Source organism: Amycolatopsis sp. NPDC033938, from assembly GCF_055575975.1.
In genome coordinates, this window is record NZ_JBVIRO010000001.1 from 766,547 (window position 1) to 875,268 (window position 108,722).

At 68.5% G+C, this 108,722-nt stretch carries 117 protein-coding genes, 4 tRNA genes and 1 pseudogene (2 of these 122 running past the window's edge); 65 read left to right on the forward strand and 57 right to left on the reverse strand.

Features of this window, described 5'->3' with window-relative positions; genetic code table 11:
- Positions 1-1,419, forward strand: partial view of an AAA family ATPase gene (locus tag ACZ5ZX_RS03730; protein WP_465500501.1) — the 3' portion only. 45 nt of this gene lie to the left of the window's left edge; the window shows 1,419 of its 1,464 coding nt (coding positions 46-1,464); its start codon lies beyond the left edge, outside the window; it ends in the stop codon at positions 1,417-1,419.
- The gene (locus ACZ5ZX_RS03735; protein WP_465500502.1) at positions 1,416-2,612 is read left to right on the forward strand and encodes a hypothetical protein; all 1,197 of its coding nucleotides are present in this window, start codon (positions 1,416-1,418) and stop codon (positions 2,610-2,612) included. Before ACZ5ZX_RS03730 ends, ACZ5ZX_RS03735 begins: the two co-directional genes overlap by 4 nt.
- On the opposite strand, the gene ACZ5ZX_RS03740 is transcribed toward ACZ5ZX_RS03735, so the two are convergent.
- Positions 2,609-3,172 (reverse strand): TetR/AcrR family transcriptional regulator, encoded by a 564-nt coding sequence (locus ACZ5ZX_RS03740; protein ID WP_465500503.1) that lies wholly within the window; start codon positions 3,170-3,172, stop codon positions 2,609-2,611. The two genes, ACZ5ZX_RS03735 and ACZ5ZX_RS03740, sit on opposite strands and share 4 nt — an antisense overlap.
- A gap of 46 nt (positions 3,173-3,218) precedes the next feature.
- On the opposite strand from ACZ5ZX_RS03740, the gene ACZ5ZX_RS03745 reads away from it, so the two are divergent.
- A complete protein-coding gene (locus tag ACZ5ZX_RS03745) occupies positions 3,219-3,887 on the forward strand; it encodes an SDR family oxidoreductase (RefSeq protein ID WP_465500504.1) in 669 nt (222 codons plus the stop codon).
- Positions 3,888-3,891: 4 nt separating this feature from the next.
- A complete protein-coding gene (locus ACZ5ZX_RS03750; protein ID WP_465500505.1) occupies positions 3,892-4,785 on the forward strand; it encodes an SWIM zinc finger family protein in 894 nt (297 codons plus the stop codon).
- On the opposite strand, the gene ACZ5ZX_RS03755 is transcribed toward ACZ5ZX_RS03750, so the two are convergent.
- Complete coding sequence (locus ACZ5ZX_RS03755) at positions 4,782-5,774, reverse strand: tetratricopeptide repeat protein (protein ID WP_465500506.1); 993 nt, start codon at positions 5,772-5,774, stop codon at positions 4,782-4,784. The two genes, ACZ5ZX_RS03750 and ACZ5ZX_RS03755, sit on opposite strands and share 4 nt — an antisense overlap.
- A gap of 177 nt (positions 5,775-5,951) precedes the next feature.
- Here ACZ5ZX_RS03755 and ACZ5ZX_RS03760 point away from each other — a divergent pair, with 177 nt between their 5' ends.
- Together ACZ5ZX_RS03760 and ACZ5ZX_RS03765 are read left to right on the forward strand one after the other, a co-directional pair.
- The gene (locus ACZ5ZX_RS03760) at positions 5,952-6,599 is read left to right on the forward strand and encodes an HNH endonuclease family protein (RefSeq protein ID WP_465501031.1); all 648 of its coding nucleotides are present in this window, start codon (positions 5,952-5,954) and stop codon (positions 6,597-6,599) included.
- Positions 6,600-6,627: 28 nt separating this feature from the next.
- Positions 6,628-7,266, forward strand: coding sequence for an alpha/beta fold hydrolase (locus ACZ5ZX_RS03765; RefSeq protein WP_465500507.1), 639 nt, complete (start codon positions 6,628-6,630; stop codon positions 7,264-7,266).
- A gap of 1 nt (position 7,267) precedes the next feature.
- Here the strand turns inward: ACZ5ZX_RS03765 and ACZ5ZX_RS03770 are convergent, their stop codons facing one another.
- Positions 7,268-7,903 carry a nitroreductase family protein gene (locus ACZ5ZX_RS03770; protein WP_465501032.1) on the reverse strand — a complete coding sequence of 212 codons (636 nt, stop codon included), beginning with the start codon at positions 7,901-7,903 and terminating at the stop codon, positions 7,268-7,270.
- Between the two features lie 41 nt (positions 7,904-7,944).
- A complete protein-coding gene (locus ACZ5ZX_RS03775; protein ID WP_465500508.1) occupies positions 7,945-8,928 on the reverse strand; it encodes an aldo/keto reductase in 984 nt (327 codons plus the stop codon).
- A gap of 59 nt (positions 8,929-8,987) precedes the next feature.
- Between ACZ5ZX_RS03775 and ACZ5ZX_RS03780 the strand changes: the two genes are divergently transcribed.
- A complete protein-coding gene (locus ACZ5ZX_RS03780; protein ID WP_465501033.1) occupies positions 8,988-9,461 on the forward strand; it encodes a MarR family winged helix-turn-helix transcriptional regulator in 474 nt (157 codons plus the stop codon).
- Here the strand turns inward: ACZ5ZX_RS03780 and ACZ5ZX_RS03785 are convergent.
- From ACZ5ZX_RS03785 to ACZ5ZX_RS03795, 3 genes are all read right to left on the reverse strand, one after another.
- Entirely contained in the window at positions 9,433-9,855 is a 423-nt protein-coding gene (locus tag ACZ5ZX_RS03785) for an ATP-binding protein (protein ID WP_465500509.1), read from the reverse strand. The two genes, ACZ5ZX_RS03780 and ACZ5ZX_RS03785, sit on opposite strands and share 29 nt — an antisense overlap.
- Before the next feature lie 78 nt (positions 9,856-9,933).
- Complete coding sequence (locus ACZ5ZX_RS03790) at positions 9,934-10,707, reverse strand: SigB/SigF/SigG family RNA polymerase sigma factor (RefSeq protein ID WP_465500510.1); 774 nt, start codon at positions 10,705-10,707, stop codon at positions 9,934-9,936.
- Complete coding sequence (locus tag ACZ5ZX_RS03795) at positions 10,704-11,120, reverse strand: ATP-binding protein (protein WP_005149761.1); 417 nt, start codon at positions 11,118-11,120, stop codon at positions 10,704-10,706. Before ACZ5ZX_RS03795 ends, ACZ5ZX_RS03790 begins: the two co-directional genes overlap by 4 nt.
- A 192-nt stretch (positions 11,121-11,312) precedes the next feature.
- On the opposite strand from ACZ5ZX_RS03795, the gene ACZ5ZX_RS03800 reads away from it, so the two are divergent.
- The 6 genes from ACZ5ZX_RS03800 to ACZ5ZX_RS03825 all read left to right on the forward strand — a co-directional run bounded on the left by ACZ5ZX_RS03800 (position 11,313) and on the right by ACZ5ZX_RS03825 (position 14,579).
- Complete coding sequence (locus ACZ5ZX_RS03800; RefSeq protein ID WP_125780715.1) at positions 11,313-11,621, forward strand: WhiB family transcriptional regulator; 309 nt, start codon at positions 11,313-11,315, stop codon at positions 11,619-11,621.
- A 214-nt stretch (positions 11,622-11,835) separates the two neighbouring features.
- Positions 11,836-12,189 (forward strand): STAS domain-containing protein, encoded by a 354-nt coding sequence (locus ACZ5ZX_RS03805; RefSeq protein WP_465500511.1) that lies wholly within the window; start codon positions 11,836-11,838, stop codon positions 12,187-12,189.
- Positions 12,190-12,243: 54 nt separating this feature from the next.
- Positions 12,244-13,029 carry a metal-dependent hydrolase gene (locus ACZ5ZX_RS03810; RefSeq protein WP_465501034.1) on the forward strand — a complete coding sequence of 262 codons (786 nt, stop codon included), beginning with the start codon at positions 12,244-12,246 and terminating at the stop codon, positions 13,027-13,029.
- Between the two features lie 63 nt (positions 13,030-13,092).
- The gene (locus tag ACZ5ZX_RS03815; protein ID WP_465500512.1) at positions 13,093-13,668 is read left to right on the forward strand and encodes a TetR/AcrR family transcriptional regulator; all 576 of its coding nucleotides are present in this window, start codon (positions 13,093-13,095) and stop codon (positions 13,666-13,668) included.
- 53 nt (positions 13,669-13,721) lie between these two features.
- Positions 13,722-14,063: a hypothetical protein gene (locus ACZ5ZX_RS03820; protein ID WP_465500513.1), complete on the forward strand. Its 342-nt coding sequence runs from the start codon at positions 13,722-13,724 to the stop codon at positions 14,061-14,063.
- Between the two features lie 36 nt (positions 14,064-14,099).
- Positions 14,100-14,579, forward strand: coding sequence for a hypothetical protein (locus ACZ5ZX_RS03825; protein WP_465500514.1), 480 nt, complete (start codon positions 14,100-14,102; stop codon positions 14,577-14,579).
- 41 nt (positions 14,580-14,620) lie between these two features.
- Here ACZ5ZX_RS03825 and ACZ5ZX_RS03830 read toward each other — a convergent pair whose 3' ends face one another.
- Both ACZ5ZX_RS03830 and ACZ5ZX_RS03835 read right to left on the reverse strand, forming a co-directional pair.
- Positions 14,621-16,261, reverse strand: coding sequence for an ABC transporter permease (locus tag ACZ5ZX_RS03830; protein ID WP_465500515.1), 1,641 nt, complete (start codon positions 16,259-16,261; stop codon positions 14,621-14,623).
- Positions 16,258-17,154: an ABC transporter ATP-binding protein gene (locus ACZ5ZX_RS03835; RefSeq protein ID WP_465500516.1), complete on the reverse strand. Its 897-nt coding sequence runs from the start codon at positions 17,152-17,154 to the stop codon at positions 16,258-16,260. Before ACZ5ZX_RS03835 ends, ACZ5ZX_RS03830 begins: the two co-directional genes overlap by 4 nt.
- 95 nt (positions 17,155-17,249) lie before the next feature.
- Here ACZ5ZX_RS03835 and ACZ5ZX_RS03840 point away from each other — a divergent pair, with 95 nt between their 5' ends.
- A complete protein-coding gene (locus ACZ5ZX_RS03840; RefSeq protein WP_465500517.1) occupies positions 17,250-17,753 on the forward strand; it encodes a GbsR/MarR family transcriptional regulator in 504 nt (167 codons plus the stop codon).
- A gap of 254 nt (positions 17,754-18,007) precedes the next feature.
- Here ACZ5ZX_RS03840 and ACZ5ZX_RS03845 read toward each other — a convergent pair whose 3' ends face one another.
- Positions 18,008-18,613, reverse strand: a complete 606-nt coding sequence (locus tag ACZ5ZX_RS03845) for a TetR/AcrR family transcriptional regulator (RefSeq protein ID WP_465500518.1) — start codon at positions 18,611-18,613, stop codon at positions 18,008-18,010.
- 95 nt (positions 18,614-18,708) lie between these two features.
- Between ACZ5ZX_RS03845 and ACZ5ZX_RS03850 the strand changes: the two genes are divergently transcribed.
- From ACZ5ZX_RS03850 to ACZ5ZX_RS03875, 6 genes are all read left to right on the forward strand, one after another.
- Positions 18,709-19,341 (forward strand): NAD(P)-dependent oxidoreductase, encoded by a 633-nt coding sequence (locus ACZ5ZX_RS03850; RefSeq protein ID WP_465500519.1) that lies wholly within the window; start codon positions 18,709-18,711, stop codon positions 19,339-19,341.
- A 62-nt stretch (positions 19,342-19,403) separates the two neighbouring features.
- Positions 19,404-20,129, forward strand: a complete 726-nt coding sequence (locus ACZ5ZX_RS03855; RefSeq protein ID WP_465500520.1) for an SGNH/GDSL hydrolase family protein — start codon at positions 19,404-19,406, stop codon at positions 20,127-20,129.
- Between the two features lie 116 nt (positions 20,130-20,245).
- Positions 20,246-20,413 carry a hypothetical protein gene (locus ACZ5ZX_RS03860; RefSeq protein ID WP_465500521.1) on the forward strand — a complete coding sequence of 56 codons (168 nt, stop codon included), beginning with the start codon at positions 20,246-20,248 and terminating at the stop codon, positions 20,411-20,413.
- A gap of 331 nt (positions 20,414-20,744) precedes the next feature.
- Positions 20,745-21,350 carry an RNA polymerase sigma factor gene (locus ACZ5ZX_RS03865; protein ID WP_007030724.1) on the forward strand — a complete coding sequence of 202 codons (606 nt, stop codon included), beginning with the start codon at positions 20,745-20,747 and terminating at the stop codon, positions 21,348-21,350.
- Positions 21,347-21,826 carry a carboxypeptidase regulatory-like domain-containing protein gene (locus ACZ5ZX_RS03870; protein ID WP_465500522.1) on the forward strand — a complete coding sequence of 160 codons (480 nt, stop codon included), beginning with the start codon at positions 21,347-21,349 and terminating at the stop codon, positions 21,824-21,826. Before ACZ5ZX_RS03865 ends, ACZ5ZX_RS03870 begins: the two co-directional genes overlap by 4 nt.
- Before the next feature lie 111 nt (positions 21,827-21,937).
- Positions 21,938-24,466 (forward strand): CHAT domain-containing protein, encoded by a 2,529-nt coding sequence (locus ACZ5ZX_RS03875; protein WP_465501035.1) that lies wholly within the window; start codon positions 21,938-21,940, stop codon positions 24,464-24,466.
- A 146-nt stretch (positions 24,467-24,612) separates the two neighbouring features.
- On the opposite strand, the gene ACZ5ZX_RS03880 is transcribed toward ACZ5ZX_RS03875, so the two are convergent.
- Positions 24,613-25,053 (reverse strand): SRPBCC family protein, encoded by a 441-nt coding sequence (locus ACZ5ZX_RS03880; protein WP_465500523.1) that lies wholly within the window; start codon positions 25,051-25,053, stop codon positions 24,613-24,615.
- A gap of 49 nt (positions 25,054-25,102) precedes the next feature.
- Here ACZ5ZX_RS03880 and ACZ5ZX_RS03885 point away from each other — a divergent pair, with 49 nt between their 5' ends.
- Both ACZ5ZX_RS03885 and ACZ5ZX_RS03890 read left to right on the forward strand, forming a co-directional pair.
- Positions 25,103-27,070 (forward strand): FUSC family protein, encoded by a 1,968-nt coding sequence (locus tag ACZ5ZX_RS03885; RefSeq protein WP_465500524.1) that lies wholly within the window; start codon positions 25,103-25,105, stop codon positions 27,068-27,070.
- A 76-nt stretch (positions 27,071-27,146) separates the two neighbouring features.
- Positions 27,147-27,485 (forward strand): hypothetical protein, encoded by a 339-nt coding sequence (locus ACZ5ZX_RS03890; protein ID WP_465500525.1) that lies wholly within the window; start codon positions 27,147-27,149, stop codon positions 27,483-27,485.
- On the opposite strand, the gene ACZ5ZX_RS03895 is transcribed toward ACZ5ZX_RS03890, so the two are convergent.
- From ACZ5ZX_RS03895 to ACZ5ZX_RS03910, 4 genes and pseudogenes are all read right to left on the reverse strand, one after another.
- The gene (locus ACZ5ZX_RS03895; protein ID WP_465500526.1) at positions 27,482-28,387 is read right to left on the reverse strand and encodes an SAM-dependent methyltransferase; all 906 of its coding nucleotides are present in this window, start codon (positions 28,385-28,387) and stop codon (positions 27,482-27,484) included. The two genes, ACZ5ZX_RS03890 and ACZ5ZX_RS03895, sit on opposite strands and share 4 nt — an antisense overlap.
- A 64-nt stretch (positions 28,388-28,451) precedes the next feature.
- On the reverse strand, positions 28,452-29,333 hold the full coding sequence (locus ACZ5ZX_RS03900) for a helix-turn-helix domain-containing protein (RefSeq protein ID WP_465500527.1): 882 nt from the start codon (positions 29,331-29,333) through the stop codon (positions 28,452-28,454).
- A gap of 55 nt (positions 29,334-29,388) precedes the next feature.
- Positions 29,389-29,583, reverse strand: a pseudogene (locus ACZ5ZX_RS03905) (DUF397 domain-containing protein); the annotation flags it as partial.
- 181 nt (positions 29,584-29,764) lie between these two features.
- A complete protein-coding gene (locus tag ACZ5ZX_RS03910) occupies positions 29,765-30,280 on the reverse strand; it encodes a hypothetical protein (RefSeq protein ID WP_465500528.1) in 516 nt (171 codons plus the stop codon).
- Between the two features lie 547 nt (positions 30,281-30,827).
- On the opposite strand from ACZ5ZX_RS03910, the gene ACZ5ZX_RS03915 reads away from it, so the two are divergent.
- Positions 30,828-31,760: a TauD/TfdA dioxygenase family protein gene (locus tag ACZ5ZX_RS03915; RefSeq protein WP_465500529.1), complete on the forward strand. Its 933-nt coding sequence runs from the start codon at positions 30,828-30,830 to the stop codon at positions 31,758-31,760.
- 63 nt (positions 31,761-31,823) lie between these two features.
- Entirely contained in the window at positions 31,824-32,060 is a 237-nt protein-coding gene (locus ACZ5ZX_RS03920) for an antitoxin (protein ID WP_465500530.1), read from the forward strand.
- Positions 32,061-32,128: 68 nt separating this feature from the next.
- Here the strand turns inward: ACZ5ZX_RS03920 and ACZ5ZX_RS03925 are convergent, their stop codons facing one another.
- The 5 genes from ACZ5ZX_RS03925 to ACZ5ZX_RS03945 all read right to left on the reverse strand — a co-directional run bounded on the left by ACZ5ZX_RS03925 (position 32,129) and on the right by ACZ5ZX_RS03945 (position 37,153).
- Positions 32,129-33,082: a prephenate dehydrogenase gene (locus ACZ5ZX_RS03925; RefSeq protein ID WP_465501036.1), complete on the reverse strand. Its 954-nt coding sequence runs from the start codon at positions 33,080-33,082 to the stop codon at positions 32,129-32,131.
- A 48-nt stretch (positions 33,083-33,130) separates the two neighbouring features.
- Entirely contained in the window at positions 33,131-35,149 is a 2,019-nt protein-coding gene (locus ACZ5ZX_RS03930; RefSeq protein ID WP_465500531.1) for an oxidoreductase, read from the reverse strand.
- Positions 35,150-35,158: 9 nt separating this feature from the next.
- A complete protein-coding gene (locus ACZ5ZX_RS03935) occupies positions 35,159-35,695 on the reverse strand; it encodes a PadR family transcriptional regulator (protein WP_465500532.1) in 537 nt (178 codons plus the stop codon).
- A 114-nt stretch (positions 35,696-35,809) separates the two neighbouring features.
- Positions 35,810-36,658, reverse strand: a complete 849-nt coding sequence (locus tag ACZ5ZX_RS03940; protein WP_465500533.1) for an SAM-dependent methyltransferase — start codon at positions 36,656-36,658, stop codon at positions 35,810-35,812.
- A gap of 27 nt (positions 36,659-36,685) precedes the next feature.
- On the reverse strand, positions 36,686-37,153 hold the full coding sequence (locus ACZ5ZX_RS03945; protein ID WP_465500534.1) for a MarR family winged helix-turn-helix transcriptional regulator: 468 nt from the start codon (positions 37,151-37,153) through the stop codon (positions 36,686-36,688).
- A 144-nt stretch (positions 37,154-37,297) separates the two neighbouring features.
- Between ACZ5ZX_RS03945 and ACZ5ZX_RS03950 the strand changes: the two genes are divergently transcribed.
- A complete protein-coding gene (locus tag ACZ5ZX_RS03950; RefSeq protein ID WP_465500535.1) occupies positions 37,298-38,245 on the forward strand; it encodes an alpha/beta hydrolase in 948 nt (315 codons plus the stop codon).
- 135 nt (positions 38,246-38,380) lie between these two features.
- Positions 38,381-39,598, forward strand: coding sequence for an alpha/beta hydrolase (locus ACZ5ZX_RS03955; RefSeq protein WP_465500536.1), 1,218 nt, complete (start codon positions 38,381-38,383; stop codon positions 39,596-39,598).
- A 339-nt stretch (positions 39,599-39,937) separates the two neighbouring features.
- On the opposite strand, the gene ACZ5ZX_RS03960 is transcribed toward ACZ5ZX_RS03955, so the two are convergent.
- Together ACZ5ZX_RS03960 and ACZ5ZX_RS03965 are read right to left on the reverse strand one after the other, a co-directional pair.
- A complete protein-coding gene (locus ACZ5ZX_RS03960) occupies positions 39,938-40,780 on the reverse strand; it encodes an oxygenase MpaB family protein (protein WP_465500537.1) in 843 nt (280 codons plus the stop codon).
- A 66-nt stretch (positions 40,781-40,846) separates the two neighbouring features.
- The gene (locus tag ACZ5ZX_RS03965; protein WP_465500538.1) at positions 40,847-41,755 is read right to left on the reverse strand and encodes a serine hydrolase; all 909 of its coding nucleotides are present in this window, start codon (positions 41,753-41,755) and stop codon (positions 40,847-40,849) included.
- A 197-nt stretch (positions 41,756-41,952) separates the two neighbouring features.
- On the opposite strand from ACZ5ZX_RS03965, the gene ACZ5ZX_RS03970 reads away from it, so the two are divergent.
- Entirely contained in the window at positions 41,953-42,549 is a 597-nt protein-coding gene (locus ACZ5ZX_RS03970) for a DUF4383 domain-containing protein (RefSeq protein WP_465500539.1), read from the forward strand.
- Positions 42,550-42,561: 12 nt separating this feature from the next.
- Here ACZ5ZX_RS03970 and ACZ5ZX_RS03975 read toward each other — a convergent pair whose 3' ends face one another.
- From ACZ5ZX_RS03975 to ACZ5ZX_RS03985, 3 genes are all read right to left on the reverse strand, one after another.
- Positions 42,562-43,557, reverse strand: coding sequence for an SCO0930 family lipoprotein (locus ACZ5ZX_RS03975; RefSeq protein WP_465500540.1), 996 nt, complete (start codon positions 43,555-43,557; stop codon positions 42,562-42,564).
- A gap of 82 nt (positions 43,558-43,639) precedes the next feature.
- Complete coding sequence (locus tag ACZ5ZX_RS03980) at positions 43,640-45,013, reverse strand: nitrosuccinate lyase (RefSeq protein ID WP_465500541.1); 1,374 nt, start codon at positions 45,011-45,013, stop codon at positions 43,640-43,642.
- Positions 45,014-45,038: 25 nt separating this feature from the next.
- Positions 45,039-45,578, reverse strand: coding sequence for a DinB family protein (locus ACZ5ZX_RS03985; RefSeq protein ID WP_465500542.1), 540 nt, complete (start codon positions 45,576-45,578; stop codon positions 45,039-45,041).
- A 99-nt stretch (positions 45,579-45,677) separates the two neighbouring features.
- On the opposite strand from ACZ5ZX_RS03985, the gene ACZ5ZX_RS03990 reads away from it, so the two are divergent.
- The 3 genes from ACZ5ZX_RS03990 (at position 45,678) to ACZ5ZX_RS04000 (ending at position 47,307) form a co-directional block, all read left to right on the forward strand.
- Positions 45,678-45,750 (forward strand) — tRNA-Lys (locus tag ACZ5ZX_RS03990).
- Positions 45,751-45,950: 200 nt separating this feature from the next.
- Positions 45,951-46,445 carry a SigE family RNA polymerase sigma factor gene (locus ACZ5ZX_RS03995; RefSeq protein WP_465500543.1) on the forward strand — a complete coding sequence of 165 codons (495 nt, stop codon included), beginning with the start codon at positions 45,951-45,953 and terminating at the stop codon, positions 46,443-46,445.
- A 10-nt stretch (positions 46,446-46,455) separates the two neighbouring features.
- A complete protein-coding gene (locus ACZ5ZX_RS04000) occupies positions 46,456-47,307 on the forward strand; it encodes a hypothetical protein (protein ID WP_465500544.1) in 852 nt (283 codons plus the stop codon).
- 72 nt (positions 47,308-47,379) lie between these two features.
- Here ACZ5ZX_RS04000 and ACZ5ZX_RS04005 read toward each other — a convergent pair whose 3' ends face one another.
- The 4 genes from ACZ5ZX_RS04005 to ACZ5ZX_RS04020 are packed head-to-tail and all read right to left on the reverse strand — an operon-like array spanning position 47,380 to position 50,673.
- Positions 47,380-48,102, reverse strand: coding sequence for an alpha/beta fold hydrolase (locus tag ACZ5ZX_RS04005; protein ID WP_465500545.1), 723 nt, complete (start codon positions 48,100-48,102; stop codon positions 47,380-47,382).
- 47 nt (positions 48,103-48,149) lie between these two features.
- Positions 48,150-49,013 carry an alpha/beta fold hydrolase gene (locus ACZ5ZX_RS04010; protein WP_465500546.1) on the reverse strand — a complete coding sequence of 288 codons (864 nt, stop codon included), beginning with the start codon at positions 49,011-49,013 and terminating at the stop codon, positions 48,150-48,152.
- Positions 49,010-49,399, reverse strand: a complete 390-nt coding sequence (locus tag ACZ5ZX_RS04015) for a hypothetical protein (RefSeq protein ID WP_465500547.1) — start codon at positions 49,397-49,399, stop codon at positions 49,010-49,012. Before ACZ5ZX_RS04015 ends, ACZ5ZX_RS04010 begins: the two co-directional genes overlap by 4 nt.
- Complete coding sequence (locus ACZ5ZX_RS04020) at positions 49,396-50,673, reverse strand: YhgE/Pip domain-containing protein (protein ID WP_465500548.1); 1,278 nt, start codon at positions 50,671-50,673, stop codon at positions 49,396-49,398. Before ACZ5ZX_RS04020 ends, ACZ5ZX_RS04015 begins: the two co-directional genes overlap by 4 nt.
- A gap of 188 nt (positions 50,674-50,861) precedes the next feature.
- On the opposite strand from ACZ5ZX_RS04020, the gene ACZ5ZX_RS04025 reads away from it, so the two are divergent.
- From ACZ5ZX_RS04025 to ACZ5ZX_RS04040, 4 genes are all read left to right on the forward strand, one after another.
- Positions 50,862-54,137, forward strand: coding sequence for a BTAD domain-containing putative transcriptional regulator (locus ACZ5ZX_RS04025; protein WP_465500549.1), 3,276 nt, complete (start codon positions 50,862-50,864; stop codon positions 54,135-54,137).
- A gap of 174 nt (positions 54,138-54,311) precedes the next feature.
- Positions 54,312-54,725, forward strand: a complete 414-nt coding sequence (locus ACZ5ZX_RS04030) for an STAS domain-containing protein (protein ID WP_465501037.1) — start codon at positions 54,312-54,314, stop codon at positions 54,723-54,725.
- A 31-nt stretch (positions 54,726-54,756) separates the two neighbouring features.
- Complete coding sequence (locus ACZ5ZX_RS04035; RefSeq protein ID WP_465500550.1) at positions 54,757-54,936, forward strand: hypothetical protein; 180 nt, start codon at positions 54,757-54,759, stop codon at positions 54,934-54,936.
- A gap of 8 nt (positions 54,937-54,944) precedes the next feature.
- Positions 54,945-55,775 (forward strand): DMT family protein, encoded by an 831-nt coding sequence (locus tag ACZ5ZX_RS04040; protein WP_465500551.1) that lies wholly within the window; start codon positions 54,945-54,947, stop codon positions 55,773-55,775.
- Between the two features lie 10 nt (positions 55,776-55,785).
- Here ACZ5ZX_RS04040 and ACZ5ZX_RS04045 read toward each other — a convergent pair whose 3' ends face one another.
- The gene (locus ACZ5ZX_RS04045) at positions 55,786-56,550 is read right to left on the reverse strand and encodes a GAF and ANTAR domain-containing protein (protein WP_465500552.1); all 765 of its coding nucleotides are present in this window, start codon (positions 56,548-56,550) and stop codon (positions 55,786-55,788) included.
- A gap of 5 nt (positions 56,551-56,555) precedes the next feature.
- On the reverse strand, positions 56,556-57,254 hold the full coding sequence (locus ACZ5ZX_RS04050) for a GAF and ANTAR domain-containing protein (protein WP_465500553.1): 699 nt from the start codon (positions 57,252-57,254) through the stop codon (positions 56,556-56,558).
- Between the two features lie 227 nt (positions 57,255-57,481).
- Here ACZ5ZX_RS04050 and ACZ5ZX_RS04055 point away from each other — a divergent pair, with 227 nt between their 5' ends.
- Both ACZ5ZX_RS04055 and ACZ5ZX_RS04060 read left to right on the forward strand, forming a co-directional pair.
- Positions 57,482-58,039: a dihydrofolate reductase family protein gene (locus ACZ5ZX_RS04055; protein ID WP_465500554.1), complete on the forward strand. Its 558-nt coding sequence runs from the start codon at positions 57,482-57,484 to the stop codon at positions 58,037-58,039.
- Positions 58,040-58,285: 246 nt separating this feature from the next.
- Positions 58,286-58,489 (forward strand): cold-shock protein, encoded by a 204-nt coding sequence (locus tag ACZ5ZX_RS04060; protein ID WP_037319102.1) that lies wholly within the window; start codon positions 58,286-58,288, stop codon positions 58,487-58,489.
- A 79-nt stretch (positions 58,490-58,568) separates the two neighbouring features.
- Here the strand turns inward: ACZ5ZX_RS04060 and ACZ5ZX_RS04065 are convergent, their stop codons facing one another.
- Complete coding sequence (locus tag ACZ5ZX_RS04065) at positions 58,569-59,018, reverse strand: MarR family winged helix-turn-helix transcriptional regulator (protein WP_465500555.1); 450 nt, start codon at positions 59,016-59,018, stop codon at positions 58,569-58,571.
- A gap of 78 nt (positions 59,019-59,096) precedes the next feature.
- Here ACZ5ZX_RS04065 and ACZ5ZX_RS04070 point away from each other — a divergent pair, with 78 nt between their 5' ends.
- A complete protein-coding gene (locus tag ACZ5ZX_RS04070) occupies positions 59,097-59,573 on the forward strand; it encodes a cupin domain-containing protein (RefSeq protein WP_465500556.1) in 477 nt (158 codons plus the stop codon).
- Between the two features lie 18 nt (positions 59,574-59,591).
- Here the strand turns inward: ACZ5ZX_RS04070 and ACZ5ZX_RS04075 are convergent, their stop codons facing one another.
- The 3 genes from ACZ5ZX_RS04075 to ACZ5ZX_RS04085 are packed head-to-tail and all read right to left on the reverse strand — an operon-like array spanning position 59,592 to position 61,297.
- The gene (locus ACZ5ZX_RS04075; protein WP_465500557.1) at positions 59,592-59,972 is read right to left on the reverse strand and encodes a contact-dependent growth inhibition system immunity protein; all 381 of its coding nucleotides are present in this window, start codon (positions 59,970-59,972) and stop codon (positions 59,592-59,594) included.
- A 10-nt stretch (positions 59,973-59,982) separates the two neighbouring features.
- Positions 59,983-60,621, reverse strand: coding sequence for a polysaccharide deacetylase family protein (locus tag ACZ5ZX_RS04080; protein ID WP_465500558.1), 639 nt, complete (start codon positions 60,619-60,621; stop codon positions 59,983-59,985).
- Positions 60,622-60,625: 4 nt separating this feature from the next.
- A complete protein-coding gene (locus tag ACZ5ZX_RS04085) occupies positions 60,626-61,297 on the reverse strand; it encodes a glycoside hydrolase family 11 protein (RefSeq protein WP_465500559.1) in 672 nt (223 codons plus the stop codon).
- 260 nt (positions 61,298-61,557) lie between these two features.
- Here ACZ5ZX_RS04085 and ACZ5ZX_RS04090 point away from each other — a divergent pair, with 260 nt between their 5' ends.
- Positions 61,558-62,148 carry a GNAT family N-acetyltransferase gene (locus tag ACZ5ZX_RS04090; protein WP_465501038.1) on the forward strand — a complete coding sequence of 197 codons (591 nt, stop codon included), beginning with the start codon at positions 61,558-61,560 and terminating at the stop codon, positions 62,146-62,148.
- On the opposite strand, the gene ACZ5ZX_RS04095 is transcribed toward ACZ5ZX_RS04090, so the two are convergent.
- Together ACZ5ZX_RS04095 and ACZ5ZX_RS04100 are read right to left on the reverse strand one after the other, a co-directional pair.
- Positions 62,138-62,782 (reverse strand): response regulator, encoded by a 645-nt coding sequence (locus tag ACZ5ZX_RS04095; RefSeq protein ID WP_465500560.1) that lies wholly within the window; start codon positions 62,780-62,782, stop codon positions 62,138-62,140. The genes ACZ5ZX_RS04090 and ACZ5ZX_RS04095 overlap by 11 nt on opposite strands.
- Positions 62,779-63,978 (reverse strand): sensor histidine kinase, encoded by a 1,200-nt coding sequence (locus ACZ5ZX_RS04100; RefSeq protein WP_465500561.1) that lies wholly within the window; start codon positions 63,976-63,978, stop codon positions 62,779-62,781. Before ACZ5ZX_RS04100 ends, ACZ5ZX_RS04095 begins: the two co-directional genes overlap by 4 nt.
- Before the next feature lie 172 nt (positions 63,979-64,150).
- Here ACZ5ZX_RS04100 and ACZ5ZX_RS04105 point away from each other — a divergent pair, with 172 nt between their 5' ends.
- From ACZ5ZX_RS04105 to ACZ5ZX_RS04115, 3 genes are all read left to right on the forward strand, one after another.
- Positions 64,151-65,242, forward strand: coding sequence for an alpha/beta hydrolase family protein (locus tag ACZ5ZX_RS04105; protein ID WP_465500562.1), 1,092 nt, complete (start codon positions 64,151-64,153; stop codon positions 65,240-65,242).
- A 46-nt stretch (positions 65,243-65,288) separates the two neighbouring features.
- Positions 65,289-65,669 carry a PPOX class F420-dependent oxidoreductase gene (locus tag ACZ5ZX_RS04110; RefSeq protein ID WP_465500563.1) on the forward strand — a complete coding sequence of 127 codons (381 nt, stop codon included), beginning with the start codon at positions 65,289-65,291 and terminating at the stop codon, positions 65,667-65,669.
- A gap of 564 nt (positions 65,670-66,233) precedes the next feature.
- Entirely contained in the window at positions 66,234-67,220 is a 987-nt protein-coding gene (locus ACZ5ZX_RS04115) for an MCE family protein (RefSeq protein ID WP_465500564.1), read from the forward strand.
- A 13-nt stretch (positions 67,221-67,233) separates the two neighbouring features.
- On the opposite strand, the gene ACZ5ZX_RS04120 is transcribed toward ACZ5ZX_RS04115, so the two are convergent.
- Together ACZ5ZX_RS04120 and ACZ5ZX_RS04125 are read right to left on the reverse strand one after the other, a co-directional pair.
- Positions 67,234-67,683 carry a hypothetical protein gene (locus tag ACZ5ZX_RS04120; protein ID WP_465500565.1) on the reverse strand — a complete coding sequence of 150 codons (450 nt, stop codon included), beginning with the start codon at positions 67,681-67,683 and terminating at the stop codon, positions 67,234-67,236.
- A complete protein-coding gene (locus ACZ5ZX_RS04125) occupies positions 67,676-68,041 on the reverse strand; it encodes a hypothetical protein (protein ID WP_465500566.1) in 366 nt (121 codons plus the stop codon). The genes ACZ5ZX_RS04120 and ACZ5ZX_RS04125 overlap by 8 nt, the downstream gene beginning before the upstream one ends.
- 424 nt (positions 68,042-68,465) lie before the next feature.
- Here ACZ5ZX_RS04125 and lanKC point away from each other — a divergent pair, with 424 nt between their 5' ends.
- The 4 genes from lanKC to ACZ5ZX_RS04145 all read left to right on the forward strand — a co-directional run bounded on the left by lanKC (position 68,466) and on the right by ACZ5ZX_RS04145 (position 74,817).
- Positions 68,466-71,012, forward strand: coding sequence for a class III lanthionine synthetase LanKC (gene lanKC, locus ACZ5ZX_RS04130; RefSeq protein ID WP_465500567.1), 2,547 nt, complete (start codon positions 68,466-68,468; stop codon positions 71,010-71,012).
- A 40-nt stretch (positions 71,013-71,052) separates the two neighbouring features.
- Positions 71,053-71,199, forward strand: a complete 147-nt coding sequence (locus ACZ5ZX_RS04135; protein WP_465370143.1) for a SapB/AmfS family lanthipeptide — start codon at positions 71,053-71,055, stop codon at positions 71,197-71,199.
- 217 nt (positions 71,200-71,416) lie between these two features.
- The gene (locus ACZ5ZX_RS04140; protein ID WP_465500568.1) at positions 71,417-73,084 is read left to right on the forward strand and encodes an ABC transporter ATP-binding protein; all 1,668 of its coding nucleotides are present in this window, start codon (positions 71,417-71,419) and stop codon (positions 73,082-73,084) included.
- Positions 73,081-74,817, forward strand: coding sequence for an ABC transporter ATP-binding protein (locus ACZ5ZX_RS04145; RefSeq protein WP_465500569.1), 1,737 nt, complete (start codon positions 73,081-73,083; stop codon positions 74,815-74,817). The genes ACZ5ZX_RS04140 and ACZ5ZX_RS04145 overlap by 4 nt, the downstream gene beginning before the upstream one ends.
- Here ACZ5ZX_RS04145 and ACZ5ZX_RS04150 read toward each other — a convergent pair.
- Positions 74,773-75,192, reverse strand: a complete 420-nt coding sequence (locus ACZ5ZX_RS04150) for an acyl-CoA thioesterase (protein ID WP_465500570.1) — start codon at positions 75,190-75,192, stop codon at positions 74,773-74,775. The genes ACZ5ZX_RS04145 and ACZ5ZX_RS04150 overlap by 45 nt on opposite strands.
- A complete protein-coding gene (locus ACZ5ZX_RS04155) occupies positions 75,186-76,418 on the reverse strand; it encodes a hydroxyacid-oxoacid transhydrogenase (RefSeq protein ID WP_465500571.1) in 1,233 nt (410 codons plus the stop codon). The genes ACZ5ZX_RS04150 and ACZ5ZX_RS04155 overlap by 7 nt, the downstream gene beginning before the upstream one ends.
- A gap of 182 nt (positions 76,419-76,600) precedes the next feature.
- On the opposite strand from ACZ5ZX_RS04155, the gene ACZ5ZX_RS04160 reads away from it, so the two are divergent.
- From ACZ5ZX_RS04160 to ACZ5ZX_RS04170, 3 genes are all read left to right on the forward strand, one after another.
- Positions 76,601-78,250, forward strand: a complete 1,650-nt coding sequence (locus tag ACZ5ZX_RS04160) for a thiamine pyrophosphate-binding protein (RefSeq protein ID WP_465501039.1) — start codon at positions 76,601-76,603, stop codon at positions 78,248-78,250.
- 272 nt (positions 78,251-78,522) lie between these two features.
- Positions 78,523-78,699, forward strand: coding sequence for a hypothetical protein (locus tag ACZ5ZX_RS04165; RefSeq protein WP_162835891.1), 177 nt, complete (start codon positions 78,523-78,525; stop codon positions 78,697-78,699).
- A 236-nt stretch (positions 78,700-78,935) separates the two neighbouring features.
- Positions 78,936-79,139 (forward strand): cold-shock protein, encoded by a 204-nt coding sequence (locus ACZ5ZX_RS04170; protein WP_037319152.1) that lies wholly within the window; start codon positions 78,936-78,938, stop codon positions 79,137-79,139.
- 62 nt (positions 79,140-79,201) lie between these two features.
- Here the strand turns inward: ACZ5ZX_RS04170 and ACZ5ZX_RS04175 are convergent, their stop codons facing one another.
- Positions 79,202-79,861 (reverse strand): response regulator, encoded by a 660-nt coding sequence (locus ACZ5ZX_RS04175; protein WP_465500572.1) that lies wholly within the window; start codon positions 79,859-79,861, stop codon positions 79,202-79,204.
- Complete coding sequence (locus tag ACZ5ZX_RS04180) at positions 79,858-81,099, reverse strand: sensor histidine kinase (protein WP_465500573.1); 1,242 nt, start codon at positions 81,097-81,099, stop codon at positions 79,858-79,860. The genes ACZ5ZX_RS04175 and ACZ5ZX_RS04180 overlap by 4 nt, the downstream gene beginning before the upstream one ends.
- A gap of 143 nt (positions 81,100-81,242) precedes the next feature.
- Here ACZ5ZX_RS04180 and ACZ5ZX_RS04185 point away from each other — a divergent pair, with 143 nt between their 5' ends.
- The 8 genes from ACZ5ZX_RS04185 to ACZ5ZX_RS04220 all read left to right on the forward strand — a co-directional run bounded on the left by ACZ5ZX_RS04185 (position 81,243) and on the right by ACZ5ZX_RS04220 (position 88,669).
- Positions 81,243-81,953, forward strand: coding sequence for a hypothetical protein (locus ACZ5ZX_RS04185; protein WP_465500574.1), 711 nt, complete (start codon positions 81,243-81,245; stop codon positions 81,951-81,953).
- Positions 81,954-82,031: 78 nt separating this feature from the next.
- A complete protein-coding gene (locus ACZ5ZX_RS04190; RefSeq protein WP_465500575.1) occupies positions 82,032-82,910 on the forward strand; it encodes a diacylglycerol kinase family protein in 879 nt (292 codons plus the stop codon).
- Positions 82,911-82,981: 71 nt separating this feature from the next.
- The gene (locus ACZ5ZX_RS04195; protein ID WP_465500576.1) at positions 82,982-84,241 is read left to right on the forward strand and encodes a GAF domain-containing protein; all 1,260 of its coding nucleotides are present in this window, start codon (positions 82,982-82,984) and stop codon (positions 84,239-84,241) included.
- A gap of 69 nt (positions 84,242-84,310) precedes the next feature.
- Positions 84,311-84,433, forward strand: a complete 123-nt coding sequence (locus ACZ5ZX_RS04200; RefSeq protein WP_256376547.1) for a hypothetical protein — start codon at positions 84,311-84,313, stop codon at positions 84,431-84,433.
- A gap of 8 nt (positions 84,434-84,441) precedes the next feature.
- Positions 84,442-85,569, forward strand: coding sequence for a sensor histidine kinase (locus ACZ5ZX_RS04205; RefSeq protein ID WP_465500577.1), 1,128 nt, complete (start codon positions 84,442-84,444; stop codon positions 85,567-85,569).
- Entirely contained in the window at positions 85,566-86,204 is a 639-nt protein-coding gene (locus ACZ5ZX_RS04210; protein WP_465500578.1) for a response regulator, read from the forward strand. The genes ACZ5ZX_RS04205 and ACZ5ZX_RS04210 overlap by 4 nt, the downstream gene beginning before the upstream one ends.
- Before the next feature lie 105 nt (positions 86,205-86,309).
- Positions 86,310-87,704 carry a hypothetical protein gene (locus ACZ5ZX_RS04215; RefSeq protein ID WP_465500579.1) on the forward strand — a complete coding sequence of 465 codons (1,395 nt, stop codon included), beginning with the start codon at positions 86,310-86,312 and terminating at the stop codon, positions 87,702-87,704.
- A complete protein-coding gene (locus tag ACZ5ZX_RS04220) occupies positions 87,704-88,669 on the forward strand; it encodes a glutamate ABC transporter substrate-binding protein (RefSeq protein WP_465501040.1) in 966 nt (321 codons plus the stop codon). The genes ACZ5ZX_RS04215 and ACZ5ZX_RS04220 overlap by 1 nt, the downstream gene beginning before the upstream one ends.
- 42 nt (positions 88,670-88,711) lie before the next feature.
- On the opposite strand, the gene ACZ5ZX_RS04225 is transcribed toward ACZ5ZX_RS04220, so the two are convergent.
- The 4 genes from ACZ5ZX_RS04225 to ACZ5ZX_RS04240 form a co-directional block, all read right to left on the reverse strand.
- Complete coding sequence (locus tag ACZ5ZX_RS04225; RefSeq protein WP_465500580.1) at positions 88,712-90,205, reverse strand: hypothetical protein; 1,494 nt, start codon at positions 90,203-90,205, stop codon at positions 88,712-88,714.
- 20 nt (positions 90,206-90,225) lie between these two features.
- On the reverse strand, positions 90,226-90,768 hold the full coding sequence (locus ACZ5ZX_RS04230; protein ID WP_465500581.1) for a DUF3558 family protein: 543 nt from the start codon (positions 90,766-90,768) through the stop codon (positions 90,226-90,228).
- A 9-nt stretch (positions 90,769-90,777) separates the two neighbouring features.
- Positions 90,778-91,194: a hypothetical protein gene (locus ACZ5ZX_RS04235; protein WP_465500582.1), complete on the reverse strand. Its 417-nt coding sequence runs from the start codon at positions 91,192-91,194 to the stop codon at positions 90,778-90,780.
- Positions 91,195-91,289: 95 nt separating this feature from the next.
- Positions 91,290-92,042 carry an ESX secretion-associated protein EspG gene (locus ACZ5ZX_RS04240; protein ID WP_465500583.1) on the reverse strand — a complete coding sequence of 251 codons (753 nt, stop codon included), beginning with the start codon at positions 92,040-92,042 and terminating at the stop codon, positions 91,290-91,292.
- 136 nt (positions 92,043-92,178) lie between these two features.
- Here ACZ5ZX_RS04240 and ACZ5ZX_RS04245 point away from each other — a divergent pair, with 136 nt between their 5' ends.
- Complete coding sequence (locus ACZ5ZX_RS04245; protein ID WP_465500584.1) at positions 92,179-94,854, forward strand: serine/threonine-protein kinase; 2,676 nt, start codon at positions 92,179-92,181, stop codon at positions 94,852-94,854.
- 12 nt (positions 94,855-94,866) lie between these two features.
- Here ACZ5ZX_RS04245 and ACZ5ZX_RS04250 read toward each other — a convergent pair whose 3' ends face one another.
- The 6 genes from ACZ5ZX_RS04250 to ACZ5ZX_RS04275 form a co-directional block, all read right to left on the reverse strand.
- Positions 94,867-95,451: a PaaI family thioesterase gene (locus ACZ5ZX_RS04250; RefSeq protein ID WP_465500585.1), complete on the reverse strand. Its 585-nt coding sequence runs from the start codon at positions 95,449-95,451 to the stop codon at positions 94,867-94,869.
- Between the two features lie 9 nt (positions 95,452-95,460).
- Positions 95,461-96,876 (reverse strand): MFS transporter, encoded by a 1,416-nt coding sequence (locus tag ACZ5ZX_RS04255; protein ID WP_465500586.1) that lies wholly within the window; start codon positions 96,874-96,876, stop codon positions 95,461-95,463.
- Positions 96,877-97,089: 213 nt separating this feature from the next.
- Positions 97,090-97,548 (reverse strand): hypothetical protein, encoded by a 459-nt coding sequence (locus tag ACZ5ZX_RS04260; RefSeq protein WP_465500587.1) that lies wholly within the window; start codon positions 97,546-97,548, stop codon positions 97,090-97,092.
- A 4-nt stretch (positions 97,549-97,552) separates the two neighbouring features.
- Positions 97,553-98,110 (reverse strand): SigE family RNA polymerase sigma factor, encoded by a 558-nt coding sequence (locus ACZ5ZX_RS04265; RefSeq protein WP_465500588.1) that lies wholly within the window; start codon positions 98,108-98,110, stop codon positions 97,553-97,555.
- Positions 98,111-98,452 (reverse strand): hypothetical protein, encoded by a 342-nt coding sequence (locus tag ACZ5ZX_RS04270; protein ID WP_465500589.1) that lies wholly within the window; start codon positions 98,450-98,452, stop codon positions 98,111-98,113.
- Positions 98,453-98,601: 149 nt separating this feature from the next.
- Complete coding sequence (locus ACZ5ZX_RS04275; protein WP_465500590.1) at positions 98,602-99,843, reverse strand: L,D-transpeptidase; 1,242 nt, start codon at positions 99,841-99,843, stop codon at positions 98,602-98,604.
- A 421-nt stretch (positions 99,844-100,264) separates the two neighbouring features.
- Here ACZ5ZX_RS04275 and ACZ5ZX_RS04280 point away from each other — a divergent pair, with 421 nt between their 5' ends.
- Positions 100,265-100,468, forward strand: coding sequence for a cold-shock protein (locus ACZ5ZX_RS04280; RefSeq protein ID WP_003097368.1), 204 nt, complete (start codon positions 100,265-100,267; stop codon positions 100,466-100,468).
- 114 nt (positions 100,469-100,582) lie between these two features.
- Here the strand turns inward: ACZ5ZX_RS04280 and ACZ5ZX_RS04285 are convergent, their stop codons facing one another.
- A complete protein-coding gene (locus ACZ5ZX_RS04285) occupies positions 100,583-101,002 on the reverse strand; it encodes a hypothetical protein (RefSeq protein WP_465500591.1) in 420 nt (139 codons plus the stop codon).
- A 549-nt stretch (positions 101,003-101,551) separates the two neighbouring features.
- Here ACZ5ZX_RS04285 and ACZ5ZX_RS04290 point away from each other — a divergent pair.
- From ACZ5ZX_RS04290 to ACZ5ZX_RS04310, 5 genes are all read left to right on the forward strand, one after another.
- Positions 101,552-101,806 (forward strand): hypothetical protein, encoded by a 255-nt coding sequence (locus tag ACZ5ZX_RS04290; RefSeq protein ID WP_465500592.1) that lies wholly within the window; start codon positions 101,552-101,554, stop codon positions 101,804-101,806.
- Between the two features lie 114 nt (positions 101,807-101,920).
- Positions 101,921-102,700 (forward strand): SCO6745 family protein, encoded by a 780-nt coding sequence (locus ACZ5ZX_RS04295; protein WP_465500593.1) that lies wholly within the window; start codon positions 101,921-101,923, stop codon positions 102,698-102,700.
- A 145-nt stretch (positions 102,701-102,845) separates the two neighbouring features.
- Positions 102,846-102,918 (forward strand) — tRNA-Glu (locus tag ACZ5ZX_RS04300).
- 28 nt (positions 102,919-102,946) lie between these two features.
- A tRNA-Asp gene (locus ACZ5ZX_RS04305) sits at positions 102,947-103,020 on the forward strand.
- A 31-nt stretch (positions 103,021-103,051) separates the two neighbouring features.
- A tRNA-Phe gene (locus tag ACZ5ZX_RS04310) sits at positions 103,052-103,125 on the forward strand.
- A gap of 137 nt (positions 103,126-103,262) precedes the next feature.
- Here the strand turns inward: ACZ5ZX_RS04310 and ACZ5ZX_RS04315 are convergent.
- Complete coding sequence (locus ACZ5ZX_RS04315; RefSeq protein WP_465500594.1) at positions 103,263-104,057, reverse strand: S1 family peptidase; 795 nt, start codon at positions 104,055-104,057, stop codon at positions 103,263-103,265.
- 190 nt (positions 104,058-104,247) lie between these two features.
- Between ACZ5ZX_RS04315 and ACZ5ZX_RS04320 the strand changes: the two genes are divergently transcribed.
- Positions 104,248-105,069 (forward strand): arylamine N-acetyltransferase family protein, encoded by an 822-nt coding sequence (locus ACZ5ZX_RS04320; protein ID WP_465500595.1) that lies wholly within the window; start codon positions 104,248-104,250, stop codon positions 105,067-105,069.
- 4 nt (positions 105,070-105,073) lie between these two features.
- Here ACZ5ZX_RS04320 and ACZ5ZX_RS04325 read toward each other — a convergent pair whose 3' ends face one another.
- Together ACZ5ZX_RS04325 and ACZ5ZX_RS04330 are read right to left on the reverse strand one after the other, a co-directional pair.
- Complete coding sequence (locus ACZ5ZX_RS04325; RefSeq protein WP_465500596.1) at positions 105,074-105,373, reverse strand: GNAT family N-acetyltransferase; 300 nt, start codon at positions 105,371-105,373, stop codon at positions 105,074-105,076.
- Complete coding sequence (locus ACZ5ZX_RS04330) at positions 105,370-108,147, reverse strand: sensor domain-containing protein (protein ID WP_465500597.1); 2,778 nt, start codon at positions 108,145-108,147, stop codon at positions 105,370-105,372. The genes ACZ5ZX_RS04325 and ACZ5ZX_RS04330 overlap by 4 nt, the downstream gene beginning before the upstream one ends.
- 245 nt (positions 108,148-108,392) lie before the next feature.
- Here ACZ5ZX_RS04330 and ACZ5ZX_RS04335 point away from each other — a divergent pair, with 245 nt between their 5' ends.
- On the forward strand, positions 108,393-108,722 hold the 5' portion of the coding sequence (locus ACZ5ZX_RS04335) for a serine/threonine protein kinase (RefSeq protein WP_465500598.1). It continues 204 nt past the right edge of the window; 330 of the gene's 534 nt are visible here — the first part of the coding sequence; its start codon is at positions 108,393-108,395; its stop codon lies beyond the right edge, outside the window.

A 108,722-nucleotide genomic window follows, 5' to 3' on the forward strand; every position in this document is an offset into this window, starting at 1 on the left:
GGTCTGAACGAGGTCGACCTGAGCTCTCCCAGCGGGACGAAGTTCTCCCGTCTTGAGTACTACCTGGCTGGTGTGGCGCTCATCCGGGCGACTCGCGTTGCAGCAATTCAAATCGGTCGAGCGGCCGAGCTGGTTGGTCAGTTGAAGCGTTCGACGAGGGTAGAGAACGCCGAGCTCGTCGTGGTGGTTGTGCCTTCTGTCGACACCGATCGCACGGTCGGGCAACTTCGTAAGTACCTGCGCTCAAGCGATACCCCGGCGGCGCTTCTGCTCGGTCAAGGTGAAGCTGGCTGGGAAGTCAAGTGGGTCGGCATGCAGACCGGGGCCGAGGTCACGTCCGCGGATGAGGTGGCCAAGTTCTTCGGAATGACCCTGGAGCGTGTCATCGTCACTGATCGTACGGTCAGGACCCCCGCCCATCCGCTGGTCATCGACCAGCGGATTCGGCGGATGCTGCGGTTGTCGGTGCGGTCCAGCAAGTCGGTCATGTTGGTCGGGCCGCCCGGTACCGGCAAGACGCAGTTGGTCGGCGAGCTCATCGAGGACATTGGCCGAGATCCTGAGTCTTTCGGTATGGGGCTTATTCACGACCCACTCATCGTGACGCCGGACGAGTCGTGGACGACTCGCGATCTAGTCGGCGGCGACACTGTTGACGACAAAGGACGGCTGCGGTTCAGTCCAGGCCACGTGCTGGAGGCCATCGCCCAAGACCAGTGGTTGGTCCTGGACGAGGCCAACCGGGCCGATCTGGATCGGATCTTTGGTGGCCTGCTGACTTGGCTCTCGGGCAAAGAAGTCATGGTTGGTCGGGTAAGTGCGGATCCAAAGTCCAGTCCGATCATTCTTACCTGGGGATCAGACCCGGAAAGTGTCGTGGTCGGCGAGGAACGCCTTCGGGCTGAAAGTACTACAAATGAGCCGATCTACTACGTGGCGGGAACTGACTGGCGGCTCATCGGAACCTACAACGCCGTCGACGCGCAACGAGTGTTCCGGTTTGGTCAGGCGCTTGGCCGGCGCTTCGGTCATGTTCCGGTGTCGGCGCCGGTTGGAGAAGAGTTCGCGACAGCGCTGAGGAACAGGACCACAGGGGCTGCCGCGCCGATCCAGGAGCCGCAAGTCAGCCGACTCCGCGACATTCTAGAGCGCATTTATGCGGCGCAGACGAAAGTCCTGGACCCGATGGGGCCAGCTGCTCTCCTTGACGTTTCGGACTATGTTGCCGCGGGATTGCTGGCCGACCCCGACGCGAACCTCACGCAGTTGGTTGCCGAGGGCTACCTGGCCTGTATGGGTTCTTGGTTGTCCGGCTATGACGGAACCACATTAGAACAGTTAGGTGCTGCGCTGGGTTCGGGTGAGGTGCTGGGCGAGCAGTGGGCTTGGCTGCTAGAGCACCTGAAGGCTCTTCGATGACGAAGCTGTCCTTTCCTGAGGATGGTCTTGCCGAGCTTTTCCGTAGCTGGTCTGGAAAAGGGCAGCTATACGCGGGCCTGGCGGCGGTGCTGAGCGAAGATGAATTCGAGTGGACTGAGAAGGATGTCGTCCGCAGAGCGCACCTTATTCTGTTCGAGCAGTGTCGACCGCTGATTAAGCAATTGCCCAAGGCCATTAAAGACTGGTTGAGCGTCCTTCCGGTGGTCACCCAGGCTGAAACAGTGCGTAGCCGCTCTCCTCGCGGCGCCATTGACTGGCCGAATACTCGGCGACAGGGCTGGCCGCCGACCGAGTTCTCCGGGAGAGTCCGTCGGCGTGGCGTGGACGATGAGCTACTGAGCAGCTTGCGGTGGACAGTGGAGCGTCTTCGGGAGGTGCATCGGCATGCGAAGAAGATGCGGCCCGCTGTCGGCGACGAGGTGCAGACTCAATTGACCACCCTCAATGAGCTCGCCGCGCGACCAGAACTGCAAGCCGTAACCCCCGAACTGCCGGATTTGCTGACGGTCGAAGGGATTCGTCGTGCTGGACCGCTCTGGCGGGTGGTCGGTGGTCTGGCCGACAAACTCCGGCAGGAAGACACCAGCGATCTCGCGAGACTAGCTGCTGAACTGTTGGCTCCTGATGACGATCTCAGGTGGCGGCTCTTCCATCTTTGTGTGCTAGGAACAATGCTTGGTGCGCTGCGAGATCTCGACTGCACGCCGATTAGTCGCCGCCCGTTGGCTGGCCGTTCGCACGGTGCCGCGTTCCGGGTGGAAGTGCCCGGCAGTAGTCCATGGGATCTCTGGTTCGAAGCTGCGGAAGTGTGGAGCTCGACCGGGAAGACGGAACCTTACATCGAAGCAACCCGTGGCTTGGCGCAACCAGGTTCCGTCCGAGGAGCGGACTTGTTCTTGGTAGATCACGCGAAACGGCGTGGTGTAGTGATCGAGTGCAAGTACACCGATAAGGGCGAATACCTGCGCAGTGGCTATGATCAGGCGCTAGCTTATTTAGTCGAAGCAAGGACGTCGTTCCTCGACGATGGTGAGGCGTTCGTCGTCGCACCAATCGAGGCGGTGCCAGCAAAAGGAGTGGGCAGTACCCTCGTCGGGCCGCTCACCTACTGCGCACCTGAACATCTCAGGGGCGAGTTGACACGGGTATTCACAAGTTGGCTGGCTAACTAGTCCCCGAACACGCTCCTTAGCGCCTCCCTGACCAACCCCGCCAGATCCCCCTCCCCGTCAGTCTCAGCCCACCGCACCAGCGCCACATGCGCCGCCCCCAGGCAAGCCATCGCCGTAGCCCGCACCCGAAACTCCTCCGCAGCAGAGGAGCAACCGAGAGCAGCGACGATCGCATCGGCCGTCGCGTACTGGCTGTCCAGATGCCGTGCCCGCAGCGCCGGCACCGAGATCATCAGCCGTAGCCGCGCCAGCAGGAACGCCTTCTCCTGCGTAGAGCCCAAAGCGGCGGTCGACTCCAAAGCGCCGCCGATCCGAGCGGAAAGCGAAAGGGAAGCGGGCTGCTCAAGTACGGCAGAAGCCGTCACGGGGTCGTACTCGTCGTAGAGGACCAGGTCTTCCTTCGTCGGGAAATGCCGGTAGACCGTCATCGCCGACACCCCGGCAGCCGCGGCGACGTCGGCGACGGTGGTCTCGTCGTAGCCGATCTCCGTGAAGAGGCGGACGGCGTGGGTCTGCACAAGCAGCCGGGTTTCGGCGCGCTGGCGGTCGCGGAGGCTCACGTGGTAGACACTATCAAAGTGTTAGTCACTAACATCTGGGGTGCGTATGAAGACGGCATTGGTGACAGGGGTCACGCGGGGGATCGGGGCGGCGATCGCGCGGAGACTGGAGAGAGACGGGCTCCAAGTCTTCAGACACTCCAGCGCGCAGGCCGACCTCGCGCAGATGGAGGGCGTCGACAAAGCCCTCCAAGGCATCGAGTCCCTCGACATCCTGGTCAACAACGCGGCCGCGCCGCCGGCAGGGCCGATCGGGACGGACACGCCCGAAAACTTCGATCACCTGATGGCGGTCAACGTGCGGGCGCCGTACTTCCTCATCCAGCGAGCGCCGATGAACGACGGCGGCCGCATCATCAACATCTCGTCGGTCGCCACGCGGATGGCCAACCCGGCGCAGACCTCGTTCGCGATGACCAAGGGCGCGCTCGAGACCATGACCCGCACGCTCGCCCAGCAGCTCGGCCCGCGCGGGATCACGGTCAACGCCGTCGCGCCGGGCGCCACCAGGACCGCGGACAACGGCGAGGTCTTCACGCCGGAGCTGGAGGCGGCCATCGAAACCCTCACCGCGCACCAAAGGCTCGGTACCGCGGAAGACATAGCGGACGTCGTCGCGTTCCTCGCCTCCGACGACGCCCGCTGGGTGACAGGCCAGGTCCTCGACGCGAGCGGCGGGTTGTTTCTCGGCCCGCCGACCCAAGGGGTTCAATAGGCCGGTGACGTGGTTCAGCGAGGACGAACTCCGCAGGCAGGCCGGTGACGTCTCGTTCGCGCGCGGGGCCAAGTACCTGGAGTCGGTCGAGACGCTGGACGACGTCGCGGGCGGGGTCACGGCGGTGGTCAGCGGCACCGACCGGTACACGGTCCGGTTGCGCAACGTCGACGGCGAGCTGGTCGGCGAGTGCTCCTGCCCGCACGCGGCGGACGGCTTCTTCTGCAAGCACTGCGTGGCCGTCGGTCTGCTCGTCCTCGAAGGCGCGGCGGACGGCGGCGCGGCCGACATCCGCGGGTACGTCGAAACCCTCACCCGCGCCGAGTTGGTCGAGCTCCTCGTCGGGCACGCGAACGAGGATCCGGTCCTGTTCCGCAAGCTGTCGCTCAAGGCGGGCCGCGACGACCTCGACGCGTTGCGGCGTCATGTCGAGGGGACGTTGCGGTTGCGGGGTTTCGTCGGGTTCCAGGGCACGCTCGCGTACGCCGAGAAGGTCCGCGAGGTGCTCGCCACCGCCGAAGAGATCATGGACGGGCCGCTGTTGTGCCGCGTCGTCGAGCTGGTCGTGGAGGCGCTGGACTTCGTCGACGACTCCTTCGGGACGCTTAGCGACGAGGTGAGAAAGGCGCTCGCGTTGTACGCCGAGGCCTGCGCGGACTCGCCGCCGGAGCCCAAGGAACTGGCGGAATGGTTGCTCCGTCTCGATCTCGACGGTTCGGGCCGCGTCGACGTGAGTATCGCGGACTTCACCGCCGGGCTCGGTTTCGAAGGCCTCGCGGTGTTCCGCGCCGGCGTCGAGGAGCGGTGGCGGCTCGACGACGGCGAGGACCCGTACCGCAGCCGCAAACTCCAGCGGCTGCGCGAAGGCTTCGCGGCGATGCGGAACTGGCAGGCCTAGAACCGCTGGCGGTTGCGGTACAGCTCCTCCAGATCCCGTCGCCCGGCCTCGTCGCCGGTGTCGGCGGCCGCCCGGAACCAGTGCTCCGCCTCCTGGAAGTTCCCGTGGTCCGCGGCGAGCCTGCCGAGGTTGGTGTACGCGGGGACGCTGCCGAGTTCGGCGGCCTTCCGGTACCAGGCGGTGGCTTCGCCGGGATCGTTCCGGTCGTTGGCGAGTACGCCGAGGTTCGTCATCGCCGCGGCGTCGCCCCGTTTCGCGGCCTTCAGGTACCAATGCTCGGCGGCGTCGAGTTCACCCCGCCGGTGCAGCACCAGGCCGAGGCGGACGGCGGCATCGGGAGCGCCGGCCGCCGCGGCCGCGCGGTAGCAGCTTTCGGCGCGCGTCAGGTCGTCCTGTTGCTGGGCCTGGTGGCCGAGTTTGCACAGCGCGCCCGCGTCGGCCTCTTCACCCGCCCGGCGCCACCACGGTTCCGCTTCCCGCGTGCGTCCGGTGTCGCACAACAGCGCGCCGAGCGTGATCATCCCTTCGACGTTGCCCGCCTCCGCGGCCTGTCCCGCCCAGTGCTCGGCCTCCTGGCGTTCGCCGCGCCGGTGCAGCAACCGCCCCAGTTCCGCCATCGCCTCGACCCGGCCTTCGCCCGCGGCCCGGCGCCACCAATCCTCCGCGTCGTCCAGATCCCCTCGCCGCGCGCAGAGATTTCCCAGCTGCGCCATGGCATGCGAATCACCGGCCGTCGCCGCTTCCCGGTACCAGCGTTCGGCCTGTTCGGGCGCGCCGCGTTCGCGCAGGAGGTGCGCCAGGTTGCCCATCGCGACCCGGTCCCCGCCGGCGGCGGCCTTGCGGAACCACGCCTCGGCCTCATCGAGGTCACCGCGTTCCAGCGCGGTGGATCCCATCCGTGCCATGGCGATCACGTGCCCGCGCTCCGCGGCCTTCCGGTTCAGATAGTCGTCGACCCGGGTGTTCCATTTGCGTTTTTCGGCGCCCACAAACCCGCTCCTTCCGGCAGCGTCCTTGGGGTAGTCGCTGATCAGGGTCGCGATGTGACAACAACTACCTGCTGTCATCGTCGTGTCGCACCCGGTTTCCGCACGCGGTACGGCGATACTGGGTCGCTCCCCAACCCCGTCGAGAGGAATCGCGCGGTGGCCACGCGTACCCGGCAGATGACCACGGCGCAGCGACTGCTCCTGCTGATCACGCTCTTCGCCGTGGTGCTCGCGGTGTTCTGGTTCGTGTCCGGCAAGGGCGCCGCGCTGCAGCCGACGCCTTCGAACCCGGCGAGCGCCGCCGACGCGCGCAAGCAGCTGGACGAGCTCACCGTCGCGCCGCGCGGTTCGATGGACGGCTACGACCGCAAGAAGTACCCGCACTGGGACAACCAGGGGAACAACTGCAACACACGCGAGTTCGTCCTCAAGCGGGACGGCAAGGACGTCAAGGCCGGTGCCGACTGCGCCCCGACCTCCGGCAGCTGGACCAGCATCTACGACGGCGAGACCTGGACCAAGCCGGACGACGTCGACATCGACCACATGGTCCCGCTCGCCCAAAGCTGGGTCAGCGGCGCGAAATCGTGGACCGACGAGAAGCGGCGGCAGTTCGCGAACGACCTGACCCGGCCGCAGCTGTTCGCCGTCACCGACAACGTCAACCAGGAGAAGAGCGACAAGGCGCCGGACCAGTGGAAGCCGCCGCTCGTGTCCTTCTGGTGCACCTACGCCACGGACTGGATCACCGTGAAGCATTACTACGGCCTTACGATCACCACGGCGGAGAAGAGCGCACTGAGCGACATGCTCGGTCGTTGCTGATCCGCCCGTCTTCGGCTTAGCTGAGCCGATGGGGACTTTCGTACTGATCCACGGCGGTGGCGGCAGCGCCTGGGACTTCCACCTGCTGGAAGCGGAACTCACCGGCCGAGGACACGACGTCGTCGCGGTGGACCTGCCGATCGAAGACGAGAAGGCGGGCTTCGCCGAGCATGTCGACACCGTCACGAAGGCGATCGGCGACCGCGGCGACCTGGTGGTGCTCGGCCATTCCTACGGCGGTTTCACCGCGCCGCTGGTCGCGGAGAAGCACTCGGCACGGCTGCTCGTCCTGTTGACGCCGATGATCCCGAAGCCGGGCGAGACGCCGGGGGATTGGTGGGGCAACACCGGTTTCCAGGACGCGAAGGACCTCAGCGACGAGGAAAAGTTCTTCAACGGCGTCCCGGCGGACCTCGTCGCGGAGGCAGGCTCGCACGGCAGGAACCAGGTCAGCGCCGAGTGGGGACAGCCGTGGCCGCTGGAAAAATGGCCGGACGTCCCGACGAAGGTCCTCATCGCGCGCGAAGACCGGTTCTTCACGCCTGAGTTCCAGCGCCGGGTCGTCCAGGAGAGGCTCGGTTTCGCGCCCGACGAGATCGAGGGCTCGCATTCCGTGCCGTTGAGCCATCCGAAGGCCTTGGCGGACCGACTGGAGTCCTACCTGTAGCTCACCAACGGTCCAGGTGCATGACGTCTTCGAGCGGCTGACGCGGGGCCGGCTTGAAGGTGTCGCCGGTGTAGAACGCCGTGGGGATCAGCGCGGCCTGGTGCACGTTCTCCGGCAGGCCGAGGATCTCCGCGGCCTCCTTCTCGTACTTGAGGTGCAGCGTCGTCCACGCCGTGCCGAGGGTGACCGCACGCGCCGCGAGCATGTAGCTCCACACCGCGGGCAGCAGGTTCCCCCACAGCCCGGCCTGGTTGCCGGACGGCAGCTCGGCGCTCTTGGTCTCCAGGCACGGGATGACGTGCACCGGCACCTCGCCCATCTTGTCGGCCAGGTACTCGACGCTGGAACCGACGCGCTTCTGGACCTTCGAGCGCTCCGGGTCGTCCGCGAACAGTTTCCCGGCCGCGTGCGGGGAATCCAGGTACTCACGGCACGCCCGCTGGTAGAGCTTGCCGAGGTCGGCCCGCTGCCCCGGATCGGTGATCACGAGCCAGTGCCAGCGCTGGGTGTTCGAACCACTCGGTGCCTGCAACGCGACCTGCAGGGCGTGTTTCACCAGCTCAAGCGGAACCGGCCGGGTGAGGTCGAGTCGTTTGCGGACGGTCCGGGTGGTCGTCAGCAGCTCTTCGGGCGTCATCATCCCGCGATTATGTCGCCGTCACCCAGGTTCTGCCGAGATCACCAACGCGGATGGATCAACGGTTTCAACAGCTCGTCGTAGACCTCTTCGACCGCGGCCGTGGCCTCGGCCGTCAGCGGTGCCGTCCCGGCCGCCGAACTGTTCGCCCGCGCCTGCTCCGCGTTGCGCGCGCCGGGGATGACGACGCTGACACCGGGCCGGTCGATGATCCACCGCAGCGCGAACCGCGCGAGTGTCCCGCCTTCCGGAACGAACGCCCGCAGGCGTTCCACCGCTTCGAGGCCGACGTCGTACGGAACACCGGAGAAGGTCTCGCCGACGTCGAACGCGGCGCCCTGACGGTTGTAGTTGCGGTGGTCGTCCTCGCCGAAGGTGGTCGAAGCGGTGTAGCGGCCGGAAAGCAGGCCCGACGCGAGCGGGACACGCGCGATGATCCCCGCGCCCGCCTTCTCCGCGGCCGGGAGCACCTGCTCGAGTGGCTTGAGCCGTAAGCAGTTCAGGATGATCTGCACCGAAGCCACGTTCGGCCGCGCGAGCGCCGTCAGGGCCTCTTCGCAGGTCTCGACGCTGACGCCGTACGCCTTGATCCGGCCTTCGTCGACCATCGCGTCGAGGGCGTCGTACACCGCGTCGGACGAGTACACCGGCGTCGGCGGGCAGTGGAGCTGCACGAGATCGAGCGTGTCCATGCCGAGGTTCGCGCGCGAACGGTCGTTCCAGGCGCGGAAGTTCTCGGCGACGTAGTTCTCCGGCGCCTGTTCTTCCCGGCGCCCCATCTTGGTGGCGACGAAGATCGCGTCGTCGCCGCGTTCCGCCCGGAACCGGCCGACGAGCCGTTCGCTGCGGCCGTCGCCGTAGACATCGGCGGTGTCGAAGAAGGTGACCCCGGAATCCGCCGCGGCGTGCAGGACGGCGAGCGCGTCGGCCTCGTCGACCGTGCCCCAGTCCGCGCCCAGCTGCCAGCAGCCGAGCCCCACCACGCCGACGTCCCGGCCGAGCCGGGCGATCTTCCGTGTCTCCATGATCGCCGATCCTAAGTGGGTAGGCTTCGACGGTGGGCACGCCACCGCGCGAACGAGGGATGGGCACGCTGCTGAGGCATGTCCTCGAAGTGACCGAAGCGGACGTCTCCGCGTTCTTCCAGGACATCGGCCTGGGGGAGTACCGCCCGCGGTTCACCCCGGTCGTCCGCGCGATCGTCGCGCGCGGGCCGCTGTCCATCCGCGACCTCGCCGCCGAGGTCGGGGTGACCCATTCAGCGGCCAGCCAGACGGTCGCGCAGATGGCGCGGCAGGACCTCGTCTCGCTCAAACCCGGGACCGACGCCCGGCAGAGGATCGTTTCGCTGACCGAGAAGACGCGACGGCTGATGCCGAAGCTCGAAGCCGAGTGGGCGGCGACCAGTGCCGCGGCCGATCAGCTGGAAGCCGAACTGCCGTACCCGCTCCGGGCGGTGCTGGTGGCCGCCGTCGAGGCCTTGGAGCGGAAGTCGCTCCGGGAACGGATCGGGGAAACGGACGCCGCGCTCAGCCTGCGGCGATCCGATGCAGACTGAAGACCGCCCAGACGTACTTGCCGCCCGCGCACAGTTCGTGTCCCCAGTCCTCGGACAAGGCGTGCACCAGCTGGAGACCGCGGCTGCGTGCCGCCATCGGTGAGGGTTCCTTGAGCTTCGGCCGACCAGAGCCGGAGTCGAAGACCCGCAGAGTGAGCCTGCCTTCGGCGTACTCGACCTCGAGCTTGTCCGGCTTCTCGCCGTGCTCGAAGGCGTTCGTCACGAGTTCGGAGGTCGCCAGCAGGACGTCGTCCACCGAGCGGTCGTCGAAGCCGAGGCTCGCGAGCGTCGCCCGCACCGCCTGCCGCGCGACCGCGGGAGCGGTGACATCGACCGGGAGGGGCAGGGAGACCACCGGCAACGAGTCCTCCGATCGTGTCTTGGACATCGTCATGGTTGCGCACCTCCCCTCGCGAGAGACTCCCAGATCCGGCTGTTCCCCTCCCTGGTACCCACGAGGACGGTGGTCGAATCAAACTCCGTCCGTGAGTTCCGTCTCCGTCAGCCCCTCACGCAGTTTCTGGAGGGTGGAGGCCAGCAGCCGGGACACCTGCATCTGGGAAACCCCGACACGGCGGGCGATATCCGACTGGCTCATCCCGGACCCGAACCGCAGCGCGACGATCTTGCGCTCGCGGTCGGGCAGGCGTTCCAGCATCGGGCGCAGCGCCTCGCGCAACTCCGCCTGGCTCAGGTTGGCGTCCGCCTCGCCGAAGCGGGTGTGCGCCGAGTTCTCCAGCAGATTGTCCAGCGAAGCCCCGTAACGGCCTTGACCGGCGCGGAGACCTTCGAAGACCTCGTCGACGCCGACACCGAGGTGAGCGGCGATCTCACTGGGCTTCGGCGCGCGCGAAAGCCGGATCGTCAGCTCCTCGCGCGCGGCCGAGATGTTCGCGTTGAGCTCCTTGAGCCGCCGCGGGACCCGGACCGACCAGCTGTTGTCACGGAAATGGTGACGCAATTCACCCGAGATGGTCGGTACCGCGAAGGCGAGGAAGTCGCTGCCCTGTGCGGGGTCGAACCGGTCGACGGCGTGGATCAGCCCGATCGTGGCGATCTGGACCAGGTCCTCCATCGACTCGTCACGGTTGCGGAACTTGCGCGCCAGATTGCGCGCGAGTTCCAGATGGGCGCGCACGAGGTCGTCCCGGAGCCGTTCACGCTCGGGGTCTTCCGTGCGCAGCGCGCACATGCGCTCGAACAGGGCCGGAACGTCCGCGCCGTCTTGCCCGACGGGATCGCTCACGGCCGGGCCGCCTCGCTTTCCCGGATGAGCTCGACCCTGGACAGGTAGCCGCCGTCGGCCGGGGTGACACTCCGCCGCGCGGACGTCGCCAGCGCGGTGAGCAACTGCCAGGACAGCCCGGTCTCGTCGTCGGGTTCCGGAGAATCGGACAGGACCGAGACGGTCACCTCGATCCGGCCGTCCTTCCAGGAGAAGACGCAGGTCAAGTGCCCGTCGGCGGCCGAGGGGAGCAGCATGGAGCAGGCCTCGTCCACCGCCATCCGGAGATCCTCGACGGCGTCCAGGTCGAAATCCTGACGCATCGCGATGTCCGCGACGATCGTCCGGAGAGTCGGTACCACGTGCGGCACCGCGGCCGTGCGTACCTCGATGAGTTGAGCGCCCTCGCCGCTGGGCGGGGTGTTGTCCACCACGTGTCGGTCCTCTCTCCGGCTGCGCGCTGCCGTCTGTCCATCCATGCCCCGCCGCCGCCCTCAAACGAGACGCTGCGCGTCACAGATCGATTCAATGCCCTGGGTGTGAGCAAACCAAACCCACGTTTGACTCGCACAGGCGGCGGGCATGTAACGGGCGACAAACGATCTCCTTGGAAGGCGGGGACCGACATGGCTGACGTGAGCCGGCTGCCGAACGTGGTGGCGGAAGAGTGGGATTGGCAGCTCCGTGGGTCGTGCCGAGGCGCCGACAGCAGCTTGTTCTTCCATACGGACAACGAGCGCGGTTCGGCACGTGAGCGGCGCGAATCCCGTGCCAAGGCGATCTGCCAGACCTGCCCCGTGCTGGCGCAGTGCCGCAAGCACGCGTTGGCGGTGCAGGAGCCGTACGGCATCTGGGGTGGTCTCGGTGAGATCGAGCGCCGCGAGTTGTTCCTGCGGGAACGCCGCGCCGGGCGCAAGACGTTGACCGCGCATTGAGCGCGTCCCGGACACCGGTCGGCGACGCGCGCGACGGCGATCGTGGCGCGCCGTCCGGACTGGGTTAGGGTTGGGACTGTCGTTGCGGGGACAGCCACGCCTACCCGCCGAAGAAGAGCGTGCGTCCGTGTCCGGACTGGGCGCGGCCGTAGCTTGAGACCACAGGCGAGCTCCGGCGCTGAGCGCTGGTTCTCACCTGATGAGGAGAATGTGCATGCCCGCAGCGGAGCAGAACACCACGCCGCCCGGTTTCAGCATCACGCTGGAGACCGACGCGTCAGCACCGCGCGTGGTGGTCACCGGTGAGCTCGACCTGTTGACGAGCCCGCAGCTCCAGGAGACCCTCGGGGCCCTGATCACGGACAAACCGTCCGGCCGGGTCGTCGCCGACCTGACCGGGGTGACCTTCTTCGACTCCTCGGCGCTGAACGTGGTGCTCCAGGCGCAGCGCCAGGCCGCCGAGAAGAAGGTGGAGCTCGAAGTGGTGCCCAGCCCGCAGGTGAGCCGAGTGATCGAGCTCACCGGCGTCGCCGAGCACCTCAGCGTGTCGGAAGAGCCCCCCGCCTGATCCCCCGCTACGGTCGTGGGCTCTTGATCCGCGACACCTGGGGGCAGCACGATGATGGGGCGGACGCATGCCCTCACCGGCTGGTGCGCGGGCCTCGCGCTCGCACCCGCCGTCGGGGCGGGCACGGTGCACCAAGCGGTCGTCTTCGCCGCGACCACCGCCGGCTTCGCGCTCCTTCCCGACCTCGACCATCCGGGCGCTCGCGCGTCGAAGCTGCTCGGCTGGTTCACCGGGGCGATCTCGTGGCTGCTGCGCCGCGTTTCGGCCGCCCTGTACGCGCTGACCAAGGGACCTCGGGACGAGAAGGTCACCGGTAAACACCGGCACCTCTCGCACACCGTGCTGTTCGCCGTCGGTCTCGGCTTCCTGACGTCCTGGGGCACCACCGAAGGCGGGCCGTGGGCGGTGTTCGGCGTGGTCGTACTGGGCCTCCTGCTCGCGGAAGGCGCGCTCGGCGACTGGCTCCTGCCGGTCAGCGGCGCCGCGGTCGGCTGGTGGGTGTGGACAGCGCCGCCGGACAAGGCGGCGCAGCTCGCGGAGATCTCCGGCTGGCTCGGTATCGCCGTCGCGGCCGGTTGTTTCGTGCACTGCCTCGGGGACGCGCTGACCGAGTCCGGCTGCCCGTTCCTGTTCCCGATCCCGATCGCGGGCGAGACCTGGTACGAGATCCGGCCGCCGAAACCGCTGCGCTTCCGCACCGGCAAGAACGTCGAGAACCGGTTGATCTTCCCGCTGTTCGCGATCGCCGCGGTGGTGCTGATCCCGGGTGTCTGGGACTACCTCTTCACCACCGTCCAGGGTTTCCTCACACCCGATGGGACGCAGACCGCGGTCCACTGAGGAATGCCTGCGCGGCCGTCGGCGTTGAATCGGAACGCCGGACCCGGTTGACGAGGGAGAACAGTGGACAAGCCCGCGCTGCGCGCCGACGCGCGACGCAACCGAGCGAAGGTGCTCGCGGCGGCCGAAGAGGCCTTCGCCATCGACGGCCTCGCCGTCCCCCTCGACGAGATCGCGCGCATCGCCGGGGTCGGCGCGGGCACGGTCTACCGGCATTTCCCCAGTAAGGAAGCGCTCTTCCAGGCCGTCGTCCTGGAACGCATCGAGCAGTTCGCGCGGGAAGCACGCGACCTGCTGACCGCCGAAGACCCCGGCGCGGTGTTCTTCGACTTCTTCGAACGCGTCGTCAAGCAGGCGTCCCTCAACCGGGCCCTTTGCGACGCGCTCGCCGAGACGACCGGGCTGGGTTTCAAGGCGAGCGCGGGCTCCGACTTCCGGTCGGCACTGCAGGCGCTGCTGCTCCGGGCGCAGGCCGCCGGAGCGGTGCGCGAGGACATCGACGGCGACGACCTGCGCGCCCTGATCGCCGGTTGCCTCGCCGCGGAACGGTATTCGCCGGAACGCAGGCACCTCGTCCGCGTCGTACTCGACGGCCTGCGCACATTCCACTCAAGTTGCACGCTGCGTAACAAAACGTAAGATCAACGCGAGAAGTCCTCGTACCTGCGCTTCGCATGGCGAGGGGGTGCCGGATGTTCGGTCAGGGTCCCACCACCGGTTCCGTCACGGTCGCGGCTCTCGCGGGTCTCGCCACCGGACTGCTCGTCGCCGCGCTCCTCGTGGCAGGCCGCGAACCACAGCCCCGTGTCCACGAAGTCAGTACGACCCCTTCCCCGGCGACGACTTCCCGCTCCGTCGGCCCGGTCACGGTGACCGTGCCGGGCATCGTCGAAGAACCGCTCACGATCACCCATGTCAGCACGCCCCCGCCGAGCACGGTGACCCGGACCGTGACGCCGTCGGCCACTTCGACGTCATCGGCCACCCCGCCGACGCTCCCGCCGAGTTCCGCCACGGAATTCCGGCGCGATTGAGGCAACCAGGACAGCCCCTCGCTCCGTCTGCCCGGTATGCGGCGGCTACCGGTTTTCGTGCTCCTTCTCGCGACACTGACCGCGTGCGGCCAGTCCTCCGGTGACGGCGGTGGTAAAGACTGCCCCGCCCTGGCACTGATGGAGGGCGTGTCCCTCGACGTCCCGCCCGAGGCGGCCGCCGGGCTCAGCCGCGTGAAGCTGGAGTTCTGCTGGGCGGGGAAATGCGTGACCGAAGCCGCCGAGCTGTACCCGGCCAGTCGTACCGAGGACCAGGGCTGCGTGGGCGAAGTGTGCTCGGGGAAGGCGGTGCCGACCGGTGGCAAGTACGCGACCGTGCCCGTCCAGGGCCTGCCGCTCACACCGGTGAAGACCACGGTGACCTTCGACGACGGGAAACCCCACGTCCTCGACGTGACGCCGGTGCTCCATTATCCGGCGGGCGAGGAATGCGGTGGCGGGGTGCCGGTCGTGAAACTGGTCGCCGGGCCGGGCGGCGTGGTGCGGCAAGAACCGTGAAGGCCGCCCCCCGATGAGCGGCCTTCACGGTTTCCCCCTTGCTAGCCGACGTCCCGGCGTCGCCAGCCGGTGACCCCGGCCGCGAGCGCGACCGCCGCCACCCCCGCGAGCCAGATCAGCGGGGTCGCGGTGAACTCCGCGGCGGGCAGTTTCGGAACGTGCGAGAACGGCGAGGCGTCGAGCACCACCTGAGGCAGGTTCAGCACCGGGCCGAACAGGCTGAGCAGCAGGGCCAGCCCGGCGATCGCCCACGCCGCCGTCGAGTACTTCGGCGCCAGGCCGAACAGCGTCACGGCGAGGCCGACGATCACCCACACCGCCGGGAGTTGCGCGAGCGAGGCGACCACCAGGTCGCCGACCGAACCGCCGACGTCCCCGGCCCGCATCCCGTTCGACAGTCCTAAGAGGACACCGCTGACGACCATCATCAGCGCGGTGCCGCCGAAGGCGAACACGAGGTGGCTCCCCAGCACCCGCAGCCTGCCGACCCCCGTGGCGAGCAGCGGCTCGACGCGGATCGCCGTCTCCTCGACGCGGATCCGCAGCGCGGCCTGCACGCCGTAGAGCGCGACGACCATCGCGAACATACCGGCCATCGCCGCCATGAAGGCGTCGACCAGCGCGTCGGTGCCGCCCATCCGCTGGAAGATCTGCCGGGCCTGTTCGCTCTGCCCGACGATGTCGGTGATCCCGTTCGCGACCGAACCGAACACCCCGGCGCAGATCGCCGTCCCGATCAGCCAGCCGATCAACGGCCCTCGGTGCAACCGCCACGCCAGCGCGAACGGGCTCCGCAGCGACGAGGCCGCTTCGGCAGGGCCGGGCCTGGGCGGAAGGAGGCCGGTGCCGACGTCGCGCCGCGGGATCAGCGCGTAACCGATCGCGCCGGCGACCACGGCCCCGGCGAGCGGCAGCAGGAACACCCACCAGCGTTCGTCCGCGAACGGCCGGATCTGCTGCGCCCAGCCGATCGGGGACAGCCACGAGACCCAGCCCGCGTCGGCCGTCGAATCGCCGACCGCGCGGAGCAGGAACGCGACCCCGACGGCTGCGGCGCCGATCCCGTTCGCCGTCCTCGAGTACTCCGCGACCTGGACGGCCACCGCCGCGATCGCGGTGAAGACCAGTCCGGTCGCCGCGGTGGCGCCACCGAGCGCGAAGGCCCCGGCCGACGGCATCTTCGCGCCGATCATCATCGCGGTCTCGATCAGTCCGATGAGGACACTCGCGCCACCGGCGACGAGCACGGCCGCGGTCAGCGCCGAGTACCGGCCGACCACCGCGGACGCCAGCAGTTCGGCGCGGCCGGAGTCCTCCTCCGCCCGCGTGTGCCGCGTGACGGTGAATACCGCCATCAACGCGATGAGCAGCGCCAGGAAGCCGCCGAGCCGCCAGGCGGTGAACCCGCCCGGCGTCGAGAGGTCGAAGGCCGGTCCGTAGATCACCGCGATCGACGGGTTGGCGCCCATGCTCGCGGTGAGCCCGGCGCGTTCGGCCGCCGTCGGGTACAGCGTTTCGAAGGTGCCCGCCGTACTCGACGGCGCGATCCCCAGCAGGACGATCCAGATCGTCAGGATGATCCGGTCCCGTCGCAGCGCCAGCCTGGTCAGCTGCCAGGTGCCGACCAGCAGGGTGGCCGACGATTCGGCCGCGTGCGCGGGCCGGTCGAGCGTCGCGGTCATTTCGCGCTCGCTTCGGCGGTGTAGTGGCGGAGGAACAGTTCCTCCAGCGTCGGCGGCTGGCTGGTCAGGCTGCGGACGCCGACCTCGGTGAGCCGGCGCAGGGCGTCGTCGAGGGAACGGGTTTCGACGTCGAACCGGACCCGGTTGCCCTCGACCTTGAGATCGTGGATGTTCTCCAGCTTGGTCAACCCGTTGGGCGGTCCGGCGAGCTCGGCCGAGATCGTCGTCCTGGTGAGGTGGCGGAGTTCGGCCAGCGTGCCGGTTTCGACGGTGCGGCCGTTGCGGATGATGCTGACCTTGTCGCAGAGCGCTTCGACCTCGGCCAGGATGTGGCTCGACAGCAGTACCGTGCGGCCCTGCTCGCGCTCCTCCTGGATCGCGTACTGGAAGGTGGCCTCCATCAGCGGGTCGAGGCCGGAGGTCGGCTCGTCGAGGATCAGCAGGTCCACGTTCGAGGCCAGCGCGGCCACGATGGCGACCTTCTGCCGGTTGCCCTTGGAGTAGGTGCGCCCCTTCTTCTTGGGGTCGAGGTCGAAACGCTCGATGAGATCCTTGCGGCGGCGCTGATCGAGCCCGCCCCGCAGCCGCCCCAGCAGATCGATCACCTCGCCGCCGGAGAGGTTGGGCCAGAGGTTCACGTCGCCGGGGACGTAGGCCAGGCGCCGGTGCAGGCTCGCCGCGTCCTTCCAGGGATCGCCGCCGAGCAGGCGGACGTCGCCCGAGTCCGCATGGAGCAGGCCGAGCAGGACCCGGACGGTGGTCGACTTCCCCGCCCCGTTCGGACCGAGGAAACCGTGCACCTCCCCAGCGGGTACCCGCAGATCAAGGCCGTCGAGAGCCTTGGTCCGGCCGAAGGATTTGTGGAGGCCGGAGATGGAGATGGCGTTTTCCATGCAGCTGAAGGTACAGTGATTTCACGAAGTTGTGAAGTTAAGAAAACGTATGGATGGTGTGATCACTCTGGGGGTTGTACGAGAGGATGTTGTTCATGACGACGACGCCTGAGAGTGCTTCGAGCACCCAGAGAGACGAGGACGCCGTCCGCCGCTACGTGGAGCACCTGGGGCTCACGCTCTCCCAGATCGGGATGCAGCGCATGCCCGCGCGGGTGTTCGCCGCGTTGATGACCACCGACGCCGGTCGCCTGACCGCGGCCGAGCTGGCCGAGCAGCTCGCGGTGAGCCCCGCCGCGATCTCCGGCGCGGTGCGGTACCTGGAACAGATCGGGCTGGTCGCGAAGGAACGCGAGCCGGGCTCGCGCCGCGATCACTACCGGCTCTTCGACGACCTCTGGTACGCCACCTTCATGAAACGCGACCGCATGATCACCATGTGGCGCGACGCCGCCGACGAGGGTGTTTCGGCGCTCGGCGAGGGCACGCCGGCGGGCGAGCGGGTCGCGGAGATGCGGGACTTCCTGAGCTTCATGATCAAGGAACTCAACGACATGTACGCCAAGTGGCACGAGATGCGGGCCGAAAAGGGCAAGTAGCGGCTGAGTCGCGGGTCGGTGTCCGATTGATGTCGCTATGCGCGGTTCGACAGGGGGTCGTGAATGGCGATTCGGGTTTATTGAGAGGTAACTCGAATGTGGCGTGTCCTGAAGGACCCCTTTGGTATTTGCCTTACCCCTCCATAAAGCGCTCTCAAGCATTCGTCTCGTAAAGTGTCCCTTGTGGACAGTCGGGAACCCGGTGTGGTCCCTTTGCGTGAGCCCACGGGTAGGTATCCAAGTGAAGGTTCGCTCTAACCCGAATCCCCGCTCACGACCAACGCCACCACCAGCGTCCCCGCGAGCCGCTCCGCCCACTCGTCCAGCTCTTCCGCGGGCGGCTCGCGGTCCTCGAAGGACGCCAGGAACGCGTACTGGAAACAAGCCCCGAGCAGCAGGGACGCCGAAGCCTCCAGGTCCGCCCCCTCGCGAATCCGGCCGAGCCGCGCCTCCTCGCGCAGGTACTCGATGACGCGCGCGAGCGGGACGTTCGGCCCGGACTGCCTGCTCGTGACCCGTTCCCGGTGCGTCGCGAGCAGCTCCCGCGAGGAGAACAGCGACACCGCGATCGGGAAACTCTCCAGGTAGAACGACAGCGTGGTCCGCGCCAGCCGGGCGAGGTTCGCCGCGAGCGGGGCCTCCGCCGCCGTCTCCATCAGCTCGTCCAACGTCGTCCCGAGCGCGGGCAGCTGTTCGGTCAGCACACTCATGAAGATTTCGGTCTTGTCCTTGAAGTGCTTGTACAGCAACGCCTCCGAGTAGCCCGCCGCCTGCGCGATGGCCTTGGTGGTGGCGTGCGCGTAGCCCTGCTCGCGCATCACCTTCGCCGCCGCGGCGACGATCTCCTCGCGGCTTCCCATGTTCGCTCCTGAGGGCTTCTCAGCGTTCGCTCGACAAGTGGTCAGTGAACACTCACCATAGTGGGTGAGTGTTCACTAACCAGAAGGGCGTGACCATGAAGATCACCGTTTTCGGTGCCACGGGTGGGGTCGGTACCGAGGTCGTCAAGCAGGCGCTGGCCGCCGGCCACCACGTCACGGCGGTCGTCCGCGACCCGTCCCGATTGAACGTCGAGGGCGAACTGCTGGAAGTCGTCGTCGCCGAGCTGTCCGAGCACGGCGCGCTGACCGAGGCGGTGTCCGGGCGCGACGTGGTGATCTCGGCGCTCGGCGCCCGCGAGCGCCGCCCGACGACCGTCGTCACCGACGGGGCGCACGCCGCCGTCGCCGCGTTGCGTTCGGCTGGCGGCCGCCGGCTGCTCCTGGTGAGCGCCAGCGGTCCGTTCGTCGACGGTGACGGGTTCTTCACCAGGAACGTCGTCAAGCCGATCCTCGGCAGGATCCTCCGGCACGCGTTCGCCGACATGGTCGCCGCCGAACGAGTCGTGCGCGCGAGCGATCTCGACTGGACGATCGTGCGCCCGCCCCGGCTGCTGAACGGACCGCACACCGGCGTGATCGCCGCCCGCACCGACGGCAACGTCCGTGGCAGCTTCAGCATCAACCGCGCCGACGTCGCCGATTACCTGCTCCGCGCGGCCTCGGACGACTCGCTCATCCGCCAGACCGTCTCGATCGCCAAAGGCTGACGCGGTTGTTGCGTCGGCAACGATCGCCACCAGAGGACCAACCGCGGAAGTAGGGTCGCGGGGTGATGAGCCGTGCGGTGGTACTCGCCCCGATCCTCCTCGCGCAAGCGGTCCGGGTGCGCCGTACGACGCCAAGGCTGCCCGGCGCGACGGGGCCGGTCAGCGGCCTCGTGAAAGGCGAGGGCCGCCCGCTGCGGCTCGCGGTGCTCGGCGAGTCCACTGTGGACGGCGTCGGCGCGGCGACGCACGCCGACGCGCTGACCGGGCGGCTCGCGGACGAGCTCGCGCGGGACGGCCGCGCCGTCGCCTGGCAGGCCATCGGCAAGACCGGGGCCAACGCGCGTGTGGTGCGCGAGGAACTGCTGCCGCTGCTCGAACCCGCCGACGTCGTGGTGATCGCGCTCGGCGTCAACGACACGATCGAACTCCACTCGGCCGCGCGGTACCGGCGTGACCTGCTCGATCTGATCGTCTCGCTGCGACGCCGCGCCGGGCGGATCCCGGTGGTGCTGGCCGGGGTGCCGCCGATGGGCCGGTTCCCCGCCCTGCCGCGTCCGCTGCGGGACGTCCTCGGCGCGCGGTCGGCCGCCCTCGACGCCGCGGCCGCCCGGCTGGCGTTGCTGCCCGGCGTCGTCCACGTCCCGATGCCCGCCGCGATGCTCGATCCCGCGACCTTCGCCGAGGACCGCTTCCATCCCGGTCCGGAGGGCTACCGGCGCTGGGCCGGGCAACTCGCGGACGTGACCCGCCAACTACTCAGTGACACCTTTTCGCCGGAAAAGCGCTGATCAGGTCACCCGCCTGCCACAAATCGAGAAAGTTATCCGAAAAACCTGGCTCTGCGTGTATCTGGTGGCAGCCTCGTTGCGTCCTATGGAGCAGTCGAGGAAATGAGGGACACCCGATGACGACCGAGACCAACACCGCACCCGTCGAGGACGAGGCCGCAGCCACCGAGGACCTCGAAACAACCCCGAAGCCGAAGCCGATCGCGGCTCCGGTCCCGCCCCGTCCCGGTACGAGCCCGGACGGCAACTGGGAGCCGAACGGCACCAATCCGCCGGTGAACTGAACTAACACAGACAGGTGATGTCCGGAGGCCGAGGGGGCCTCCGGGCATTGCCTCCGGGTGCTCCTTCGGGGGAGGGGGACGCCCGGACGCGGGCCCGTTGGGGAGCGGGCCCGGGGGGAGGGAAAAGGGCCGGCCGGTGCGCAGTCCACACCTACTCGCGCCGGCCGGTGCCTTTGTCCCCGACCACCGATACGCCAGATCTCCGGATATCCGACACAAAATAGTTAGTGACTTGATGTATCCCAGAGCCTCTAGCACGCTCCTTCTCCCCGAAGGGCCCGCGATACTGCCAGCGCCGACACGAAGACACGTCCGAAGTGGGGCAGATACGGTGACCGACGTGCAAACGACCGAGGTAGACCCGCCATGGGAAGGACTGACCGGTGCCGATCTGCACGCCGCCTGCATGCGCGCGGCGCGGGCCGGTGACCGCCAGGCGATGGACAGACTTGTGCACGAGCTGACCCCGCTCGTGTGGCATGTCGCGCGTGCGAACGGGCTCGATCGCCTGACCGCCGAGGACGTAGTCCAGACGGTGTGGCTCGCCCTGTTCAGCCAGCTCGAGAAACTTCGTGACCCCAAGGCACTCGCCGCCTGGTTGATCACCACCACCAGACGCGAAGCACAGCACCCGTTCGGCCGCCGCGCTCAGCCGGTACCGCTGACCGACGAGCTGGCCGAAAGCATGGAGAGCACCCATCCGGCTCCCGAGGAGGAAGCCGTCCGCGCCGACCGGGATCGCCGGGTCTGGCGCGCCTTCCTCCGCCTGCCGCACCGCTGTCAGCAGCTCCTCCGGCTGACCGTGCTCGCCGGACGGGCCGAATACCAACTGGTCGCCGAAGCACTCCGCATGCCGCGCGGAAGTGTCGGACCGACCAGGGGCCGTTGCCTCGAATCGATGCGCGACCTGCTGGCCCACGAAGGGGGAAGCCGATGAACGACCTCGGGACGCCGGGGGAGATGACCTCCCCGGGCGATGAGGCCTTGCTGGCCGATATCGGACGCTTCATGGACGAAATGGACCCGCCACCGGGAGATCTGGTGCAGCGGGTTCAGTTCGCGCTCGCACTCGAAAACCTCGACGTCGAGGTCGCCCGCTGGGAACGGATGGACGCCACGGCAGGCGTTCGCGGGAGCGACACCGGAACGATCACCTTCACCGTCAGCGACCTGACCGTGATGATCAACCTGACCAAGATCGGCAAGAAGCACCGGATCGACGGCTGGCTCGTGCCCGCCGGCGAGTACGGGGTGGAGGTGCGCGTCGCCGAGCACGGCACGAGTTCCACCACCGCCGACGAGGGCGGCCGATTCGTGCTGGACAACGTTCCCCAAGGGACCACGCAGATCGTGATCCACCTCGGTGACGTGACCTGCCGACGGACCGTCGTGACCCCGACAGTGGTGCTCTAACCGGACGGCTGTTCCGTTATGCGGCGCGGGTGTGCTCCCATAGTGCGTGTGCCCGCGCAGCTTCCCGTCGCCGACCCCGTAGCCGAGGCCGCGGACCTCCATCGTCAGGCGATGGCCGCCGCCGCCGACCACGGCCCGGGTGCCGCGATCAGGCTGTTGCAGCGCGCTTTGTCCTGTCTCGGGCCGGTGGAAGGCGCCGGGCCGGAACGGCTGGAGATCAGGGTCAGGGTGCTGATCAGCCTCGCCGCGGCCGAGGCCGAGGTCCTGTCCCAAGAGGACGGATTCGCTCGGCTGGAAGAGGCGGAGCACGTGCGGCTTTCCTTGCCGGAAGGCGGAACCCGGCGTTTGCTCCGGTTCACCGTCGTCCTGCAGCGTGCCGTGGTCCTGATGCGGATCGGGCGGCTGGAGGAAGCGCTCGCGCTCTACGACGTGGTACTTCCCAGCCTGGTCGACGAGATGGAAGACCACAGCCTGCTCCTGACCCGGAACATGATGAACCGGGCGTGGCTGCACCTGCAGATGAGCAATCCCGATGGCGCCTACAAGGATCTGATCGGCGCGCTGGACATCGCGGTCAAGCACGGGCATCGCCGTCTCGAAGGGAAGATCCGGCACAACCTGGGTGATCACGCCCAGTTGCTCGGCGACATCCCCGAAGCGCTCCGGCACTACGAGCAGGCGGCCTCGATCTTCGTCACCGACGGACCCGGCTCGTTGCCGCTCGTCCGGCTCGACCAGGCGAAGGCCCTGCTCACCGCCGGGCTCGCGGAGGAGGCGGCGCGGCATCTCGACGAAGCGATCCCCGAACTTCGCGGCAACGGCGCGTTCCATGTCGTCGCCGAAGCGGAGGTCGCGCGAGCCGGGGCAGCGATCCTGGAGGGCGACCACGTTCTCGCGAAGAAGCTCGCGACGTCCGCACGTCGGAGCTTTCTGCGGCGAGGCAACCGACGGTGGGCGGAGATCGCGGAGCTGACCAGGCTTCGCGTGGACGCGGTGAAGGTCTTGGCGGACCGGGAGAAGAAACCGTCCGCGAAACTGCCGGGGCAGCTGGCCGATCTCGCCATCCGGCTGGCCGAACTCGGTCTGCGCGACGAAGCGGGCGCGGCCAGGATGTTCGCGGTGCGGCTGCTGATCCGCCGCGACGAGACGGCCGCCGCGGAGGAGCTGCTGGCGCAGGTGCCGAAACCGCGGCAGACCACACCGATCGACCACCGGATGCTGCTGCGGCTGTGCCGGGCGGAACTCGCGGTGGCGTCGCATCGGCCGCGGTCGGCACTCGCCCAGGCGCGGGCCGGGCTGGCGGAACTCGGGCAGATCCGCGACCGCATGGGCGGGCTCGACCTCGTCTGCGGGACGGCGGCGCACGGCGAGGAACTGGGCAAACTCGCGCTGACACTGGTGCTCAAGAAGGCGAGGCGCAGCGGCGCCGGGGCGAAAAGCCTGTTCGCGTGGCTGGAACGCACGCGTGCGCAGGTGTACCGCTACGAACCGCTTCCGGTCATCGAGGACCCCGCGCTCGCCCGGCACATCAACGAAATGCGGCACGTGCAGGGGACGATCCAGGCGCGGCGGCTGTCCGGCGAACCGGTCGGGAGTCTCGAGGAACGCTACGACCGCTTGCAGCAGGAAGCGACCCGGCTCGGGTGGTACACCAGCCAATGGGGTCGTCCGCGGCCGGTCTCGGCGCCGGAAGAGGTGGTCGAGCAACTCGGGGACCGCGTGCTGGTCAGCCTGATGGGTTACCGCGACACCTTGTACGCGGTGGTCGTCGACCGCGGCCGGTTCCGGCTCGTGAAGCTGGGTCCGCTCGGGGAGATCGTCGAGACCGCGCGGCAGCTGCACGCGGACCTCGACGCGCTGGCCCCGGACAACCTGCCCGCGCCGCTGGTCGAGGTCGTCACCGGCTCCGCGCGGCGCCGAGCGGACAAATTGGACAAGCTGATCTCCGCGTCGCTGGCGAAGACGTTGGAGAACCGCGAGCTGATCATCGTGCCGATCGGTTCGCTGTACGCGCTCCCTTGGGGTGCTTTGCCGTCCCTGCACGGGCATCCGGTGTCGATCGCGCCGTCGGCGACGGCTTGGGTGACCGCGTCCGGACGACGCAGCAAGGGGCCGGTCCTGCTCGCCGGTGGGCCCGGCGTGCCGGGTTCGGTCGGTGAGGTGCGGAACCTGCGGTCGGTGTACCCGCGGGCCCGGCTCGTCGACGGGAAGGACGCGACCAGCGCGGCCGTACTGTCCGCTTTGGACGGTTCCGGGATGGCGCATCTGGTCGCGCACGGCGCGCATGAACCGGCGAACGCGTTGTTCTCGCGGCTGGAACTGGTCGGCGGACCGTTGTACGCGCACGAAACCGCCCGGCTCGCGCATCCGCCGGAACGGGTGGTGCTGGCCGCGTGCGAACTCGCGATGAGTCACATCCGGCCCGGCGAGGAGGCGCTCGGCTTCGCCGGCACGCTGCTCGCCAGCGGCTCGCGGACGGTCATCGGCGCGATCGCGCGGGTCGGCGACAAGGCGGCCGCCGACGCGATGTCCGACCTGCACCGGCGGCTGGCTTCGGGGACTTCGCCCGCTCTGGCCCTCGCCGAGGCGACCGCCGCCGATCCGCTGCGGCGGCCCTTCCTTTGTCTCGGCGCGGGCTGATCTTTCGGGGCTGTTTCATGACACCGCGGGGAGTTGTCCACAACCACTGTCACCTGTGGACAACCTCGCCGACCAGCCCTTTCCGCCGCCCATCGCCGGTAGACTGGACTCGGGGTCGCCCCCCTTGGGAAGGGCGGGGGGTGGGGTCAGGCGCGTTCGGCGTGTTTCACCAAACGAGTGGCCAGTAGCGAGACCACGGCGCGCAAAGCGGCGCAGGCGGCGGCGCCGGTGCCGGGCAGCGACTCGGTGAACCGGCCGGTCCAGCGCAGATCCGTGCCACCGGAAGCGTTCGGCGTGAACGAGACTTCGGCGCGATAGTCCTTCAGCGGCGCGATGCCCGCGAAGCCGTAGACGTGCTTTCGGTCCTGTTCGTACTCCAGCGTCTCTTCGTGGAGGTACACCGGCCACAGGCCGACAGCCCGGACGGCGCCCACTTCGCCGTCGTCCGGTTTCCGCGCCCAGCGCGAGTGGAACACCACCGGCTTCGCCCATTCCGACCACCGGGAACCGTCGGCTTCCAGCGCGAAAAGGGAAGCGGGCGAGGCGCTGCTCGTCCGGTTGATTTCGAAGGAGTACGTCTTGCCCATGTGGCGACGATAACCGCTCCGGAAGCGACGGATAAGTCAAGATAAGGGCGTGAGCACCACGCGCCGCGAGATCGCCGCACCGCATTGGCTGGTGCAGCTGCTCCGCAGCACGCCGGTTCCCATCCCGTGGAACATGGTCGCCAGAGCCGTCCTCGCCTTGGCCGTGCCGCTGGCCGTCGGCTACGCCCTCGGCGACATCGGCGTCGGCGCGCTCATCTCCACCGGCGCCCTGCCCACCGTCCTGTCCGAATCCGCGGGCCCGTACCGCTACCGCGCCCGCCGTCTCGGCGGCGCCACCGCGGCCGCCGCCCTCGGCTACTTCGCCGGGCTGATCACCGGCGGCGTCCCGGCCGCCTCCATCCCGGTCGTCGTCGGGGTCGCGGCCGTGTCCGCGCTGATCAGCGCGGCAGGCAGCAACGCCTCGGTCGCCGGGCTGCAGATGTTCGTCTTCTGCGTGCTCGGCACCGGCCAGCACGTGACCGGCCTGCGCGTCGAGCTCCTCCTCGGCTACTTCTGCGTCGGCGCCGCCTGGAGCCTGCTCATCGCGCTCGCCACCTGGACCTTCCGCGCGACCAGCCCGGAACGCGGCGCCGTCGCGCACGTCTACGTCGAACTCGCCGCCATGCTGTCCGCGACCGACGAAGCCACCTCCCGCGTCGCGCGCCACCAGCTCACGACCGCGATGAACACCGCGTACGACAGGCTGCTCACCGCGCGATCCTGGCTATCGGGCCGCGACGCCACCTACCGCCAGCTGCTCAACCTCCTCTCGGCCAGCACCCCGGCCGTCGAGGCGTCGGTCGCGATGGTCAACGCCGGCCGCCGCGCCCCGGACGACGTGATCGACCACTTCATCGCGACGTCGGCCGCCGTACTCGCGAACCAGCCGCTCCCGGAACCGCCGTCACCGCCGGACGAGGACGTCGACCCGGTCCTGGCCGCGCTCTACGCCGGGCTCGCCAGGATCGGCAAGGGCGACAACCGGAAACGCCGCGAGGTCCAGCCGTGGCACAAACGCCTCCGGAGCTGGGCGGCCTCGCTCATCTCCGGTCCGCTCACCTGGTTCGCCGCGCTCCGCCTCACCCTGTGCGTCGCGATCGCCGAGGTCGTCGCGCTGATCGTTCCGTTCGAACGCTCCTACTGGATCACGCTCACCGTCGGCATCGTCCTCAAACCGGACTTCGGTTCGGTGTTCGGCCGCGCGGTGCTGCGCGGAATCGGCACGGTGATCGGTGTCGGCATCGGCGCGGCCGTGCTCGCCGCCGGCGGCGAGGGCTGGCTGCTGGTACTGCTGATCGCCGTGTTCGCGGGCGGCGTCGCGGTCGGCAAGGTCCGCAACTACGGCGTCCTCAGCGCGTTCGTGACGCCGTTGATCATCCTGCAGATGGACCTCGCCAGCACCGGCAGCTGGGACATCGTGCTCGCGCGGCTCGTGGACACCGTGCTGGGCTGCGCGATCGTCCTCGTCTTCGGCTACCTGCTCTGGCCGGGCAGCCGTCGCCCGCAGGTCGGCGGACGGCTCGCCGACAGCCTCGATTGCCTGGTGAAATACGTCGACAAGGGTCTCGTGCTCGCGCCGTCGGGCGAAGCGCGTCTGGAACGCTCACGCGCCCGTCGCCGCGCCTACCGCGCGCTGGCCGACCTGCGGACCGCGTTCCAGCAGGTCGTCGTCGAACCCTCCGCCGCCGGACGGCAAGCGGTCGCCTGGTGGCCGGTGATCGCCGGACTCGAACGCGTCGCGGACGCCGTCACCGAGGTCGGCGTCACCCTCGGCCGCGGCGCCCCCGCTCCGGACGACGCCGACATCGCCCTCCTCACCGCCGCGCTCGCCGAACTCGCCGCCGCCGTCCGCGAGGAACGGGACCCGGCGGAGATGCCGATGCCCGACAACGAGCGACTGTCCGGTGTGGTCGACCAGATCGGTGCCGCCTTCGACGCCGTACGCGGTCCCGATCTCGTCGAACGCGCACCGTTACGGCTGGTCCGGCGGTTCCTGCCGTACCACCGCCGCGCCTGAGGAACAGAGCCACCCGTACGGGGGAGGGTGAGCATCCTCTCGAACTAATGTTCGAGTTTTCACGCATAATCGAAGCATGCTCGACACTGGTGACACGCTGCCGCCGGGGCCGCGTCACCTGCACATGGTCCGGCCCCACCAACCCGTCTGGGTCGACCTCAAGCTGGTCTACCCCGTCGAGGCCTCGAAGACCCGCCTCCCCGACGGCCTGGACCTGACGGGCACCGTCCCCGGACTGCTGGGGATGTGGCGGGCGACGACGACGGCGCACTGGGTCGGCTGGGTGACCTTCCAGCTCGGCCCGGTCGGCCAGGGCGGTACGACGCATTCACAGTGGGTGCTGGCCGAAGCTCTGCGCCCGCGCGAAGAGCGGAACGCCTGGTCGGGCAGCTTCCCCTACGAGCGGCGCCGCTAGGGCTTGCGGCCGACGCCGCCGAGGATGAGCGATTCGCTGGGCTCGGCGAAGGTGATCTCAGGTTCCGTCAGGCTGGCATCCTCGGGATGCCACTCGGTCGTCCAAGTCAGGCCAGGAGGGATGAGGTCGAAGTCGCCGAACAGCGCCTCGATCTCGGCGCGTTTGCGCCAGATCACCGGGCTGCTGTTGTTGTCGTACATCTCCTTGAGCCTGACCAGCGGCTTCTCGTAATGGCTCGGCACGCCCTCGTCGGTGATGTGGGAAATGGCCAAGTACGACCCCGGCCGCGCGAGTTCGCGATAACGCGCGACCGAAGCGGGCCCGACATCGCCGCTGTCGCCACTGCGCGCCGACGCGGGCTGCTGGACGTGCAGCACCGCGATCAGCAGGATCGCCACGGGCTTGTCCAGGTCGATGATGCCGGTGTCCGCCACCTGCTTCCAGAGCCGGTCCGGCGCGCGGAGATCCCCGTGCACCGCGGCGTGGCGGGTGGAGTCCCCGTGCTCTTCCAGCAGGCCCTGCGAATGGGAGACGGCGACCGGTTCGTAGTCGACGTACACCACGCTGGTCTTCCCCGGCGCGAGGTCGTCGGCCACCTGATGCGCGTGCTGCATGGTGGGCAGCCCGGCGCCGATGTCGATGAACTGGGTGACCCCGGCGTTGATGAGATGACGCACCACCCGGTGCAGGAACACCCGATTGGCCTTGGCGATCGGCCGGAGCATCGGGAACTCCCCGAGCACTTTGTCACCGAAGTTGCGGTCGATCTGCCAGGACGCCGTGCCTTCGAGGTAGTAGTCGTAGACCCTCGCGACGCTGGGGCGCCGCATGTCGATGCCCGGCGGTGGATACGCGTCGACATCCTCCTCGGCCACAGCCATCCCCTCCCGCGTCTGGACCATGACATCCCTCACTGAACGTAGTTGCTGGGTGGCTGGTAGCGATAGACGGCACTTGGAGGACAGCTCATCCACCATCGGGGTCACCCGGGTCGGCAAGCTTGCACCGTCTGCGAAGGTCTTCGAGGGTTTTCTCGGGACTCGCCGCAATCGACAGCAGCGCGTCCCACGCCTCGCGGTAGGTCGCCAGCTCGCGCGCGTTCGCCCAGTGCACGTTGGTGAGGTACTCGCTGTAGGCACTGTCGCCGTCCGTCTCCCGCAGGATGATGAAGTCCGAATCGACGTAGGCGACGGTGCGGTACGGCACGACGCGGATCGTGATGTTGTCCCGTTCGGCGAGTTCGGCCATGTGTTTGAGCTGGTCCGTGACGACGTGGGGATGCTCGGTCTGGGCGCACAGCCGGTCGAGCGCGGACTCGCTGAACAGGAAGACGAAGCTCTTGTCTTCCTGATCGAACAGACGCTGCCGTTTCCGGCGTTGAAGCAGGCGCGGGGAGATCTCAGGTCCCCGCCCCTCCCCGTCGAACTGGTCGATCATGTAGGACTCGCACTGGAGCAGTCCATGGATGCGCTCCCCTGTCCACGACCAGAGCTCCTCGGCCAGTTGCTCCTTGTCCAGCACCTCCCCGAACCACACCGGTGTGCCGATGCGCTTGCCCTGGCGGAGTCGCGCCGGAGAACTCGTCTTCTCCCACAACGCCCACATGGTCGGGATGGCATCCGCCGCCGGCTTGTACACGGCGATCAGCTGCTGCAGGGCCTGACGAGAGATCGAGGTCGTCCCGGCCTCGATCTTCGCCATGGTGCTCTGCGATTTGCCGATCAGGTTCCGAGCTTCGAGCTGCGTCATTCCCGCTCCCTGACGTGCGGACCGCAGCAGCTTGCCCAGTTGGACCCGGTCGGTTTCGTCCGTGTGGTTCTGCTGATCCGGCCCCATCAGCCGTCCCATCCCGCGATATCCGGGAGGCGGCCCAAGAACCGATGGAGCCCTGACGGACGAGGTCGAGAAAGGCCAGCCAGCCTGGTGGGGAAAAGGTCAGAACCGGTGAAACGACGAGCTTGCTGTCGCGCACCCCGACGAGTGGACCGGTCGAGTTGACTTCCACACAGGTGCCCCCGTTGGGGCCGCTGTAGGTCGAGCGGCGCCAGCCGCCCTCGTCGAATCCGGTCGTGGACGGCATCGAATCGTAGAACCGCATCGCTCCCCCTCAGAGCCCGCGAGTCGAATATTCGATTCCAGAGTGAGTGTCGAATATTCGATGCGCAAGCCGAGCGCGATTCGATCCGGGACATGTTCACTCCAATGTGGTCGGTCAAGACTACTGAAGGGTGCTGGCCGGGGTGGCCCGGGAGCGCGTCCGGGCCACCCCGGCCAGCAGGTCAGGGAAGGGTTTCGTCGCGCTTCGTTTCCTCGCTGGTCCGCATCCCCCGCGTGACCGCCAGACCGAACACGCCGGCGAGCACCGTCCCCGCGATCCCAGCGCCCGCCACCGGGTTGAGCACGGCGACGACCACGATCACCGCGAGCAGGCAGACCTGGACGACCACCGTCATGGAGACGGGAATCCGGGAGTTCGGACGCCCGTGCCTGCGGCGGCCGATCGCCCCTTCGGGAAAGGTCACTTCCGCGACTTCGATACGCCGCAGCGACGGCCCGGATTCGGCGAACTCGATCACCACCACGCGCGACTTGGCCGGCGTGCCCGGTGCCCCGGTGGAGTGATCATCGGCATGTTCTGGTGGCTCCGCGAAACAGATGGGGGCTAGGGTCGACATGTTGTCCTTTCGGAGAATGGTTTGAAGTCGGATGACGATGGCGCGGTTCCTCTCGCAACAGAGGACCGCGCCGCTTCCGTTGTGCGGTTGGTCGAATATTCGCACTTCGTCATTTCCCACGTGCAAGTCTTACACACCTTGAATGGTGTCCGTGTCTCCGGGGGCGGGATTCGAGTAAGCCTTTGGTGAATTGGTTTTTCGAATATTCGAACTTAACTCTTTCGGGTGCACTTACTGGTCAGACGAGCGCTTCGACGTCGAATCCTGTACTTCGGGGTGACCCCTGGTCGAATATTCACGACCATCCGGCGCATGTCTTGATTCCACTCAAGTGGACTATTTCCCGGATCCGCTCTCGCTATTTTTGGAGTGTATTCGACAGTGGTGTCGATAATGGGATCAAAAGAGGCGAAGGCCATCTCCGTGGATACACGATCCGGCCGAGTCGACACGATCGTGTCGACACCCGCCGTCCCGGACCGTGGACGAGGTTGACCCCTCTCCCGCCTGCCGCCACCATGACGACGTGTCCGTCATCCTGGAGTTCTCGCCGATCCGCTCGGCGGGCGAAGGTGTCGTCGCACTGCTCCTGCGCCGTGGCCGCCTGGGCTCGCCGCCCGCGTAGCGCCTCGCCAAGCCATCCGACGGTGCGTCCCAGGGAGCAAGTATGTCCATCGAACTGCCCGACCGTGTCCTCCTCCGCCCGGCGACCGTCCCCGACGGCGGAATCCTCGAAGGGCCCCGCGTACTGCGCCGCCTGCCGGAAGGCGTGGAAGAACGCCCTTACGAACTTTTCGCGCTGCGTCCGCTGGGCCGGGTGATCGGTGCCGAGATCGGCGGCGTCGACCTCGCCGAGCCGCTGACGCCCGCCCTCCAGGCGGAGTTGAACCGCGCGCTGCTGGAGTGGAAGGTGCTGTTCTTCCGCGACCAGCGCATCACCACGGCCCACCAGCGCGCCTTCGCCGAGCACTGGGGTGAACTGGAGACGAACCCGTTCATTCCCCAGGGCGAAACCGAGGACACCACCCGGTTCACCCGTTCGGCGACCATGCCCGCGTTCGAGAACATCTGGCACGTCGACGTCACCTTCCGGCCCGCGCCGGCGCTCGGCTCGGTGCTGCGGCTGATCGAGGTCCCGCCGGTCGGCGGCGACACGATGTGGGCCGACATGGCCGCCGCCTACGACAACCTGCCGGAAAATGTCCGTGCCCGCATCGACGGGCTGAAGGCGGTGCACGACTTCATCCCCGGCTTCGCCCGGTTCTCCGATGCGGAATCGCTCTCGCGGCACCAGCACGCGTTTCCGCCGGTCGAGCATCCGGTCGTCCGCACGCATCCCGAAACCGGACGGCGCACCCTCTTCGTGAACCAGGCCTTCACGACCCACATCGTCGGACTCGAACGCGAAGAGAGCGACAGGCTCTTGCGGTACCTGTTCAGCCGCGCGCACATCCCGGAATTCCAGGTGCGCTTCACCTGGCGGCCCGGCTCGGTGGCGTTCTGGGACAACCGCGCCACCCAGCATTACGCCGTCAACGACTACCACCCGTACGCGCGGGTGGCCGAACGTGTCGCCATCGTGGGTGACCGGCCGTTCTGAGCGTGTCCCCGCGACGGGTGATCGTCCGGGCGGGTTCACCGGTACCTGTGTGACGATGAGGCCATGGGCATCAACTTCGATGAATTGAAGAACAAGGCCACCGACGCTCTCCGTGAGCACAACGACAAGATCGAGGGCGGGCTGGACAAGGCGGCGGAGTTCGCCAAGTCGAAGTTCTCCGGCCACGACTCCCAGATCGACTCCGGTGTCGACAAGGCGAAGGGCTTCATCAACAAGTTCGACGACACCCCGGACAACCCGCCTCAGCAGGACCAGCAGCAGCCGCCCCAGGGCCAGTAACCGCCGCGTTTCGACCTCTGAACGCGGTCCTTGCACACGCAACTACCGCATTCAGAGGACGAAACACGTCAGGAGACCTCGCCGACCGCGGTGTCGCCGTCGATCGCCGTGATCCGGCCACCGCGCTCGCCGAGGGCGATCAGGCCGTCGCGGGCGTCCGGGGCGGTCAGGCTGATGCGAACCCCCGCGCGGTCCGCGTCCTTGCTGGCCGCAAGCGCTTGCGCACCCTCGTAACCGGCGTTGACCGTGACCGCGAGCCCGCCTGTCGAGGCCAGCGAGCCTCGCGCGGCGCCCAGCCGTCCGAGCGCTTCGTCGACGATCGGCAGCAGCGCGTCCCGGTTCCCCTCGGTCATCGCCCGCACCAGCGCCGGGCTCGACCCGGCCACCCGCGTGCCGTCCGTGTAGGACCCGGCCGCCAGCGACATCGCCAGCGGCCCGCCCTGCGCGCCGATCGTGGCCAGGATGGCCGCGAAGATATGCGGCAGATGCGAGATCCGCGCGACCGTCTCGTCATGCGAGTCCGCGGGCAGCGGCACGACGTGCGCCCCGAGGTCCAGCACCAGCCGGGCGACCTCGGCCCACGCCGTCAGATCGGTGTCGTGCTCGACGCCGAGCACCCACGCGGCCCCGCGGAACAGCGCCGGGTTGCTCGCCTTCCACCCGGACTCCGCCGTCCCGGCCATCGGATGCCCGCCGACGAACTTCGCGTAGGGCGCGCGACGCCGGACGCCGTCCAGCACCGAGCCCTTCACGCTGGTGACGTCGGTGAGCACGCAGTGCCCAGCCACCCGCGAAACGGTGCGAAGCACGTCTTCGACCGCGGGCAGCGGCACCGCGAGCACGATCATCGCGTCCCGCTCCGCCGCCTTGCCCAGTGCCGCCTCGACCTGCGTCGTCACGTCGAAACCCGCTCTGCTGGCCGCGTCCGCGTCAGCTTCCGAGGTCGTCGCCCCGAACGTGGTGCGGCCGATCGAATGCGCCGCGCGCAGCAGCGAACCGCCGATCAACCCGAGCCCGATCACGCATACGTCTCGCACAAGGGTTCATCCTGCCACCTACTCGGTCCCTCGTCAGAGAACAGCGGCGAGGCGCGTTCCCTGATCGATGGCCCGTTTGGCGTCCAGTTCCGCCGCGACGTCGGCGCCGCCGATCAGATGCACCGGCAGTCCGGCCGCCCGCAGGTCGTCGGCGAGGTCGCGCACCGGCTCCTGCCCCGCGCACACGACGACGGTGTCCACATCGAGCACGCGCGGCTTGTCACCGACGGTGATGTGCAGGCCGTCGTCGTCGATCCGGTCGTAGGTGACCCCGGTGAGCTGCTCGACGCGTTTGGCCTTCAACGCCGCCCGGTGCACCCAGCCACTGGTCTTGCCCAACCCCGCCCCGATACCGGACTTCTTGCGCTGCAGCAGGAAGACCTGCCGAGGTGACGGCTCGACCTTCCGTTCGGTGAGCCCGCCCGCGGCCCGCTCGGGATCGGTGACGCCCCATTCGGCCATCCACGCCTCCAGATCGAGCGCGGGGGAGGTGGTGTGTGTCAGGAACTCGCTGACGTCCACGCCGATCCCGCCGGCGCCGATCACGGCGACCTTTCCGCCGACCGGTTTCCCGTGCCGGACGACGTCCACATAGGACAGAACCTTCGGGTGGTCGATGCCGGGAAGCGACGGCACGCGCGGGGTCACGCCGGTGGCCAGCACCACCTCGTCGAATCCGCCGCCGACGAGGTCGGCGGCGGTCGCCCGGGTGCCGAGGCGCACCTTGACGCCGGTGACCTCCAGTCGTCGCGTGTAGTACCGGATGGTCTCCGTGAACTCCTCCTTGCCGGGGATCTTGCGCGCGATCCCGAACTGACCGCCGATCTCGTCGTCGGCCTCGAACAGTTCGACGGCGTGACCCCGTTCGGCGAGGCTGGTCGCGGCCGCGAGCCCGGCGGGACCCGCGCCGACGACGGCGACGTGTTTGGTCTTGCGGGCAGGCGCCAGTGTCAGCGTGGTCTCGTGGCCCGCGCGGGGATTGACCATGCAGGACACCAATTTCCGCTTGAACGCGTGGTCGAGGCAGGCCTGGTTGCAGGCGATGCAGGTGTTGATCTCGTCCTCGCGCCCGGTCTCGGCCTTGCGGATCCACTCCGGGTCGGCGAGGAACGGCCGCGCCATCGACACCAGGTCCGCGTCGCCGCCCGCCAGCGCCTCCTCGGCGACCTGCGGCATGTTGATCCGGTTCGACGTGACGACCGGGATACCGACGTGCGGTTTGAGCTTCCCGGTCACCCACGTGAAGGCCGCGCGCGGCACCGACGTCACGATCGTCGGCACCCGCGCCTCATGCCAGCCGATACCGGTGTTGATGATCGTCGCGCCCGCCTCTTCGACCTCCTTGGCCAGCGCGACGACGTCTTCCCAGCGTTGGCCGCCTTCGACGAGGTCCAACATGGACAGCCGGTAGATGATGATGAAGTCCTCGCCGACCGCTTCGCGGGTGCGGCGGACGATCTCGACGGCGATCCGGCGCCGGTTCTCCGCGCTGCCGCCCCATTTGTCGGTGCGCTTGTTGGTCCGTTCGGCGAGGAACTGGTTGATGAAGTAGCCCTCGGAACCCATGATCTCGACGCCGTCGTAGCCCGCTTCCTTTGCCAGGAAGGCACAATCGGCGAACGCGCGGATCTGCCGCAGCACACCGTACCCGGAAAGGGATCGTGGCTTGAACGGGTTGATCGGCGCCTTGATGCTCGACGCGGAAACGCTCAGCGGATGGTAGGAATACCGGCCCGCGTGCAGGATCTGCAGCGCGATCTTACCGCCTGCCTCGTGCACCGGATCCGTGAGTTGCTTGTGCGCCTTGGCTTCCGCGCGCGTCGAGAGCTTCGACGCCATCGGCAGGAGCCAGCCTGTCCGGTTCGGGGCGAACCCGCCGGTGACGATCAGCCCGACGCCGCCGCGGGCGCGTTCGGCGTAATACTCGGCCAGTTGCGGGAAATGCGCTTCCTTGTCCTCGAGGCCGGTGTGCATCGAGCCCATGATCACCCTGTTGCGCAGGGTGGTGAAGCCGAGATCGAGAGGGGACAGCAGGTTCGGGTACAGGCTCATCGCTGGTCCTTACGCATCGTGGTGGAATGCCTGGAGGACTTCCTCGAGCCATTCGACATGGCCCTGTTCGGTTCGGATTCCTCCGCGCAGCACGAGGAACTGATGCAACGACTGTCCACTGAGGACGCTTGGGTCAGGGAAGTCGCGCTTCTCGATCAGCAGGTAGGCGTCGAGCTGGGCCGCGTGCGCGTCGCGATGCCGGGTGATCTCGGCGGCGACGGCGCCGGGGTCGCCGAGCGTCGCGCCGCGGATCCTGACGGCGAGTTCCCGCGCCGTGGCGGCGGGATCGGGTTCGGCGAGCCAGCGGGCCAGTTCGGCACGGCCCGCGTCGCCGACGGTGTAGACCTTTTTGTCGGGTTTCCCGGACTGCGCGACCTGGTCGACGGCGATCCAGCCAGCGTCCTCCATCCGCTTGAGGACGCGGTAGATCTGCTGGTGGGTGGCGTTCCACCACAGTCCGATGGACTTCTCGAAGCGGCGGGTCAGCTCGTAGCCCGAGCCGGACCGCTCGGACAGCGAAACCAGGATCGCGTGCTCCAGTGCCATGCACCTAGTTTCATATGCACCTAGTTGCACTGCAAGGGGACCTGGGTCACATGCGCGTGAAGGCCCCCTTCCCTCGGCTGAGCCGAGGGAAGGGGGCCTTCACGCGGGGAAAAGCTAAGGTTTGCGGGCGATACCGCCGATGACGCGCGACTCCGACGGCGTCGCGGCGAAGACCGTGTTCTCGTCCGGATGCCACGCCGGCGCGTAGACCAGGCCCGGCTCCAGCAGCGGCCAGCCGCCGAAGAACCGCCGGAACTCGTCCATCGTGCGCAGGAAACCGGGATTCGTCGTGGTCTCGTAGTAGTCGAGGAGGTCCAGCAGCGCCTGGCGTTCCTCGTCGTTGGCCGGGTTCTCGTTGGTCATCTGCGAAAGCACCAGCAGTGAGCCCGGCGCGAGCCGGTCGCGGTAGAAGTCCAGCAGCCTGTCCGGGTCCTGCTCGTCCTTGATGAAATGCATGACCGCGTTGATCACCAGCGCGATGGGCTGCCGGACGTCGATGATGCCGGAGTCCATCACCCTGGCCCAGAGGTCCTCGGGGTCGAACAGGTCCGCGGCGATCGCGTGGTGGCGGTCGGGGTCGGCGGTGTCGGCGAGCAGCAGTGTCGAGTGCGCGAGCGCGATCGGCTCGTTGTCGATGTAGAGGACATGCGTGTCCTCCTCGGGACGCGCTTCGTCGGCGATCTCGTGGACGTTGCCCGCGGTCGGCAGGCCGGAGCCGATGTCGACGAACTGCCGGATGCCCAGTTCCGCGCAGTGCCGTACGGCGCGGCCGAGGAACTGCCTGCTGGTCTTGCAGTACTCGCCGATGAGCGGCAGACGTTCGCGCACCTTCTCGGCGAAATTGCGGTCGATGGCGTAGTGCGTGTCGCCGCCGATGAAGTAGTCGTAGACGCGGGCCGCGGACGGCCGGTCCAAGCTGTTCTCGACGGCCTTGAGCGCCGCGTCGTGATCGATCATCGTCATCCCTTTGTCCGCGCCGGAAATCCCATGCTAACCGGCCGGAACGTAGGCCTCGCGGTAGGCGTTCACGGATTCGGTCAAGCGATCGAGCTCCGCGCGGGTGCGGGCCAGTCCGGCCGCGTCGAGCCCCATCGCGTCGCCGATGATCTTCGGGATCCCGCTCGCGCGATCCCTGAGCCGGGCGCCGTCCTCGGTCAGGCTGATGCGAACGGACCGTTCGTCGTCGGCCTGCCGGTCACGCCGGACCAGTCCGGCCTTCTCCAGCCGCTTGAGCAGGGGTGAGAGTGTGCCGGAGTCGAGACTCAGCAGGGTGCTGAGTTCCTTGACCAGCCGCTCGTCCTCCTCCCAGAGCGCGAGCATCACCAGGTACTGCGGATAGGTCAGGCCCAGATCGTCGAGCACCACGCGGTAAAGCGCGGTCACGGCCCGCGATGCCGCGTAGAGCCCGAAGCACAGCTGATCGTCCAGGCACAGCGATCCGGTGTTGTCCGTCGGCATCGGTCCTCCTCGTCCCCATGGTGCGTCGATCATGCCTCAGATCGCCACTGGAGTGGGCTAAATCTCCTTGAGCACATTTTGGTTGTGCACAACTGAGTTGCGAGCTACATTCGGTTCACCGACTTCGGCTCCCAGGAGGCAGAAATGACCGCCAACCCGCACAAGCTGGCCCTCGAACCGGCCGCGCAGGCCTTCGTCGAGGCCACCGCGAACCCGCCGTTCCTCTTCGAGCTGCCGCCGGAGGAAGGGCGCAAGGCCGTCGACGAAGTCCAGGGCGGCGACGTCGAACTGCCCGCCGCGGACGTCGAGACCACGCGGGTCGACGGCGTCGAGGTCCGCATCGTCCGGCCGGTGGGCGCCACCGGCACGCTGCCGGTGATCGTCTACATCCACGGTGCCGGCTGGGTCTTCGGGAACTTCCACACCCACGAACGCCTGGTCCGCGAACTCGCCGTCGGCACCGGCGCGGCCGTCGTCTTCCCTGAGTACGACCGCTCGCCGGAGGTGCGCTACCCGGTCGCCATCGAGCAGAACTACGCCGTGGCGAAATGGGTCGTCGAGCACGGCGCCGAGAACGGCCTCGACAGCACGAAGATCGCGATCGCCGGTGACTCCGTCGGCGGGAACATGACGGCCGCGCTCACCCTCATGGCGAAGCAGCGTGGCGACGTCACCTTCCGCCAGCAGGTCCTCTTCTACCCGGTCACCGACGCGAACTTCGACACCGAGTCCTACCGTCAGTTCGCCGACGGCTACTTCCTCGCCCTCGACGGCATGAAGTGGTTCTGGGACCAGTACACGACCGACCCGGCGCAGCGCGCCGAAATCACCGCTTCGCCGCTTCGGGCGAGCCTCGAAGAGCTGTCCGGGCTGCCGCCCGCGCTGGTGATCACCGGGGAGGCCGACGTCCTGCGCGACGAAGGTGAGGCGTACGCCGCGAAACTGCGTCAGGCCGGAGTCCCGGTGACGGCGGTGCGGTACCAGGGCATCGTCCACGACTTCGTCATGCTCAACACCCTCCGCGAAACGCACGCCGCGGACGCGGCGATCAACCAGGCGATCGGGGTCCTGCGGAACGCTCTCGAAGGCTGAGTGGCCGGATCACACCCTTGTCCAGGGTGACACGCGTCACCCTGGACAACACTTTCCGGTGGTCGCACGTCTCTTGATCCGGATGTGGGAGATGCGTCGCGGTGACGTGCTCCGGCGGGGAGGGACACGGGCGCCATGGGACTGGGACTGAGTGCCATCCGGCTGGATTCGACGCTGAACCTCGTCATCGTCGTCGTGCTGACGCTGCTCGCGATCATCGCGGTGCCGTTCTTCTGGGAACGCTGGCGCCGCAAGGTCATCGGGCGCAGCACCACGATTCTGGCCGCCGTGGTGCTGATCGTGGTCAGCGCCGGGATGGGCGGGAACATGATCGGCGGATTCTTCCCGACGGTCGGCGCCCTGTTCGGTACCGGCGTGTACTCCGGGGAGACCGTCGACGCCGTCGCGGGCCAGGACGGCGCGGATCTCGACAAGCTGCGCGACGCCGGAGCGATGCGCGCCAAGGAGGGCAGGGGCTCCGTCGTGCACATGACGGTGACCGGCAAGCGTACCGGCCTCACCCGCGACGTCTCGGTGTACTTCCCGCCCCAGTACTACGATCCCGCGTACCGGTCGCTCAAGTTCCCGGTCATCGAATGGATCCCGAACTACCCGTCCGGCCCCGAAGTGGCCACCGGTCCCTACGAACTGCCTGCCAAGCTCGACGCCGCCATCGCGAAGCACGTGCTCCCCCCGACCCTCGTGGTCATCCCGGATCCGACCGGGAAACCGAAGGTCGGTCACGACACCGAATGCATCGACGAGGTCAACGGCACCGCCAACGACACCTACCTGAGCGCCGACATCCGCGACTGGGCGATCGAGAAGCTCGGCGCCAACCCGCAGCGGAAGGCGTGGACGATGGCGGGCTGGTCCTCGGGCGGGTACTGCGCGATGAACCTGGTGACCAGGCATCCGCAGTGGTACGGCCAGGCGGCGAGCGTCAGCGGCTACTACAAGGCTTCGGTGGACGCGGAGACGGAAAACCTGTTCAAGGGCAGGCAGGACATCGTCGACGCGAACACGGTCACGATCAACCTGCAGAAGCATCCGTCGCCGGTCGACATCCTCGCGATCGCGGGGGACAAGGAAAGTTTCGAGAGCTTCTCGATCGACCAGATCCAGGCGGCCGTCCGCGCACCCGCGACGCTCTCGTCGTGGCGGATCCCGGACGCCGGGCACAACATGAACACCTTCAAGGCGCAGGTGCCCGACGTGCTGGCGTGGATCGGCGCGCGGACCGTGCCACCGTGCGCGCCGCAGGACAAGAAGATCGTCAGCAACGGCGGGGTCACTCCGTGGCCGCTGCCCAACACCGGGGCGAAGGGCGCGCTGGTCGACGTCGTCGGGTAGCTATCGAGGGGTAGGTCAAACGTGGCGTAAGCGGCTCGCTGCCCGGCGGCAGCGAGGAGCCCCCTGTCGAGGGGGGCGTCGCGCGACCGTCCACAAGGGACACCTTTCGGAGGCTCGGTGTCCGATTGATGACGCTATGTGCGGTTCCGCGTGGGGTCGTGAGTGGCGAATAGGGTTAGAACCCTCATTGCCACTCACGACCCCCGCGCAAAACCGCACAAACTGCCCAAGTCGGACAGTCTTCTTCGGAAAAGTGTCCCTTGTGGACGCTAGGGCGCGGCCCGGCTTCCCTCAGGCAGTCCGATCCCGCGTCGGAGCACGCCATATTTGCCTTACTTCTCAATAACCGCGTTTGGCGTGATAAGCCTTGGGGTGCAAGCGAATCCGGTCGGGCATGGGTTTCGCGGCCATCCCGGTGACGGTGGCCAGCAGCCGAAGCCGACGCTCGTCCCGGTCTGTCCATTCCAGACTCAGCCGGTCACGGAGAGCCTGAGGCAACAGGCCGATCGCGCACAACGACAGGACGTTCCCGCCCGCCGGGCGGACGGGACGCCACAGGGCCTCCGGCAAGAACCACCACGGCGGTGGCGGGGTGTCCCGCATGCTGAGCGAGCCGAGGAGTTCTCGTACCGTGTGATTGTCTTCGAGCCGGTTCGCGACGACATCGGCGAAGTAGGCCTCGAACCCTTCGAGATCCTCCGGCATGTGGTGTTCGCGCAAGCCGAGGATCAGGCCGAGGTGCCGCCATTCCGCGTAGAAGCGGCACTTCTCTTTGTGGGGCATGGGATACAGGAAGACGTCATGCAGGCGGAGTGCCGTCCAGAACGTCGAGCCGTGCACCCACCAGTAGGCCTCGGGGTTCAGCGCGTGATAGCGCTCGCCGTGGTGGTCGACGCCCTTGATCGCCTTGTGCAGCTCGCGAAGCCGCTCGGCCTCCGCGATCGCCGCCCGGCCGCCGAAAACCTGTGACAGCAACGAATCGACGGTCCGGTCGAGGCGGCCCCAGGGGTCTTCGACGTAGTTCGAATGGTCGTGGACACCGGCGCCGACCACCGGATGCGCGACCTGCAACAGGAGAGCCGTCCCGGCGCCGAGCAGCAGTCTCCGGTCGCCGACCACCTGCCACGCGACGGAATCCGGGCCGAGCGGGGTCAAGGCGGGCAGACGGGCTTCGGTGCTCATGACGACCTCCCGAGAGAGTGGCGTGAGGCCACTGTCCCACCTTGTTTACAGGTCGTCAATAGTGGGTCAGTCCGCGGTCAGCGCCGGGACCAGCGCTTTCACCACGTCCGTGACACGCCTGCCGCCGCTGGTGTAGGTGGTCGACGTCGGTTGCGACGTCAGCACGACGACGATGTGGCGGTCGTCCTTGCCGACGACCCCGGAGCTGTGGAGGATCCGGCTGCCGCGGCAGCACGCCCAGCCCTGCTTGACCGACCAGGGGAGGTCGCCGGCGGCGTCCGGAATGCCGAAGTACTGGCGAACCCCGTCGGAGCCGCTCTCCGTCGCGCCGCCCAACGCGCGCATGATCGTCGCCCGCGAGCCCGCGCTGACCTGTTCCAGCAGGTAGCGGTAGATCTTCGCGATGTCCGCGGCGGTGATCCTGGTGTCACCCCAGCGGCCGGGGTCCTCGGGTGGACGGGTGCTCCTGAGGCCGATTTTGGCCGCCCAGCGGGTGACGATGGCGGGGCCGCCGAGTTCGGACCACAGTCTGCTGGCGATGTCGTCGTCACTGACCGACAGCATCCGCTGCACGGTGCTCGACGGCGTGCCCCCTTTGAGCGCTTCGAGCGCGATGAGGATCTTCACCAGGGACGCCGAGGTGTAGGAACGCTCCGGCTGCAGGGAAACCGTGTTCTTCTTGGCGACGCGGTCGTAGACGACCACGCTCACCTGGCCGCCGGGGACGAGTGCCGTGAGATTCTTCGGATCGATGGTCGCCGGCTTGTCGGGCTCCGCCGAAGCAGGCTGGTCCGGTGTGGACGAGGGCGGCGAGTCCGGAGGTTCGGCGACCTCCGATTCGACGGTCATCGCTGCGGCTCCCGATGCCGCCGCGACCACCGTCGTGTCGGGCCGCGACGGCGGAACCAGCAGCATCGCGAGGATGGCCCCCAGGCACAGCCCCACCAGAAGGAAGACTCCGCTCACCTTGCCCACACGACTTGTTGGCCGATTCACCCGTTCGTGTTCACGATTGGGGCATTGGTGTGACGTGAGTCTCGTTTGACCACGGGTTCTGTAACCCGTTGAACGCGTGGCGTCGTCGAGGAGCGTCTTTCCGGTTTGTCCGAGAGGCCCCGGGGGTATCCCGCGTCCAGCGTGACTTCAGGTCGCCAACTCTGGAAGGCGGAGCAATGGCACGTACACAACGCGCTCGTATTCGGACGGCCGGGCTCCAGCCCGCGCAGGTCCTGGCCGGGCTGGCGAGCCTGGCCTTCCTGGTGTTCGGGATCGTGGGCTTCACCCGGACGGGGTTCGCCGATTTCGCCGGTCGCAGTGACGCGACCGTTCTCGGTTTCTCGGTGAACCCGCTCTACAACCTCGGATTCGTCCTGATGGGTTTGATCGGTCTGCTGCTGACCTTCAGCTCGGGGCGAGCCCGGATCTTCGGATTCCTGACTTTCGTCGCCTTCGGGGCGCTGTTCGTCTGGGGTCTCATGATCACCGGGACCGTTTCGACGAACCCGGTCTCAGCGGCGGGTAATCCGTTCAACCTCAACGGGCCGGACAACTGGCTGCACCTCGGCCTCGCCGCGCTCGGTCTGGTGATCGCGTTCCTGCCGGCCCGGCACAAGGTGCTGCTGCCGGAGGACGAAGAGGAAACCGTGGTCGTGGACCGGGCCGACAGCGCCACGGCCGTCGACCCCGCCCGGGACGGTTCGCGGTTGCCGAAGCATGGAAAAGGCCCGACCGTCGCTCGTGAAGAGCGACCGCCGGGCCTGGCCCACTAGGTCTTCGGTGGCTCAGTAGCCGTACTCGGAACCACCGGACTCGGCGGGAGCGCCTTCCTCCTTCTTGGGGGCGGCGTTCCCGCTCTGTGCCGCCTTGTCCTTCACCGGCGCGCTGCTCTTGCAACCGGCGGGCTCGATGACGAACCAGGTGCCGCCGACGCCGTGCCCGTTCGCCTCACCCGGGTTGGCGTCCTTGGCGTAGCGGTAGACGGCCCAGCCGCCGACGGTGACCTGCGTGGTGCCGTCCGCGCGCTTCACGGTGCCGAGCAGCTTGGAGTCGATGCCTTCGAGCTGGACGTCGCCCTCGGCGAGCACCGGCGGCCATGCCTTCGCGCAGTCACCGTTGCAGGTCGGCTGCTTGTTCTTCTTGTCCTTGGTGAACATGTAGAGGGTGAAGCCGTCCTTGTCCACAATGGCCGGTCCGATGCCGTCGACGTTGCTCGCGACCAGTTTCGTGGCGCCGTCGGCCTTCTGCTCGGCCGGCGCTTCCTTGGCCGCCTGCCCGGCCTTGCCGCCCTTGGCGTTCGCGGCGTACCAGGTGCTTCCGACGCCCTGCCCCTTCGTCTCGCCCGCCTTGGCGTCCTTGGCGTAGCGGTAGAGCGCCCAGCCTCCGACGGTGACCTGCTTGCGGCCGTCGGCGCGGGTCAGTTCGCCGACCAGTGCCTGGTCCACGCCTTCGATCTGCACGTCGCCCTCGGCGAGTACCGGCGGCCATGCCTTCGCGCAGTCACCGTCGCAATTGGACTTCGGCGGTTTCGCGCTGTCCTTGTCGAAGCGGTACAAGGTGAACCCGTCCTTGTCGACGAGCACCTGGCCGAGCTCACCGGCTTCGGCCACGGCCACCTTGGTCTCACCCTTGGCCGCGGGGGCGTTCCCGCCCGCCCCGGCCACTGCGGCGGCCGGCGCGACGGCGGGCGAAGTGGCCTCGTTGCCACCCGAGCAGGCCGACAGCAGCGCCAGGCCCGCGGCCGCAGACGCCGTCGCGACGACGAAACGCTTGCGAAGCATGGGATTTCTCCTTGTTCGTAGGGGTTCCGCGGCTTGGCGCGGTGAGCTTGTATCCCCTACACGGACCCCTCATGGGACCGGTTCAAGAAGTTCCCGGATTTTCTTCGCGGACTTCCAGCGCGGCGTCCGTCAGCGCGGCGGCCGAGCCGGTGTAGTTCGCGGGATCCAGCAGGTCGGCGAGGGATTCCGGGGGAAGGACTCCGGTTATCTCCGGCAGGTCGGAAAGAACCGCACCGAGTGGCCGATCCTGCTCCAGGGCGAGTTTGGCCGCCTGACCGAGGACGTCCTTGGCCCGCGCCTTGCCCAGCAGCGGAGCGAGAACGGTCGAAAGCCGTTCGGAAACGATCTGGCCGTGCGTGAGGCCGAGGTTCTCGCGCATGCGGCCGTCGTCGACGACCAGGCCGCGCGCGAGTTCGGCCGCGGTGTGCGCGGCGCCGCCGGTCAGGCGCAGGCATTCGCGCAGCAGCTGCCACTCGGCGTGCCACGCGCCCGCGGACCGTTCGTCCTCGGAGATCAGGGCCTGGGTGACGCCGGTGGCCAGCACCGGCACCTGGAGCGCGGCCGACCGGATCAGCGTCGCCAGCACCGGATTGCGTTTGTGCGGCATCGCCGAAGAACCGCCGCGGCCCTCACCCGCGGGTTCGCTGACCTCGCCGACCTCGGTACGCGTCAAGAACTGGACGTCGACCGCGATCTTCCCGAGCGCGGCGGCGGTGAACGAGAGCGCGGCCGCGAGGTCGGCCGTCGGGGTGCGAAGGGTGTGCCAGGGGAGCGTGGTCTCGGCGAGCCCGGTTTCCTCGGCGAAGGCCGTCTGCAGCCGCTGCGGATAGCCGTCGGGCAACTCGGCGAGGCGCGCGTACTCGGCGTACGCGGCCCGCGTCCCGGCCGCTCCGCCGAGCGAGACCGGCAGGACGACGCGGTTCAGCCTGTCGAGCGCGTCGAGCGTCAGCTGACGCCATCCCGCCGCCTTGAGCCCGAAGGTCGTCGGAACGGCATGGGCGGTGAGGGTGCGACCCGGCATGATCGTGTCGCGATGCTCGCGGGCGAGTTCGCGTAGTGCCTCCGCCGTCGCCTCGAGGTCGGCCGTGATGAGTTCGCGCGTCCGCGCGGCGACCAGCATCATCGCCGTGTCGAAGATGTCCTGACTGGTCGAACCGCGATGGACGTACTCCGAACCGGCGGCAGCGGTCAGTTCCTTGATCAGCCCCACGACCGGATTCGCCGTCTCACGCGCCGCCCTCGCCAACGCGACCACGTCGATCTCGGCCGACGCGGCCGCTTCGGTGATCGCGTCCGCGGCGGCCGCCGGGATCAGCCCCGTGCGCGCCTGCGCCCTGGCGAGCGCGGCCTCGGTGTCGAGCAGGGCCCGCACCCAGGCGAGATCCCCCGTCGCCGCCTCGGCGGGCGTGCCCGCGCGGACCGGGGAGAGGAGGCCGGAATCGGGATCGGCGTTCATCGGCCCAGCATCGCACCCCCGTCCATCAGCGGCCTGTCCTCCCGTCGATGCGCTCGCGCAGCAGATCGGCATGACCGTTGTGGCGCGCGTACTCGGCGATGTGGTTGACCAGCAGCCACCGCAGCGAGAACGGCTCACCGTCGCGGCGCCTCTCGCCCGTGTCGTCGAGCGAGGCCCCCGCGACGATCTCCCTGGACCGCGCGCACTCTTCGCGCCACACCGCCCACGCGGCCTCGATGTCACCGTCGGTGTCGTCGAAGTCCTGCTCGGGCCGCTCGTCGGAGTAATAGAGCAGGGGGACGTCCTCGCCCGCGAACTGGATGCGGAACCACCAGCGCTCGGTGCCGGTGAGATGCCTGAGCAGCCCGTGCAGCGACAAGGTCGACGGCTCCGTGGACCGCAGGGCCAGCTGCTCCGGCGTCAGACCCTGGCACTTCAGCTCGAAGGTGCGGCGGTGCCAGTCGAGGAGGGAGGTCAAGATCTGCCGCTCACTCGCCGTGCGCGACACCTCCGGCCTCTCTCCGGACCAGTCGACCGAGTAGTTCTCCTCGGGGATCGTGTCCATGCCCCCGACCATGGCAGACACCCCCGACAATTCCGTGGCGCCGGAGCTGCCGCCCCGCCATCCTGGTGGTCGACGGCGGTCTACTAGACTCAGCCGCACGGGCCGTTAGCTCAATTGGTAGAGCTGCGGACTTTTAATCCGTAGGTTCTGGGTTCGAGCCCCAGGCGGCCCACTCTTTCGCCTGGTCCACGTGTCGCGACCAAGATCATCTCCCCGGCTTTGGGGACGGACGTTTATCCAGCACCCCCCAGGGCGGTCCCCCTTGGCACCGCTCCCGCTGTGACCTGAGTCATAAGCCCCTCCCGGCCGGGCAACCCCGGTGCGCGAACCGCCGGTTGTAGAGGGTGTGAGCGAAAACCACGGGAGGCCTGGGTGAAGCGGTCCGAAGAAACGGCGTACCGGGAGTACGTCACGTCTCGGCTGGAGGGGTGGCGACGGACGGGTTATCTGCTTTGCCACGACTGGCATCTCGCGGACGATCTGGTGTCGATGACGATCGCCAAGCTCTATCGGCATTGGAAGCGGGCGAGTGGCGTCGAGTATCTCGACGCGTATGTGCGCCGGATCCTGGTGCGTACCTGGCTCAGTGAGCGTGGCAGGTCGTGGCGGCGTGAGGAGTTGTCGGGGGATCTGCCCGAACCGGCGGTGGAGCTGAACTCGCGAGTGCTCGACAGGGCGCAGCTGTTCACCCTGCTCGAAGCCCTGCCACCGGGGCGCCGCGCCGCTGTCGTGCTGCGCATCTACTGCGATCTCTCGGTCGAGGAGACGGCCGCGATTCTCGGCTGTTCGGCGGGAACGGTGAAGAGCCAGACCGCGCGGGGCCTCGACACGTTGCGTGCGCGGCTGGCCGAAACCACCCTGAGCTGAAGGAGACGAGATGACCAAGGAACGGATCGACGAGATCATCGGTGCGGCTCCTCCGTCCACTGTGGACGTCGACGCGATCGTGGCACGGGAACGGAAGACGGCCTGGCTCCGGCCGAACCCGTGGGTGGTGACGGCCGCGGGGGTGGCCGCGGTCGCCGTGGGGGCGGCCTTCGTCCTCGCGCCTGGTTCGCCGGGGGCGGTGAGTCCGGCGGCGGGGTCGTCCTCGGTGCCGGAACTGCCGGAACCCTGCAAGATTCCCGCCCTGATGGGCCCGGTGCCGACGGAGAAACCGGCCGAGGCGACAGCGCGGCTCACCGGGGTGCTGACCGCCGCGGTGAACGCCCGGCTGGCGGCGGGTACGACGCTGGCCCCCAGTGCGGCGAACTATCCCGAGGGCGACCCCGGGCGTGGGCCGCTGCAGGTCGTCCATTGGGCGAGGCCGGTGACCAACGGCGGCGGTGGCGCGTGCAGTGGTGGAGAGGACGAGTTCCTCGCGGGGACGACGACGGTCCGGTCGGGTGAGAAGGGGAGCGTCCAAGTGACGCTGGGACGGCTGGGCGGCCGCCTGAACATGCCCGCCGACTGTGTGGACCAGGCCCCGGAGGGCATGGACCAGGTGTGTCATCGGTCGTTCGGGCCGAAGGGGGAGGTCATCGTGGCGACCACCTTGACCCGGAAAGGTGGTGGGCCGTCGGTCCATCGGGTCGAGGTCGCCCGCGCGGACAAGATCGGGGTGATCCTCGACGCCGCGAACGCCGTCGACGCCAAACGCGACCGGAAACCGGCCAGCCCGGCGCCGCCTCTCACCTTGGAGCAGCTGGCCGAGATCGCGCTCGACCCCGGGATGACTCTCTATCCGTAAGTCCATTGTGGACGGCGAAGCCCGCCGGCCCGGCAGGGTGCCGGGGCGGCGGGCTTGGTCGTGCCGGTGGGGTCAGCGCTCGCTCGCGGTGGTGATGAGCTCCGCGATGACTTCGGGCGCGCCGAGCATGGCCAGGTGACCGGTGGGGACCTCGACGATGTCCGCGTTCATCCGCTCGGCCATGAATCGTTGTCCCGCAACGGGAATCATCTGATCCTCGGTGGCGATGGCGTAATAACCGGGGTGCCGCTTCCACGCCGGCGCCCCGGCCCGTTCGAGCATCGCGGTCAGTGCGAGCGGACGTTGACCGGCGGCGAGCACGGCCGCGTTCGCCGCCGTGGTGTCAGGGGCGAAGACCTCATGGAAACGGGCCGGATCGATGCTCAGCTCGACCTGCGGCGGGCCCTCGGGGGCGGCCTGGACGGCGCCCGGCAGGGGCCGTGCGGTGGTGACCTGTTTGGCCGCGCCGCCGAAACGCTCGTCCAGCTCGCCGGCCGACTCGTCCTGGTCCGGGGCGAACGCCGCGACGTACACCAGCGCGCTGACGTTCTCGGCCTCGGTGGCCGCCTGGGTGATCACCGCGCCACCGTAGGAATGGCCGACCAGCACGATCGGGCCAGGGGTGGTGGCGAGCGCCGTGCGCACGTATTCCGCGTCGTGGTGCAGGCCGCGCAACGGGTTGGCGACGGTGACGACCCGGTGACCTCGGTCGAGCAGGATGCGGGTGACGCCCTCCCAGCTGCCGGTGGCGTCGGCGAAAGCGCCGTGGACCAGAACGATGGTGGGGTTGCTCATGACGGTGGTGCCTCTCTCGAAGATGTATCCGGTGGTCGGTTCGCGGGTCAGGGGTGGACCTGGCGCGCGGCGGCTTCGATGACCTCGGCGGTCGCGCCCGGCTGGGAAACGGTGACGGCGTGGCTCGCCCAGCGCTCGACGACGCGGGCGTGCATACGTTCGGCCATCTGGCGCTGGCCGGCAGGCGGGATGATGCGGTCTTCGCGGGTGACGAGGTACCAGCTGGGCAGCGACTTCCACGCCGGCGGCCCGGCGGGCTGCAGGAGCGCGGCTAGCGCGAGCGGACGCTGCCCGTCGGCCATGTTCGCGGCCTGATACTCCGGAACGTCCTGCGCGAAGTAGTGGCGGAACTTGGCCGGGTCGATGGTCAGTTCCACCGGCGGGATCCCTCCCGGCGAGCCGGGCAGTCCGGTGGGCAGCGGGTAGGGCCTGGCGGTGGTGATCTGCCCGGTCGGCCCGCCGAAGCGCTGATCCAGTGCCTGGACGGTCTCCCCGGCGTCGGGGGCGAACGCGGCGACGTAGACCAGCGCGGCGGCCTTGCCGGAATCGGTCGCGGCGCCGGAGATGACCGCGCCGCCGTAGGAGTGGCCGACGACGACCGTCTTGCGGGGCATGGCTTCCAGCACGCCGTGGACGTAGGCGACGTCGTCGGTGAGGCCGCGCAGGCCGACCGCGGCCATGGTCACCTGGTAGCCGTCCTGGCGCAGCCGGGTCGCCACCCCGGCCCAGCTGGAGGCGTCGGCGAAGGCGCCGTGCACCAACAGGATCGTGGGTTTGGCCGTCCCGGATACCGCGCTCGACCCGCCCGGGGCGGAATCGGCGCCGGCGCTGGTGGTCCCGCTCAGCGCCACCGTCACGGCGGTGGCCAGCAGTCCGGCCTTCAGCAGGAGTCCGCGGTAGGTGGTGGTCATCGTGTCCTCTTCCTTGATCCAGTGGTGGTGACGTTCGTGGCGTGCGATGCGCCGGTGATCTCCAGCCGGCCCCAGGTGACCTGGCCGGTGACGCGCAGCCGGGGCGCGCCGGATCCGGGCTGCCCGCCGAGTGCGGCCTTGATGCCGGCGCCGTCGGCGGAGACCTCCGAGGTGAGCACCGTCCATTCGTCCGGCACCACCAAGGTGATCCGGCCGGCCTGACAGTTGACGTGCACCTCGACCTCTTCGTGCGGGCAGGTCGCGGCGGTGAAGTCGAGGGTGATCGACCCCATCGTGGAAGTGGCGTTGATGACGGACGGGACCTGCCACGGCCCGGTCTTGGTGATCGCGCCCCAGGTGCTGTTGAGATTGAGCGGTGCGGTCATGACTGGTGCTGCCTTTCGGAAATCGGGACGGGTACGGGACGGATGCGTTCCTGGACGCTGGTCCGGTGACGACCGGTCCGGTCGTAGAAGGCGGTGACCGCGAGGCCGATCGCGAGACTGGCCACCAGCCAGACGGCGACCACCAGGACGCTGCCGGTCAGGCCGGCGGTGACGGGGAAGATCAGGTCGCGGGTGGCGTCGGTGGTGTGCCGCATCGGCAGGACCTCGCCCAGCCAGCGGAAGAGGGTCGGCTGCAACTCGGGTGGAAAGGCGCCGCCGGAGGAAGGCACCCCGAGCACCACCAGGATCACCGTGGCCAGCAAGGCACCTGGCGAACCGAACACGGCGAGCAGCACCAGCGGCAGCACCCCGGCGGTGGCCACCGCGAGGATCGAGAACAGCCACAGGCCGATGGGATGCTCGGCCGGCATGCCGAGGGCGAATACGGCGACGGTCTCGATCACGGTGGCGGCCACGATCGAACAGCCGAGTACGAGTGCCGCCTTGGTCAGCAGTGTCTGCACCCGGTTGATGGGGAACGGCGGGTGGGTGGCCCGTTTGTGCAGGAACTCCCTCGGCGCGAACCCCAGTACACCGTCGACGGCCGAGTGCAGCACCTGCGCCAGCAGGAATCCGGTCAGGATCAGGACAAGGGTGTAGTAGAAGGCCGCCATCCCGCCCGCGCTGTGCGGTGGGACCGGGCCGACCGGGGCCAACGTGACCTTGACGGGATCAGCGAGCAGCAGCCGCGCGGCCCCGGAAACCCCCGCGTCGGCGGGGATCCGGGCGATCAGTTGCCCGCCGAGGGTCTGTGACATCGCGGCGAGGACGGCTTGCGCGGTGCCGGTCGCGGTACCGCTGGCCGCCGGACCGGCGATCGGATTGGTCAGCACGGTCACCCGCGCCGGGGACGGCGCGGCGTGGGGATCGCTCAACGCGGTGATCCGCGCGGAGAAGTCGGCGGGGACGAGGACCGCCGCGTAAGCGGATCCCTCGGTGAGCAGCCGCCGGGCAGCGTCCTCGTCCTCGGCGGTGATCCAGTGCGCGGCAGCACCGGCCTGCCCGGTGCGGATCTGCTCGGTCAGCGTGGCGCCGAGATGGTGGCCGCCTGCCCCGAGATCCGCGTTCACCCAGGCGATGGGGACGCGCTGACCGGGGGTGCCGGTATCCAGTGATCCGCCGAGGTAGCCCACCGTCAGCACGAGGGCGAGCACCGCGCCGAACAGGGTGAACACCCAGATCTTGGGACTGCGCAGAAGCGAGATGGCGCGCATGGTCGGTCTTCCTTCGTCGTGAGGGGCTGCTGTCGTGACCCAAACCCTCACCGAGACCGATAAAGAACGAATTCATCACCTTCGGCGACGACACGGCTGCGAAAAGTCAATTCGGCGTGTGCTGACGGCCGTTGTTTATCGAGCGTTTATTCCGGTCGGCCGATCTCCGGCCGTATGCTCCGCTCGTCATGGTCAACTTCCTGGTGCTGGGCCCGCTGGAGGCTCGCCTGCCCGACGGCTCGGGCGAGTCCGGCCCGGTCCATCTCGGCGGTGCCCGCCACCGCGAGATCCTCGCCCGCCTGCTGGTCGCGCGGGGCCAGGTGGTCGCCATCGACCGGCTGATCACCGACATCTGGGGTGACGATCCGCCCCGGCAGGCGATCGCGACCGTCCGCACCATCGTGTTCCACCTCAGGCAGGTACTCGAACCGGCCCGGCAGCGACGCACACCGGCCCGGGTGCTGGTCACCGTGGCACCCGGCTACGCGGTACGCGCCGAGGCCAGCGCCGCCGACTCCTGGCGGTTCGAGGCTTTCACCGACGAGGCGACGGACTTGCTCGCCCGCGACCGGCCCGCTGAGGCGCTGCCCCGGTTCCAGCAGGGCCTGCGACTGTGGCGGGGCAGCCCGTACGCCGAGTTCGCCGACACCGAGTGGGCGCGTGTGGAGATCACCCGCCTCACCGAACTGCGCGTCATCGCGCGGGAAGGCTTCGCCAACGCCCTGCTCAGCCTCGACCGGGCCGCCGAGGCCCTGCCGGAGCTGCGGGTTCTGGTCGACGAACACCCGCTGCGCGAAGAGGGCCATCGGCTGCTCGCGCTGGCCCTTCACCGCGCCGGTCGTCAAGGCGAAGCGCTGGCCGCGCTGCGCGAGGCGCGAGCCACCCTGCGGGAGGAACTCGGCGTCGACCCCGGCCTGCCGCTGCGCACGCTGGAAGCCGAAGTCCGCACCCAAGCACCCGTTCTCCCGCCGTCCCCACCGGTGAGCGCGCCGACCGCGGAAGGGCAGCATCCCACCGGCGAACCGCTCATCGGGCGAAAGTCCGAAGTGGACATCTTGACCCGGCTGGCATCGGCCGCCAGGGCGGGCACCGGGCGGGTGGCCCTGCTGGAGGGACCCGCGGGCATCGGCAAGACCGCACTGGCCCGGCACCTGCTCGCCCGGCTGCGCGCCGAAGGCTGGGCGACGGCGACCGCCCGATGTCCCGAGGTCGCCGGCGCGCCCGGCGGCTGGCCATGGCTGGAAATCGTCGACCTGCTCACCGCCGAACGACAACCGGCGCCGGACCTGGTGGAGCTGTTCACCGCGGCCGCCCGCCCGACCGGGACCACGAGCGTGGACACCGCGACCGCGAACCGGTTCCGGTTCTGCCGCCTGCTCGCCACCTATCTGGCGGCGGTCGCGGACGACCGGCCATTGCTGATCGTGCTCGAGGACCTGCACCTCGCGGACGCCGACACCCTCACCCCACTGGTCGAGGTCGCCCGTCTGCTCACCGGCCATCCGGTGCTCCTGGTCGGCACCTTCCGCCCCGCCCCGCACCACCCGCTGCTGGCAGGCAGCCTCGCCGAGCTGGCCGGGCATCTTCCCGAACGGATCCAGCTCGACGGTCTGGACGGACGGGCCATCGGCTCCCTGATGCGAGCCGCCGGTACCCACCAGGTGGACGACGTCCTCGCCGTCCAGATAGCCCGCCGCACCTCGGGTAACCCCTTCCTGGCGCGCGAACTGGCCAGACATATCGCCGCGCACGGGCGGGAAGCCGCCTTGCGCAGCATCCCCGCCGGGATCCGTGACGTACTCGTCCAGCGACTCGCCGAACTGCCGGAAGACGTACGCGTCCTGCTGCGCAAGGCCGCGGTGCTCGGTGACGAATTCGACCTCGACCTGCTCGCGGCGATGGACGCCGACCACGGACCGGAGCCGGATTACGACGCGGTACTCGAACGCGCCGAAATCGGGCTGGCGACAGGAATCCTCGACGACGGAACCACCGAAGGCACCCTGCGGTTCACCCATGCCTTGATGCACGAAGCCGTCTACGCCGAAATCTCGACGCCACGACGGACACTATGGCATCGCAAGGCCGCGGCCACCGTCGAACGGCTCCAGCCGCACAACGTCCAAGCGCTCGCCCGGCATCACCTGCAAGCACCGAGCGCGCGGACGGCGACGTCCGCGATCCGCTATACCCGGATGGCCGCGGACCAGGCGACGGCCCGATTCGCCTACCACGAAGCGGTACGGCTGCGCACCGCCGCGCTGAACGTCGCCGACCGCTTCGGCGGCACCTCCCGCGACAGGCTGACCATCGTCGGCGAATTGCTCCAGGCGCACGCTTTCCTCAGTGACAAGCCCGCCATGCGCGCCATCCGCGCCGAGTCGCTCGCGCCGCTCGCCGAACTGGCCGACCCCGCCTTGACCGCGCAGGTCGTCATTTCCCTTGACCCGGGCAACCCGGTGCTCGCCGAACGACGCGTGGCCCCCGAACAAGCCGTTCACCTGCGGCGCGTGGTGGACCTGCTGGCACAGAACCTGAGTCAGCTGTCTGAAGAGGACAGTGAGCTTCGCGCGCTGTTGCTGACCAAGCTGGCCATCGAGCTCTACGGCCATCCCGACGACCGCGAACGTGACCGGGGCCGGGCGGCCGCCGCCCAAGCCGAGGCGATCGCACAGCGGATCGACCTCTCCGCCAGTACCAGAGCGGAAGTGCTGATCGCCGCTCATACCCAGGCCTACGCCACCCCGGGCGGTTTGGCCCGGCGGACCAGGCTGGCGGCCGAACTGGTCGCACTGGGCCGGGAACACGAACTCGTGGTTTCCGAACGCCTTGGCCTGCTGTGGCAGCTCTATGCCGCCGAGCAGCGCGGCGACCTGACCGGAGCGGAGCACGCTCTGTCCAATCTGGACAGTCAGGTGCGCAGGCTCCCGCACCCCGCGAGCGCCGCCAGGGTGCGGTGGCATCGCGCCATGCTGCTCGACCTGGCCGACGCTCCCGACGAAGACGTGACGAAGGCCTATCAGGCCGGCGCGCAGGCTCTGGACGACGCCGGGGTCCAGCGAGCCGACCTCCTGCTCATGACGGTGCGCTGGTGCCGGGCCTACCGCGCCGGCCGCGCGGCGGAACTCCTGCCCGACTACGCGGACCGGTATCCGGCATGGCCGGCCTCACCCCAGCTTTTCGCGCTCACCCTCGCCTTGGCGGGTGACCTCGACAGGGCGCGCGAAATACTTCCGGCGGCCCTTCCCGCGTTCCCGGACGCCACCTACGAACTCGACATCGCGCTGGTCGGCTTGACCGCGATCCACACGGACGACGAGCGCATCGCCGAGCTGGCCTACCGGGCGCTGCTGCCCTCGGCAGGCGAGATCCTCGGACCAGGAGCCTGCGTATTCGTCCCGGCCCGGCAGGTACTCGACGAACTCGCCGGTTATCTCGACGCGAGGGGTTCCAGCAGGCGCTGAAGCATCGCCATCGCGGTAGGATCGAAGGTGACAGCGCCGGAGTGCCCAGACATCGCCCTCACGACGACCGACCGTCAACGAGGCCGCATCTGTCCCTCGGCCGTGCGCCTGTCCTTCTCGCGCGGTGAGTTTCAGTAGCGGCCGGCAAAGGTCTGGAGCCCACTCGTGAAACTCATGACGTTCGATCTCCCGCCCCACCGGGCCCCGCCGTTGACCGTCGCGGTCGAGCGGTGTGGCCCGACGCTGGTCGTCGCCGTAACCGGCGACGTGGACCTGCACACCGCGCCCGCGGTGCGCGAGGCGATCGAATCGGCGTTGGCGGATCGGCCGAAACGGCTGGTCGTGGATCTGACCAACGTCCGGTTCCTCAATTCCGCCGGGTTGGAGGTCCTGCTGGCCGCGCACCGGCAGGCAGGCTCCCGTACCGATCTGCGGGTCGTCGCCACCACCCGCGCGACCTGGCGTCCGATCCAGATCGCCCGGCTGCACGAACGACTGATCATTCACGCGTCACGATCGGCGGCCATCGCGGCGCCTGCCAAAAGAGCCGGAGACCGCGAGAGTCCGCTCGAATCCACAGAGTCTTGATGGCCACCGGACAGTGAAGGAAGGAGCGCCTGTGTTCACCATGACCGAATCGGCCACCGAAGCGATCAACCAGTTGACCACGGCGCAGAACGTCCAAGCGGAAGGCGGGCTGCGCCTGACCCTCGACGGCCTCCCCGAAGACGGTGCCGCGCTCGACGTCCGCAAAGACATCGACGGCCACTACACCTTCCTGATCACGACAGCGGGCTGAGCGGCCGGATGATCCTTGGCTACGTCTTGGCCGTCATGGCGGCTCTGGCGTCGGGGAGCGGCTCGATCCTCGAGTCCATGGGCATCCGGCGCGCGGGTGTGTACGGCGGCCGGTCGTTCGACCTGGCCGCCCTCCGGAGTCAGCCGCTGTACTTCCTCGGTCTCGCGGTGGATCTGGCGGGATTCCTGTGCGCCGCCGCGGCACTGCATCGGCTGCCGCTGTTCCTGGTGCAGTCGCTGCTCGCCTTCAGCGTGGGGGTGACGGCCACCATCGCCGCCTTCATGGGCACCCGGATGGCCGGAGCGGGATGGGCCACGCTGGGTCTCGGCGCGACCGGTCTGATCCTGTTGGGTCTGTCCGCCGACCCGGGTCCGGCGCGGGCGTTGCCGCCCGGATGGCGCTGGATCCTGCTGGGCATGGCGCTTCCGGTGGCGGCGATCGCCTTCTACGCCAAGCGTCGCGACCGCGGCTGGACGGCGCCGGCGTTGGCCTTCGGCGCCGGTCTGGGTTTCAGCGTCGTCGGCGTCTCAGCGCGGACCTTGAGTCCTCCGGACGCGGTGTGGCGGCTCGTCCTGGAGCCCTCCGTCTGGGCGATCGTCCTCAATGGACTGACGGCGGCGGTCGTCTTCGCCATGGCCTTGCAGAAGGGCAGACCGACCGCGGTCACCGCGATCATGTTCACCACCAACACGACGTTGTCCTCGCTCATCGGATTGGTCTACCTCGACGACCGGGTGCGCGACGGTTTCGCGGTGCCCGCGGTCGCGGGATTCGTCCTGGCCATCGCCGGAGCGGTCGGGACAGCGCGTTACGCGGCCCTAGCCAGGCAGCGCGGCTGAGCGGCCGCGGTCAGCCGGCGAGGATTCCGGGGATGTCCGCGGTGCCGTCCGCCACCGCGCGGGCCAGCTCGGAAAGCCGTTGCCGGTGGGAGCGGGCGTAGCCCCGCAGCGCGGCGAACGCCGCGCCCATGTCCAGGTTTTCGCTGTGTGCGGAGAGCACACCTTTGGCCTGTTCGATGATGACCCGGCTGTTGAGCGCCGTCTGCAGTTGTTCGGCGAGCAGGTCCGCGTTGCCGATGGCCCGTTGTTGCAGTATGCCGATCGTGGCCACGTCCGCCATGGCTTGGCCCAGCCGGGTGCTGGTGTCGTGCACTCCGTTGCCGTCGGCCTTGAGCAAGGTCAGCACGCCGATGACCTGACGTCGCAACCGCATCGGGACCGCTTGCACGGCGTGGAAACCGCAGTCGTGGGCGGCGGCGGCGAAACGCGGCCACCGGGCGGCGTCGGCGGTGATGTCCGCGCTGGCACTGGGTGCTCCGGTGCGGACGCAGTCGATGCAGGGTCCGTCCTCGGTCTGCACGGCGAACAGCTCCAGCAGTTCCGCCCGTTCGGAGGAGGCCGCCGCCATGCGCAGTCCGCCGTGCTCGTCGAGCAGGATCACCCCGGCCGCGGAGACTTCGAGGAGTTCGACGCATTGGCCGCACAACATGTGCAGGAACTCCAGGACGTCGAAGTCGTCGATCATGGTGTCGGCGAGTGCGACGAACGTGTCGGCCAACCGCTGCTCGTGGCCCGTGGTCCGCGCCAGGGGGGTGACCCGCGGTTGTTCTGACATGCCGGTCAGTCTCCTAACTCGAGGTAGAGGTCGCGGCCGACGATTTGCCGGGACACCTCATCGAGGAGGGTTCGATGAGCGTAGGCGTGCGCGCGGATGCGGAGCAACGCGTCGTGCATCGAGACGTTCAGCTGGACGGTGACGACGCCGGTTGCTTGGTGCATCACGGCATGGACATCGGACAGCCAGCCGACGTCCATGGGATCCAGGCCGTCGAGATCGTCGAGCACCAGGTGGGTGGCGATGTCGGCGAGGGTCAGCGCGTCCCTCAACTCCGCCGAGCCGAGGGAGCCTTCGCTGTCGCGGTGGAGATCGAGGGTGCCGACCCGCACCGCGCCGACGTGCAGCGGAAACGAGAACACCGCCGCCACACCGGCGGCCTGTGCTTCGGCGGTGAAGGCGGGCCATCGGGCACCCGCGGTCGCCAGATCCGCGACCAGCACCGGGCCGCCCAAAGCACGCGCCGCGACCCTGGGGCCTTCACCGACCGTGCGCTGCAGGTCGTCGAGGACCAGGCTGACCGGATCGGTCGCACAGGCGACAGCTTGCGCGGTGCCGTCATCGGCGGCGTGGACGACTATCGCGGCGCCGGATACCGCGCAGATGTCGACACACAGTTCGCACACTCGCCGCAGCAGGGTGGCCGGATCAGTGCTCCCGGCCTTGAGCATGCTCAGCAGCTCGACGTGCCGTCGAGCGGTCACGATGATCCTCTCGTCCCTCGAAATGTCCGCCGAGGTCTTGAGCGTGAGCAGCGGGTTCAGTCTACCGCCCGCGGGCCTCGTTCCGGTCGCCGTCGTTTTCGCGGCGGGAGATGCGGATCCAGTGCCTGCAAAGTTTTCCGTGAAGCCATGTCGAGACGGCCGGTCCGGCTCCGACCTCCGTGCACAGACGCCGGACGGGCGCTGAAGCGGCGAAGGAGGGCTTTGCGATGAGCAAGGTGGTGCTGGATGTGTCGATGTCACTGGACGGGTTCACCGCCGGACCGAACGTCCGGGCCGAGGAGCCCATGGGGGACGGCGGGGAACAGTTGCACGAGTGGATGGGCGGAGCCGGGCCGGACGCCGACGTCCGCCGGGAGGTGGACTCGTCGGTCGGGGCCACCGTCATCGGACGGCACACCTTCGACCTCGGCCTGCGGCCGTGGGGTGGCACCCCGTGGCCTGGCGTCCCGGCCTTCGTGGTCACCCACCGGACCCGGGACGACCTCCTCGGCGACAACGGCGGGACGTTCGTCTTCGACGGCCTGGAGGCCGCGGTCCGGCGGGCCAAGGAGGCGGCGGGGGACAAGGACGTGCTCGTGCTGGGCGCGAACGTGGCGGGGCAGCTGCTCGCCGCGGGCCTGCTCGACGAGGTGTATCTCCACCTCGCGCCCGTCCTGCTGGGGCGGGGGACGGCGTTGTTCGGTGGCGCTCGCGGTGACCTGATCCCGGCGGGGGAACCCGTCGCGGGGGCCGCGACCCACCTGCGCTACCGCGTCCGGCGTTGACCGGTTCCCGAGTGGTGGACCGGTTGGGGTCCGGCCGACCCAGTGTGGGTGAGTACACCGTACGCTTTTATGGCGGTAAAAGCGGCACTGACCTGGCGAATGTCCGTTTTTTCGAGTGGGGTCCGCGCACCGAAATCTTCTTTTTTCGGGACACGACGTGTGCTGTCCGGCGACACCTGCGAGAATGGGTACTGAGATCGGGGCATCGAATGGGCTCAGACTCGCTATGAAGAGCAGGTAAAAAGTATGGCTCAGGGCAGCGTGAAGTGGTTCAACGGCGAAAAGGGCTTCGGCTTCATCGCGCAGGATGACGGCGGACCGGACGTGTTCGTGCACTACTCGGAGATCCAGGGGAACGGCTTCAAGTCCCTGGACGAAGGGCAGCGCGTGGAGTTCGAAATCGGTCAGGGCCAGAAGGGCCCGCAGGCCCAGCGCGTCGTCGCCATCTGACGTTTTTCCACCGCCGAAGGCCCTCACCCGAACTGGGTGAGGGCCTTCGGTCGTTGAAGGGGGACCATCCCGTCGCAGGTCAGTCCTCGAGCCGCCGCGTGACGGCCGTCATCGCCCGGCCGACGGCCCGGAGGTCTTCCGGTTCGATCACGTCCACGAAATGCTCCCGGACGGCGCGCAGATTGTCCGGTGCCGCGCGGCGCAGGGTCTCGGTTCCCGCCTCGGTGAGCCGCGCGCTGACCCCGCGTCCGTCCTCGGCGGTCGGCTCCCGCCGGACCAGACCGCGGGACTCCAGCCCGTTGACGCGATGGGACAGCCGGCTGCGCGAGTAGTACGCCGACTTCGCGAGGTCGGCCATCCGCATCGACCGACCCTCCGCTTCGGACAGCCGCACGAGCAGTTCGTACTCGGCGAGTGAGAGTCCGTGCCGCTCCCGCAACCTGCGGTCGAGCAGGTCGACGAAACGCACCGATCCTTCGATGAACGCCCGCCAGTCACGTTGCTGGTCCGCGTCGAGCCAGTCGGTCACGCCGCCAAGGTAGCAGTTGACGCCTTCAACTACTTCGGCCTACTTTTGGTTGAAGCCTTCAACTAGATGGGGTGCGCGATGGCGAACGACGCCTGGGTGGTGCAGGAGAGAGACGCGGAGACGATCGAGAGTCCCGCGTTGTGGTTACTGGCCGACAGTGGTCACACGGGTGGGCTCCTCGGCGCGAACCGGCTCTCCCTGCGGGCCGGAGAGCCGGGGACGAAACCGCATTTCCACGAGAAATCCGCGGAAGCGTTCTATGTGCTCGACGGGTCGCTCCGCATGATGGTGGGCACCGAGCTGATCACTGTCGACAAGGGTGGTTACGTCGTGGTGCCGCCCAGCGTCCGGCACGCGTTCGCCGCGCCGCCGGAGCTCGCCGCGGACGTGCTCATCACCCTCACTCCGGGTGTCGAGCGATTCGACTACTTCCGTGCCCTGCCGGAGATCCTGCGCGGAAACCTGCCACCGGACGAAGTCGACCGGATCCACGAACGCTACGACGTCCATTTCGTCGACGCGCCGGAATGGGACGAGTCGTTCAACGCCAGGTGACAATAACGGCCCCGAAGTTCAGTTTTCCCGGGGAAACGCGTCGAGCTGCTTTTTCAACGGCTTGACGTCGCCGGTTTCCCTGGCCACCCGGATCACCTCACGCAGCCGCGCGAGGTGATCCGGATGCTCCCGCCAGTACGGCGCCCGCACCGTGAGGATCGCGGCGAGCAGGTCGCCGGGGTAGTACCGGCCCTCGGCCATGGGGTCGGCTTCGAGCAGGGGGAGCGCGAGCGGAACGAGCACCTCGACGCTCACCTGCTGCCCAAGCAACACTCGCAGATCCTCGACCTCGAAGTCCCGGATCGGCTTACGGCGCAACCGGTAGACCGTCGTCACGAGTCCGGTCGCGTCCGATGGCGGGTCGCCCCACGGCGGTTCGAGGTCGTCCAGAGTGGTCACGGGCCCGAACCTACCCCGGCGCCACCGCCCGCCCGGTCTGCGGGGAGATCGCCCCGGCGCACAGCCCTCGCGAGGCCAAGCCCTGTGCGATCCGCGGGATCGCCGCGATGGTGTTGGCAGGCCAGTCGTGCATGAGGATGACCTGCCCGTTGGTGAGGCGGGCGTTCGCCGCGACGATCGCGTCGGTGCTCGCGTTGTTCCAGTCCTGCGAGTCGACGTCCCAGATGATCTGGGTCAACCCGTACCGCGCCGCCACCGACCGCACGGTCGTGTTCGTTTCGCCGTAGGGCGGCCGGAACAGTTTCGGGGTACCGCCGCCGGCGTTGGCGATCGCCTGCTGCGTCCGTGAGATCTCCGAATCGATCTGCGACTGGCTCAGCTGGGTCAGATGCGGATGCGTGTAGCTGTGGTTCGCGACCCACATCCCCGCGCTGACCTGGGCTCGGACCAGTGCCGGATTCGCGGCGGCGTTCTGGCCCACGTTGAACATCGTGGCCCGCAGCCCGTTCTGCCGGAGCGCGTCGAGCAGCCGGGAGGTGGTACTGGACGGGCCGTCGTCGAAGGTGAGTCCGACGTATCCGGAGCAGGCGGCGGGAGTGGCACCGGGGGCGAAGGTGAGTGCGGCGACCAGCGCGGCGACGACGAACACGGCGTCACCCGCTCACGGTGATACTGGAGTTGCCGCTGCTCTGATACCCCTCGGTCGCCATGATCATGTAGTAGTTGAAGGATCCCAGCCGCATCCCGGCGCGCGCCCAGGCGTCGAAGTGGTTGCCGGTGGTGATGGTGCCGCCGGTCCGCCTCGACTGCCGGACACTCCAGTACTGGTTGAAGGTCTTGGTGCCTTCGACGGACGGGGCGTTGTACCTGGTCGTCTGGTAGATGTCGTACGTCCCGCCGTCGCTGGTGACGGTGCCCTTGTAGGTCCCGGTCGGCCGGTAGCTGCCCCAGTTGTCGACGATGTAGTACTCCACCAGCGGGTTCGACGTCCAGCCGTAAAGGGTCAGGTAGCCGTTGCCGGACGGGGAGAAGCTGCCGTAGTAGCTGACGTTGCGCCGCCCGCCGTTGCTCCAGCCCTTGCCCGCGACGAAATTGCCGGTGTTGCTCCACGAGGTCCGGTAGCTGCCGCCGGAGCTCAGCGTCATCGAGACCGAACCGGGCCGGTCGGTCCAGAAGGAGTAGTAATAGCCGTTGTTCGTGCCGGTCTGGTTCGTCGTGATCACCGTGTCGGCCGAGGCCGTGCCGGGGACGAACGCCGTGATCAGCGCGGCCGCGACGGCCCCGCTCAAAGCCAGCCGGAACCGGGATTTCCCAAGAGATCTCATCCGTGTGCTCCCTCTTCGTCGAGGTGTGCCGAGGGAAAAAGTGTCGGTGGCGCCGAGGAAGCCGGTCAAAGACTTTCGAAGAAGTTTCGACGGCTCGCGAGAATGTGGCCAGGCTCATCCGCGGAACCCGACGACGGTCTCTGGAGCCGCGGTCCCGGCTACCGATATCGTCAAGGGATGCTTGTGATCATTCGTGAGCACCAGTGCGGTCTGGCGCGGTGAGCCGCTCCGCTCCGGAGCCCGAGCAGGTCGGGCGGAAGGTGCGGCTGCGCGAGGTCGGCCTCCGGGACCGCCGGGTCCTGATGGGCTTCGACCGCGACATGGCCCGCGAGGCGACGCCGCTGATCGGCGGCGGGCACCGGCATTGGGCGTCGCACCGTTCGGGGTCCGCCGGTGACGACATCCACTTCGGTATCGAGACGGTCCGCGGCCGCATGCTGGTCGGCTCGGTCTGCACCATCGGCGCCGACCCCGTGACCGGTCTGTTCGGCTACGGCATCGGGATCGCCCCTCGGCACCAGCGCTGCGGGTACGCCACGGACGCCATCACCGTTCTGCTGGCCCATATGTTCGAGCAGCGCGGCTTCCGCAAATGCGAGGTCAGCGTGTACGGCGGCAACCTGGCGTCGCTTTCCTTGCACGGCGGCCTCGGCTTCCGCGAGGAAGGCAGGCTGCGAGACACCGAAGTGGTGCGCGGCGAGATCAAGTACCTGGTGCGGATGGGCATCACGGCCGAGGAGTTCGCCCTGCGCCGTCCGGGCGACCTCGGTGACCTCAGTGGTCGTCGTGGTCAGCACCGGCGGCCCCGCCGGGGCAAGCACTGGCGTACGCCCGCCGCGGTCAACGGGTGATCCCGGCCTCGTAGGCGAAGACGACGGCCTGGACGCGGTCGCGGAGCGCGAGTTTCGTGAGGATGCGGCCGACGTGCGTCTTCACTGTCCCCGGCGAGAGGAACAGCAGTTCCGCGATCTCGGCGTTGGACAGGCCGCGGGCCAGCTGCTGCAACACCTCGCGCTCGCGACCGGTGAGCAGGGCGAGCCTGTCGTCCGGCGGAGGCGCGGGCAGGCCGGTGACGACGCGGTCGAGCAGACGGCGGGTCACGGTGGGGGCGAGGGTGGCTTCCCCGGCGGCGACGACGCGGACGGCGGAAAGCAGGTCCGGGGCCAGCGCGTCCTTGAGCAGGAAGCCGCTGGCGCCCGCCCGGAGCGCGGCGTAGACGTACTCGTCGAGGTCGAAGGTGGTCAACACCAGCACGCGGGTGCGGTGGGCCGCGGCGATCGCGGCGGTGGCTTCGACACCATCCATTTCGGGCATCCGGATGTCCATGAGCACGATGTCGGGGTCGAGGTCCGCCACCAGTCCCACGGCCTCCGCGCCGTCGCCCGCCTCGCCGACGACCTCGATGTCGTCGGCGTTGTCCAGGATCATCCGCAGGCCGGTGCGCACCAGCGCCTGGTCGTCGGCGATGACCACCCGGATCGTCATGACGGCAAGGCCGCGCGGACGGCGAAGCCGCGTTCCGGACGCGGTCCCGCGTCGAAGGTGCCGCCCAGCACGTTCACCCGTTCCCGCATCCCTTCGAGGCCGTGCCCGGTGCCGGACGGCGCCTCCGCCGCGATGCCGTCGTCGGTCACCTCGATCTCCAGCGCTTCGGGCTCATACCGCACCACGATAGTCACCGACGCGTCCGGACCGGCGTGTTTCAGCACGTTCGTCAAGGCCTCCTGCACGATCCGGTAGACCGCCAGGTCCACTGTGGACGCAAGCGGCCGCGGTTCCCCTTCGACGCGGAAGTCCACCGGTGTGCCCGCCGCGCGGATGTCGGCGACCAGGCGCGGCAACCGTTCCGCACCCGGCCGCGGTTCCCAGTCCGGCGCGTCCTGGCCGAGCGCGCCGAGCAGCCGCCGGATCTCGCTCAACGCGGTACGGCCGGTGCCGACGATGGCGTCCAGCGCCTCCCGGGTGCGCTCCGGCCGCCGGTCCAACTCCGCTTGGGCGCCCTGTGCCTGCAGCACCACCACCGAAAGCGCGTGCGCGACGACGTCGTGCAGTTCGCGGCTGATCCGCCCGCGTTCGGCCGCCACGGCCAGCGCGGCCTGGGTGTCCCGCTCGCGTTCGAGATCGGCGGCCCGCTGTTCGAGCACCGCCAGCCGGATCCGGCGCTGCCGCGTGTTCATCCCGGCCAGCCACGCCACCGAGAGCGACAACCCGATACCCGCGAACCCTCCCCAATCCTGGACCTGGTCTTCGTCGCCATCGATCCGCGGTGCCAGCCGATCGATGACGATGATCCGCGGCGGCGTCGGTTCCGCTGTCCGGGTGTTCGCTTCCGAGGCATAGAACGACCACGCGCCGGCGACGAGCAGCCCCGCCGCCAGCAGGGCGAAGGAAAGCCGTCGCGACCCCCACGCCGCGACGGAGAAGAGGCCGATCAACGCCACGAGGTCGATCGGACGGAGGTCGTTGCCCATGGCGAGGTGAAGGAGCGAGACCACCGCGCCCGCCGCGAAGGTGATCACGGGATTGCGGTGCCGGACCAGCAAAGAAGCCAAGGCCACCAAGGAGATCATCCACCACTCGAAGCCTTCCGGGTCGTCTGTGGTGACCACAGTGGACAGTCCGATGAGCACGGTCAGCCCGCGGTCGACGGACTTCGGGTGACTCCTGAGTACGGCCAGCACCGACCGAGCGTAACCGCGGATCGGGCCCCGCGGATCCACCTCGAGGCAGAGATCGGGGTACGACCTGCGACAGACGAACGGGCGGGGGTGACGTGCTCTCCGGCCGATGCGCGAACACGGCGTCCTGGCACAGGCTGGACGGCGCAAAGTCCTCGACAGAAACGGAATCCTGATGAGAAGGCTTCTCGTCGCATTGGTCGCCCTCGCCGCCATGGTGCCGCTGGCGAGCCCGGCTTCGGCGGACGTGCCGTCACTGAAGTTGCCGCCGCCGACCGGTTCGCATCCCGTCGGCTCCACCGACCTGCATCTGGTCGACGACTCACGACGCGATCCCTGGGTGCCGACCGGGCCGCGTGAGCTGATGGTGTCGATGTTCTACCCGGCCCTGCTGCCGGTCGGCCGGCCGCGGCCGTATCTGACACTGGCCGAAGCCAAGGCCTTCCTGACCGAATCCGGACTCCCCGACATCGACCCAGCACGGGTCGCCGAGACCCGGAGCAGTGCCAGGGTCGATGCCCCGCCGTTGCCGGGGAAACGGGCGCTGGTCGTCCTGTCTCCCGGTTTCGGCAAGCCGCGCACCACGCTCACCGGACTGGCGGAAGAGCTCGCGAGCAAGGGCTTCGTCGTCGCGGTGATCGGCCACAACTACGAATCACACGGCACCGCCTTCCCCGACGGTCACGTCACCGAGTGCGCCGCCTGCGGATCCGACTCCACCCTGCTCCCGCCGATCCGCTCCGCGGACGTCTCCTTCGTCCTCGACACGCTGACCAAGCGGTCGTCGAAGTGGTCGTGGCTGATCGACCGGACACGTATCGGTATGGCCGGACATTCGATCGGCGGCTACAGCACGCCGACGGCGATGGTGAACGACCAGCGGATCCGCGCCGGCGTGGACATGGACGGCAGGCTGTGGTCGCCGATCCCCGCGTCCGGAATCGACCGCCCGTTCCTGCTGCTCGGCCGCGAAAGCGAGTACACGCCCGCCGGACCGGACACGACCTGGGCGGACAGCTGGCCGAATCTCATCGGCTGGAAGCGCTGGATCAGCGTCGCCACGGCAGGGCACGCCTCCTTCACCGACGTCGGCGTGCTCGGCGAGCAACTCGGCCTGTCGCAGCCCGGACTGCTCGGTGGCCTGCGCGGGATGGAGCTGACGAGGACGTACGTCTCGGCGTTCTTCGACGCGAACCTGCGCGGCGGCCGTCAGCCGCTGCTGGACGGGCCGGTGGCGGGCAATCCCGAGATCAAGTTCTGGAATTAGGCGCCTCGGGCCGTCACGGTCGCGGCGGCCGTTTCGTCCAGGGGTCATGACGACACGGCTCAGCAGGTTCACCGACCAGAAGACGATCCTCTTGAAGACCTTCAAGCGGGACGGGACGGCCGTCGGGACGCCGGTCAACATCGCCGTCGAAGGGGACCACGCGTTCCTGCGCACCTACGACGCGGCGTGGAAGGCCAAGCGGATGCGGAACGACCCCCGGGTCGAGATCGCTCCTTCCACGTTCCGCGGCACTCCGACCGGAGACGCCGTGCGCGGGCACGTGCGGTTGCTCGACGGAGCCGAGGCTCGGCACGCGGCCGAGTGCCTCGCCAGGAAGCACCGGCTACTGCACGGTTTCTTCGTTCCGCTGCTGCACCGGTGGAAGAAGTACAAGACGCTGCACTACGAGTTGAGACTGGATTCGTAGCGTCCTCGGGTGGCACCCGCGCTCAGCTGGGGCTTACTGAGGGGTAAGTCGAACGTGGCGTATGAGTCACTGTGCCGTGAAGGCCTCCTTGGAGAACTCGTATTTGTCTACCTACTGGTGTGGAGCTTGTGCGGGTTGCCGGGGTGGTCCGGGTGGGGAAGATTCCGGACGTTGAGCGTCCGGAATCTTCCCCGCTCGATCACCGGTCCACCGGTCGTGCTCGACCACGAGCTTGATCAACGGAAGATCCGGGACGTTGAGTGTCCCGAATCTTCCGTTGATCAAGAGGTGAGACCGGGCAACGATGCTCGCGGAACCACCCTCGTGCAGGTCAGGCGTAGGTACACAAATGCGGGTTCCCTTTGCCTACCCTCAGGGTAGTGAAGGGGCCCTTCACTACCCGCCGAGGCGACCTGCCACCTCGCCTTACCCCTCACTAGAACTCCGGTGGCCCTGTATGTCCTTAATGGACAGAGAGTGTCACCCGATCGGTGCAAGGTTTCGCCTGGCGATCGGCCGGAACGGCCCTTAGTCTTTTCCGACCGCGACCTGCGAGGTGAGACGATGCGGTCCTTCGGCTCGACGGATCCGGTCAAGCTGGCACTCGCCGGACTCACCACGATGGCCCTCGGAATGGCGGCGGCGCTCAACGCCGACGTCCTGCCGGTGATCGGCGGCGGCACCACCTATTCGGCCGAATTCTCCGACGCGGGCGGACTGCGCGCGGACAACGACGTCCGGGTCGCCGGGGTGAAGGTCGGGAAGGTGTCCCGAATCGACCTCGAAGGCGATCGTGTGCTCGTCTCGTTCCGGGTGAAGGACGCCTGGCTCGGCGACGCCACCGGCGCGTCCATCCAGATCAAGAACGTACTGGGGCAGAAGTACCTGGCGCTCGACCCGCGAGGCGAAGCGGTCCTCGATCCGGGCGACCCGATCCCGCTGAAGCGGACAACCGCGCCATACGACGTCCTCGAGGCGTTTCGAGACTTGTCGAAGACCGTGGACGCCATCGACGTCGATCAGCTCGCGAAGAGCTTCGACACGATTTCAGCCACCTTCGCCGATACGCCTGCCGACGTCCGTGCGGCGCTCGACGGGATCTCGAAGCTCTCCGGCACCATCGCCTCGCGCGACCGGCAGCTCCGGACGCTGGTGGCGAACACTCGGCAGGTCTCGCAGACCCTCGTCGACCGCGACGCCGAGGTCCAGCGGCTGGTACAGGACGGCAACGCGCTCCTGCGCGCGATCGCCACCCGGCAACAGGCGATCAAGGATCTGCTCGACGGTTCGAAACGGCTCGCGACCGCCCTCGACGGCATCATCGCCGACAACGACGGGCAGCTCGGGCCGGTGCTCGAACAACTCGACCGGCTGACGTCGATGCTCCAGCGCAACCAGGACTCGCTGGCCAAGGGGATCGCCGCGTTCGCCCCGGCGATCCGGGTGCTCACGAACGTCGGGGGCAACGGGCGGTGGATCGACGGCTATCTGTGCGGGCTCGTGCTGCCCTCGTTCGGGCCGCTCAACGAGAAGGGCTGCTTCGAAAAGTGAGGGGTGGCGTGGCCTACGGCTTCGTCCGCCGGAGCCAGTACAGCCCGATCACCGGCAGCACCAGCGGGATGAAGAGGTAACCCTGTCCGTAGACCGACCACACGGTGGCGTGCGGGAAGGCTTCGCGGTCGAAGAGACTGAAAGTGCCGACGGTCAGCACGCCGATCAGCTCGATCCCGCAGGCGAGCAACGCGATCCGCCACCAGCCCGCGCCGCGGCGGGCGAGGGCGACGGTGGCCAGGAGATAGACGACGGCCGCGAACGCGGACAGGACGTAGGCCAGCGGGGCCTCGTGGTACTTGGTGCTGATCTGCACGGCCGCGCGTGACGTCGCCGCCAGCGCGAAGATCGCGTACACGGCGACCAGGATCCGGCCGGGGCCCGAGGCCTTGTCCGGGCCGGCGTTCGTGCTGACGTCCTTGGTGGCTTCGCCCACCGTGCTCTCCTCGGTTTCCTCACGCACTGGCGCCCGCCCAGACCTCGTTCAGCCGGAGCACCATCACCGGGATGGCGAGGCAGGCGATCCCGAGGATCGCGGTGCTCGACCGCGTGCGCTCCGCCAGTGCCCAGAACGTCCCGAGCGGGAGCACGATCAGGCAGCCGATCAGATAGGCGAGATAGGTGGCCATGCTGCCGGGGCGGCCGCCGCCGATCAGCAGCACGACGCCGATGACGAGCTGGGCGATCAGGAGGAGTTCGACCACGCCGAGGGCGATGAGCAACGGGTTGTCCGGCAGTTTTTTTCGCACGGACTGCACGAAACTCCACACCGCGACCAGCATCGCGCAGATCGCGACGGTCACCGCGAAGCCTGTGATCACGCCCGCCTCCTTACCTACTCCGCCGTCGACAACGTACCTTCGGGCGCCTTGTCACCGACGGGCGACCGGCCGGCCGCGTGGCGGGCGCCACGGGAGCCCAGTGGTCCAGACCTCGGGTGAATAGATCACGAAGCATGTTCGGTTGGCGTTCTGCCAATTTGTCCGGACATTATCGTTTTAGCGCTTCGACCAGGTATTACGACGCAAGTGTCATCCTGTTACACACCGACCGGGTGGTTGGAAACCGAGTTGATCTCACCCTGGGTACCCCTACTATTCGGTAGGTTTCGAATTCACGTCCCTGAACAGCCCATCCGAACCCCCGATATGGCGGATTGGCCGTTCGCTGCCGGGCGGGTGGAATATTCCCCATCGCGATGGTGCACTTGGCCCATCCGATTGGTGCCAAGGAGGGGGCGCTCGAATGGACGTCCGTTACGAAGCGTATTGCTTCGCGGATCCGCTGTTCTTCGATGAGCAACGGGAAACCGGGGACGCCGCCGACGATTACGCCGCCCTGTTGCCCGCTCCCGAATCCGAGTGGCGCTCCGGAGTGCGCGGTGTGTGGCGGATGCTGCACCCTCTTGCTCGAAACCTTCCTTCGCAGGGCTGGAAAATCCATGTCTCGGCAGGTCTGCGCAACGCCGAGCGGGTGCTCGTGAAGGTGCACGAGCATTGTATCGAGCACAATGTGTCGTACAAGCATCTGCGGTCGAGGAACACCCTGCTCGCCAGGAATTCCAAATACGCTCCGCGTGACGGCAGCGGAAAGTTGCTGACTCTTTATCCAGCTGACAACAACGAGCTGGAACGCCTTCTGGCGGACCTGTCCGTGAAGCTGGAGGGAGAACCCGGCGCGTATATTCTGAGCGATCTGCGCTATGGTGCCGGCCCGCTCTACGTCCGTTACGGCGGATTCGCCGAGCAATGGGTCGAACTCGACGGCAAGCGTGTCCTCGCGGTGCGCAAGCCGGACGGCACGCTGGTCCCGGACAAACGCGAGCCGAGCTTCTCCGTACCCGACTGGGTGACGATCCCGGAGTTCCTCGCGCCGCACCTGGCGGCTCGCAAGGGCGGCGATCCGGCGCAGTTCCCCTACCGGGTGAAGAAGCCGCTGCACTTCTCCAACGGCGGCGGCGTGTACCTCGCCGACCGGAACGCCGACGACGAGCAGGTGGTGCTCAAGGAGGCCAGGCCGTTCGCCGGCCTCGACCGCGACGAGATCGACGCCGTCGAGCGGCTCCGTCGAGAGCACGAGGTGCTGGAACGGCTCAAGGGCATCGAGGGCATCCCCACCCCCTTCGACCGCTTCACCGTCTGGGAGCACCACTTCCTGGCGATGGAATACATGCCGGGGATCGCGCTCGGCAACTGGCTCGCCCGCAACTATCCGCTCACCAGGCGGAACACCACCGACGTCGACATCGCCGCGTTCACCGAACGCGCGTTGGCGCTGGTCGAACGCGTGCAGAAGATGGTCGAGGCGGTGCACGACCGCCGGATCGTCTTCGGCGACCTGCATTCGATGAACATCCTGGTCGACGGCGAGGACGACCAGGTCTCGCTGATCGACTTCGAAATGGCGGCCGACGTCGACAGCGGTAACCGGCCTGCGCTCGGCGCGCCCGGCTTCCGCGCTCCGCGGGACCGCAAGGGTTTCGAGGTCGACGAGTACGCGCTCGCGGTACTGAAGCTGTGGATCTTCCTTCCGCTCACCACCCTCCTCGAACTCGCCCCGGCGAAGCTGCGCGGGCTCGCGGACTTCGTCCAGCGGCGCTTCGACGTCCCGGAGGGCTACGCCGACTCGATCGTCGCCGAGCTCGCGCCGCGGAACGCGTCGTCGCCGCAGACGAGTGAAACCGAACTCGACCAGGAGCAGCCGGACTGGACGCTGGTCCGCAAGCAGATCACCGAAGCGATCCTCGCCAGCGCGACCCCTGACCGCACCGATCGGCTCTTCCCCGGCGACATCGAGCAGTTCCGCGTGGGCGGAGCGTGCTTCGGCTACGGCGCGGCCGGTGTCCTCTACGCGTTGAACGCGGTCAACGGAGACCGCTACCCCGATCACGAGAAGTGGCTGCTGGACTCGATCCGTCGCGACCCGCCCGCCAGGCCGGGGTTCTACGACGGCTCGTACGGGATCGCCTACGTCCTCGAAGAACTCGGATACCGCGACGAGGCGACCAAACTGCTGTCGTCGTCGGCGACGCTGGTGGAACAGACCGCCGACCACGGTCTCGAAGGCGGCCTTTCCGGGATCGGCCTGACCCAGCTGCACTTCGCGGTGAAACGCAAGGACAACGAGTTCGGCAGGCAGGCACTCGCCACCGCCGTCCGGCTCGCCGAAGCACTCGAAACCGCGGACCCGCCCGGCGATTTCGCCAGGGCAGGGCTGCTCAACGGCTGGTCCGGACCGGCGCTGCTGTTCATCCGGCTGTTCGAGCGCACCCGCGAAGAGGGCTGGCTGTCCTTCGCCGACCAGGCACTGGAGCGGGACATCGAGGAGTGCGTCGAATCTGACGACGGATCGCTGCAGGTCCGTGACGGCGAGACCAGGACGTTGCCCTACGCGGGCGTCGGCAGCGCCGGGATCCTCATGGTCGCCGAAGAGCTGGCCAAACACCGTCCGGACGCGAAGGCGTTGAAGAGCCTTCCCGGGCTACGCGAAGCCTGTCGCGGCGAATTCGTCATCCATCCCGGCCTCTTGTTCGGCCGGTGCGGGCTGATGACCGCGCTCGCGATGGGCGCCGAACCGGACCAGCGCGTCCGCGAGGCCATCGACCTGCACCTTTCCCGGCTGGCCTGGTACGCGGTGCCGTACAAGGGCGGCCTGGCGTTCCCCGGCAACCAGCTGCTGCGGCTGTCGATGGACGTCGTCACCGGCGGCGCGGGCGTTCTGCTCGCCCTCGCCGCGACCCTGGACGGGAAGGCCTTGCTGCCGTTCCTGTCCTCCAGAACTGCCGGTCGTTGACGACCGGCGGACCAGGAAAACAACGAAAGGGAACACCATCATGGAACTCGTTCTGGACCTGCAGGCCATGGACGCCCCCGACGTGCTCGACGGCGGACACGGCGGCGGCAGCCACGGTGGCTCCAGCAACCTGAGCCTGCTCGCCTCCTGTGCGGACAGCACCATCAGCCTGCTGACCTGCCACTGATCACCTGAGTGATCGCTGAGGGCGCGGGAGCGGCACAGGCCAAGTGCGCCGCTCCCGCGCCCCTCATTTTGCCGTTCGGTACATCTCGTTGGGATCACGTTGTAAGGAGTGGGATGCGAGCCGAAAGGGCCCTTCGCCGCATGCGATGCGACTAAAGGGCCCTTCGCCGCGTGAGAAGAGGGGAAAGTCCCCTTCACCTCGGACACTAAGGAGTGGGATGGCGGGTTCCGCCGATCACCTGCTGGTCTCCGTGACCATGCTGGATCGCCCCCGCCTGATCGCGCTGATCCTGAGCGCCCTCGCGGGGACCGCGGCGGGGCTGCTCCTGCCCGGCGCGCTCGCCGCCGCGGTCGACGCCGTGGTCGCGGGACGGCCCAGCCTCCCCGAGGTCTCGTGGCTGCTCGTGCTGGGTGTCACCCAGATCGCCGTCGGCCTCATCGGCGGCGTCCTCACCGCGCGGATGACCGCTTTCGCGACCGCCTGGCTGCGTCGCAAGCTCACCGATCGCTATCTCGCGCTCGGCACCAGATCGACCTTCGCCGACGGCGACGCGATCAGCAGGCTCACCGGGGACTGCACCGGCGCCGGCCTGGTCGCCTCGGTCGTCGTCCAGCTCGGCTCGTCGACGCTGATCTCCAGTGGCGCGATCGTCCTCCTTGCGCTGATGGATTGGCGTCTCGCGCTCGTCTTCCTCGGCAGCATCCCGTTCGCGCTGATGCTCGCGCGCACGCATCTGAAGAACACCGCCGAAGACGTCCTTACCTACCAAGAGGTTTCCGGAGAACTGGCGGCGAGGATGGTCGACGCCGTCGCCGGGCTGCGCACGATCGCCGCGTCGGGTACCGCCGACCGCGAAGCCGAACGAGTGTTGCGGCCCTTGCCGAAGCTGAGCCTCGCGGGCCGCGGGATGTGGCGCACGCAGGCCAGGATGGTGTGGCGCTCCGGCCTTTTGCTGCCCGCGGTGGAGATCGCCGTGCTGGCCGCCGCCGGTTTCGGCGTGCTGGAGGGGAGGCTGAGCGTCGGTCAGGTCCTCGCCGCACTCGGTTACGTCGCGCTCGGCATGAGCATGGTCACCCAGATCCCTTTGCTCACCACGCTTTCCCGCGCGCGCTCGTGCGCGGGCCGGATCACCGAAGTGCTGCGAACGCCGGTCCCCGAACCGGGCGAGCTCGGTGTCGTTCCCGGCCGGGGCACGCTCGAACTGCGCGGCGTCACCGTCGAAGGCGCGTTGCGGGAGGTCGACCTCGTCGTCCGCGGCGGCCGGTTCACCGCCGTCGTCGGGCGTTCCGGCTCGGGGAAGTCCGCGCTGGTCAACGTCCTCGGCGGGCTGCTGAGCCCGGACGAAGGGACGGTGACGCTCGACGGCCGTCAGCTGGCGGATCTGCGGCCGTACGAACTCCGCGCGGTCGTCGGTTTCGCCTTCGAACGGCCCGCGCTGCTCGGCGCCACCATCGGCGACGCCGTCGGATACGGCTCATGGGCAGGCGAGGCGGCCGTGCGCGCCGCCTGCCAGTCCGCGCAGGTCGACGACCTGATCGTCCGGCTGCCGAACGGCTATCGGACGCCGCTTTCGGAGACGCCGCTCTCCGGCGGGGAGGCGCAGCGCATCGGGCTGGCGCGCGCGATCGCGCACGCGCCGAGGGTGCTCATCCTCGACGACGCCACCGCCAGCCTCGACACGGTCACCGAAGCCGCCGTCGAAGAGGCGATCGAACGCACCCTGCCCGGCCGGACCCGGGTGGTGGTGACCCATCGCGCGGCCACCGCGGCGCGGGCGGACGCGGTGGTGTGGCTCGACGCGGGGCGGGTCCGTGCGGTCGGTACCCACGAGGAGTTGTGGCGGGATCCGGTTTATCGGGCCGTCTTCACCGAGGGGGAGCAGTGAGTGTCTGGGGGCTCTACCGTTCGGCGCTGGCCGGGCAGTGGAGAGGCGGGCTGGTACTGCTGGCCTGCTCCGTGCTGGAAAGCGCGCCCGCCTTCTTGTCCGGTCGCCTGGTCGAACTCGCGGTTGACGAGGGGTTTGCCGCGGATCGACCAGGCACCGGACTGCGTTGGCTCTTGGTGTTCGGGCTGGTCGCCGTGATCGGGGCGTTCGGGTCACGGCTGGTGTGGCATCAGCTCGGCAAGGTCGTCGAGCCGTTGCGCGACGCGCTGGTGACCGCCGTGGTGCGCGGGGTCCTGCACGATCCGGCGCCACCGCGGAACCAGCCGGACGCCAGCGGCGTCGCCCGGATCACCCAGCACGTCGAGGTGGTCCGCGACGCCACGGCCGGGTTGCTGGTGCAGGCGCGCGGGATGGTCGTGACGACGGTGGCGGCGTTGGCCGGGTTGTTCACCATCGCCGGTTCGCTCGCGCTGATCGTCGCGATCCCGGTGGTGGTCTCGGTAGCCGTGTTCGCCTGCCTGCTTCCGTCGTTGGCCCGCAGGCAGCGCGCGCTCGCGTTGGCCGACGAGCGGACCGCCGAGGTCGCGGGCGCGTCGTTGTCCGGGATGCGTGACATCGTCGCCTGTGGTGCGGAACCCCTTGCCGCGCTTGAGCTTTACGACGCCATCGACACGCAGGCCAAGGCCGCCGTGCGGGTGGCGCGGTCGGGGGCGGCCAGGGCGGTGGTGATCGCGACCGGCGGCTTCGTCCCGTTGCTGCTGGCGTTGCTGGCGGCGCCGGGCATGGTCAAGGACGGGGTGCTCACCGCCGGCGCCGCGCTCGGCGCGCTCGTCTACCTCGCGACGACGATGCAGCCGGCGTTGCGGGGGCTGGCGTCCACCGCGAGCACCGTGGTGCTGCGGCTGATCGTCGCGCTGCGGCGGTTGGCGGAGACCGCGGAAGCCGAACCGGAGCCGGACGGGACGGCCGAACCCATCGGAACCGCGATCTACGTGCGGGATCTGACCTTCAGCTGGGGTGCGGCGGCCGAGCCGGTGGTGCGCGGGCTGGACCTGCATCTGCGGCCGGGGGAGCGGTTCGCGGTGGTGGGCCCGAGCGGGATCGGCAAGTCGACGCTGGCCGGGTTGCTGACCGGGATGCTGGAACCGCAGGCCGGGCGGGTACTGCTCGGCGGGGTACCGGTCCGGGAGGTACCGGCGGCGGTGCGGCATCGGATGGTCGCGCTGATCCCCCAGGAGGCGTACGTCTTCGCGGGGTCGGTGCGGGACAACGTCGGCCTGTTCGCGCAGACGGCGATGGACGCCGAACTGTGGGCGGCCGTGACCGCCGTGGGGGCGGAGCCGCTGGTCACGCGGCTGGGCGGGCTCGACAGCGAGATCGGGCACGGGACGCTGTCCGCCGGTGAGGCGCAGCTCATCGCGCTGGCCCGGGTGTACGCGAGCGACGCTGGCGTCGTCATCCTCGACGAGGCGACGTCGCATCTGGACCCGCCCGCCGAAGCCCGCGCGGAACGGGCGTTCGCCGAGCGGGGCGGGATCCTGGTGGTGATCGCGCACCGGCTGACGTCGGCGTTGCGCGCGGACCGGGTCCTGGTGATGGACGGCAAGGAGACCGCCCTCGGTACCCACCTCGAACTCATGGACCGGTCCACGCGCTACGCCCAGCTCATGCACGCTTGGGCGCCTCGGCTACCCCAGCCCAGTGCGCAGTTCTTCCAGCGCGCCCCGGAGTAGGCCGTCGACCGGGACCGGGCGCCGGGACTCGCGATCGACGAAGACGTGCACGAAGTGCCCTTCCGCGATCACCGTCTCCTTCGAGTACATCCCGACCTCGTAACGGACACTCGACCGGCCGAGATGCCCGACCCGCAGGCCGACCTCCAGCTCACCAGGGAAGGACACCGAAGCGTGGTACTTGCACTGCGATTCCACGCACAACCCGATCACCTGGCCGGTCTCGATGTCGAGCCCGCCGCGTTCGATCAGGAACGTGTTGATCACGGTGTCCATCACCGAGTAGTGGACGACGTTGTTGACATGTCCGTAGACGTCGTTGTCCTTCCACCGCAACGGAACCGTCTGCCAGTGCGGATACTCGGCGTTCACCACAGCGTCACCGATTCCCGCAGGATCCCGGCGAGATCCGCTTCGGCTGCCTCGCGAGGTGCCGTCGCCAGCAGTCGTTGTTGTTTCACCGTGCCGGAAACCAGTGAGTCCACATCGGACTCCGAGTAGCCGACGGCGCCGATCCCGTTGGGGATCCCGATCTCCCGCATGATCTGCCGCAGCACCGCTGGCAGATGGTCCCGTAGATCGCCCGGCCATTCGTAATCCGGGGCGAGGAGCCGGGCCACCCGCAGGTGCCGGTCCGGGCAAGCGTCGAAGGTGAACCGGAACGCCGCGGGCGCGGTCAGCGAGACCGCCATCCCGTGCGGCACCATCGGCTCGTCACCCGGATAACCCGAAGGATGGAATTCCCGGACCTGGCCGGCGATCGGATAGGCGTTGGCGTGCGGGATGTGCACGCCGGCGTTGCCGAAGCCGAGTCCGGCGAACGTCGCCGCGAGCGCCATCGCCTCGCGCGCCTTCATGTCCGACCCGTCCCGCACGGCCGCGGGCAAGGCCCACGACAGCAGCCGCAGCGATTGCTCGGCGAACATGTCGGCCAGCGGATTCGCGCCACAGTAGGGAACCCGGTCCTCCGGGCGCTTGCGGTCGAATTCCGTGTACGGCTTCGCCGTGTAGCTTTCCGCCGCGTGACAAAGAATGTCCATCCCGCTCGCGGCGGTGACCTCCGGCGGCTGCGACACCGTCAGCCGCGGATCGACCACCGCGAGGCTCGGCCGCAACCGCAGATGGCTGATGCCGCTCTTCACCCGCAGTGACAGCACGTCCAGCACGCACACCGTCGTGCTCTCCGAGCCCGTCCCGGTGGTGGTCGGCACCGCGACCAGCGGTTTCAGCGGCGCGCTCGGCGCGCGGCCGCCACCGACCGGGGCGTTGACGTAGTCCATCAGGTCGCCGTCGTTGCTGGTCAGGAGGTTCACCGCTTTCGCGGTGTCGATGGCGGAACCGCCGCCGACGGCGACGAAGGCGTCCCACTCGCCCTGTCCTCTGGCGAAGTCGACCGCCTTGCGCATGCTGACGTCGGTCGGCTCGACGTGGACGCCGTCGAAGACGACCGCTTCGATGCCGTAGGTCTCGATGCCTTCGGCGATCCGTTGTGGCCAGCCCGTCGCGGCGACGGCCGCGTCGGTCAGTACGAGCACCCGCCGGGCGCCGTACTGGGTGAGGTCGTAGCCGATCTCGTCACTCGACCCGGTTCCGTACTTCAAGGCTGGTGCGCCGTAGGTGAAAACAGTTTCACGTCCAGCGGTGGCTGAGGTCACGTTTTCGTGCTCCCTTGCTCGAACACGTCCCGATTTCGGACATTCTGCCGCCCCGGGGTTGCCGGAATCGAAAGATCGCTTGACGGCACCGATCACCGCCCGCCTAAGCTCTTCTCATTAGATACCAACTGGGAGCGTCCGTCGCCCATACGGCCGTGCGGATCTTGACCGAGGCAGGAGTCCACCGCGTGTACGCGGTGGCGGGTGAGTCTTTCCTGGATCTGCTCGACGCGCTGCAACGCGAACGGTCGATCACCTTCGTCTCGGCGAGGCACGACTCGGGCGCGGCGTTCATGGCCGAGGCCGAAGGCAAGCTCACCGAACAACCGGCGGTACTGCTGGCGGGCCGCGGCCCGAACGCGGCGAACCTCGCGATCGGGGTCGCCACGGCGTACCAGGACGAGAGCCCGATGGTCGTCCTGCTCGAGAACCCGCCGTCCAGCCCCGGCCCGACCAGCGAACTGCCCACCGCCGACCTGACCGCGATGTTCGAACCCATCGCCAAGTGGACCGGCCGCGCGAAGGAGCCGGACGAGGTGCCAGGCCTCCTGGTCGAGGCGCTGACCCGGTGCCGGGAGGGACGTCCCGGACCCACCGTCGTCGCCGTCCCCGCCGACTTCTGGGGTGTCCCGTTCGATTCGGCCAAACCGGTCGCCGCCGTCCGGCCGCCGGTCACCGGCGCGCTCGGCCGGACCGCCGAGGCGGTCGCGCAGCTGGTCGACGAGGCCCGCTACCCGGTGGTGATCGTCGGCGGCCGGGCCCGCGCGGCGCGGGACGAGCTGATCGCCGTCGCCGACGAACTCGCGCTGCCGGTGTACAACGCCTTCCGCCGTCAGGACGCCTTCCCGGAGAACCACGCGCGCTACGCCGGCCACCTCGGCATCGGCATCCCGGCGCGCCAGCTCGACGCGCTGGAACGCGCCGACCTCGTCCTCGCGCTGGGCACGCAGCTCGACGAGGTCACGACCCAGTCCTTCCGCTACCCGACGCCTTCGCAGACGCTGGTGCAGGTGGGCACCGGGATCGAGCCCGCGCGGCGTGGTGGCTTGACCTTCCGGGTCGACTCCGAAGTCGAGCCGTTCCTTCGCGAACTGCGCACCGTCGCCTCGCCGCGGACGCGTCGCGCGTCGGCCGCGAACGCCGCCGTGCACACCTTCATGACGCCGCCCGACACCAGCGGCGCCACCCGCGTCCATCCGGCCGACGTCATCCGCGCCGTGCGCAAGCTCGCGCCCGAAGACGCGATCGTGACCAGCGACGCGGGCAACTTCGCCCAGTTCATGCACCGCTACTGGTGTTTCACCGCGCCGCGCAGTCAGCTGGGCCCGAGTAACGCCGCCATGGGCTACGCGGTCCCCGCGGCCATCGCGGCGAAACTCGCCGAGCCGCGGCGGACGGTGATCGCGATGGTCGGCGACGGCGGCGCGCTGATGACCGGGCAGGAGATCGAAACCGCCGTCCGCTACCGGGTGCCGGTGACCGTCCTGGTGTTCCAGAACGGTCTGCACGGTCCGCTCGCCGTGCATCAGGCACGCAAGCACGGACGGCTTTCGGGGGTCACCGTCGCCGCCACCGACTTCGCGTCGTGGGCGCGCGGGCTCGGCGCCGCCGGGTACACCGTGGACGACCGTGAGGAGCTGGAGCCGATCATCGCGAGCGCGCTGGTCCGGCAGCGGCCGTGTGTGATCGACGTCCGGACGGATCCGGACGTGGTGACCCCGGACATCCGGCTGACGAGCCTGCTGGGCGCCGCGAGGCCGCAGCAGGGCGGCCAGTAGGGATTACCGGGCGGTACTTTTTCTCAGGGGATACACAGAAACCCTTGTGGGGCCGCCTTCACCTGCCCCAAGGGGTGGGAATGTGGTGACGACTCGGTCGAGTTCAGGTCGCGGAGACCGGATTTTGTCGGTCGGCCGTGGCACAATCGCCGCAACACCGAGAGTCCGATGAGGACTCGGTGGACAGGAGCGGCCAGCGGGGCCGCGGCCGTCCGCCGGTGAGTTGTTGGCACGCAGTACGTACCGCGTTGTGTTGACACAGGGGAGAAAACATGGCTGACGAGACGAAGCCACAGGACAAGTCCAAGTCCGTTTCCGGCGTGGTGCCGGTGCAGTTCAGCGCGGACGCGGAGACCCACGACGTCGCGGTCGTGGCCACCAACCGGGAGGCGCTGCGCCGTTCGCCGTTCGGCGCCGACGTACCGCTGCGCGCCGCGAGTGGCGAATAGCGCCAGTGGTAAAGAGCACCGTGGCCAGGCCCGCACACCCGGGTGAAACCGCTTGTCGGCCTGCATGAGGTGTGCTTTACTGATTATGGTCTCGATTTTTGTGTTCGTGTTGGTTCACGCTCGCAGAACTCAGCGGGCGTAGTGTCTCCTCACCTCTCTGAGGAAGCAAACCGTCTGGTCATGACCCGGGCTGCCGACGTGGCTTCCTGTTTGTTTGTGTTGCATATGGAGATTTTATGACTCAGGGCACTGTGAAGTGGTTCAACTCCGAGAAGGGGTTCGGCTTCATCACTCCCGACAACGGCGGCGGCGACGTCTTCGTGCACTACAGCGAGATCAAGGGCAACGGCTTCCGTACCCTCGAGGAGAACGCCCGCGTGGAGTTCGAAATCGGGCAGGGCGCGAAGGGTCCGCAGGCCACCTCGGTCAACGTGATCTGATCCAAGCTTTCAAGCAGGGCCGTTCTCCCTCGGGAGGCGGCCCTGCTGCTTTTTCCGGGTCCTCATGGGATGACGAGCCCGGTTTCGTAGGCCAGCACGATGGCCTGTGCCCGGTCCCGGAGCGAGAGCTTCGCGAGGATCCGGCCCACGTACGTCTTCACCGTCTGCGCCGAAAGCACCAGATCCGCCGCGATCTCCGGATTGGACCGTCCTTTCGCGATCAACCGCAGTACTTCACGTTCGCGTTCGGTGAGCACGTCGAACCGTGCCGGGGACGGCCGTGGAACCGGTGCGCTGGCGACGAAATTCGCGATGAGCCGCTTCGTGACGGCCGGTGAGAGCAGTGCGTCCCCGGCGGCGACCACGCCGATCGCGGCGATCAGTTCGGCCGACGGCGCGTCCTTCAACAGGAACCCGCTGGCGCCCGCCCGCAACGCTTCGTAGACGTAGTCGTCCAAGTGGAACGTGGTCAGGACGATCACCTTCGGCTTGTCGCCGTCGCCTTCGAGCAGCCGCCGGGTGGTTTCGAGCCCGTCCATCACCGGCATCCTGATGTCCATCAGGACGACGTCGGGTGCGGTGGTCAGCGCGGCGATGCCGTCCAGTGCCGCCTGTCCGTCACCGGCCTGGCCGACGACGTCCAGCCCCGGCTGCGCGTCCAGCAGGCTCGCGAAACTTTCCCGCACCATGGCCTGGTCGTCGACGATGAAGACGGTGGTCACGCTTCCCCCGTGAGTTTCAGCGTGACGGCCACCCGGAATCCGCCGTCCGCCCGCGGCCCGGTCTTGCACGAGCCGCCGATCAGCGTAACGCGTTCGGCGATCCCCGCCAGGCCGGTGCCGTCCCCGGTCGAAGGGGCCGGAACCCGTTCGGCCGGCCCGTTCTCGACCAGGATCGTGAGTGTCTCCGGCTCTCTTCGCACGTCGACGTCCACACTCGACCCCGGGCTGTGCCGTGCCGCGTTGCTCAACGCCTCCTGCAGGATCCGGTACGCGGCCAGGCCGATCGTGCCAGGGACGTCGTCGCCGCCGGTGATCCGGGAGCGCACCTCGATCCCGGACGCCCGGCAGCCGTCGAGCAGCCCGGGCACCTCCGCGAGTCCCGGCTGTGGCTCGTGTTCCGGTTCGTCATCGTCGTCCCGCAACACGCCGACCAGCCGACGGGCCTCGTCCAGTGCTTCCCGTGCCGCGACACCGAGTGCGCGGAACTCCTCCGCGACGCTCTCGTTGACGTCCGGGAGCCGGTAGCGCGCGCTGTCGGTCCGCAGGGCGATCAGCGAGAGATGGTGGCCGATGATGTCGTGCAGCTCCCTGGCGACCAGCGCGCGCTCCTGCAACGCGGTCCGCTTCGCTCGCTCTTCGACCGCTGTACGTTCGGCCGTGTCGGCCTGCGCCAGTGCCCGCCGTCGTTGCTGCATGCCGTAACCGGCGACGATGGTCACGGCCACCACGAGCAGGGACAACACCAGGGTCTTCGTGCCGGAACGCGGGATCTGGGCGATGCCGACGCCGACGGCGAGCACCACCGCGATGATCGAGATCCCGGTGCCCTGCTTGGGTTTCGTCCGGGCGAGAGTCATCGCCAGCACCGGCAGGTACGGCAGGACGTGGGTCTGCAACGGCCATTCGCTCAGCGTCGCGTGGAACGGCGGATCGGGTGCGGGGAAGAGGACGGCGATGGTCGCGGCGACCATCCCCACCGCCGCCACGCGGACCGCTGTCAGCGGGAAGCGCGCCACCAGCAGCGGCGGCGCGACCTGCAGAAGCAGCAGGAAGAAGACCAGCGGCAGGCTATCGGGGCCGAGGTAGCGCCCCCAGGCGCCGAAGGTCACGCTCGCCAACACGGCGAGTATCGAGGCGGCGAGGACTCCTTTGAGCCAGCCCGGCACGTGCCACCAGGCCGAAGCCGGTTCCAGATCGGCGTCGCGCCCGGTCAGGAGTGCCCACCCCAGCGAATCCATGCCTCGACGCTAACGACGCGGCGGGCCGGGCACATCCCCGCCTGGGGGACATCCCGTATCCACCACGGGGTGACGAAAGTCGAGGTCGCCGCCTGACCTTCGAGCGCTGCCCCAGGCCGTCGTGACCGGCGACGATCCTCACCATGAACGGGAAGACCGGCCGATGGATCGGCGGAGTGGCCTTGGTTCTCGCACCGCCCGTGTGGTTCGCGGGCCTGTTGTCGCGGTATCTGGTGCTGAAGGACTTCACGCCGGAACAAGTGGAGTGGTTCGACCAGCAGCCCTTCGCCGCGCCTGGGCAGCTGGCCGCCTACGCCGCGAACCCCGGCTTCGTCACGGCCGCGTACTCGCTTTTCCTGCTCGGCGTGGTCCTGTCCTTCGTGGCGTTCCTGGCGCTGGCGAAGATCGTCGCGGCGAAGGCGCCCGCCCTGGCCGTCTGGGGCTTCCTGCTACTCGTGTTCGGTTTGTTCGCGAGGCTCTACTTCGCCGGTGTCGACCTGACGGCGTTCAAACTGGTCGACACGCTCGGGGTGGACCAGGCGACCAAGATCGTGATGGACGGCTACGTGGACTTGGCCTACGGGTTCTGGCGGATCCCGGTCACCGCGTCCGTGGGCCAGTTCGCCGGTGGACTGGTGCTGGCCATCGGGGCCTGCCGAGCCGGGATCTTCGGTACCGGGCGCGCGCTGCTGTTCCTGTGGCCTTGCACTATGTGGGTGGGCGTTCTCAAGGAGAGCGACCTCTACGGACTGCTCGGTGTGGCCGCCGTTTGCCTGGTCCTCGTCCCGCTCGGCGTCCGGAACCTGCGGAATCGGCCGTCGTCGGACCGGGTGCCTCGGCTGCTTTCCTGGTGATGCAACCTCGTGCAACTCTTCCCTTCGCGGCCTCGACGTCGTTTCCTTGTAGGACTTGGCGCGGGCAGCGGAGGACATGTGGGCGAAGTGGTCGCGGGGATCCTGGCGAACCCCGCTTCGGAGCGTGACATCCAGAGTCTGCGTTCGGCACTCCGCGTAGCCGGAGTCGGCCGGGTGATGGTGTGGACCGAGGCGGGCAAGATCATCGGGACCGTCCGCCGGATGGTGGACGCGGGCGCGAGTGTGCTCATCTGCCTCGGTGGCGACGGCATGATGCGGGCCGCCGCGGCGGCTTGCGGCGATGTCCCGTTGCTCATGCTGCCGATCGGGAGCACCGCGCTCCCGGAGCCGACCGTCGCCGGGCTCGCCGCCGGGCTGCTGGCCAGCCATCAGGTGGACACGGACCTGGTCACGAACCGGGCGACCGTCCTCGAGGTCGTCACGAAGGCCCGCCGTGAGATCGCGCTGAACGACGTCAGCGTGTCCGCGGAACCCCGGTGGGATCCCGCGTCGCTGACCGAGCTGTACTGCACGTTCGCCGTGCCGGACGGAATCGGCCTCGCCAGCATCCCCGGCAGGCTGTGCGCCAGTCCGAAGTCCACTGTGGACGGTGTGGCGGTCTCGCTCGGGCCGGTCGACGAGACGCCGTACGTCGTGCAGGCGCCGATCGCGCCGGGCGAGGTCCGCGCGGTGGGCGTCCGGGGCTGGAGCGTGCTGTACCCCGGGGTGCGGGTCGACCTCGGCGCCGCGGGCGGTTCCATCGCCCTCGACGGCGAACCGCATTTCGTCCTGAAGCCGGGAGAGAGCGCTTTCGTCGAGTTGAAGCCCGAAGGCCCGTGGTGCGTCGACGTCCGCGCCGTGATGGCCGAAGCCACCAGGAAAGGCCTGCTGCTCGGACGGAAGCCGGAGCGGATCCTTTCCACGTCCCCTCTGGTGGAAGCGCCCTACCTCAGGTAAGCCCGCCCAGGTCACAGAGCCCTTCCGATCGCCGGTTCGGCCAGGCACACTGGGCGAAACGGACCAAGGGAGTGGGCCACGTGCAGCTGGAAGCGGCGTTGCCGGTCGGCGCTGATCCGCGGCGGCACGCACGCGTCCTCGCCCAAGTGCACGAAGCCGCCCTTTCCGGCGACGCGCTCCCGAGTCATCCGCGCGCGGTCATCGGCGCGTCCTGGCAGCGCATGCGCCGTCTCGGGCTGGACCCGGACCGCGGCGCGCCCGTTCCCGCGCTGGTCCCGGAGCAGCTGGAGGCCCGCCGCCGCGAGAGCGGCCTCGCCGCCGTCCTGCCCGCCCTGCGCGGCGGCCTGATCAGCCTCGCCGAGCAGGCCGCGCACATCCTGGTGGTCGTCGACGCCGACGGCCGCGTCCTCTGGCGCGACGGCAGTACCGCCGTCCGTCGCCGCGCCGACGGGCTCGGCTTCTTCGAAGGCGTCGACTGGCACGAGAACGTCGCCGGTACCAACGCCATCGGAACCGCGCTGGTCGCCAGGCATCCGGTCCAGGTCTACTCCGCCGAGCACTACGTCCGTAACCAGCACGACTGGACCTGCGCCGCGGCGCCGCTGCACGATCCGAGGGACGGCAAGCTGCTCGGCGCCGTCGACCTCTCCGGCCCGGCCTCCACCGTGCATCCGGCGACGCTGGCCTTGGTCGACGCGGTCGCGAAACTCGCCGAAGCGCATCTGCGCACCACGCACCTTTCCGAACTCGAACGACTGCGCGGTCTCGCGTCGCCCCTGCTGGCCAAGATGAAGGGCCGGGCGGTGATCACCGACCCGCACGGCTGGATCGCGGCGTCGGCAGGTCTCGTCCCGGTCGGCCGGATCGCACTGCCGAACGACGTCACCGCCGGCCGGGCCTGGCTGCCCACCTACGGGAACTGCCTGGTGGAGCCCCTGCCCGGCGGCTGGCTCGTCCGGCTCACCGAAGAGGAGGACGCGCCGCCGACGCGCGTCGTACTCGACCTGAAGTCGTCCAGGGCGAGCACACTGCGCGTCTCGGGGGCGGCGGGAGCCTGGTCGCACCGGCTGAGCCCGCGGCACGCGGAGATGCTGTACATCCTCGCGCGCCATCGGGAGGGAAGGTCGGCGTCGGAGCTGTCGCTCGACCTCTTCGGCGACGCGGGGCGCACCGTGACCGTCCGCGCGGAGATGTCCAGGATGCGGCGGCATTTCGGCGGGATCCTGCTGGGCAGGCCGTACCGGTTCGCCGACGACGTCGAGGTCGTCGTCGAGCGGCCGTCCGACGGCGAGGTCCTCCCACACTCCGCCGCGCCCGCCGTCCGCGCCTGATTGTCTCCACCCCCGGCTCAACCCGGCGATGGTCCCGCTCCACCCCTCGGTGTTCCTAACGTTCGGTGCATGGGAAACATGAACGGAAAGGCCCTGCTGGGCCTGGTCGCGATCGGTATCGTCGTCCTTCTCGGATTCCTGGCCTATCGGCTGATCCTGGTGGAGCTGATCACCCGGCTGAGCGATCACTGAGGGGGAAGATGGGGAAGCGGGAAAGGCCACTGCTGCCGGACACGATCGCGCCGAGCTGGCTGGTCGTCCAGCTGCTCGGCACGGCCGCCGTCGTGGTGGTGCTGCTGACCGTGCGCGAGTCCCAGGGGTGGATCTGGGCGGCCTACGGTCTTTGCGGCGTCTGCTGGCTGGGTTTCGTGGTGACTTCCCCGCGGCTGCCGAAGCTGGCGACGGCGCTGCTCGCGGTGGCGACCGTCCCGCCGTCGCTCACGCTCGGCTGGGCGGAGGATTCGTCCGCCATCGTGCTCGCCGTGGTCACGGTCAGCCGGTTCGCCACCCTGACCGGGCCGTCGGTGGCCGCCATTGTCGGGGTGGTGGGACTCGACCTCGGTCTCGCGGCGATCCCCGGCCTGCTCGTGGGGTCCCCGCTGGTGGTGGTGTTCGGCAACGTCGGCGTCCTGCTCGTACTGATGTTGCTGGGGTTGAACCGGCGGCAGTACGAGGTGCAGGCGGTACAGGCGGCCGCCCTGCTGGAGCAGACCAAACTGGCGCAGAGCGAACACGCGCGGGCCGCCGCGCTCGACGAACGCACGCGGATCGCCAGGGAGATCCACGACGTCCTCGCGCATTCGCTGGGCGCGTTGGGGATTCACCTGGAGGTCGCCGAGGCGCTGCTGGCCGAGAAGTCCGATGTGGACGGTGCGCTCGGCAGGGTCCGACTGTCCCGGCGCCTGGCCGCCGACGGGCTGGCCGAGGCACGTGACGCCGTCGCGGCTCTGCGCAGCGACGTCCCCTCGCTCGCCGAAGCCTTGCGGTCGCTGGCGGAAGCGCACCACGACGGCGTGACCTTCGAGGTTTCGGGGGAGCAGCGGCCGCTGCCGTCCGCCGCGGTGGTTTCGCTGGTCGGGGTCGCACGGGAGGCGTTGACCAACGCGGCCAAGCACGCCCCTGGCCGTCCGGTGTCGCTCCGGCTGCTCTTCACGACGGCGGAAGTCCGTTTGCGCGTCCGCAACGAACTCGGCGACACCGCCCGATCGGAGGACGCGGGCGGATTCGGGCTCACCGGGATGCGCGAGCGGCTCGCGCTCGCGGGTGGCACGCTGTCCGCGGGTCCGGAGGACGGGCACTGGACGGTGGAGGCGGTGGTGGGCGCGTGATCCGGGTGGTCGTCGTCGATGACCAGCAGGTCATGCGCGAAGGGCTCGTCGCGCTGCTCGGACTGATCGACGGGGTCGACGTCGTCGGCTCCGCCGGTGACGGACGACAGGCGCTCGACCTGCTCCGCGGGACCGCGGCCGACGTCGTGCTGATGGACCTGCGCATGCCCGTCCTGGACGGGGTGGCCACGACCAGATTGCTCAAACGGGAGCACCCCGGCGTCGCGGTCGTGGTCCTGACGACGTACGCGGACGACGCTTCGATCGCCGACGCGCTCCGCGCCGGAGCACGCGGCTACCTGACCAAGGACGCCGGTCGCGCCGAGATCGGGGCCGCCGTCCGCTCCGCCGCCAACGGGCAGGCGATCTTCGCCGCCGAGGTCTCGGACAGACTCGTCGCCGCGCTCGAAGCCAGAACGGTCACCCGGGGCAGGACCGAACTCCCGGACGGCCTCACCGCACGCGAAGGCGAAGTGCTCGGCCTCATCGCACGGGGGCTGTCCAATCCGGAAATCGCCGCCGAGCTGTACATCGGCGAGGCGACCGTGAAGAGCCACATCAACCACGCCTTCGCCAAGATCGGTGTGCGCAATCGTGCGGAGGCCGTGCGCTACGGCTTGGAAAAGGGCCTCTGACGCCGTCGGCAGATCACGTGCCGATGACACACGCCGGTGTCACTGGCTGCGCAGATCCCGACTCGGATACCTTCTTGCGGGTAGAGCCAATGGGGAGGATCGGCGATGACGAGCACTGTGACCCGGCCGGGGCCGCCGGGGAGCCCCGCGCCACCCCCTGCGCCGGAGGGCCGCGGCGGGATCGCCGGGCTGCTCGAACTGCCGGGGAACGGGATCCGCGCGATCGTCCGGTCCGCGTCGACCACGCCGGGCAGGCTGTCGGTGATCGCGATCGGGCTCGTGCTGCTGTCGCTGGTCGCGGGACTGTTCGGCACGCTGGCCGCGCAGGACAAGAAGGACACGATCAACGGCCTGATCGACCACCGTGAACCGCTGGCCGCCGCCGCGCAACAGGTCTACCGCGCGCTTTCGGACGCCGACGCGACAGCCGCGAGTTCGTTCCTCTCGATCGGCACCGAGCCGCTCCCGATGCGCCAGCGGTACGAACGCGACATCGCGGAAGCCGGTGCGGCGCTGGCGAAGGCGGCGTCGGACTCGTCGGGCGTCGACGAGGCGGCCGAACAGATCAACACCCTCGGCCGTGAGCTTCCCGTCTACACAGGACTGATCGAGACCGCGCGGGTCTACAACCGGCAGGGTTATCCCGTCGGCGCCTCGTATCTGCGTGAGGCCTCCGAGCTGATGCGGGCGAAAATCCTTCCCGCCGCACAGGATCTGTACCGCATCGACACCGACCGGCTCGCCGCCGAACAGGACGACGCGACCGGTTTCCCTTGGCTGGCAACGGCTTTCGTGCTCGTACTACTGGCAGCGTTGATCTTCACCCAGGTGCATCTGACCCGGAAGACCAACCGGCTGCTGAACATCGGGCTCGTCGTCGCGACCGTGTCGGTGGTGGTCGCCCTGTTGTGGGGCGCGGTCGCGCTGATCGTGCAGAGCACCCTCGTCGGCAGCGGTGAAGAAGACGGCTCGCACCAGGTGGACGTCCTCGTCCGGGCCCGCATCGCGGCGCTGCAGGCGCGAGCCGACGAAACGCTGACCCTCGTCGCCCGTGGCGACGGCGCGGCGTACGAAAAGGACTTCCGCGATCTCGCCGGGCAACTCGGCGGGTCGGACGGCCAAGGCGGCCTGCTGGGCGAGGCCAGGGGCCTCGCGGCGGGCGGTGCGGCCGCGGACAAGGTGGACGCGGCCATCCAGGCGGCGTCGGCGTGGTTCAAGGCGCACGCCGAGGTGCGGCGCCAGGATGACGACGGCTTTTACCAGGACGCCGTCGGCACGGCCATCCGCGACGACAAGAAAGACGGCGCGGCCGGGGCGTTCCTGCGGCTCGACGAGAGCCTCGTGGCCGCGATCAACGTGGGACGACAGGAGTTCCTCGACGACACCCGGGGCGCCGAACGCGCGCTGACCCTGCTCGCGCCGGGAATCGCGGTGCTGGCGCTGATCGCGGCGGCGGGGTCCGCGTTGGGGATTCGTGAACGGCTGAGGGAGTACCGGTGATGCGGAACGGTCTGCGAGGGGCCGTGCTCGGCGCGGTCCTGGTGCTGGCGACGGCTTGTGGCAGCGCGGGGGCGCCGGTCGACCCGGCTCCCGTCGGCGACGTCGCCCCGCCACTGCCCGCGAACGTCGGCGGGGCGGACAACGCCGGTGGCGGCGGGACGGCCGACACGAGCTGCAATCCGCTGGCGAGCCTCCGGCCGATCAACGGCACGCAGATCAGCAGCGGCTCGACGATGGCGAAGATCAAGGAGAACGGCAAACTGATCGCCGGCGTCGACCAGACGACGTTCCTGTTCGGTTTCCGGAATCCGACGTCGGGTCAGCTCGAAGGCTTCGACATCGACATGGTCAACGAAATCGCCAAGGCCATCTTCGGCAGCGCGGAAGGCCGTGTGCAGTTCCGGGCCATCCCGTCGAAACTGCGGGAAGAAGTGCTCGAGAAGAAACAGGTCGACATCGTGGTGCGGACCTACAGCATCACCTGCAGCAGGCTGAAGAAGGTCAACTTCTCGACGGCGTACTACCAGGCGGGGCAACGGATCCTGGTCGAATCGGGCTCGAAGGTCACCCAGCTCTCGGACCTCGCCGGGCGGCGGGTGTGCGCGACCAAGACGTCGACCTCGCTGACGAAGATCGCGGCTGATCCTTCGAAGCCGGTGCCGGTCTCGGTGGACAACTGGTCGGACTGCCTGGTGATGCTGCAGCAGAAGCAGGTCGAGGCCGTGTCGACGGACGACGTCATCCTCGCCGGGATGCTCGCTCAGGACCCGACGCTGAAGATCGTCGGGGACCGGTTCACCGAGGAGAACTACGGCATCGGTGTCCCGAAGGAGAACGAGGACATGGTGCGGTACGTGAACGCCGTGCTGGAGAACGTGCGAGGCGGGGCGTGGCAGGCGATCTACGCGAAGTGGATCGGGAACAAACTCGAAGGCGGGACGCCGCCCTCACCTCAGTACAAGTGAAAACGGGCCGTTCGGGGGCGATCCCGAACGGCCCGTTTCGTACTAGGGGGACTTCTCGCCGATCACCGGCGGCACCGGCTTCATTTCGCCGTCGTAGCCGCCGAACAAGACGTCGGCGTCCTCTTCCTGCAGGTAGTTCGGGGCCTTCTTTTCCTTGTCCTCTTCCTTTTGCCCCTTGCCACCAGGACCACCGGCACCCATCGCGCCCGGACCGCCGCTCTTGCCGGCGGCGGCCGCACCACCCCGGGTGATGCGCTCCTCAGGCAGCTTGCCCGACCCGGACCCACCGCCCTTGCCCGCCAGCCTTTCGGCCTCGCCAGCCGAAACCTTGCCGCCCGCGAGCCGCTCGGCGACGTTGCCCGCCCCGCCGTTACGTCCGAACCCGCCGCCACTCTTGCCGCCGCCACCGGTCAACCGGCTCGCCGCACTGCCACCCGGCCCGCTCGTCGTCCGGCCGGGCTTGCCGCGATACTGCTCGCTGCCCAGCCGCCCGAGACCGGTGGGCCCAGGGCCGTTGATGGCCGCCAGCCCCGGCGTCTGACCAGGGCGGAAGGACCCAGGCGGCCCGCTGAACGGCTGATTCGGCCCGGGCACCCCCGTATGGCCGCCGCCCGTGGTGATCCCCGGCCCCGGCGTCGGCCCAGGCCCAGGAACCGGCCCGCCCGGGTTGCCCGGCCCAGGCATCCCCGGCCCACTGCCAGGCCCACCGCTGAACCCCTTGACATCCCCGCCCGAGAACCCCGACGCGGACGTCGAATCACCCATTTCGGGTGGCGGGGAGAAGGTGGGCTGCTGGGAATTGACGTCGAAGAGAGACTGGTCGTAGGTGTGCATCACCTGCGCGGCCTGCTGATGCGCCTGGAACGACTGCTCCTGCTTGGCCGAGATGTTGCCGACCGTTTCCACCGCGCCCGCGAAATTCCCCGACGCGAACTGCTGCATCGCGTTCTTGTACTCGGCGTTGCGATCGAACGGGACTTCTTCGGGCATGGAGTTCTTCGCGGTGGTCGCCGCGGCCGCCGTCTGGGAGAAGCGGTTGGAGGCGAGGTAGGCGCCGTCGCCGGCGGTGTCGGCCCACTTGCCCAGGTTCTTGAAGAACCCGTGCGCGGCCTCCGCGGCGGGGCCCTGCCAGTGGGCGCCCTCCTTGTTGGCGGCGGAGGAGAGGGCGTTGCTGAAGGTGTTCAGCGCGTCGCCCTGGTTGTTCCAGATCTCGCCCTTTTGGTCGATCTTCTCGGGGGAAAGATTGTTCGTGACCATGCCGATCAGGTCGCTGTGCGAGTTGCCCTCGTAGCGCTGCCCTGACGGAGTCAGCCCGGCCCGGAACTGCTGCCCCTGTGCGAGCGTCTCGGCCTGCTCACCCGAGTACTGGCCGGCCTTCTGCTCCGCCGTCATCTTCGCGGTGAGCGAATTGCCTCCGGGACCTCGGTTGACCTCGTCGTAGGTCTCCGCGTAGCGCTTGCCCTCGTACGTGCGATGCGCTTTGCCGTCGGCGCTCAGCACCGACTCGAAGTTGTCCTGACCGGCGTTCTCAGCCATGATCCCCTCCCTGGAGCCGTTCAGTTCCCTCTAGGCAGCTTGGGTGCGACCGCCTCGGCGATGGTGGTTGCATCGGCGCACGCTTGGTCGTCCGATCCGATCGCCAGAGTCAAATTCACTGTCGCGCGTGAAGTGGCTGTCACGGAAATTCCAATGAAGCAGTTGCCTTGACCAGCGGCGCCGGCCAGTTGAACAGCTTCTCGTCCGCCGATCTTCGTGCTGGTCTTTGTGCCCTTGTTGGATTCCAAGCCGTCGATGCCTTCACTGTCAACGAAGTAAAGAGCGACGTTTCCGTATCGCGCCTTCTTTGCTCGGCAGCCGTTGTCGCTCTCAAGCGTTTCGGGATCATAGCTCTCGTAGGCGAGTGTCGAGGTGGCTGTACGGAGCACCTCGCATGAATCCATTCCCGCGAAAATGTCTTGCTTGTTTTCGGACGTGGCGGATGCGGAGGGGCTCGGCGCAGGACTAGGGGTCCCTGATTTCTCGGGGGAGCAGGAGGTTATGGCCGCCATGGTGGCGATGATGGCTGCGGTGGTAAGTATCGGTCGAGATGGCGTTTTCATGCCTTTTAATCAGTCCTGTCGAAGACTCTTGATGGTCGACTCGTTGTCGTGCTCGATCTTGTTGAAGTTCGCCTTGGCGGTCTCGATGGCTTCCACCGCTCGAGTTACGACCCTCTGCAGAGCCTCGAGTTGGGTTTGCGCGGATTGCTCGTCGCCATCCGCTACCAAAGTGGCGTGCTTCCCCACAGTGACGGAATACGGACTGCTGCCGAGTTCCGGGGCTTGAGATAGCTGGAAGAACTGGCCTTTGTTATTGACCCAGCTGTCCAGGTAGTCCTGCAGCGCGGTCTTGTATGCCTCACCCATCTCCGGGCTGACCGCGAACTTCCCTTCCTTCGCGGCCGTCACCATCGCATCGGCCTGCGCCGAGAAGTCGCCCAGCATCTGCGAAAAGTCACCCGGTGGTCCACCGGTGCCGTCTGCCATGGTCTCTCCCCTGGTACCAAGTGCCGGTTACTCGTCGCGTTCGTCAGATCACGATATCAGCGGAAACGACCCCGAAGGCCCGCTTCCGGCGAGGATCACGCGCTGCCGACGCGGGCGGCTTCGACCAGGTCGTGGATCCATCGTGCCAGGTGGGAGCCGCTCGTCGGGGTGAACGTGCGGCGGACTTCGCCGTCGGGGAAGCGATCCGTGGTGAGCATGAAGCGGCCCTGGACGCTGTCGAACCACTGGACGCTCTTCTGCTGTGGTTTGCCCCGGTCGTCGCGCAGGGTGAGGCTGATCGTGCCGAGCCTCGCCAGCGGGTGTTCGAAGAACCGGCTCGCCGCGCCCAGCCGGAGGTTGTCCGGGTCCTCGTCGAACGGATCATCGGGTCGCTTCGACGGGGGGAGGGTGCTGGACGTCGTCACCCGTCCGGGGAACGGCTGCAGTGACGGCAGGTTGTCTAGGAGGGTCGCGACGACCTGTTCCGGGTACACCGGCTCGAAGAGGATGTCGAATCCGCGTTGCTGGCTCACGACGCCCAGGCGGCGGTCCCAGCCGCCCCGATAGAGGTATTCGGCGTCCTGCTCGACCTCGTGCGCCTCCAGGGTGACGACGAAGTCCGCCGTGGCCCAGAGCCGAAGCGTCTCCTCGTAGTCCCGCAGGAGTTCGCGGCCGCGTGCGAAGCCGCGGTCGGCCAGTCCGGCCCAGATCTCCTCGCAGTGCCGCTCGCGTTCGGTGAAGGTGGTGCCGACGGTCGGGATCTCGAAGGGCAGCACGAATCTGCCGAGCCCGAGTTCCTCGAGTACGACGTCGAGCTGGGCCATCGACATCGAAAATGACGCGGGCACTCCGACCCTCCCCCTCATCACCTGCTGAATCGGTTCTCTCCCGCACCGTATCGGGTTCGACCCGGCGCGGGCACGACCTGCCTGCTCACGACTAGGATCGGGCCTGACTTGGTCGCGGGGATTTCGGGAGGTACCAGTGTCGGATGAGCCGCGCCGTCCTCGGCACGCAGCGCCGGATGACACCAAACCGGACAACGAGGCGGAGGCCGCCTCGTGGACGCCGCCGGCACCGGTGCGCTGGGAAACGCCCGAACCGTCCATTTCCGGCAGGCTCGATGTCACCGAGCCACCCCGGCCCAAGCAGGGGCCCGGGCCGGAGAACGACGCCGAGCGCACGATCTACCACGCGCCGGTCCAGCGCCCGCAGACGCCGCCGCGCGGCCAGCAGCGGCCGATTCCCGGTGCCGAAGACCCGACGCGTCCGCCGGGTGAGATGGCCCCGGTGAGCCCGCAGACCCAGGTCGTCCGTCCCGAGTGGCAGGCACCCGCCGACACGCCGCAGCCGACCAGCGTGCTCTCCTCGCCCGCCCCCGAGACGCAGAGCATCATGCCGCCGGCGCCGCGCGTCGACAGCGGACCGGGGCCGCTGCCGGATCCGGGCACGGAAAGCGTGCTCCCCGAACGTTCCAGCGAAAGCCGGGGGACCGGGACCGGTACGGGTACCGGATCGGGCAGCCGGGGGACAGGCACCGGAACGGGTTCGTTCCCCGGAACCGCACGCCGGACGTCGTCGCGCACCTCTCGCCGCGGCCGTCTCGGCGCCGGACTCGTCGACGTCCCTCAGGTGCCGTACCGCGACCCGGCGTCCGCCGTCCTCGAAAACCCGATGGTGTCGGAGGAGAAACGCTTCTGCGGCAGCTGCGGCGCCAAGGTCGGCCGCGGCAAGAACGGCGAACCCGGCGCGCCGGAAGGCAACTGCGAGAAATGCGGGAACCCGTTCTCCTTCGTCCCGAAGCTGCGGCCGAACGAGATCGTCGGTGGCCAGTACGAGGTGCTCGGCGCGCTCGCGTACGGCGGGCTCGGCTGGATCTATCTCGCGCAGGACCACAACGTCAGCGACCGCTGGGTGGTGCTCAAGGGCCTGATCGACACCGGTGACGCCACCGCGATGGCGGCCGCGGCCAACGAGCAGCGGTTCCTCGCCGAGGTCGAGCATCCGAACATCGTCAAGATCCACAACTTCGTGCAGCATCCGGATGGCGACACCGGCAACTCGGTCGGCTACATCGTCATGGAGTACGTCGGCGGTCAGTCGCTGCGTCAGCTCGCGCTCGCGCACCACCGCGAGACGAAGCGCCCGGAGCCGTTGCCGATCGGCCAGGTGATCGCCTACGGGCTCGAGATCCTTCCCGCGATGGGCTACCTGCACAGCCAGAACCTGCTGTATTGCGACCTCAAGCCCGACAACGTCATCCAGACGCATGAACAGCTCAAGCTCATCGACCTCGGCGCGGTCCGCCGCATCGACGACTACGAGAGCCCGCTGTTCTTCACGACCGGCTACAGCGCGCCCGAACTGGCGACACACGGCGCTTCGGTGGCGTCGGACCTGTACACGGTCGGCCGCACGCTCGCCGTCCTCAGCTTCGAGTTCTCCGGCTACACCAGCAAGTACAAGACGACCCTGCCCGGACCGGACGTCGTCCCGCTGTTCGCGCTCTTCGGTTCGTACTACCGCTTCCTGAAGCGCGCGACGCACACCGACCCGGACCGCCGGTTCATCGCGGCCGAGGAGATGGGCGACCAGCTGACCGGCGTGCTGCGCGAGATCATGGCGCTGGGCACCGGGAAACCGCGTCCGGGTGCCTCGACCGTCTTCGGTCCGGAGACCCGCACGTTCGGCGTCGACCTGGTCGTCCCGGAACACGGCGGGAGCGTGCCGCTGCCGGATCCCGGCGAGGTCGTCTCGGGCCTGCCGATCCCGCAGGTCGACACGGACGACCCCGCCGCGGGCATGCTGGCGTCGACGGTCGCGCTCGATCCGAGCGGCGCGATCGAGGCACTGGCAGGAGCGCCGCGCGAGTCGATCGAGGTGCGATTGCGCATCGTCCGCGCCCGGATCGAGCTCGGTGAGCTGGTCGAAGCGCAGCGGCAGCTGCAGGCCGCGCAGTATCTCGCCATCAAGGCCGGTTTCCCGCACGACTGGCGGATCGACTGGTACCGCGGCCTGATCGAGCTCGCGGGCGGCCGGTCCCGTGTCGCGCACGTCGCGTTCGACGCGGTGTACGACGACCTGCCCGGCGAGATCGCGCCGAAGCTCGCTTTGGCCGTCAGCGCGGAGGGCGTCGGGGATTACTTCGGCGCCGCGCGCTACTACGAGCTGGTGTGGCGAACGGACCGGTCGTACGTCAGCGCCGCCTTCGGGCTCGCTCGTGTGTACCTCGCGCAGGGCGCCCGTGCCAGCGCGATCGAGGTGCTGGAGGCCGTCCCGGCGTCGTCCACGCATTACGTGGCCGCGCAGGTCGCCGCGATCAAGATCAAGACCAGGATCAACGGCGGCGGCAAGGATCCGGTGCCGGTGTCCGAACGCGACCTCGTCGACGCCTCGACGCGGCTGGAGCGCCTGCAGCTCGACGCGGAACGTCGCACGCGGCTGTCCGCGGAGGTTCTCGAAGCGGCGTACGGCTGGCTTAACGCGCAGAACCGGCCGACACCGGGGGCGAAGGTGCTGGGCTGCGACCTGGACGAGCGGGACCTGCGGTTCGGGCTCGAGCGCTGCTACCGCACCCTGGCGCGCCTCGCGGGCACGGTGGACCAGCGCGTGGAACTGGTCGACAAGGCCAACGCGATCCGGCCGAGGACCCTCACCTGACCCGCGAAATGCTCAGGGGTTGATGTCCCACTCGCGTTCGCGCTTGGCCTTTTCGTGCGCGGCGGCGAGCTTCTGGAGCGCCTCGGGGTCGCCGTGGGTGCTGAAGTGCTCGAACTCGACCCGCACGAACAGCGCCCGCGCCCGCACCGCGACAGGACCGTCTTCGGCGTCGAGGCGTCCGTCGGCGCTCACGTAGATCTTGCGGCCCGCGATGCCGTCCAGCTTCGTCGCGATGTAGAGCGTCGAACCGACCGGCACCGGCCGCAGGAAGTCCGTCTCCAGCTTCCCGGTGACGGCGGGGCGGCGCAGCAGGTTGCCGACGGTCGCCCCGAGCGCCTCGTCGAAGGCGCAGGCGAGCAGACCGCCATGGGCGAGGCCGGGCGCACCCTGGTGGGCGGAGGTGACGGTGAACTTCGAGTACACCGTCGTCCCTTCGCCCACCGTGGACTGCAGGTGGAGCCCGGCCTCGATCTCGTCGCCGCACCCGAAACACTCACCGAAGTGAATACCGAGGTCGCTGCCCGGCTGCGGGGCTTTCGGGTGGACGGTCGCCGGGTCGACTTCGACCGGCGGCCACGGCTGCGAGATACGGCTCATGGAGAAACGTTAACTCGCCGGTAGCTCCGAGGCCTCGCCGGGAGTGACCGGTTCCGCTTTCCGGCGACGCACGATCCGGGAGCTCACGATGCGGCGCAGCGACACCCCGGCGGTCTCCGGCAACAGCAGGATCGGGATGGCCGCGATCGCCGCCGCGCCCATCAGGTAGTAGGCGGGCCACAGGTTGTCGCCGGTCGAGGTCACCAGGCTGCCGATGATGTACGACGCCGTGCCGCCGAACGCGGCGGTGGAAACGCTGTACCCGATGGAGAAACCGCCGTAGCGCTCCTGCGTCGGGAACATCGCCGGCAGCGTCGCCGCCAGCACGGCCAGAATCAGCACCAGCGGGACCGCGATCATCACCAGGCCGAGCATGAGCTGCCAGGGATTCCGGTCGTCCGCCGCCGCGCCCATCAGCGAGAACGCCGGGATGGGCAACACCAGGAAGCTCGCGCAGCTCGCGATCAGGATGGGTTTTCGCCCGATGCGGTCGGACAGGATGCCGACCGGCACGATCAGGACCAGCATCAACGCGATGGTCGCCAGGATGATCAGCAACGGCGTGTGTCCGCTGAAGCCGACCACGTCCTTGAGGTAGGTCTCCAAGTACGTGATCACGATGTAGTCGGCCACGTTCAGCATCACCACGATGCCGATGAGGTGCAGGATCGAGGTCCAGTGCTTCTTGAGCAGCGCCTTCAGCGGCGACTTCTCGACCTGGTTCTTCTTCTCGATCTCCAGGAACAGCGGAGTGTCCTCCAGCTTGTTCCGCAGGTAGAGACCGATGATGCCGAGCGGACCGGCGATCAGGAACGGCAGGCGCCAGCCCCATTCGCGCATCGCCTCGTCGCCGAGGATCACGGTGAAGATCGTGACGAAACCGGCGCCCATGGCGAACCCGACGAGCGTGCCGAACTCCAGCCAGCTGCCCCAGAAACCCCTGCGCCTGGCCGGGGCGTACTCCGCGATGAACGTCGCCGCGCCGCCGTACTCACCGCCCGCCGAGAAGCCTTGGATGGTGCGCAACAGGATCAGCAGGACCGCCGCGGCCGGGCCGATCGTCGCGTAGGACGGCAACAGCCCGATGATGAACGTCGATCCGGACATCAGGATGATCGTCAGCGCGAGCACTTTCTGGCGCCCGATCTTGTCCCCCAGCGGACCGAACACGAAGCTGCCGAACGGCCGCACGATGAACGTGATCGCCAGGACCGCGAAGGTCGCCAGCGCACCCTCGGAAGTGCTGGAAGCGTTGAAGAAGACCTGCCCCAGGATGGCGGGCATGAAGCCGAAGACACCGAAGTCGTACCACTCGATGCAGTTACCCATCGCCGCTCCGGCGACGGCCTTTCTGATCTGCTCCGGCGGGGCCTCCGCCGGTTCCCCTTTTTCCTGATGCGCAGCGCTCAGCGCCTCTTCGGCCATGGGTTTGACCTCCCGACCCACCCGTTTACTTACCCATCGTCGACGGTTGGTTCCCTCGACCGTAGGTGTTCAAACATGCGGATTCAGCGCTTTGCGTCGATCGCGCGAGCCTCGTTCCCCCGAATCGGTGACGAACCACCAGGTGACGCCGAGGTCGGAGAATTTCCGATTACTTTGGGTCACATCTGAGGATTCGGACGTTCCGGGCAGGGGTCAACGGGTCGTGACCGCTGTCGGCGGCTCGTTCGGCGCCTGCGTCGAGGACGGCCCACGAGGAGGCACGGCCGTGGTCGTACGGCCCGGCTGCACGGTCTTGGGGATCGCACGCGTCGGCCCGGATTTCGGAGTCGGCTCCGCGGCGGGCGGCTCCGGTGGGGAGACTTCCGGGCGGGGACTCGTCTCGGAAGGCGACGGCGGGACCGGTTGCGGGGAGATGGTCGACAGGCCGGGCCCCGCGGGCTGTACCGGCGCGGATCCCTCACCGCCGCGACCACCGACGGCGATCGCGCCGAACACGATCACCGCGACCGTCGCCAGCGAACTGCCGGCCACAGCGAGCCGTTTGCGTCGTCGCCGGATGCGGCCACCCTTCTCGATGATGTCCGCCGCCCGGATGCCCAGCGGGGGACCGCTCGCCCCGTGCGCGAGCACGCCTTTGATGTCCTCGTCCATCTCCTCACCTCCCATCGTCGTGCGCTCCGCTCAAGGCCAGTTCGCTGAAATGCGGTCCGAGCCGCTTGCGCAGGGTCGCCAGCCCCCGCGCGCTCTGGCTCTTCACGTTCCCGGTGCTGCAACCCAGCGCCGCGGCGGTCTCTTCGACGCTGAGGTCTTCGAAGTAGCGCAGCACCAGCACGGCCCGCTGCTTCGGCGCGATGCCGGACAGCGCGTTCCTGACCAGCATCTCCTGTTCAGTGCTGCCCTCTTCGCCTGGGACTTCGGGCAGGGCATCGGTGAGCTTCTCCCGCTTGCGCCAGACGCGCCGATGCTCGGAGAGGAAGGTCCGCAGCACGATCTTGCGCGCGTAGCCGTCGAGCGCGTCGTGCCGGGAGAGCCTCGGCCAAGCCAGGTACAGCTTCAGCAGCGCGGCCTGGGTGATGTCCTCGGCCTGATGCCAGTCCCCGCACAGGAGGTACGCGGTGGCACGCAGGTTGTGCGCGCGCTCGTCGAAGTACCGGGCGAACTCGCCGTCCCACGGCGAGCCCGTCCCGGTCTTCGACGAGCGGCTCAGCGACACCTAGTTACCGGCTCCTTCGACGATGGCGGGGAGGTGCAGATCCCCGGTCGGCCCGGCGGGGACGGCCTTGGGCACGCGGTGCTCGCCCGGCGCGGCGACAGCCGGGGTCTTCGAGACGCCCCGAGGCGCGGTGGTGGCGCGGGGCGGCTCAGCCGGCCGCGCGGTGGTGGGGGCGTTGGTCGGCGGCTGGGGCGCCTGAGTGACCGTCGGCGACGGCGCGCTCTGGTCGGCCGACGCCAGCGACGTGGTCGCGAAGGCGGCGCCGCCCGCCAGCAGCAGCGCGCCGAGGGAAAGAGCGATACGAGTACGCAAGAGTGTCTCCTCGATCCGGGCGCCGCTCATTGGCCGCGGCGCCTTACGTCGTTAGACATGCGCCTCGCCGGCCCTGGGGTTGCATCGAGTTTTCGGAAGTTTCCAGTCAGCGCACGGCGATCAACACGAACGGCCGGAGACCACGAGGGTCTCCGGCCGCCCGGTTCCATGGAAGTACTTCAGCTCGCGAGAGCGGAAAGCTTCGTCCACTCTTCCCAGGAGTAAGTCCAGTCGCTGTAGTCACGCGCCCGGTTGATCGTCTGGGTGCTGCCTTCGATCTCGACGGGGTCGCCGACGAGCGCGCCCGCCATGTACTCCTTGGCGTTCGCCGGCGCGAGGTTCACGCAGCCGTGCGAGATGTTCTTCTTGCCCTGTGCCCAGATCGAGGGCCCGTAGCCGTGGATGAACTCGCCGTTGGTCGAGAACCGCACCGCGGACGGCACGACGATGTTCTCGTACTTGTAGCGCTCGTTGGTCATCGAGTACGTGTCGTGCTTGGACATCACCACATGCGTGCCGCTCGGGGTGACGCGGCCAGGGTCGGCGTCGAGGCCGTAGCTGGCCGGGTAGTCAGCGATCTGCTGACCGTCGCGGATCACCAGGAGCCGGTGGGTCTGGGTGTTGCCCTTGACGATCTGCGAGCGCCCGATGGTGAAGCTCGCCGAGCGATCTTCCTTGCCGTACACGCCGTCGCCGATTTTGACGCCGTAGATCTTGGCGTTGAACTTCACCGTGGTGCCGGGCTGCCAGTAGGCCTTCGGCCGCCAGTGCACCGAGGTGTCGTCGTGGACCCAGGCCCAGGAGCCCTCGGTCTTCGGCGTGGTCTCGACGGAGAGCGCCTTCTCAACCGAGGCCTTGTCGGTGACCTTGCTCGGGAAGGTCAGCGTGATCGGCATCGCGACGCCGTAGGTCTGCCCGTCGAAGACGTTGATGTTCGCGCCGACCTGCTTGCGCGGCTTGACCGTGGTGAAGGCACCGCCGACGTCGACGGGCTTGCCGTCGGTCCCGGTGGCCTTGCCGGACCAGGTGTAGGTCTTGCCGTAGCCGAGCTGTTCGGTGGCGGACCAGCTCTTCTTGTCCTCGGACGGTTGTCCGGCCACCTGTTTGCCGTCCGGGTTGGTCAGCACGACCTGGTCGAGCGTGCCGTCGGCGACGCTGACCTTGATCGGCTGTCCCGGCGCGACGTCCTGCGCGCCCGCGGCCGGTTCGTAAGTCAGTTTGGCCGGCGCGGCCGCCTGCCCGCCGGTCTCGCTGCTGATCGGGCCGCCGCCGTCCGGCCCGCTGGCCGAAACGGTCGGCTCGCTGCTGCACGCCCCCAGTGTCAGAACGGCCACCAGCCCCAGTGCCGCGAACGCCGCTCGGCGGCGGGCGGTTTCAGTGAACCTCAAAGCTTCCCCTTTGCTCCCCTGTACACCGACCATGACGTCCGGACCGCCCCTTAAGTTGATCCCACCGAGAGTGATGCGAGTCACAATCGGGTGGATCATAGTTCACGATCGGGGCATGACCGACTTCGGTCCGTGTCCGGCGCTGACCTGAGGTCGGCGCGCGGTGAGAGGGTAGCGAGGGGGTCCGACAGAACGCCGCGCGGTATACGACGTTCCGGTGACCTTGGTACTTGGGGGTGCCCAGAGTCCGATCACGGGCTTCAAATATGGCCAGATCCCGGTACTCTGCCATCAGGCCGTCGTTTTGCGTGTTCGTGGCTTCACACTCGCGGAACTTCTGACGCGAGCCATGAGCCGGTGACGCGCTCTTCGCTCGACTCGTTGGAACCGCCCGGGACGGTCTGGGTGTCGCTTCGGTGGCACTCGAAGCGGATGTGCAACGAGGAGTACAGCGGTGGCGCAAGGCACTGTGAAGTGGTTCAACGCGGAGAAGGGCTTCGGCTTCATCGCGCAGGATGGCGGCGAGGGCGACGTCTTCGTTCACTACTCGGAGATCGAGGGCCGCGGTTTCCGCACTCTCGAGGAGAATCAGCGAGTGGAGTTCGAGGTCGGTCAGGGCCAGAAGGGCCCGCAGGCCCAGAAGGTCCGCGCGATCTGAGTCCGCCCTTCGGCGTTGCTCAGACTGATCAAAAAGCCCCCGGCGTTCTCGCCGGGGGCTTTTTCTGTGCGGTGAAAGCTTCTTCGTTCGTGCTGTTCCGTTCCGGGTGCCGCGTCAGCGGGCGACGGGCTGATCGAACGCGTTGGCGTCGAAGTGGAATTCGTCGGTGTGGGCTTCCTCGTGGCGGCGCTGCTGGGCCGAGTTGGCCTGTGATTCCCACGAGAGACGCTCGAGGATCCATTCCTGTGCCAGCGCCTGCGGCGACAGGTTGCGTTCGGTGGCGGCGTCCTTGAGCTGCTCCATGGCGATGAGGTTCATCCGCAGCTGGAACACCTGCGCTTCACCGAAGCGCTTGCCGGTGCCGGTGCTCTCCGGGTCGTTGTCGGGGGCGAGGGCACGAAGGTAGCTGGTGAGCTCCGTGTCTTCGACGACCGCTTCGGCCTCCTTGGAGGCGGAGTTGCGGTGACGACCGGGGTTGACCGGCTTCAGGTTCGTGCGGCTGCCGTTACGACGGCTCAGGGAAGGAAGGGGCACCGGGCCACGATAACGGTTCGGTCTCGGCAAACCAACCACAGTGAGCCACGACACACCCCTTTTATTTCCCCAATCGGCCCAACTTCCCTAAGAAACCGATTTCCTGTGATCACTAAACGCAACCGGAGCACTCTCAGAAACCTTTTCGCGCCAGCGAAGCTTGGGCACTCGGCTGCCACCGGTGCGGGGCTGCCACCCGCCACCGAACGGCCCCTGGGGGTCTGGGGGGTGGCCCCCCAGAACACGGAGCGACCCCCGCGCCAGGGGGAGGAACGCGGGGGTCGGAGGGGATCTCCACAGGCGCTGACCGGGGGTGTGTCAGCAAATCGATTGTTGCACGGTTTGCTGAGAAGGGCGAGTGGGCGCGGGCAGAATTCCGGTCGGCGCGTCACCTGTGGTTCGCCTGTGATTCATGTGGCGCCGGTGTGCGCGTGATTGCGCTGCGTTGTGCGGAGCGTGGCGACAGGTTCACTCTCCGGGGGGCTGTGTGTCGCGGCCGGCTGTGGCTAGCCTCGCGGCCAAGCTGTTCGTTGGCCGTTTGGAGGAACCATGGGTGGGTCTGTGGAAGTTCGACAGTTCCTCCTTCGGTACGAAGGTGCCGATGGGGGTAGTTCGACGTTGGCGGGTGGTCTGCCGGCGCAACGCACGGGTCAGGGGGATGCCCAGCGGGTGTCCGACGACCAGGTGCGGCGTGCCCGGCTGGCGGTGGCCAACGGGGCGCTGGGTGTCGATGACTGTGTCCAGTTGCTGGACATGCTGGGGTTGACGCTGGATGAGGACGGGCAGGCGCCCGTTCAGCGCTGAGTTTCGTCCGAAGCCCGGTCGTGCGGTGTGTGCACCGCGCGGCCGGGCTTTCGTTTGCGCTTGACGAGCCGCCCCCCAGTTGTGTAACACTGTTATTATTCAACTGGCGGGAAGGTGGCCGACGTGGCGACGATCGAGACGGCGCGGGAAATCCGGGGCGCGGTACAGGTGCTGGGCGGGAGGTTCATGACCTCTCCGGAGCTCGCCGAAGTCGAGGCGGAAGTAGGTCTGCCGCCGCGAACGCTGTATCTGCGAGGACGTTCGGCGGTGCTCGGCGACCCGCCGCCGAAGGTCGTCGCGGAGCTGTTCGGGATCTTCCCGCACTGGCTCTTCGAGTTCGCCCTGCCGCCCGCGATGGCGGCCCTCGACGCGGCCTCCGCGGTCCGCGCCTACTCGCGGTCATCGGCGAAGTGGGCGCGGGTCAGCCTTTCGGACGCCGACGACCCCGGACGTCTCGCCGATCTGCTGTTCCGTCTCGTGGACGCCGCGGACGCCAGTGGTCTCGCGTTGTTCGCCGGATGGCAACTCGCCGAACGCCCGGAAGACGACGTCGAACGGCTGGCGTTCGCGCTCATGGTCTTCCGCGAGTTCCGGGGCGGTGTCCACTTCGCCGCCCTTCGCGCGGTGGGTCTGACCGTGCCCGAGGCCGTCGTCGCGGACCCGGAGGGCGGGCGTGGGCGGCTCCTGCGTACCGCGTGGTCCGAGGAGGCCGCCGACGAACTGATCGCCGCGGCGGAGGCCAAGGGTGATCTGCGGCAGCGCTGGCGGGACGCCGAGCACCTGACCGATCAGCGCGTGGCCGAACTCCTCGCCGTCACTCTCACGGGCGACGAGCAAGACGAGCTTCGAAGGCGGCTGAGCGCCCTGCGGGACGCCTCGGTCCTGATATCCTGAAGTCACCGCGTTCTCGCAGGTCCCAGCCCTGTGAACAACTAGAGGACCCCCTGTGCGGAAGCCAAAACGGGGGTGTCCTATAGTTATGTTCGCTCCCGGGGACACCGGAGAGCGCGGGTCGGTCGGTTCGCCGAAACCGAACCGGGCTCCCATCGTCCAGCGGCCTAGGACTCCGCCCTTTCAAGGCGGCAACGCGGGTTCGAATCCCGTTGGGAGTACGCAGTACAGTTACAAAGCAGTATGCAAGGCCCTGTGGCGCAGTTGGTTAGCGCGTCGCCCTGTCACGGCGAAGGTCGCGGGTTCGAGTCCCGTCAGGGTCGCAAGATCGTTCGGCTCCTTGCCGGCGTTCCCGGCCAGGTAGCTCAGTTGGTACGAGCGTCCGCCTGAAAAGCGGAAGGTCGCCGGTTCGACCCCGGCCCTGGCCACCGCTCGCAGAACCGCCCCGACTCAGGTCAGGGCGGTTTTTTCATGCCTGGGGCCGGTCTTGGGCCCGTCCACACCGAACAGTGCGCGATGGCGCCCGATGTCGCAGGAGCATCGGACGCCACCGCGCACCGCGGCGTCAGGACCTGGCGTCCTGTCCGCCGGTCTGCTGCTTGACCCAGTCGGCGAACGCGGTCACGTCGGTGTAGATACCCGGCATCTCCGGGCAGCTGGCGGTCTGGCCGCGGCTGGTCGCGCCGACCAGCGTCCACTTGCCGTCGGCCTTCACCACGGCAGGGCCGCCCGAGTCGCCGTAGCAGGCGCTCGCGTTGCCGCCCTGGTTGTCCATGCAGAGCTCGGTCTGCGCGTCGTAGGCTCCGGAGCCGGAGCATCCGGAGTCTTCGGCGATCTTGGTGTCGAGCTGCTGGAGCGTCTCCGGGGCGGCGCCGCAGCCGCGCGTGGGACAGGTCAGCCCCCAGCCGATCTCCCGCACGTCGGTGCCCGGCTCCGGCGACTGGCCGATCTCGATCGGCGTCGCCTCCGCCGGCTTGGTCAGGTGCACGACGGCGATGTCGTACGGGCCGGAGCCGTCGTACTTCTCGTGGACCACGAACTTGTCGACCTCGGCGATCTCGCCGCCCTTGGTGTGGTCGGTGGTGTTGATGCGGTACTGCCAGTCGGCGGGCTGCTCACCTTCGACGCAATGCGCGGCGGTCACCAGCCACTGCGGGGCGATCAGTGATGCGCCGCAGTTGTGGTCGCCGCTCTTGGTCTGCATGGACGCCATGAAGCTGTAGGTTTCGGTCGCGTCCACGCCACCCACGATCAACGGCTGTACGCCCGAGGGCGGTTGGGCGGCGGAGGCCGGCATCGCCGACCCGAGCACCACGGCGGCTCCGGCCAGCAGACCAACGACGAGGGAACGAGTCCTCACTGTTTTCTCCTTCCACACCGGCGTTTGTCACCGGCTACTCGGGAAGGGTGGCCAATCGGCACTCGTTCGTGGAACTGACGAAAGTCGGTGGCCGTTGCCAGTTACCAGTTGGGGCAATGGTTTCCGACGCCCGCGATCGGGACCGCTCCGATCTTGACCTCCAGCAAGGTGGAGGTGTCAGGATCAGGGCATGACACTCGCACCTGAGCAGGTCGACGAATGGACTGTCGACACCCTCGACCTCGACGCGTACCTCGGCCGGATCGGCCAGGGCCGTGAGAAGCCTTCCGCCGCCGCGTTGCGTGAGCTGGCGAAGGCGCACGTGTTGGCTGTTCCGTTCGAGAACGTCGACGTCGTTTTGGGGCAGCACAAGGGAATCGCGCTCGAAGACGTGATCGGCAAACTCGTCCGTCGTCAGCGCGGCGGCTACTGCTACGAGCACGGCAGCCTGTTCGCCGCGGCCGCCGAACAACTCGGCTACCCCGTGCGCCGCCTGGTCGCGCGGGTCCAGCCGCAGAAGAACGGGCCGTACACGCATATGACGCTCGTGGTCGAGGCGGACGGCGTCGGACACCTGGTCGACGTCGGTTTCGGCGCCGGGATGCTGGTGCCGATGCCGCTGGTCGACGGCGCCGTGGTAAATCAGGCGGGCTGGCCGCACCGGCTCGTCGCCGACGGCGACTGGTGGCGCCTGCAGAAACTGGAGGGCGACGACTGGACCGACCTGCACGCCTTCACGCTCACGCCGATGCACCGGATCGACTACGAGGTCTACCACCACTACACCTCGACGCATCCGCGTTCGCCGTTCACCGGGCAGCTGGTGGTCATGCGCCTGGAGGAAGGGCTCAGCCGCAAGCTGGTCGGCGAAGAGTTCGTCGTCGAACGCCCGGACGGGACCAAGGAGACCACCAAGATCCCGGCCGGGCGGCTCGACGAGACTTTGCGCGAACTGGATGTCGTGCTGACCGACGACGAACTCGCGAAGCTGCTGAAGATCTATCCGGGCTGAAAGCTCAGAGTTCGAATTCCGCGCGCTTGTCCTCGGGCACGAGGTCTTCGTACTCGCGGTGCTTCGCGATGTACGAGCGCACGTACGGGCAGTAGGGCAGGACCGACCTGCCCTGCGCCCGGACGTCGTCGAGGGCGGCGGACACGAGTTTGCCCGCCAGGCCCTTGCCCGCGAAGTCGTCCGAGATTTCGGTGTGCAAGAACAGGATCGCGTCCGGCCGGGTGCGGGTTTCCAGGAATCCGGCGGGTTTGCCGTCCACGACGATGTCGTAGCGGTCTTCCCCGGATTTGATCTCGACACTCATTCAGCCGCTCCGAAAAGTTCGTCCGGTGGCACGGGCCTGCCGAGGTGGAAGCCCTGTGCCTGGTCACAACGCAGTTCCCGCAACACGGCGAGCTGCTCTTCGTCTTCGACACCTTCGGCGACGACGATCAGGTCGACGGCGTGCGCCATCGCGATGATGCTCTTGACGATCGCGGCCGCGTCACGTGATTCCGCGATGCCGGTGACGAAGGTGCGGTCGATCTTGAGCGTGTCCAGTGGCAGCCGTTGCAACTGCGCGAGCGACGAATAGCCGGTGCCGAAGTCGTCGATCGCCAGTGAGACACCGAGATCGCGCAACGACATCAGGACTTCGGCCGCCGCGGCCTGATCCCGCATCAGCGCGCTCTCGGTGACCTCCAGGGTCAGCGCGTGCGGCGGCAGACCGGTGGTCTTCAGCGCGTCCTGCACCCCTGCCACCAGATGCGGGTCGTCCAGCTGTCTCGCCGAAAGATTGACCTTGAGGTTCAGGTCTACGTCGAGCCGTTCGCGCCGTTTGGCGATCTCGCGGGTGGTCGTGCGCAGGACGTGTTTGCCGATCAGGTTGATCAGGTCGCTTTCCTCGGCCAGCGGGATGAACTCGGCGGGCGAGATCGTGCCGTGCGTCGGATGTTTCCAACGCAGCAAGGCTTCCACGGCGACCATTTGGCCGGATTCGATGTCGACGACGGGCTGATACGCGGTCCAGAGTTCGCCGTTCTGCAGTGCGTCGCGCAGGTCCTGCTCCATGCGGAGCCGCCTTTGCATCCGCTCCCGCAGTTCGACGTCGAAGAACTCGTAGCGCGCTCGGCCGAGCGTTTTCGCTTGGTACATCGCGACATCCGCGTCCCGAAGCAGATCTTCGGCGGTCCGGGTGTCGTCGTTGGCCGCGGTGACGATGCCGATGCTGGCGTCGATGTGCAGCTGCCTGCCGTTCACCGTGATCGGTTCGGTCAGCGCTTCGCGGAGATGTTCGGCCAGCGCCTTGATCTCACCGGGCTCGGTGATCTCGGCGGTGACGACGACGAATTCGTCGCCGCCGAGCCTGCCGACGAGGTCGTTCTCGCCGATTCCCCGCCGCAATCGTTCAGCGGCGATGCGGAGCACTTTGTCGCCGACTGAATGACCGAGGGAATCGTTGATCACCTTGAACTTGTCGAGATCGATGAACAGCACCGTGGTCAGCTCGGCGCGGCCCGCGCCGGACAGCGCCTCGGCGAGACTGTCCAGCACCAGCGTCCGGTTCGCGAGTTCGGTGAGCGGGTCGTGCGTCGCCTCGTGGGCGAGCCGCTCACCGATCGCGCGGCGTTCGGTGATGTCGGTGAACGACGTGACCACCGACTCGGCCGACGGGTCTTCCGGGGTCAGCAGCCTCGCGGTGAGCGAGATCCAGACGTCGCCGCCGTCGTGCCTGCGCAGCCGCAGCACCAGGCCGTTCTGTGCGACCCGGGTGCGCCGGGCCAGCACCGACGGCATCCTGGCCGGCGGAATGCGCCCTTGTTCGTCGTACAGTTCCAGTGTCACGCACGGGACGCCGATGAGGTCGTCGTGGCCGACACCGATGATCCGGCAAGCAGCGGGGTTGGCCGATTCGATGAGCCCACCGGGGCCGATCACGACCACACCTTCGTCGAGTGAGGCGACCACCGTGCTGTAGTGCTGCTCGGCGCGCCGCCGGGCCGTTTCGTCCGCGCAGACCAGTACGAAGCCGTCGTTCATCTCCGCGGCGGAGATGCGGATGGCCAGGGTCGAGCCGTTGCGGTGCCGATGGGTCGTCTGCATGACGCCGCCCTTGCGCAGCACCGCTTCCGGGTCGAGCGCGGCGCCGACGAGGTCACTCACCGTGCCGCCGATCGCCTCGTCCGCCGTCCAGCCGTACACGTTCTCCGCGGCCGGGTTCCAGCTGGTCACCACGCCGTTCCCGCTGGTCGCGATGATCGCGTCACTGACGTGGCTGATCAGCGCGGCCTGGTAGCGCAGCGTCGCTTCGGCGGCCTTCTGCGCGCTGATGTCGCGCATGATGACCTGGAAAGCGGGCCTGCCTTCCCAGGTCGTCCGCACCGAAATGCTCTGGACCAGGTATTTCGTGCCGTCGAGGCGGAGCATGACGGCGTCGGCCGGCTCGGTGGACGCGCCTTGCCGGTGGAGCGACGCGATCCTGTCGAGCAGGGCCGGGAGCGATTCGTCGGCGACGAGGTCCATGATCGGCCGCCCGATCAGTTCCGCCGTCGAGGACGCTCCGAGCGCGGTGACGGCTGCTCTGTTGACGTACGTGACAACGCCGGCTTCGTGGACACAAACCGCGTCGGGGCTGAGTTCCACCAAAAGCCGGTAACGATCAGTGAGATCTTCGAGGGCTTGCCGGTTTTCGCGGACGTCGGTCACGTCGGTGGCGATCCCGAGCAGGCCCGACGAACCGTTCTCGTCGCCGATGGTGCGGGCGCGCAGGCGGACCCAGCGGAGCTCGTCCGCCGGGTTCCGGAACGACTGCTCGAGTTCGAACTCCCGCCACGGCGGGGAAGTGCGGGTGCCGGCGGTCAGCGGGGCCACCAGATCGGCGAGCCGTGCCTCGATCTCGGCTTCGGTGAGCCCGGCTCCACCGAGGAGGTTCTCCAGGCCGGGCAGCCAGGACAGGGTCTCGCTGTCGAAGTCGTACGACCAGATCGCGGCGTGGTCGCCCGCGAGGCCGAGGTCGCCGACCGGCTCGTTCCCGAGCGGCGCGCCTGCCGGTGTGCCGGAATTTCCGGCTCCGGGCACGGCGAGGGCGTCAGCCTCCATGATCCGTCCGAACCCCCTCTTCCGGTGCTGGCACCGTCGATTACACCACCCGCGAGAGGCGCTGTATACGCGAACCGAAGGGCGACCACCGGTGATATGCGCGAAAGCACACGGATACACGCTGTGTGACTGGTATCCGCCACCCTTCCCCATCGGGTGAATAATTTTTGGTTAAGCTCACCCATTCGGCGGTCAGCTCCGGTAAAACTACTGCTGGCCGTTCCCCGGTGCGAAAGGTTCAGCTGGTGGATGACGACGACGTTTCGGTCGCCGACCTGCTCATTCGCGAGGGCTGGGATGACCACGAGGAGTCACGGGCAAAGTCACGCTGGAGAGTTATCGCGGTGGTGATCGCCGTGGTCGTCGCCTGTGGCGCGGCCGGTGTTCTCGTGGGTTTCGATTCGGAACCCGAGCAGAACGCGCAGCCGAACCAGATCAGCGTCATCGAGATGCCGAAGCGGCCTTCGGAGAACAGGGGAGCCGACGCGACGTCCGCCGTCCCGGCCACCGAAGCGGGTGGAACCGGCGAGCGCACCGACGGCGAGCCCTCGACGCGGCCCAGCAAGACGACGTCC

Bases quoted from the DNA above. Each gene is read 5' to 3' on its own strand.
- ACZ5ZX_RS04045 (WP_465500552.1), bottom strand. From the start codon at position 56,550: ATGTCAGAACAACCGCGGGTCACCCCCCTGGCGCGGACCACGGGCCAC.
- ACZ5ZX_RS04055 (WP_465500554.1), top strand. From the start codon at position 57,482: ATGAGCAAGGTGGTGCTGGATGTGTCGATGTCACTGGACGGGTTCACC.
- ACZ5ZX_RS04320 (WP_465500595.1), top strand. From the start codon at position 104,248: ATGACACTCGCACCTGAGCAGGTCGACGAATGGACTGTCGACACCCTC.
- ACZ5ZX_RS04000 (WP_465500544.1), top strand. From the start codon at position 46,456: ATGACCAAGGAACGGATCGACGAGATCATCGGTGCGGCTCCTCCGTCC.
- ACZ5ZX_RS03860 (WP_465500521.1), top strand. From the start codon at position 20,246: ATGACGACCGAGACCAACACCGCACCCGTCGAGGACGAGGCCGCAGCC.
- ACZ5ZX_RS04110 (WP_465500563.1), top strand. From the start codon at position 65,289: ATGACGACACGGCTCAGCAGGTTCACCGACCAGAAGACGATCCTCTTG.
- ACZ5ZX_RS03805 (WP_465500511.1), top strand. From the start codon at position 11,836: ATGCCCGCAGCGGAGCAGAACACCACGCCGCCCGGTTTCAGCATCACG.
- ACZ5ZX_RS03840 (WP_465500517.1), top strand. From the start codon at position 17,250: ATGACGACGACGCCTGAGAGTGCTTCGAGCACCCAGAGAGACGAGGAC.
- ACZ5ZX_RS03780 (WP_465501033.1), top strand. From the start codon at position 8,988: ATGGGCACGCTGCTGAGGCATGTCCTCGAAGTGACCGAAGCGGACGTC.
- ACZ5ZX_RS04200 (WP_256376547.1), top strand. From the start codon at position 84,311: ATGGGAAACATGAACGGAAAGGCCCTGCTGGGCCTGGTCGCGATCGGT.
- ACZ5ZX_RS04085 (WP_465500559.1), bottom strand. From the start codon at position 61,297: ATGAGATCTCTTGGGAAATCCCGGTTCCGGCTGGCTTTGAGCGGGGCC.
- ACZ5ZX_RS04325 (WP_465500596.1), bottom strand. From the start codon at position 105,373: ATGAGTGTCGAGATCAAATCCGGGGAAGACCGCTACGACATCGTCGTG.
- ACZ5ZX_RS04255 (WP_465500586.1), bottom strand. From the start codon at position 96,876: ATGGCCGAAGAGGCGCTGAGCGCTGCGCATCAGGAAAAAGGGGAACCG.
- ACZ5ZX_RS03875 (WP_465501035.1), top strand. From the start codon at position 21,938: ATGGCCGCCGCCGCCGACCACGGCCCGGGTGCCGCGATCAGGCTGTTG.
- ACZ5ZX_RS03850 (WP_465500519.1), top strand. From the start codon at position 18,709: ATGAAGATCACCGTTTTCGGTGCCACGGGTGGGGTCGGTACCGAGGTC.
- ACZ5ZX_RS04205 (WP_465500577.1), top strand. From the start codon at position 84,442: ATGGGGAAGCGGGAAAGGCCACTGCTGCCGGACACGATCGCGCCGAGC.
- ACZ5ZX_RS03915 (WP_465500529.1), top strand. From the start codon at position 30,828: ATGTCCATCGAACTGCCCGACCGTGTCCTCCTCCGCCCGGCGACCGTC.
- ACZ5ZX_RS03825 (WP_465500514.1), top strand. From the start codon at position 14,100: ATGCGGCGGCTACCGGTTTTCGTGCTCCTTCTCGCGACACTGACCGCG.
- ACZ5ZX_RS04030 (WP_465501037.1), top strand. From the start codon at position 54,312: ATGACGTTCGATCTCCCGCCCCACCGGGCCCCGCCGTTGACCGTCGCG.
- ACZ5ZX_RS03955 (WP_465500536.1), top strand. From the start codon at position 38,381: ATGGGACTGGGACTGAGTGCCATCCGGCTGGATTCGACGCTGAACCTC.
- ACZ5ZX_RS03950 (WP_465500535.1), top strand. From the start codon at position 37,298: ATGACCGCCAACCCGCACAAGCTGGCCCTCGAACCGGCCGCGCAGGCC.
- ACZ5ZX_RS03810 (WP_465501034.1), top strand. From the start codon at position 12,244: ATGGGGCGGACGCATGCCCTCACCGGCTGGTGCGCGGGCCTCGCGCTC.
- ACZ5ZX_RS03890 (WP_465500525.1), top strand. From the start codon at position 27,147: ATGCTCGACACTGGTGACACGCTGCCGCCGGGGCCGCGTCACCTGCAC.
- ACZ5ZX_RS03980 (WP_465500541.1), bottom strand. From the start codon at position 45,013: ATGAACGCCGATCCCGATTCCGGCCTCCTCTCCCCGGTCCGCGCGGGC.
- ACZ5ZX_RS03975 (WP_465500540.1), bottom strand. From the start codon at position 43,557: ATGCTTCGCAAGCGTTTCGTCGTCGCGACGGCGTCTGCGGCCGCGGGC.
- ACZ5ZX_RS04060 (WP_037319102.1), top strand. From the start codon at position 58,286: ATGGCTCAGGGCAGCGTGAAGTGGTTCAACGGCGAAAAGGGCTTCGGC.
- ACZ5ZX_RS03900 (WP_465500527.1), bottom strand. From the start codon at position 29,333: ATGGGACGGCTGATGGGGCCGGATCAGCAGAACCACACGGACGAAACC.
- ACZ5ZX_RS04250 (WP_465500585.1), bottom strand. From the start codon at position 95,451: ATGAGCCGTATCTCGCAGCCGTGGCCGCCGGTCGAAGTCGACCCGGCG.
- ACZ5ZX_RS03830 (WP_465500515.1), bottom strand. From the start codon at position 16,261: ATGACCGCGACGCTCGACCGGCCCGCGCACGCGGCCGAATCGTCGGCC.
- ACZ5ZX_RS04070 (WP_465500556.1), top strand. From the start codon at position 59,097: ATGGCGAACGACGCCTGGGTGGTGCAGGAGAGAGACGCGGAGACGATC.
- ACZ5ZX_RS03960 (WP_465500537.1), bottom strand. From the start codon at position 40,780: ATGAGCACCGAAGCCCGTCTGCCCGCCTTGACCCCGCTCGGCCCGGAT.
- ACZ5ZX_RS03970 (WP_465500539.1), top strand. From the start codon at position 41,953: ATGGCACGTACACAACGCGCTCGTATTCGGACGGCCGGGCTCCAGCCC.
- ACZ5ZX_RS03880 (WP_465500523.1), bottom strand. From the start codon at position 25,053: ATGGGCAAGACGTACTCCTTCGAAATCAACCGGACGAGCAGCGCCTCG.
- ACZ5ZX_RS04290 (WP_465500592.1), top strand. From the start codon at position 101,552: ATGGGTGGGTCTGTGGAAGTTCGACAGTTCCTCCTTCGGTACGAAGGT.
- ACZ5ZX_RS03945 (WP_465500534.1), bottom strand. From the start codon at position 37,153: ATGCCGACGGACAACACCGGATCGCTGTGCCTGGACGATCAGCTGTGC.
- ACZ5ZX_RS04275 (WP_465500590.1), bottom strand. From the start codon at position 99,843: ATGGTCGGTGTACAGGGGAGCAAAGGGGAAGCTTTGAGGTTCACTGAA.
- ACZ5ZX_RS04185 (WP_465500574.1), top strand. From the start codon at position 81,243: ATGAACGGGAAGACCGGCCGATGGATCGGCGGAGTGGCCTTGGTTCTC.
- ACZ5ZX_RS04140 (WP_465500568.1), top strand. From the start codon at position 71,417: ATGGCGGGTTCCGCCGATCACCTGCTGGTCTCCGTGACCATGCTGGAT.
- ACZ5ZX_RS04020 (WP_465500548.1), bottom strand. From the start codon at position 50,673: ATGCGCGCCATCTCGCTTCTGCGCAGTCCCAAGATCTGGGTGTTCACC.
- ACZ5ZX_RS03835 (WP_465500516.1), bottom strand. From the start codon at position 17,154: ATGGAAAACGCCATCTCCATCTCCGGCCTCCACAAATCCTTCGGCCGG.
- ACZ5ZX_RS03765 (WP_465500507.1), top strand. From the start codon at position 6,628: ATGGGGACTTTCGTACTGATCCACGGCGGTGGCGGCAGCGCCTGGGAC.
- ACZ5ZX_RS04215 (WP_465500579.1), top strand. From the start codon at position 86,310: ATGACGAGCACTGTGACCCGGCCGGGGCCGCCGGGGAGCCCCGCGCCA.
- ACZ5ZX_RS04235 (WP_465500582.1), bottom strand. From the start codon at position 91,194: ATGGCAGACGGCACCGGTGGACCACCGGGTGACTTTTCGCAGATGCTG.
- ACZ5ZX_RS04095 (WP_465500560.1), bottom strand. From the start codon at position 62,782: ATGACGATCCGGGTGGTCATCGCCGACGACCAGGCGCTGGTGCGCACC.
- ACZ5ZX_RS04135 (WP_465370143.1), top strand. From the start codon at position 71,053: ATGGAACTCGTTCTGGACCTGCAGGCCATGGACGCCCCCGACGTGCTC.
- ACZ5ZX_RS04105 (WP_465500562.1), top strand. From the start codon at position 64,151: ATGAGAAGGCTTCTCGTCGCATTGGTCGCCCTCGCCGCCATGGTGCCG.
- ACZ5ZX_RS04165 (WP_162835891.1), top strand. From the start codon at position 78,523: ATGGCTGACGAGACGAAGCCACAGGACAAGTCCAAGTCCGTTTCCGGC.
- ACZ5ZX_RS03800 (WP_125780715.1), top strand. From the start codon at position 11,313: ATGGCTGACGTGAGCCGGCTGCCGAACGTGGTGGCGGAAGAGTGGGAT.
- ACZ5ZX_RS03820 (WP_465500513.1), top strand. From the start codon at position 13,722: ATGTTCGGTCAGGGTCCCACCACCGGTTCCGTCACGGTCGCGGCTCTC.
- ACZ5ZX_RS04180 (WP_465500573.1), bottom strand. From the start codon at position 81,099: ATGGATTCGCTGGGGTGGGCACTCCTGACCGGGCGCGACGCCGATCTG.
- ACZ5ZX_RS04260 (WP_465500587.1), bottom strand. From the start codon at position 97,548: ATGGACGAGGACATCAAAGGCGTGCTCGCGCACGGGGCGAGCGGTCCC.
- ACZ5ZX_RS03920 (WP_465500530.1), top strand. From the start codon at position 31,824: ATGGGCATCAACTTCGATGAATTGAAGAACAAGGCCACCGACGCTCTC.
- ACZ5ZX_RS04225 (WP_465500580.1), bottom strand. From the start codon at position 90,205: ATGGCTGAGAACGCCGGTCAGGACAACTTCGAGTCGGTGCTGAGCGCC.
- ACZ5ZX_RS03775 (WP_465500508.1), bottom strand. From the start codon at position 8,928: ATGGAGACACGGAAGATCGCCCGGCTCGGCCGGGACGTCGGCGTGGTG.
- ACZ5ZX_RS03745 (WP_465500504.1), top strand. From the start codon at position 3,219: ATGAAGACGGCATTGGTGACAGGGGTCACGCGGGGGATCGGGGCGGCG.
- ACZ5ZX_RS04015 (WP_465500547.1), bottom strand. From the start codon at position 49,399: ATGACCGCACCGCTCAATCTCAACAGCACCTGGGGCGCGATCACCAAG.
- ACZ5ZX_RS03895 (WP_465500526.1), bottom strand. From the start codon at position 28,387: ATGGTCCAGACGCGGGAGGGGATGGCTGTGGCCGAGGAGGATGTCGAC.
- ACZ5ZX_RS03985 (WP_465500542.1), bottom strand. From the start codon at position 45,578: ATGGACACGATCCCCGAGGAGAACTACTCGGTCGACTGGTCCGGAGAG.
- ACZ5ZX_RS03930 (WP_465500531.1), bottom strand. From the start codon at position 35,149: ATGAGCCTGTACCCGAACCTGCTGTCCCCTCTCGATCTCGGCTTCACC.
- ACZ5ZX_RS03735 (WP_465500502.1), top strand. From the start codon at position 1,416: ATGACGAAGCTGTCCTTTCCTGAGGATGGTCTTGCCGAGCTTTTCCGT.
- ACZ5ZX_RS04010 (WP_465500546.1), bottom strand. From the start codon at position 49,013: ATGACCACCACCTACCGCGGACTCCTGCTGAAGGCCGGACTGCTGGCC.
- ACZ5ZX_RS03870 (WP_465500522.1), top strand. From the start codon at position 21,347: ATGAACGACCTCGGGACGCCGGGGGAGATGACCTCCCCGGGCGATGAG.
- ACZ5ZX_RS04230 (WP_465500581.1), bottom strand. From the start codon at position 90,768: ATGAAAACGCCATCTCGACCGATACTTACCACCGCAGCCATCATCGCC.
- ACZ5ZX_RS04330 (WP_465500597.1), bottom strand. From the start codon at position 108,147: ATGGAGGCTGACGCCCTCGCCGTGCCCGGAGCCGGAAATTCCGGCACA.
- ACZ5ZX_RS04220 (WP_465501040.1), top strand. From the start codon at position 87,704: ATGCGGAACGGTCTGCGAGGGGCCGTGCTCGGCGCGGTCCTGGTGCTG.
- ACZ5ZX_RS03785 (WP_465500509.1), bottom strand. From the start codon at position 9,855: ATGACGATGTCCAAGACACGATCGGAGGACTCGTTGCCGGTGGTCTCC.
- ACZ5ZX_RS04025 (WP_465500549.1), top strand. From the start codon at position 50,862: ATGGTCAACTTCCTGGTGCTGGGCCCGCTGGAGGCTCGCCTGCCCGAC.
- ACZ5ZX_RS03760 (WP_465501031.1), top strand. From the start codon at position 5,952: ATGACCACGGCGCAGCGACTGCTCCTGCTGATCACGCTCTTCGCCGTG.
- lanKC (WP_465500567.1), top strand. From the start codon at position 68,466: ATGGACGTCCGTTACGAAGCGTATTGCTTCGCGGATCCGCTGTTCTTC.
- ACZ5ZX_RS04005 (WP_465500545.1), bottom strand. From the start codon at position 48,102: ATGAGCAACCCCACCATCGTTCTGGTCCACGGCGCTTTCGCCGACGCC.
- ACZ5ZX_RS03935 (WP_465500532.1), bottom strand. From the start codon at position 35,695: ATGGCACTGGAGCACGCGATCCTGGTTTCGCTGTCCGAGCGGTCCGGC.
- ACZ5ZX_RS04170 (WP_037319152.1), top strand. From the start codon at position 78,936: ATGACTCAGGGCACTGTGAAGTGGTTCAACTCCGAGAAGGGGTTCGGC.
- ACZ5ZX_RS04040 (WP_465500551.1), top strand. From the start codon at position 54,945: ATGATCCTTGGCTACGTCTTGGCCGTCATGGCGGCTCTGGCGTCGGGG.
- ACZ5ZX_RS04115 (WP_465500564.1), top strand. From the start codon at position 66,234: ATGCGGTCCTTCGGCTCGACGGATCCGGTCAAGCTGGCACTCGCCGGA.
- ACZ5ZX_RS04270 (WP_465500589.1), bottom strand. From the start codon at position 98,452: ATGAGCGGCGCCCGGATCGAGGAGACACTCTTGCGTACTCGTATCGCT.
- ACZ5ZX_RS03940 (WP_465500533.1), bottom strand. From the start codon at position 36,658: ATGACGATGATCGATCACGACGCGGCGCTCAAGGCCGTCGAGAACAGC.
- ACZ5ZX_RS03770 (WP_465501032.1), bottom strand. From the start codon at position 7,903: ATGACGCCCGAAGAGCTGCTGACGACCACCCGGACCGTCCGCAAACGA.
- ACZ5ZX_RS03845 (WP_465500518.1), bottom strand. From the start codon at position 18,613: ATGGGAAGCCGCGAGGAGATCGTCGCCGCGGCGGCGAAGGTGATGCGC.